This window comes from Serratia sp. NFX21, from assembly GCF_048517035.1.
Lineage (GTDB): Bacteria > Pseudomonadota > Gammaproteobacteria > Enterobacterales > Enterobacteriaceae > Serratia > Serratia quinivorans.
In genome coordinates this window covers 1,943,189-2,058,098 of the sequence record NZ_CP183196.1, presented here as the reverse complement: position 1 = coordinate 2,058,098, position 114,910 = coordinate 1,943,189, and the positions used below count along the sequence as shown (strand labels likewise).

112 protein-coding genes and 1 pseudogene (2 of these 113 cut by a window edge) are annotated in these 114,910 nt (G+C 54.7%); 50 read left to right on the top strand and 63 right to left on the bottom strand.

The annotated features are described in order from the left end of the window. From ACNT1W_RS09795 to ACNT1W_RS09735, 13 genes are all read right to left on the bottom strand, one after another. Positions 1–49, bottom strand: partial view of a fimbrial protein gene (locus ACNT1W_RS09795; RefSeq protein ID WP_419246712.1) — the start only. Its footprint begins 974 nt before the window's first position; 49 of the gene's 1,023 nt are visible here — the first part of the coding sequence; its start codon is at positions 47–49; its stop codon lies beyond the left edge, outside the window. Between the two features lie 72 nt (positions 50–121). Then, the gene (locus ACNT1W_RS09790) at positions 122–730 is read right to left on the bottom strand and encodes a helix-turn-helix domain-containing protein (RefSeq protein ID WP_189636446.1); all 609 of its coding nucleotides are present in this window, start codon (positions 728–730) and stop codon (positions 122–124) included. Positions 731–801: 71 nt separating this feature from the next. Then, positions 802–1,323 carry a fimbrial protein gene (locus ACNT1W_RS09785; protein WP_129939639.1) on the bottom strand — a complete coding sequence of 174 codons (522 nt, stop codon included), beginning with the start codon at positions 1,321–1,323 and terminating at the stop codon, positions 802–804. Positions 1,324–1,338: 15 nt separating this feature from the next. Further along, positions 1,339–1,827, bottom strand: coding sequence for a fimbrial protein (locus ACNT1W_RS09780; protein ID WP_165366717.1), 489 nt, complete (start codon positions 1,825–1,827; stop codon positions 1,339–1,341). 34 nt (positions 1,828–1,861) lie between these two features. After that, positions 1,862–2,392, bottom strand: a complete 531-nt coding sequence (locus ACNT1W_RS09775) for a fimbrial protein (protein WP_165366716.1) — start codon at positions 2,390–2,392, stop codon at positions 1,862–1,864. Between the two features lie 56 nt (positions 2,393–2,448). After that, entirely contained in the window at positions 2,449–3,168 is a 720-nt protein-coding gene (locus tag ACNT1W_RS09770; RefSeq protein WP_129939637.1) for a fimbria/pilus periplasmic chaperone, read from the bottom strand. Positions 3,169–3,183: 15 nt separating this feature from the next. Continuing rightward, positions 3,184–5,664, bottom strand: a complete 2,481-nt coding sequence (locus ACNT1W_RS09765; RefSeq protein WP_148669420.1) for a fimbria/pilus outer membrane usher protein — start codon at positions 5,662–5,664, stop codon at positions 3,184–3,186. 68 nt (positions 5,665–5,732) lie between these two features. Further along, complete coding sequence (locus ACNT1W_RS09760; RefSeq protein WP_411227533.1) at positions 5,733–6,239, bottom strand: fimbrial protein; 507 nt, start codon at positions 6,237–6,239, stop codon at positions 5,733–5,735. A 78-nt stretch (positions 6,240–6,317) separates the two neighbouring features. After that, a complete protein-coding gene (locus ACNT1W_RS09755; protein ID WP_135344484.1) occupies positions 6,318–6,866 on the bottom strand; it encodes a fimbrial protein in 549 nt (182 codons plus the stop codon). 351 nt (positions 6,867–7,217) lie between these two features. Next, positions 7,218–7,715, bottom strand: coding sequence for a hypothetical protein (locus tag ACNT1W_RS09750; protein WP_115182911.1), 498 nt, complete (start codon positions 7,713–7,715; stop codon positions 7,218–7,220). Between the two features lie 2 nt (positions 7,716–7,717). Beyond that, positions 7,718–8,527 carry a winged helix-turn-helix domain-containing protein gene (locus tag ACNT1W_RS09745; RefSeq protein WP_419246711.1) on the bottom strand — a complete coding sequence of 270 codons (810 nt, stop codon included), beginning with the start codon at positions 8,525–8,527 and terminating at the stop codon, positions 7,718–7,720. 348 nt (positions 8,528–8,875) lie between these two features. Next, positions 8,876–9,370: an AAA family ATPase gene (locus ACNT1W_RS09740; RefSeq protein WP_419246710.1), complete on the bottom strand. Its 495-nt coding sequence runs from the start codon at positions 9,368–9,370 to the stop codon at positions 8,876–8,878. A 173-nt stretch (positions 9,371–9,543) separates the two neighbouring features. Continuing rightward, positions 9,544–9,891: an antibiotic biosynthesis monooxygenase family protein gene (locus ACNT1W_RS09735; RefSeq protein ID WP_017892148.1), complete on the bottom strand. Its 348-nt coding sequence runs from the start codon at positions 9,889–9,891 to the stop codon at positions 9,544–9,546. 178 nt (positions 9,892–10,069) lie between these two features. Between ACNT1W_RS09735 and ACNT1W_RS09730 the strand changes: the two genes are divergently transcribed. The 3 genes from ACNT1W_RS09730 to ACNT1W_RS09720 all read left to right on the top strand — a co-directional run bounded on the left by ACNT1W_RS09730 (position 10,070) and on the right by ACNT1W_RS09720 (position 13,095). Then, the gene (locus tag ACNT1W_RS09730; RefSeq protein ID WP_012005962.1) at positions 10,070–10,777 is read left to right on the top strand and encodes a glutathione S-transferase N-terminal domain-containing protein; all 708 of its coding nucleotides are present in this window, start codon (positions 10,070–10,072) and stop codon (positions 10,775–10,777) included. Between the two features lie 137 nt (positions 10,778–10,914). Further along, a complete protein-coding gene (phoA, locus tag ACNT1W_RS09725) occupies positions 10,915–12,342 on the top strand; it encodes an alkaline phosphatase (RefSeq protein ID WP_012005961.1) in 1,428 nt (475 codons plus the stop codon). 180 nt (positions 12,343–12,522) lie between these two features. After that, positions 12,523–13,095: a GNAT family N-acetyltransferase gene (locus ACNT1W_RS09720; RefSeq protein WP_419246709.1), complete on the top strand. Its 573-nt coding sequence runs from the start codon at positions 12,523–12,525 to the stop codon at positions 13,093–13,095. On the opposite strand, the gene ACNT1W_RS09715 is transcribed toward ACNT1W_RS09720, so the two are convergent. Next, on the bottom strand, positions 13,092–13,718 hold the full coding sequence (locus tag ACNT1W_RS09715) for a TetR/AcrR family transcriptional regulator (RefSeq protein ID WP_017892143.1): 627 nt from the start codon (positions 13,716–13,718) through the stop codon (positions 13,092–13,094). The two genes, ACNT1W_RS09720 and ACNT1W_RS09715, sit on opposite strands and share 4 nt — an antisense overlap. Positions 13,719–13,811: 93 nt before the next feature. Here ACNT1W_RS09715 and ACNT1W_RS09710 point away from each other — a divergent pair, with 93 nt between their 5' ends. The 3 genes from ACNT1W_RS09710 (at position 13,812) to ACNT1W_RS09700 (ending at position 17,321) form a co-directional block, all read left to right on the top strand. After that, the gene (locus ACNT1W_RS09710; RefSeq protein ID WP_368460342.1) at positions 13,812–14,651 is read left to right on the top strand and encodes an NAD(P)H-binding protein; all 840 of its coding nucleotides are present in this window, start codon (positions 13,812–13,814) and stop codon (positions 14,649–14,651) included. Positions 14,652–15,083: 432 nt separating this feature from the next. Next, positions 15,084–16,661 carry a malate dehydrogenase (quinone) gene (gene mqo, locus ACNT1W_RS09705; protein WP_261278601.1) on the top strand — a complete coding sequence of 526 codons (1,578 nt, stop codon included), beginning with the start codon at positions 15,084–15,086 and terminating at the stop codon, positions 16,659–16,661. Positions 16,662–16,862: 201 nt separating this feature from the next. Beyond that, positions 16,863–17,321, top strand: coding sequence for a helix-turn-helix domain-containing protein (locus tag ACNT1W_RS09700; protein ID WP_012005956.1), 459 nt, complete (start codon positions 16,863–16,865; stop codon positions 17,319–17,321). Positions 17,322–17,407: 86 nt separating this feature from the next. Here the strand turns inward: ACNT1W_RS09700 and ACNT1W_RS09695 are convergent, their stop codons facing one another. The 4 genes from ACNT1W_RS09695 to ACNT1W_RS09680 form a co-directional block, all read right to left on the bottom strand. Beyond that, a complete protein-coding gene (locus tag ACNT1W_RS09695) occupies positions 17,408–18,451 on the bottom strand; it encodes a fimbrial protein (protein WP_419246708.1) in 1,044 nt (347 codons plus the stop codon). A gap of 11 nt (positions 18,452–18,462) precedes the next feature. Next, positions 18,463–21,078 carry a fimbria/pilus outer membrane usher protein gene (locus ACNT1W_RS09690; protein ID WP_135344490.1) on the bottom strand — a complete coding sequence of 872 codons (2,616 nt, stop codon included), beginning with the start codon at positions 21,076–21,078 and terminating at the stop codon, positions 18,463–18,465. A gap of 28 nt (positions 21,079–21,106) precedes the next feature. Beyond that, positions 21,107–21,790, bottom strand: a complete 684-nt coding sequence (locus ACNT1W_RS09685; protein WP_012005953.1) for a molecular chaperone — start codon at positions 21,788–21,790, stop codon at positions 21,107–21,109. A gap of 71 nt (positions 21,791–21,861) precedes the next feature. After that, a complete protein-coding gene (locus tag ACNT1W_RS09680) occupies positions 21,862–22,389 on the bottom strand; it encodes a fimbrial protein (protein WP_012005952.1) in 528 nt (175 codons plus the stop codon). Positions 22,390–22,904: 515 nt separating this feature from the next. Here ACNT1W_RS09680 and ACNT1W_RS09675 point away from each other — a divergent pair. The 3 genes from ACNT1W_RS09675 (at position 22,905) to ACNT1W_RS09665 (ending at position 26,036) form a co-directional block, all read left to right on the top strand. After that, on the top strand, positions 22,905–23,621 hold the full coding sequence (locus ACNT1W_RS09675) for an EAL domain-containing protein (protein ID WP_012005951.1): 717 nt from the start codon (positions 22,905–22,907) through the stop codon (positions 23,619–23,621). Positions 23,622–23,643: 22 nt separating this feature from the next. Next, entirely contained in the window at positions 23,644–24,234 is a 591-nt protein-coding gene (locus tag ACNT1W_RS09670) for a LuxR family transcriptional regulator (protein WP_012005950.1), read from the top strand. A gap of 179 nt (positions 24,235–24,413) precedes the next feature. Then, positions 24,414–26,036, top strand: coding sequence for an FMN-binding glutamate synthase family protein (locus tag ACNT1W_RS09665; protein ID WP_419246707.1), 1,623 nt, complete (start codon positions 24,414–24,416; stop codon positions 26,034–26,036). Positions 26,037–26,130: 94 nt separating this feature from the next. Here the strand turns inward: ACNT1W_RS09665 and betA are convergent, their stop codons facing one another. The 3 genes from betA to betI form a co-directional block, all read right to left on the bottom strand. Then, entirely contained in the window at positions 26,131–27,798 is a 1,668-nt protein-coding gene (gene betA, locus ACNT1W_RS09660; RefSeq protein WP_012005948.1) for a choline dehydrogenase, read from the bottom strand. Positions 27,799–28,024: 226 nt separating this feature from the next. After that, positions 28,025–29,497, bottom strand: a complete 1,473-nt coding sequence (gene betB / locus ACNT1W_RS09655) for a betaine-aldehyde dehydrogenase (protein ID WP_017892134.1) — start codon at positions 29,495–29,497, stop codon at positions 28,025–28,027. Between the two features lie 20 nt (positions 29,498–29,517). After that, positions 29,518–30,114, bottom strand: coding sequence for a transcriptional regulator BetI (gene betI, locus ACNT1W_RS09650; protein ID WP_012005946.1), 597 nt, complete (start codon positions 30,112–30,114; stop codon positions 29,518–29,520). Between the two features lie 412 nt (positions 30,115–30,526). Between betI and ACNT1W_RS09645 the strand changes: the two genes are divergently transcribed. Beyond that, positions 30,527–32,566, top strand: a complete 2,040-nt coding sequence (locus tag ACNT1W_RS09645) for a choline transporter (protein ID WP_012005945.1) — start codon at positions 30,527–30,529, stop codon at positions 32,564–32,566. 76 nt (positions 32,567–32,642) lie between these two features. On the opposite strand, the gene ACNT1W_RS09640 is transcribed toward ACNT1W_RS09645, so the two are convergent. The 3 genes from ACNT1W_RS09640 to ACNT1W_RS09630 are packed head-to-tail and all read right to left on the bottom strand — an operon-like array spanning position 32,643 to position 34,402. After that, on the bottom strand, positions 32,643–32,933 hold the full coding sequence (locus ACNT1W_RS09640) for a pentapeptide MXKDX repeat protein (protein ID WP_419246706.1): 291 nt from the start codon (positions 32,931–32,933) through the stop codon (positions 32,643–32,645). Positions 32,934–32,991: 58 nt separating this feature from the next. Further along, complete coding sequence (locus tag ACNT1W_RS09635; RefSeq protein ID WP_012005943.1) at positions 32,992–33,780, bottom strand: molybdopterin-dependent oxidoreductase; 789 nt, start codon at positions 33,778–33,780, stop codon at positions 32,992–32,994. A 10-nt stretch (positions 33,781–33,790) separates the two neighbouring features. Continuing rightward, positions 33,791–34,402, bottom strand: a complete 612-nt coding sequence (locus ACNT1W_RS09630; protein WP_419246705.1) for a cytochrome b/b6 domain-containing protein — start codon at positions 34,400–34,402, stop codon at positions 33,791–33,793. A gap of 147 nt (positions 34,403–34,549) precedes the next feature. Between ACNT1W_RS09630 and ACNT1W_RS09625 the strand changes: the two genes are divergently transcribed. Beyond that, positions 34,550–35,263: a response regulator transcription factor gene (locus ACNT1W_RS09625; RefSeq protein WP_419246704.1), complete on the top strand. Its 714-nt coding sequence runs from the start codon at positions 34,550–34,552 to the stop codon at positions 35,261–35,263. 3 nt (positions 35,264–35,266) lie between these two features. Continuing rightward, positions 35,267–36,733, top strand: a complete 1,467-nt coding sequence (locus tag ACNT1W_RS09620) for an ATP-binding protein (protein WP_419246703.1) — start codon at positions 35,267–35,269, stop codon at positions 36,731–36,733. On the opposite strand, the gene ACNT1W_RS09615 is transcribed toward ACNT1W_RS09620, so the two are convergent. The 9 genes from ACNT1W_RS09615 to ACNT1W_RS09575 all read right to left on the bottom strand — a co-directional run bounded on the left by ACNT1W_RS09615 (position 36,730) and on the right by ACNT1W_RS09575 (position 47,639). Beyond that, positions 36,730–37,392 carry a fimbria/pilus periplasmic chaperone gene (locus ACNT1W_RS09615; protein ID WP_112363843.1) on the bottom strand — a complete coding sequence of 221 codons (663 nt, stop codon included), beginning with the start codon at positions 37,390–37,392 and terminating at the stop codon, positions 36,730–36,732. The genes ACNT1W_RS09620 and ACNT1W_RS09615 overlap by 4 nt on opposite strands. Before the next feature lie 9 nt (positions 37,393–37,401). Further along, entirely contained in the window at positions 37,402–39,036 is a 1,635-nt protein-coding gene (ecpD, locus tag ACNT1W_RS09610) for a fimbrial adhesin EcpD (protein ID WP_419246702.1), read from the bottom strand. Next, on the bottom strand, positions 39,026–41,506 hold the full coding sequence (locus ACNT1W_RS09605) for a CS1-pili formation C-terminal domain-containing protein (RefSeq protein WP_419246863.1): 2,481 nt from the start codon (positions 41,504–41,506) through the stop codon (positions 39,026–39,028). The genes ecpD and ACNT1W_RS09605 overlap by 11 nt, the downstream gene beginning before the upstream one ends. Positions 41,507–41,602: 96 nt before the next feature. Then, positions 41,603–42,271, bottom strand: a complete 669-nt coding sequence (locus ACNT1W_RS09600) for a hypothetical protein (protein WP_419246701.1) — start codon at positions 42,269–42,271, stop codon at positions 41,603–41,605. 80 nt (positions 42,272–42,351) lie between these two features. After that, positions 42,352–42,939, bottom strand: a complete 588-nt coding sequence (gene ecpA, locus ACNT1W_RS09595; protein WP_012005935.1) for a common pilus major fimbrillin subunit EcpA — start codon at positions 42,937–42,939, stop codon at positions 42,352–42,354. 435 nt (positions 42,940–43,374) lie between these two features. Further along, on the bottom strand, positions 43,375–44,004 hold the full coding sequence (locus ACNT1W_RS09590) for a LuxR C-terminal-related transcriptional regulator (protein ID WP_112363846.1): 630 nt from the start codon (positions 44,002–44,004) through the stop codon (positions 43,375–43,377). A gap of 158 nt (positions 44,005–44,162) precedes the next feature. Next, positions 44,163–45,002, bottom strand: a complete 840-nt coding sequence (locus ACNT1W_RS09585; protein ID WP_012005933.1) for a winged helix-turn-helix domain-containing protein — start codon at positions 45,000–45,002, stop codon at positions 44,163–44,165. Between the two features lie 544 nt (positions 45,003–45,546). Then, positions 45,547–46,971 (bottom strand): heavy metal sensor histidine kinase, encoded by a 1,425-nt coding sequence (locus tag ACNT1W_RS09580; protein ID WP_261408261.1) that lies wholly within the window; start codon positions 46,969–46,971, stop codon positions 45,547–45,549. Further along, a complete protein-coding gene (locus ACNT1W_RS09575; protein ID WP_115182929.1) occupies positions 46,968–47,639 on the bottom strand; it encodes a heavy metal response regulator transcription factor in 672 nt (223 codons plus the stop codon). Before ACNT1W_RS09575 ends, ACNT1W_RS09580 begins: the two co-directional genes overlap by 4 nt. Positions 47,640–47,779: 140 nt before the next feature. Here ACNT1W_RS09575 and ACNT1W_RS09570 point away from each other — a divergent pair, with 140 nt between their 5' ends. From ACNT1W_RS09570 to ACNT1W_RS09555, 4 genes are all read left to right on the top strand, one after another. Continuing rightward, positions 47,780–48,406: a hypothetical protein gene (locus ACNT1W_RS09570; protein ID WP_419246700.1), complete on the top strand. Its 627-nt coding sequence runs from the start codon at positions 47,780–47,782 to the stop codon at positions 48,404–48,406. Between the two features lie 14 nt (positions 48,407–48,420). Beyond that, positions 48,421–49,026 carry a cytochrome b/b6 domain-containing protein gene (locus tag ACNT1W_RS09565; RefSeq protein ID WP_218216328.1) on the top strand — a complete coding sequence of 202 codons (606 nt, stop codon included), beginning with the start codon at positions 48,421–48,423 and terminating at the stop codon, positions 49,024–49,026. After that, entirely contained in the window at positions 49,019–49,786 is a 768-nt protein-coding gene (locus tag ACNT1W_RS09560; protein ID WP_115182932.1) for a molybdopterin-dependent oxidoreductase, read from the top strand. Before ACNT1W_RS09565 ends, ACNT1W_RS09560 begins: the two co-directional genes overlap by 8 nt. A 124-nt stretch (positions 49,787–49,910) precedes the next feature. Further along, a complete protein-coding gene (locus tag ACNT1W_RS09555; protein ID WP_261130252.1) occupies positions 49,911–50,396 on the top strand; it encodes a hypothetical protein in 486 nt (161 codons plus the stop codon). Between the two features lie 215 nt (positions 50,397–50,611). Here ACNT1W_RS09555 and ygbI read toward each other — a convergent pair whose 3' ends face one another. Beyond that, positions 50,612–51,376 (bottom strand): DNA-binding transcriptional repressor YgbI, encoded by a 765-nt coding sequence (ygbI, locus tag ACNT1W_RS09550; protein ID WP_115182933.1) that lies wholly within the window; start codon positions 51,374–51,376, stop codon positions 50,612–50,614. A gap of 281 nt (positions 51,377–51,657) precedes the next feature. Between ygbI and ltnD the strand changes: the two genes are divergently transcribed. The 6 genes from ltnD to ACNT1W_RS09520 all read left to right on the top strand — a co-directional run bounded on the left by ltnD (position 51,658) and on the right by ACNT1W_RS09520 (position 57,304). Beyond that, on the top strand, positions 51,658–52,572 hold the full coding sequence (ltnD, locus tag ACNT1W_RS09545) for an L-threonate dehydrogenase (RefSeq protein ID WP_419246699.1): 915 nt from the start codon (positions 51,658–51,660) through the stop codon (positions 52,570–52,572). Continuing rightward, the gene (gene otnK / locus ACNT1W_RS09540) at positions 52,572–53,834 is read left to right on the top strand and encodes a 3-oxo-tetronate kinase (protein WP_256137866.1); all 1,263 of its coding nucleotides are present in this window, start codon (positions 52,572–52,574) and stop codon (positions 53,832–53,834) included. Before ltnD ends, otnK begins: the two co-directional genes overlap by 1 nt. Then, positions 53,831–54,463, top strand: a complete 633-nt coding sequence (otnC, locus tag ACNT1W_RS09535) for a 3-oxo-tetronate 4-phosphate decarboxylase (protein WP_012005923.1) — start codon at positions 53,831–53,833, stop codon at positions 54,461–54,463. Before otnK ends, otnC begins: the two co-directional genes overlap by 4 nt. 3 nt (positions 54,464–54,466) lie before the next feature. Further along, positions 54,467–55,243, top strand: coding sequence for an HPr family phosphocarrier protein (locus ACNT1W_RS09530; RefSeq protein ID WP_115182936.1), 777 nt, complete (start codon positions 54,467–54,469; stop codon positions 55,241–55,243). 106 nt (positions 55,244–55,349) lie between these two features. Further along, a complete protein-coding gene (locus tag ACNT1W_RS09525; protein ID WP_115182937.1) occupies positions 55,350–56,720 on the top strand; it encodes a GntP family transporter in 1,371 nt (456 codons plus the stop codon). Positions 56,721–56,773: 53 nt separating this feature from the next. Further along, positions 56,774–57,304, top strand: a complete 531-nt coding sequence (locus tag ACNT1W_RS09520; protein WP_012005920.1) for a GNAT family N-acetyltransferase — start codon at positions 56,774–56,776, stop codon at positions 57,302–57,304. 9 nt (positions 57,305–57,313) lie between these two features. On the opposite strand, the gene ACNT1W_RS09515 is transcribed toward ACNT1W_RS09520, so the two are convergent. Beyond that, the gene (locus ACNT1W_RS09515; protein ID WP_012005919.1) at positions 57,314–58,189 is read right to left on the bottom strand and encodes a LysR family transcriptional regulator; all 876 of its coding nucleotides are present in this window, start codon (positions 58,187–58,189) and stop codon (positions 57,314–57,316) included. Between the two features lie 93 nt (positions 58,190–58,282). Here ACNT1W_RS09515 and ACNT1W_RS09510 point away from each other — a divergent pair, with 93 nt between their 5' ends. Continuing rightward, positions 58,283–59,266: a nitrilase family protein gene (locus ACNT1W_RS09510; RefSeq protein ID WP_112363860.1), complete on the top strand. Its 984-nt coding sequence runs from the start codon at positions 58,283–58,285 to the stop codon at positions 59,264–59,266. A 104-nt stretch (positions 59,267–59,370) separates the two neighbouring features. Here ACNT1W_RS09510 and ompX read toward each other — a convergent pair whose 3' ends face one another. Further along, positions 59,371–59,889: an outer membrane protein OmpX gene (ompX, locus tag ACNT1W_RS09505; protein ID WP_012005917.1), complete on the bottom strand. Its 519-nt coding sequence runs from the start codon at positions 59,887–59,889 to the stop codon at positions 59,371–59,373. Positions 59,890–60,287: 398 nt separating this feature from the next. On the opposite strand from ompX, the gene rhtA reads away from it, so the two are divergent. The 8 genes from rhtA (at position 60,288) to ybiO (ending at position 68,020) form a co-directional block, all read left to right on the top strand. Further along, positions 60,288–61,175, top strand: coding sequence for a threonine/homoserine exporter RhtA (rhtA, locus tag ACNT1W_RS09500; protein ID WP_012005916.1), 888 nt, complete (start codon positions 60,288–60,290; stop codon positions 61,173–61,175). Between the two features lie 145 nt (positions 61,176–61,320). Then, positions 61,321–61,788 carry an N-acetylneuraminate anomerase gene (gene nanQ, locus ACNT1W_RS09495; RefSeq protein ID WP_115182938.1) on the top strand — a complete coding sequence of 156 codons (468 nt, stop codon included), beginning with the start codon at positions 61,321–61,323 and terminating at the stop codon, positions 61,786–61,788. Positions 61,789–62,148: 360 nt separating this feature from the next. Further along, positions 62,149–62,652, top strand: a complete 504-nt coding sequence (gene dps, locus ACNT1W_RS09490; protein WP_012005914.1) for a DNA starvation/stationary phase protection protein Dps — start codon at positions 62,149–62,151, stop codon at positions 62,650–62,652. Positions 62,653–62,811: 159 nt separating this feature from the next. Next, positions 62,812–63,078 carry a DksA/TraR family C4-type zinc finger protein gene (locus ACNT1W_RS09485; RefSeq protein WP_329906476.1) on the top strand — a complete coding sequence of 89 codons (267 nt, stop codon included), beginning with the start codon at positions 62,812–62,814 and terminating at the stop codon, positions 63,076–63,078. Between the two features lie 346 nt (positions 63,079–63,424). Beyond that, positions 63,425–64,168, top strand: a complete 744-nt coding sequence (glnH, locus tag ACNT1W_RS09480) for a glutamine ABC transporter substrate-binding protein GlnH (RefSeq protein ID WP_012005912.1) — start codon at positions 63,425–63,427, stop codon at positions 64,166–64,168. 105 nt (positions 64,169–64,273) lie between these two features. After that, entirely contained in the window at positions 64,274–64,933 is a 660-nt protein-coding gene (gene glnP / locus ACNT1W_RS09475) for a glutamine ABC transporter permease GlnP (RefSeq protein WP_012005911.1), read from the top strand. Next, positions 64,930–65,652 carry a glutamine ABC transporter ATP-binding protein GlnQ gene (gene glnQ, locus ACNT1W_RS09470; RefSeq protein WP_012005910.1) on the top strand — a complete coding sequence of 241 codons (723 nt, stop codon included), beginning with the start codon at positions 64,930–64,932 and terminating at the stop codon, positions 65,650–65,652. The genes glnP and glnQ overlap by 4 nt, the downstream gene beginning before the upstream one ends. A 154-nt stretch (positions 65,653–65,806) precedes the next feature. Beyond that, complete coding sequence (gene ybiO, locus ACNT1W_RS09465) at positions 65,807–68,020, top strand: mechanosensitive channel protein (RefSeq protein WP_419246698.1); 2,214 nt, start codon at positions 65,807–65,809, stop codon at positions 68,018–68,020. A 6-nt stretch (positions 68,021–68,026) separates the two neighbouring features. Here the strand turns inward: ybiO and ACNT1W_RS09460 are convergent, their stop codons facing one another. From ACNT1W_RS09460 to rlmF, 5 genes are all read right to left on the bottom strand, one after another. Then, entirely contained in the window at positions 68,027–69,034 is a 1,008-nt protein-coding gene (locus ACNT1W_RS09460; protein WP_419246697.1) for an alpha/beta hydrolase family protein, read from the bottom strand. Beyond that, on the bottom strand, positions 69,031–69,660 hold the full coding sequence (locus tag ACNT1W_RS09455; RefSeq protein WP_419246696.1) for a GNAT family N-acetyltransferase: 630 nt from the start codon (positions 69,658–69,660) through the stop codon (positions 69,031–69,033). Before ACNT1W_RS09455 ends, ACNT1W_RS09460 begins: the two co-directional genes overlap by 4 nt. 10 nt (positions 69,661–69,670) lie before the next feature. Beyond that, positions 69,671–70,234 (bottom strand): TetR/AcrR family transcriptional regulator, encoded by a 564-nt coding sequence (locus tag ACNT1W_RS09450; RefSeq protein ID WP_419246695.1) that lies wholly within the window; start codon positions 70,232–70,234, stop codon positions 69,671–69,673. A gap of 188 nt (positions 70,235–70,422) precedes the next feature. Then, complete coding sequence (locus ACNT1W_RS09445) at positions 70,423–71,727, bottom strand: methyl-accepting chemotaxis protein (protein ID WP_419246694.1); 1,305 nt, start codon at positions 71,725–71,727, stop codon at positions 70,423–70,425. A 302-nt stretch (positions 71,728–72,029) separates the two neighbouring features. Continuing rightward, positions 72,030–72,995: a 23S rRNA (adenine(1618)-N(6))-methyltransferase RlmF gene (gene rlmF / locus ACNT1W_RS09440; RefSeq protein WP_017892114.1), complete on the bottom strand. Its 966-nt coding sequence runs from the start codon at positions 72,993–72,995 to the stop codon at positions 72,030–72,032. A 120-nt stretch (positions 72,996–73,115) separates the two neighbouring features. Here rlmF and ACNT1W_RS09435 point away from each other — a divergent pair, with 120 nt between their 5' ends. After that, positions 73,116–73,754 (top strand): flavin reductase family protein, encoded by a 639-nt coding sequence (locus ACNT1W_RS09435; protein ID WP_012005902.1) that lies wholly within the window; start codon positions 73,116–73,118, stop codon positions 73,752–73,754. 63 nt (positions 73,755–73,817) lie between these two features. Here ACNT1W_RS09435 and ACNT1W_RS09430 read toward each other — a convergent pair whose 3' ends face one another. From ACNT1W_RS09430 to ACNT1W_RS09415, 4 genes are all read right to left on the bottom strand, one after another. Then, complete coding sequence (locus tag ACNT1W_RS09430) at positions 73,818–75,674, bottom strand: M3 family metallopeptidase (protein ID WP_419246693.1); 1,857 nt, start codon at positions 75,672–75,674, stop codon at positions 73,818–73,820. A 49-nt stretch (positions 75,675–75,723) separates the two neighbouring features. Next, positions 75,724–76,683: a DNA-binding protein YbiB gene (ybiB, locus tag ACNT1W_RS09425; protein WP_259188104.1), complete on the bottom strand. Its 960-nt coding sequence runs from the start codon at positions 76,681–76,683 to the stop codon at positions 75,724–75,726. 39 nt (positions 76,684–76,722) lie between these two features. Continuing rightward, on the bottom strand, positions 76,723–77,355 hold the full coding sequence (locus tag ACNT1W_RS09420; RefSeq protein ID WP_419246692.1) for an FMN-binding negative transcriptional regulator: 633 nt from the start codon (positions 77,353–77,355) through the stop codon (positions 76,723–76,725). A gap of 63 nt (positions 77,356–77,418) precedes the next feature. Continuing rightward, complete coding sequence (locus tag ACNT1W_RS09415; protein WP_419246691.1) at positions 77,419–78,840, bottom strand: MFS transporter; 1,422 nt, start codon at positions 78,838–78,840, stop codon at positions 77,419–77,421. 100 nt (positions 78,841–78,940) lie between these two features. Between ACNT1W_RS09415 and ACNT1W_RS09410 the strand changes: the two genes are divergently transcribed. Next, positions 78,941–79,777 (top strand): helix-turn-helix transcriptional regulator, encoded by an 837-nt coding sequence (locus ACNT1W_RS09410; RefSeq protein ID WP_259188101.1) that lies wholly within the window; start codon positions 78,941–78,943, stop codon positions 79,775–79,777. 47 nt (positions 79,778–79,824) lie between these two features. Here the strand turns inward: ACNT1W_RS09410 and ACNT1W_RS09405 are convergent, their stop codons facing one another. Then, the gene (locus ACNT1W_RS09405; protein WP_419246690.1) at positions 79,825–80,739 is read right to left on the bottom strand and encodes a DMT family transporter; all 915 of its coding nucleotides are present in this window, start codon (positions 80,737–80,739) and stop codon (positions 79,825–79,827) included. Between the two features lie 136 nt (positions 80,740–80,875). Here ACNT1W_RS09405 and ACNT1W_RS09400 point away from each other — a divergent pair, with 136 nt between their 5' ends. After that, positions 80,876–81,310, top strand: coding sequence for an Lrp/AsnC family transcriptional regulator (locus ACNT1W_RS09400; protein ID WP_012005895.1), 435 nt, complete (start codon positions 80,876–80,878; stop codon positions 81,308–81,310). On the opposite strand, the gene dinG is transcribed toward ACNT1W_RS09400, so the two are convergent. From dinG to ACNT1W_RS09385, 3 genes are read right to left on the bottom strand one after another with little or no spacing between them, the layout of a single operon-like run. Next, positions 81,311–83,509: an ATP-dependent DNA helicase DinG gene (gene dinG, locus ACNT1W_RS09395; RefSeq protein ID WP_218215805.1), complete on the bottom strand. Its 2,199-nt coding sequence runs from the start codon at positions 83,507–83,509 to the stop codon at positions 81,311–81,313. A 14-nt stretch (positions 83,510–83,523) separates the two neighbouring features. Next, positions 83,524–83,958 carry a tautomerase family protein gene (locus ACNT1W_RS09390; RefSeq protein ID WP_012005893.1) on the bottom strand — a complete coding sequence of 145 codons (435 nt, stop codon included), beginning with the start codon at positions 83,956–83,958 and terminating at the stop codon, positions 83,524–83,526. Between the two features lie 4 nt (positions 83,959–83,962). After that, a complete protein-coding gene (locus ACNT1W_RS09385; protein ID WP_419246862.1) occupies positions 83,963–84,280 on the bottom strand; it encodes a carboxymuconolactone decarboxylase family protein in 318 nt (105 codons plus the stop codon). A gap of 394 nt (positions 84,281–84,674) precedes the next feature. On the opposite strand from ACNT1W_RS09385, the gene ompC reads away from it, so the two are divergent. The 3 genes from ompC to ACNT1W_RS09370 all read left to right on the top strand — a co-directional run bounded on the left by ompC (position 84,675) and on the right by ACNT1W_RS09370 (position 87,667). Beyond that, positions 84,675–85,772, top strand: coding sequence for a porin OmpC (ompC, locus tag ACNT1W_RS09380; protein ID WP_261130321.1), 1,098 nt, complete (start codon positions 84,675–84,677; stop codon positions 85,770–85,772). A 191-nt stretch (positions 85,773–85,963) separates the two neighbouring features. Next, entirely contained in the window at positions 85,964–86,815 is an 852-nt protein-coding gene (locus tag ACNT1W_RS09375; RefSeq protein WP_261098889.1) for a GNAT family N-acetyltransferase, read from the top strand. Between the two features lie 21 nt (positions 86,816–86,836). Beyond that, a complete protein-coding gene (locus ACNT1W_RS09370; RefSeq protein ID WP_315902222.1) occupies positions 86,837–87,667 on the top strand; it encodes a 5'-nucleotidase, lipoprotein e(P4) family in 831 nt (276 codons plus the stop codon). A 63-nt stretch (positions 87,668–87,730) separates the two neighbouring features. On the opposite strand, the gene ACNT1W_RS09365 is transcribed toward ACNT1W_RS09370, so the two are convergent. The 3 genes from ACNT1W_RS09365 to ACNT1W_RS09355 form a co-directional block, all read right to left on the bottom strand. After that, entirely contained in the window at positions 87,731–88,249 is a 519-nt protein-coding gene (locus ACNT1W_RS09365) for a GNAT family N-acetyltransferase (RefSeq protein WP_012005888.1), read from the bottom strand. 2 nt (positions 88,250–88,251) lie between these two features. Then, positions 88,252–88,821, bottom strand: coding sequence for a helix-turn-helix domain-containing protein (locus ACNT1W_RS09360; protein ID WP_112363923.1), 570 nt, complete (start codon positions 88,819–88,821; stop codon positions 88,252–88,254). 110 nt (positions 88,822–88,931) lie between these two features. Beyond that, on the bottom strand, positions 88,932–90,386 hold the full coding sequence (locus ACNT1W_RS09355; RefSeq protein ID WP_012005886.1) for an MFS transporter: 1,455 nt from the start codon (positions 90,384–90,386) through the stop codon (positions 88,932–88,934). A gap of 104 nt (positions 90,387–90,490) precedes the next feature. Here ACNT1W_RS09355 and ACNT1W_RS09350 point away from each other — a divergent pair, with 104 nt between their 5' ends. The 3 genes from ACNT1W_RS09350 (at position 90,491) to ACNT1W_RS09340 (ending at position 92,515) form a co-directional block, all read left to right on the top strand. Beyond that, complete coding sequence (locus ACNT1W_RS09350) at positions 90,491–91,144, top strand: helix-turn-helix transcriptional regulator (protein WP_419246689.1); 654 nt, start codon at positions 90,491–90,493, stop codon at positions 91,142–91,144. A gap of 168 nt (positions 91,145–91,312) precedes the next feature. Continuing rightward, positions 91,313–92,236 (top strand): drug/metabolite exporter YedA, encoded by a 924-nt coding sequence (gene yedA / locus ACNT1W_RS09345; protein WP_012005884.1) that lies wholly within the window; start codon positions 91,313–91,315, stop codon positions 92,234–92,236. 102 nt (positions 92,237–92,338) lie between these two features. Further along, positions 92,339–92,515, top strand: a complete 177-nt coding sequence (locus tag ACNT1W_RS09340; protein WP_012005883.1) for a hypothetical protein — start codon at positions 92,339–92,341, stop codon at positions 92,513–92,515. A gap of 51 nt (positions 92,516–92,566) precedes the next feature. Here ACNT1W_RS09340 and ACNT1W_RS09335 read toward each other — a convergent pair whose 3' ends face one another. The 6 genes from ACNT1W_RS09335 to ACNT1W_RS09310 are packed head-to-tail and all read right to left on the bottom strand — an operon-like array spanning position 92,567 to position 98,300. After that, the gene (locus tag ACNT1W_RS09335; RefSeq protein WP_419246861.1) at positions 92,567–93,346 is read right to left on the bottom strand and encodes a phosphate/phosphite/phosphonate ABC transporter substrate-binding protein; all 780 of its coding nucleotides are present in this window, start codon (positions 93,344–93,346) and stop codon (positions 92,567–92,569) included. Positions 93,347–93,355: 9 nt separating this feature from the next. Then, positions 93,356–94,135, bottom strand: coding sequence for an ABC transporter permease (locus ACNT1W_RS09330; protein ID WP_112363927.1), 780 nt, complete (start codon positions 94,133–94,135; stop codon positions 93,356–93,358). Continuing rightward, positions 94,132–95,067 (bottom strand): ABC transporter ATP-binding protein, encoded by a 936-nt coding sequence (locus tag ACNT1W_RS09325; RefSeq protein WP_115182956.1) that lies wholly within the window; start codon positions 95,065–95,067, stop codon positions 94,132–94,134. The genes ACNT1W_RS09330 and ACNT1W_RS09325 overlap by 4 nt, the downstream gene beginning before the upstream one ends. Further along, complete coding sequence (locus ACNT1W_RS09320; protein ID WP_261130350.1) at positions 95,064–96,224, bottom strand: ABC transporter permease; 1,161 nt, start codon at positions 96,222–96,224, stop codon at positions 95,064–95,066. Before ACNT1W_RS09320 ends, ACNT1W_RS09325 begins: the two co-directional genes overlap by 4 nt. A 46-nt stretch (positions 96,225–96,270) precedes the next feature. Beyond that, positions 96,271–97,203: an ABC transporter substrate-binding protein gene (locus ACNT1W_RS09315; protein ID WP_012005878.1), complete on the bottom strand. Its 933-nt coding sequence runs from the start codon at positions 97,201–97,203 to the stop codon at positions 96,271–96,273. A 29-nt stretch (positions 97,204–97,232) separates the two neighbouring features. Further along, the gene (locus ACNT1W_RS09310) at positions 97,233–98,300 is read right to left on the bottom strand and encodes a fatty acid desaturase (RefSeq protein ID WP_419246688.1); all 1,068 of its coding nucleotides are present in this window, start codon (positions 98,298–98,300) and stop codon (positions 97,233–97,235) included. Between the two features lie 474 nt (positions 98,301–98,774). On the opposite strand from ACNT1W_RS09310, the gene ACNT1W_RS09305 reads away from it, so the two are divergent. After that, positions 98,775–100,256: an MFS transporter gene (locus ACNT1W_RS09305; protein ID WP_012005876.1), complete on the top strand. Its 1,482-nt coding sequence runs from the start codon at positions 98,775–98,777 to the stop codon at positions 100,254–100,256. 155 nt (positions 100,257–100,411) lie between these two features. Here the strand turns inward: ACNT1W_RS09305 and ACNT1W_RS09300 are convergent, their stop codons facing one another. The 3 genes from ACNT1W_RS09300 to ACNT1W_RS09290 form a co-directional block, all read right to left on the bottom strand. Then, positions 100,412–101,542 (bottom strand): Gfo/Idh/MocA family protein, encoded by a 1,131-nt coding sequence (locus ACNT1W_RS09300; RefSeq protein ID WP_012005875.1) that lies wholly within the window; start codon positions 101,540–101,542, stop codon positions 100,412–100,414. 225 nt (positions 101,543–101,767) lie between these two features. Then, positions 101,768–102,391, bottom strand: coding sequence for a glutathione S-transferase family protein (locus ACNT1W_RS09295; RefSeq protein WP_419246687.1), 624 nt, complete (start codon positions 102,389–102,391; stop codon positions 101,768–101,770). Then, entirely contained in the window at positions 102,392–102,577 is a 186-nt protein-coding gene (locus tag ACNT1W_RS09290) for a DUF1127 domain-containing protein (protein ID WP_419246686.1), read from the bottom strand. A 178-nt stretch (positions 102,578–102,755) separates the two neighbouring features. Here ACNT1W_RS09290 and ACNT1W_RS09285 point away from each other — a divergent pair, with 178 nt between their 5' ends. The 4 genes and pseudogenes from ACNT1W_RS09285 (at position 102,756) to ACNT1W_RS09270 (ending at position 106,076) form a co-directional block, all read left to right on the top strand. Continuing rightward, positions 102,756–104,204 (top strand): PLP-dependent aminotransferase family protein, encoded by a 1,449-nt coding sequence (locus ACNT1W_RS09285; RefSeq protein ID WP_012005873.1) that lies wholly within the window; start codon positions 102,756–102,758, stop codon positions 104,202–104,204. A gap of 170 nt (positions 104,205–104,374) precedes the next feature. Next, complete coding sequence (locus tag ACNT1W_RS09280) at positions 104,375–105,397, top strand: AraC family transcriptional regulator (protein ID WP_419246685.1); 1,023 nt, start codon at positions 104,375–104,377, stop codon at positions 105,395–105,397. Next, positions 105,394–105,468, top strand: a pseudogene (locus ACNT1W_RS09275) (epimerase); the annotation flags it as partial. The gene ACNT1W_RS09280 and the pseudogene ACNT1W_RS09275, both read left to right, overlap by 4 nt. A 107-nt stretch (positions 105,469–105,575) precedes the next feature. After that, on the top strand, positions 105,576–106,076 hold the full coding sequence (locus ACNT1W_RS09270; RefSeq protein WP_012005870.1) for a DUF523 domain-containing protein: 501 nt from the start codon (positions 105,576–105,578) through the stop codon (positions 106,074–106,076). Here the strand turns inward: ACNT1W_RS09270 and ACNT1W_RS09265 are convergent. After that, positions 106,073–106,498: an NUDIX hydrolase gene (locus ACNT1W_RS09265; RefSeq protein ID WP_115182963.1), complete on the bottom strand. Its 426-nt coding sequence runs from the start codon at positions 106,496–106,498 to the stop codon at positions 106,073–106,075. The genes ACNT1W_RS09270 and ACNT1W_RS09265 overlap by 4 nt on opposite strands. A 114-nt stretch (positions 106,499–106,612) precedes the next feature. Between ACNT1W_RS09265 and ACNT1W_RS09260 the strand changes: the two genes are divergently transcribed. Genes ACNT1W_RS09260 through sseA form a run of 4 tightly spaced genes read left to right on the top strand, consistent with a single transcriptional unit; the run spans position 106,613 to position 113,879 of the window. Beyond that, positions 106,613–107,821 carry an SrfA family protein gene (locus ACNT1W_RS09260; RefSeq protein WP_419246684.1) on the top strand — a complete coding sequence of 403 codons (1,209 nt, stop codon included), beginning with the start codon at positions 106,613–106,615 and terminating at the stop codon, positions 107,819–107,821. Continuing rightward, a complete protein-coding gene (locus ACNT1W_RS09255; RefSeq protein ID WP_419246683.1) occupies positions 107,821–110,766 on the top strand; it encodes a virulence factor SrfB in 2,946 nt (981 codons plus the stop codon). The genes ACNT1W_RS09260 and ACNT1W_RS09255 overlap by 1 nt, the downstream gene beginning before the upstream one ends. Continuing rightward, positions 110,763–112,991: a virulence factor SrfC family protein gene (locus ACNT1W_RS09250; protein WP_419246682.1), complete on the top strand. Its 2,229-nt coding sequence runs from the start codon at positions 110,763–110,765 to the stop codon at positions 112,989–112,991. Before ACNT1W_RS09255 ends, ACNT1W_RS09250 begins: the two co-directional genes overlap by 4 nt. A 42-nt stretch (positions 112,992–113,033) precedes the next feature. Further along, positions 113,034–113,879: a 3-mercaptopyruvate sulfurtransferase gene (gene sseA / locus ACNT1W_RS09245; RefSeq protein ID WP_112362663.1), complete on the top strand. Its 846-nt coding sequence runs from the start codon at positions 113,034–113,036 to the stop codon at positions 113,877–113,879. Here the strand turns inward: sseA and ACNT1W_RS09240 are convergent. Beyond that, on the bottom strand, positions 113,876–114,745 hold the full coding sequence (locus tag ACNT1W_RS09240) for a LysR substrate-binding domain-containing protein (protein ID WP_012005864.1): 870 nt from the start codon (positions 114,743–114,745) through the stop codon (positions 113,876–113,878). The two genes, sseA and ACNT1W_RS09240, sit on opposite strands and share 4 nt — an antisense overlap. A 105-nt stretch (positions 114,746–114,850) precedes the next feature. On the opposite strand from ACNT1W_RS09240, the gene ACNT1W_RS09235 reads away from it, so the two are divergent. Continuing rightward, a protein-coding gene (locus tag ACNT1W_RS09235; RefSeq protein WP_017892073.1) for a DUF4865 family protein crosses the window boundary here: on the top strand, positions 114,851–114,910 show its 5' portion. 510 nt of this gene lie beyond the right edge of the window; the window shows 60 of its 570 coding nt (coding positions 1–60); the start codon lies at positions 114,851–114,853; the stop codon falls past the right edge of the window.

Here is a 114,910-nt window from a genome sequence, read left to right as displayed (position 1 = left end):
CCACTGTTGGTAGCAGAAGTAATACAGCAAGTATCATTTTCAGAATCATAGTCGCCCTTATCTATTTTTATAAAATTTTAATGAAGGTATTACTGATAATAAACCACATCCTTTTATCATATTAAAACAACCCAATCATTTCTTTGTTATTAATAATGAACGAATAGAGTTCCTGGTTACTTTTCAGGTTGAGCTTTTTCATTGCTGATTTTTTCTGCGTAAAAACGGTTTTTACACTTTTCTTTAAAACATAAGATATCCGTGTCAGTGAATACTCTTTAGACAGCAGCTTAATCACTTTCATTTCATTCGTAGAAAGTCTAAGCCTGCCACAAACGCAGCATGATTTCGTCATGATACTGTCATGCTCAACATGTTTCACTCTGTCACGACACTCCAGTTGACGAACCACTCTATCTACCACCGTGCCTAAAGGTTCATCTCTGAATATGATAGGAAAGTGCCTTAAGCATTCGCATACCTCATTTTTCCCTTTCTCATTTGTATCACGCTCCACAATGGGGAAAAAAATGCCCTTGAAACCCTGCTGGATATAAGGTGTTGCCAGTAAGCAATCTGTTCCTGGATCGATTTGTTGAAATATAATATCGCAGCACCATGCGTCATCGGCAAAATCAAAATATTTAACCGTCTGTGCGCATGAAGAAAACGCTTGCTCCAAACCAAGTCGCAGCCCCAATGCATAGGCGGCATTATTATCCTTTATCATTATCCCCAGCATAATTCCCTCAACAAAGCTAAAGTCTGGAATAACTCCACAGCAGTTTTTATTATTTATAATCAAGGATAATACAAGGTAAATGCCACGTTCGCGGTAAAATCACCCTCAACAATCCCTTGGTGTTCAATTGCAGTTTCTGATGCACTGACATAAGCGCCAAAATTCAAAGAACGAGTGCCGTCATGGAGTAAATAAGATTCAATCGTCTTGTTTATCTCCAGCCGTTTTCCCTTCTCGGTTTCTAATCCTATCGCGATACCTTTTGCCATCCCGTTTACTGCAAGCAAACCAGGCTGTTGCAAGTCCTCAATGCCATTGAAACCGATCTCAACGCTGCTCCCCATGCTAATATCACAATCCTCCAATTCAATGGAGAAATTATAGCTATGCGTACGTTGATGTAGATAAAGCGTATTCTTAATGACATTACCTAATTTAACGGTCTGATTAACCGATACCATACTTAGCGTACAGGGTTCTTCAACCAATTCGCCATGTAGAGATATATTATAATCCTGTGCCGCGGGAGTCCGCCCCCCCCCTAATAACAGACAGAAAATTAACACCACACGATAATACATCCTGCTCTCTTCCACTTAGAAATAGCTTGATACCAACGTTGCAACGGCATTGAACTGCCCTGTCCCCAAAGGGATTGCCGTATCCTTTTTTACTGGCACTGCAATAAAGCTGAACGTCTTTTGGTCTACCGCATCAAAAAAACGGTTTAAAAAAATCGGCCCCCCGTTGGCATCCTGGATAGCAATACCCAGGTTGGCTATATTGGTGGTCAATATATTCCCCCCACCAACTGTGGCTTCGCCTTGCAGCTGCAAACGTAGTTTTTTACCCAGGCTTTCTTTACAATTTAGATTGACCACGGTGAATTGTGAATATTTCACGCCGTCTACCTTTTTAATCCCCACCTTACCAAAATTGACATCAATGGTTTTGCCACCGTTAAATTCACAGGCGGGTTCGAAAATGCGCCCCTTGAAATTCATAGCCGTTCCACCGTCAGCCTGTATCTGCGATACGCAAAGCACCAGGAATAAGGGGGCCGCAGCCAAAGATTTACGTAACATATAGCCTCCACTAACACGCGAGATCACGGACTGGCTAGTCATAATTCAATTGAAAATTAACGGCCGCGTAAAAAGCCCCGGTAGTCAGGGGATCGGCTGTACGCTGCGGGATAACGTAAAAGGTTAAGCGGTTATCACCCGGCGTTAATATCTGAGCCTGGCTCCGCCCCCCTGGCCGTAACTGACGATGTTGTTCATCCTCAAGCCGCAAAGCCAATCCTCGGGCCTGACCTTTTACCGCCACCAGCCCTCTCTGCTGTTGCTCACTGCTAAAGGTGATAGACACCGTTTGCTGGCCTGGCACCCACGTCAGGTTATTGCCATGCGTCGCGTCGCGAGTACCTCCACCCCAACGTCCGCAATCACGTAGCCATAAATGGAAAGCGACGGGTGCAGCTTCGTCAGCAAACCGGCTTAAGGTATGACGGGCTATGCCCTCCATACTGACGGTTTGATCTTCAGAAACCATATCCAGCGTACAGGCTGATTCAACGAGAGTGCCTTTCACTACCAATGAGGCAAACGTGCCGTCCACCTGGGTCTGGCTCTCTGCCAACGTAAACACAGACCAACTCCCCAAGAGACTCACCACTCCCCACTTTAGGCAAACCAAGGCTCTCATCACTGTGTACCATTGACGCTACAGCGCTGCTGTACACAGGTAAATGCCAGTTCAGGGCGGCCACCGTAGTCGTTGATATAGGTGACAACAGGCGTGTCAAAGACTGTTGATTTCACGTCGGTACGGCTTTTCGGCGCCAGAGTTACCGGCACAAAGCCGTTGTCTTCACGCCCTTTTGCCCGCGCTGCAATCCCCGTCACGGTGATGTAGTAAGGTGTCGGGTTTCCAATCTGGTAACCCGTCGCGGTTTTATGCAGCACCAACTGGTTTTGCCAGACTGCACCTGGTTTAGTCACAATGGATGCAGGGCGATAAAACAGCTTCACTTTGGTCTGCAAGGCGATTTGCATCACATTGGGTTTATCACTGCGCGGAGGAATTTCGCGTAAATTAAAATAGAACAATGTTTCGCGATCCTGTGGCAATGCTTTAGCCTCTGGCAACGTCGAAATTCTCACCATACTTTTCGCCCCCGGCTCAAGGCGCTGAATTGGTGGAGTGACGATTAACGGCCCTGCAACTTTCTGCTGCTCCTGATCTTCAATCCATGCCTGAGCCAAATATGGCAATTGCTTATTTTCGTTACTGATATTTAGACTAATGGCTTTGCTGCCACCCTCATAAATCACCCGGGTACGATCAAGTGCAATCGCGGAAAATGCCGAATTAATCGATGTAATATTCAGAACAACCAGTATTATGAAACCTAATTTACTCATAGCGTCTTCTCTTGATTACTTAATATATTGGCAGGGTAATAATAAATTCCCTTGGGTCGGTATTTTATTGGGTAACGACACCTGACATTGTTTATTGCCATTCCAGTTCACAATGAGTGATTCTCCTGCATTGATACCCGATAAATAGGTCAGGCCACCGTCACTTACTATGGCCAGCTCTCGTCCTTTGGTATTCATCACGCTCGCACCAAAGGGGGGATGTTTGCCCTCCGGCAACACTATGACCGACATCGCTTTTTCGCCTTTCAGCAAGGAAAAACGTCGATAGCCAATGGCCCCTTCCGTTAACGTCGATTCCACAACGCCTTTACTGACCTCAACGTCATCAGCAAGCTGATTAATATCTACACTGATGTCAGTGCGGTAATAACTATTCACGTTCCCCAAGACTGCGATCCCGAAACGGTTGCTGCGAACTGCGCCCCCTTCTATCGGAACACCAGAAATGCCCTCGGTGCTAAGCATCAACCGAGTACCACCGTTAATTCCCACAGGATGCAGTGCCGCACCTTTCGTCGTCGCAGTTAACCCACCTTGCATGGAGAGCCCGGCAGAGGTGGTACTATTTTGGTAGTAAGCCGCATTCAGGCTGATTTCTGCGTTTTCACCTCGGTGGGTGTAATAGCCATTGACCTGTGTGGCCTCTTGTCGCCCCAGGTTATTGACCCCTGCAGAAACCCGATAGTTATTATTAATGTCGACGTTATTGGTATAACTCAGCGCCTGATTTAAGCGATTATTCGAGCTCTGTCCGCTGTACCCCAAACTCTTGCCGCTATCCAACGGCACTGACAGGCTGACATAAACCGTATCGTTATAACGTTGCTGATACTGACTGCGGCTGGCCGACACATTTAGCGAGAGACTTTTGTGGCTCATGAAATCAAAGTAACGACTTACCGATAGACTGTAGCTGTCCTCCGGCTGGCGGTCCCAATAGCTTTGATGGGTATAAGTGGCGTACAGGCTCAGTTGGAGATCCGTAAAGCTCTTATTGGCGCTAATGGTATACATCTCTTTGCTGTGCGCGACGGTATTCCCCCCAAAGCGGGCATCCAAATATTGCCCCATCGACATAAAATTGCGTTCAGAAAAACGATATCCGGCAAACGTAACCTCACTATCAAACTCATCAAACCGCTTGGAATAGCTGAGACGGTAGGACTTGCCTTTTTTTTCGTCCGCCTGCCCCGGCAACCTGGCGATCGACTGGGTAGCATCGAACGACAGCGCCCCAAGCATAAATAAATTGCGCCCTAACCCGATCGAGAATGCCTGGTAATTATCTGCACCAACACCACCGCCATAAAGAGACCAATTGTTGGCCACGCCCCACGAAAACTCGGCGCTGCCGAATAAGGGTCCTTCTATATGATGCTGATAGGTAGAAGGGCGGCCCACTGCGGTTTTATAGCGCACCGTTCCTGGCCGCGTCAGATAAGGCACATTGGCGGTATCGACAGTAAAGGTTTGCCTGCTGCCATCTTGTTCACTCACTTGCACATCCAGCCTGCCACTGACAGCACGGTTCAAATCCCGTATGCGAAACGGTCCCGATGCAACGGTAGTTTCATAAATCACCCGCCCTTGTTGTGAAACCGTCACCGTGGCGTTGGTTTTGGCAATACCGCGGACCTCAGGAGCATAACCACGCAGGTTAGGCGGCAACATGCGTTCATCACTTGCCAGGCCCACCCCGGTAAAACGAAATGAGTCAAAAATATCCGAATAAAAGTAGTTTTCACCCAACGTCAGTGTTGCATCTAGCCGAGGTATCGCCCGGTATGCGTACCAGCGGCTCCAGTCAAAATTGTGCTGAGCCTTACGCGTTGAAGAAGAGAATTCATAGCTCCCCTGATAGTCGCCCCGCAGTCGCCAAGGCCCACTGTTTACCCCCGCGGTCCCACTCAGGCTGGCATTTTTTGATGTCCCCCCCTGATGTACCCTGCTGGCTGAGGCATTAAAGCTATAATCCAGCAGCATCCCCGGAATGCCATTGTCCCAACGAGACGGCGGTAACCAATTGGGATCGTTGTACTCCAGAAAGGCCTGAGGCGCGCTGATGTATAGCGTACCGCTTGCGATGTCTCCCTTCAGCATCAACCCCTTCAATGCAGAGAAATCCGCGCACTCTTCCTGATGCCAAAAGATAACTTTGCCGAGAGCCGCTTCCGTCAGGCCCAATCGTTCGACCAGCCCGGCGGGAAAGCAGAGCTTGGTGGTATTGGCAACTTTCTTGTCAGCATAAAATGGGATTGTTTGCTCACGATCGGCAATATTCTGCTCGTTAAGATAAACGGCCATAATATAATTGCCCGGCATCACATAGCCTGCCTGCGAGAAACGCGTCAAATCGACGTTACTTCTATCTTCAGAATCTAATACGTCGAGGTTGAATTCTATTGCTTGCGATAATTTACTGAACCCCAAGAGTGACAGACAAATCGCCAGAGTAATCTTATTGATTCCATTCATAATTCAATCCAGAAATAAAAGCCCGCTCTTAAATATGCATAAGATTACTTTTAAGGGAAAAGCGCTAATTATCGATAGCTAACTAAAATATTTATGGTTGCGTAATAGTTCCCTGCGATCACTTGTTTTCCATTAGCCACTAAAAAAATACTGTATTTCAGTATCATCTCTCCCTTATGAATAGGAATATCGGACACAGGGATCCCTGGTGTGATCTGATGACCGTTCCCGTCTCTTACCATTAGAGTAAACCCACTGTCTGCCAAAGTATCAGAATATCCATAACCGAAACCGCCAAAGGTGACTTCCATTGATTTCTGTCCACCATCGACATCATCGGAAAAAAGGCAATTAATCAGCTTTATTTTAAATGGATAGGCCTGGCTGATACCATTTCGCTCAAGCGTTTTTAGCGGAATAGTTCCCAGTTCAACCGTTTGATAGACATTATCAGGAGATATTGCACATGCAGACTCAAGGATGGCTCCCATTAGTTTAACCGTGCCCTGCGCCCATACAGCCGTATTAACGTAAAACAAAGACGCAAACAACAGAACCTGGGTTAGTTTCATCATGGTAACCCACTGTTAATATCAGCCAGTTCATTGATATAAAAACGAAGCATAGGGTATAACCCCTATGCTTCGGGTCTATTAAGGGTAAGCCAGCGTAAAGTTGGCAACGCTGGTAAATTCACCCGGCGTTACGGTCCCATCAATTTTATTGCCCTGCAGATAAGCAGAGAAATTCAGCTTGTTATTACCCGCCAACAAACCACGAGCAGCAGAAGCTTCACCCAGCGTAATTTGAGTACCGCTACCGTCGGTTAAGGCAACACCAGCACCTTTAGCTGTACCGGTAATCCCCAGCAACTTATCATTCACACTATCTTTAGAACCACCGAAGGTGATGATGACGTTTTTCTTCGTCGTGGTATCACATTTTTCTAAATCAATGGTAAAATTGCGTGGCGTAGAAGTTCCCGCTTTTGCCAACAACGAATTCGATACCTGGCCAAGATCTACAGTTTGATTAGAGCTCTCAGGCGTAATTGAACATGGTGCATCAATAATGGAACCCGTAAAGGTAATGTTACCGCTACCCTGATCGGTAGCTTTAACCGGCTCATCCGCAGCAACCGCGCCAAACGTAGCAATACCTGAAGCCATTACCATCGCCAATACAATTTTATTCATCTTCATAACTATTTCCATTCAGTTAATTTTGATTTAAATCTTAATTTTCTAAGTTACGCAGTTACTACACCACCTTACTCAGCGAATACATCACAACTATGATAATTACCTACAAGGTTGCGATGGGGAGTATATTAACCATCTAACAAGCGAACATTTAAATGAAGTATGCTTAAAAAACAAAAAATAAGACAAGATATATAAAAAACAATTAAATCAATAACATAAGAATAATAAAACCATCTTAAATAACTATCTAATGCTATTTAAGACGTCAAAAAAAGGCCGCACAAGCTGAATGATGTGCGGCCTAAAATAAAGAATTGTAGATATTAATAATAACGAGCGAGATCGGTCCTACTTGGCAAAATGGCACAAAAGTTGAGGAAGAGGATTCGTTGAGATAAGATATCCATTTTCGCCATTACGCTGAATACTCATATTCGTCCAACCCTTCTCCTCTCTCAGATAGCCGTAGAGGTATTTTTTAGCCAAAGCCGTAGGAAGAGTATCAAAAGGGGCGATACTGAGCTTCTTTGTAACAATAAAAAATGAGTTGTCATTTTTCACCTTGTAATTAACTTCAGCATCTCGCCTTAACGTATAGACATCATCTTGATCGGTTAGCGTTCCGCTATAAGAAATAACACCATGTCCGTTAGACAAAAAGAAGAATATTCCAGCCTGTATTACAACAGTCTTTTTATCCGAGACATAATCATATTGAATCTGTGAGTAACAACTAATACTATCCTGGAGCTGTCTTTTATTCTTATAATCAATATAATAGACATAAGCAATAGCAGTTAACACCAACAAAACGACATAAATAAGAAAAAACAATTTTCTTTTCATTATTAACTCTCAATAAAATAACGATATCTTGATTTGCATTTTGTTCCTTCATTCAAAATGTCACCATCACAGATAAAGAAAGACTCTCGTGGCAATCCAACATAGAGTGATATATATACGCGTTCTTTATTGTCACAATGCAATTCAGCATTGAAGGGAATCCCTCCTCCATTACTCTTCACTTTTTTTCTGAAGTAGTCATCAACGTATAACTGGCATTGATTATAGTCTCGCCAATACGAGTAATGATATAATCTACTTTTTGTTTTGAGATATTCTTGGTAGATACAATTAGCAGATATAGCGATAAGAGAAAAAAATAATGTGAAAGAGAATAAAACAGCACCTATCTTTTTAATCTTATAATGCAACGATTTATTGTCCAAGTCATCTGGTTTTCCAGGGGTATGATCATACAGCGTGGTATTGACCTGCAACTCCCCGTGATCGGTGACCTTATCCTGACTCTCAACATAGTCAGTAATAACAACCGTCTCTGCCACCAGCATCCCGCGTCTGGGTATGGTAACAATAATATCGTCCTCAATACCTAACTGCCTAAATGCCTTTCGTATCATTGCTATATTTTGATACAGCGTATTCGCATTAATAGGAATGCCGTATTTTTCCCACACCTCTTCAAACAGTTCTTTCTGCGTAGTAATTTCAGGTTTATTGTTTAATAGAATTAACAAACAATTATTTGCAGGCGTGGTAAGAATAATCTCATCATACTTCTTCTCGATATCTTTCAGAGAACCTGAGCTTTTATCGTAGATGATACGATGATTTAAGATAATTTTACTGCTCATGTGCATTCTTCTATATTATTAATTTAAGAATTTAACTTATACACATATAGAATAAAATATAGCCATAGATTAATCAATAATTTCATAGGAAAATTCTTAGTCATTCACCAAAAAACCATCACTTACATTACAAATATAACTAAAATCAATCATATAAAAAAACAATAACTCGCTGTTATTAACATAAAAAACAAATAATTAAAAACCACTCTAAAACGTCTTATACGCATTGGAAAATAGTGTTTTTTCCGATAAATAAATCAAAATGATGAGTTTTCAGTCAATGAATAAAAAATTAAGACGGCGTGCTCCTGCAACACCGCCATAACGTTTCAATCCCAAACGTATTCACTCACCGTATCTGGCAATGGTCAGTCGTTCCTCCTGTGCTGGAGCGACAAAATATAGCGTGAGTAAATCGAATTCCGCCTCACTAAGTACAAATGGATGGTCGCCCTGCTCATTTCTGAGCTTTATCCGGCTTTTGCATAACGCATCACTAACATCGATAAAATGCAGACAGTGCTCAACGCCAGCCAGCTCGGCTAATTGCCTTGCCCACAGCCGCCGATCGGGCGTATTCATCGGAAAATCCAACACCACCGACAGCCCATGACCCAACAGTTGTACAATATGCTCACTCAACGCTTGGCGCAGTCGGGCTGAATAACGCACGTAGTCTTGCAGAGTCGTCATCTGCTGTTCATACAATGTCGCCAGCCAACTGTCTTCAGCCAGTAACAATGTGTGGGGTTGCTGCGAAAGGTTCTTTGCCAACGTCGACTTGCCGGAACCGGCTTTACCGCACATCAAGTGTAAAACGGCGGGGGGATGGTTCTTCATAAGTGCCTCCTGGGGATATTGCCAGTCGGAGGACCTTTTGCCCCGCCTGACTGGCGGGGTTTCGCTTAAAACAGACGCGCTATCCCACCACTCTGTGAATGGTGATAATAATCTGCGCGAATGCAAAACGGTTTCTGTTCATCTGTTATCAATAAGATAAACCCCAGGGGATGTCAATCGGCGTGATAGCCGCGGCTGTCCTGCGGCACCTGATCCCGCTGATCCAGACCATAATCCCGTACCACCTCCGCCACCCGCAGGCGGTACTGTGCCAATACCCCATGGCGACCACGCTTTTGTGCGGCGCGGTGCTGTTCGATGTTCCGCCACTGCTGCACTGCGGCTTCATCACGCCAAAAAGACAGTGACAGCAGCCGCTGCGGATCGGCCAGGCTTTGGAAGCGTTCAATGGAAATAAACCCGTCAATTTCTGCCAACAGTGGCTTCAATTCGGCCGCCAATTCAAGATAGGTTTCGCGCTGGCCGTCGGCGGCCTGCAATTCAAAAATAACGGCAATCATAGGAAGCTCCTGTCAGAGGGATATCACCTATCCTAACGCGAACCCTGTTGCCATGCTTCGTCTAATTGCCGCCGGGAAGAAAGCGCTGAAAGCACATTTTGACCTCACGGTTTAACCTCACAACAGGTTAGTTTTGGTGCAATACTCAATACGCAAACCGTCAACCCGAGGACTCGTCATGCTCGACCAAACCCAATTTCCGATCGTCAAACGCTGGCCCGCTCAGCACCCGGAAAGACTACAACTTTACTCATTGCCAACGCCCAACGGTGTCAAGGTCTCCATCATGCTGGAAGAAATAGGTCTGGCTTATGAACCGCACCTGATCGATATCGGCAACAACGAAACCTGGACGCCGGAATTTCTGTCACTGAACCCGAACGGCAAGATCCCCTCGATCATCGATCCCAACGGCCCGGACGGTAAGCCGCTGGCGCTGTTTGAATCCGGCGCTATCCTGCTGTACCTGGCGGAAAAAAGCGGCAAGTTTCTGCCGCAGGATCCTGCCCTGCGCTACGAAACCATCCAGTGGGTATTTTTCCAGATGGCGGCGGTGGGCCCGATGTTCGGTCAAGTCGGCTTCTTCCACAAATTCGCCGGTCGCGAATATGAGGATAAACGTCCGCTGGAACGCTATAAAAATGAATCCAAACGCCTGCTCGGCGTGCTGGAAACCCGGCTTGAAGGCCGTGACTGGATCATGGGGCAGGATTACAGCATCGCCGATATTTCATTGCTGGGCTGGGTACGTAACCTGATCGGCTTTTATGAAGCCCGTGAGTTGGTCGAGTTCGATAGTTTCCCGCGGGTAGGGCAATGGCTGGAGCGCGGTCTGGCCCGTCCGGCAGTACAACGCGGCCTGAATATTCCCGCCCGCAGCGAATAATGGATAGCCTGGGATAGCCGCCCGGCTATCCTTTTATCCCCAATTACCGTCATAAAAGTGTCACACCTCTGCACTACTCTCCCTGCGTAACAAACTGATGCTATTTATATTTTTTTATTACGACAAGGAGCTTTCCCATGCTGCAGCCAGTTTCTTTGATCGCCGGCGCCGTGTTATCCGCCTTACTCTGTTCCGCCGCCTTCGCCGATGAAACCCCGGTCAATACCGCCAGCCTTTACGAACGTGCGGCACGCGGCAACATCGTGGAGCCCGGTGGCGCACGCCGGTTGAGTGGCGATCAAACGGCCGCGTTGAAGGCTTCTTTGTCTGACAAAACGGTCAAAAACGTGATTTTATTGATCGGCGATGGCATGGGTGATTCGGAAATCACCTCGGCGCGTAACTACGCCGAAGGGGCGGGCGGCTATTTTAAAGGCATTGATGCCCTGCCGCTGACCGGTCAATACACCCATTACTCACTGGACAAGAAAACCCACAAACCGGATTACGTCACCGACTCCGCCGCCTCGGCGACCGCATGGTCAACCGGTGTAAAAACCTATAACGGCGCGCTGGGCGTTGACGTCAATGGCAAAGACCAGCCGACACTGCTGGAAATCGCCAAGGCGGCGGGTAAAGCCACCGGGAATGTGTCCACCGCCGAACTGCAGGACGCCACGCCGGCGGCGCAAATTTCCCATGTCACCTCGCGCAAATGTTACGGCCCAGAAGAAACCAGCGAAAAATGTGCCACCAACGCGCTGGAAAACGGCGGCCGTGGCTCCATCAGTGAGCAGTTGCTGAAGGCTCGCGCCGACGTCACGCTGGGCGGTGGGGCAAAATCCTTTAATCAGCTGGCAAAAAGCGGCGAATGGCAGGGAAAATCGCTAAAAGAACAGGCAGCCGCTCTGGGTTATCAGTGGGTCGAAAACCTCGATGCCCTGAACGCCGTCAGCGTGGCCAACCAGCAGAAACCCCTGCTCGGGCTGTTTGCCGCCGGTAATATGCCAGTGCGCTGGCAAGGGCCGAAAGCCACTTATCACGGCAATATCGACCAGCCTGCGGTGACCTGTGAAAATAATCCGGCACGCACTGCGGATATCCCGACGCTGGCGGCGATGACTGAAAAAGCCATCGACCTGCTGAAAACCAACCAAAACGGCTTCTTCCTGCAGATTGAAGGCGCGTCGATCGACAAACAGGATCATGCTGCCAACCCGTGCGGCCAGTTTGGCGAGACCGTCGATCTGGATGAAGCGGTTCAGAAAGCCCTGGCATTCGCCCGCGCAGATGGCAACACCCTGGTGATAGTCACCGCCGACCATGCCCATTCCAGCCAGATTATCGCCGCCGAAGCCAAGGCCCCAGGCCTGACGCAAACGCTGACCACCAAAGATGGCGCACCGATGACCATCAGCTACGGCAACTCAGAAGAAGATTCGCAGGGGCACACCGGGACTCAATTGCGGGTGGCAGCTTACGGCCCACATGCCGCCAACGTGGTTGGCCTGACCGATCAGACGGATCTGTTCTATACCATGCGTGATGCGATGGCGATTAAGTAAGTTAATAACCTGGTAACTGATTAAGCCGACCCTATTCGTCCCTGCTCTTGCAAGTGATGAATAGGGTTTTCACCGCTTCGCCCAAAACTGCTATATTGAAGAGCTCGTACTTACCGCAATAATTCTCTGTCCCACCCGTTGAGAAACCAATGTAAACCCAGCCAAAACAAGGATGAGCACTTGCATTTGATTACCCTGCCCTTTACCACCGAACGTCTGCACCTACGCCGCTTTACGCCTGTCGATATCGATGCGTATGCGGATTATCATCGCATACCGGAGGTCTATCGCTATCTGTACGCACCCACACCGGACGAAGCACAGTTGACCTCCCTGTTTTCCCAGGCGATAACCTCGCGCTTCACTGAGGACGGCGACATACTTTATTGTGCCGTTACCTTGAAAGACAGTGGGGAGTTGATCGGTGAAGTATTGCTAAAACTGGCCAACGGCGCAGCATTGCAGGGGGAGATTGGCTACATTTTCAACCCGGCGTACGCCGGAAAGGGCTATGCCGCGGAAGCCGTAAAATCGGTACTGGATCGCGGGTTTGCCGAATCGGGTTTTCATCGCATATTTGCCCGCCTTGATGCCGCCAACCAGGGCTCGATCGGCGTGGTCGAACGCCTGGGAATGCGTAAAGAGGCACATCTGCGACAAAACGATCGTTTCAACGGCGAATGGGGCGACGAATTGATTTATGCCCTGCTGCAAGAAGAGTGGCGTCTGACACGGGAGCAAGAGCGCCTCTAGGCTTCCGCCAGCATCCTGGCCGCCATTTGCTTATAGCTCGCGACCAGATCGCGGCCCTCATCCGGGCCGGTACTCACCGCCAGTCGCATGGTCGCTTCCCCCAAATGCATCAACAGGAAAGCGGCATTTTCCACCGCCGCCGGGTCCGACTGCGGCCGTAACCGGCGTATTGTCGCTGCCAGCAATGCACCGTTCAACCGGCTTTCCGCCACTTCTTCTTCACGCAGCGTTTTATTGGCCTGGGTCGCAGCCCAGATATCCCGCATCACCGGCTCAGCCATAAACAAGGCGTAATATTCGTCAATCAGGCAGTTAAAAGCCTCGATCAACTGCGGTAATGTCTGCACCTGAATCAAGCCTTGCTCGATGCATTCACGCGCCTCCTGGTTATAACGTTGCGCCAGCACACGCACGATAGCGGTTTTATCCGGGAAGTACTGATACAGCGCTCCTATCGAAATACCGGCATTTTGCGCCACTTCACTCATACGCATCGCGTCACTGCCCTGCTGGGCTATCAGCGCAGTTGCGCAGTCCAGGATCAGCTTCACCTTCTCACGGCTACGCGTCTGGCTGGGTTTACGCCGCAGGGCGGCAATATTTTTTTGCTTATCATTCATCATGCATCGTCCTTTGAACAAAAACCGCCTTGACAATAATACGAGGGTTTATCATATTTACAAAACATGAGTAACACTCACATTTGGAGCAACACTATGAGCAGCAACGAGAAGGGTTCACCCATTCTGGTTTTAGGCGCTACCGGAAAAACCGGTAGCCGTGTGGCAGCACGTTTACAACAGCAGGGCATACCGGTACGCGCCGGACATCGTAGTGCCGCCATCCCTTTCGACTGGCAGGACAGCACCACCTGGCAACCTGCCTTGCAGGATGTGGAGAAACTTTATCTCAGCTTTCAACCCGATCTGGCCGTTCCGGGCGCCACCGAAATCGTCGAACGTTTTTGCCGACAGGCGGTAACTGGCGGCGTGCAAAAAATAGTGTTGCTCAGCGGGCGCGGCGAAGACGAGGCCCGTCAGGCGGAAGAGGTGGTTGAACGCAGTGGGGCAGACTGGACGATATTGCGCGCCAGTTGGTTTATGCAAAACTTCAGCGAGAGTTTTATTCTTGATGAATTGCTAAACGGCGCAGTCTATTTGCCACCGGGCGAGATCCCAGAACCTTTTATTGATGCGGAAGATATTGCCGATGTTGCGGTTGCCGCCCTCACCCAGCCCGGCCACAGCAATACGCATTATGAATTGACCGGCCCACGCCTGATGACCTTTGAACAGGCCATTGGCGAGATTGCCGCCGCCGCTGGGCGTGAGATCCACTATCAGCAGGTGCCGGTGGCAGATTACGTCGGATACCTGCGCGAGGCGCAACTGCCGGCGGAAATGGTCACGCTGCTGGAGTATCTATTCAGCACGGTGCTGGACGGACGCAACGCGTCATTGACCGATGATGTCCAGCGTAGTCTCGGACGTGCACCGCGCGATTTCAGCACTTACATCGCCGACACCCTCCCCAGCGGAGTTTGGCAAGCGCGTTAACCTGTTAATGGTCGCCCTGCACGGCGGCCATTTTCTTTTTGTTACCGAGGACATTGCAATTGTTCTATAAATATTGTGTGATAGCTGAATATCGTTTAAATATGCGGCAATTAAGCCCTTTAAATATAGCGGTTATATTTAAATAAAAATAACAAATGAATTATTCCTGCCCTTAATCTGATTTTTTTAATTACAAAAGTAGTTTTTAACAATATTGCAAACAATAATACCCCCTCAGTAACCAGAGTTGAACAATCTATCCCCAGACAGCCTGTAATAATCCACTTTTCGTTAAAAAAATGATTAACAAAAAGACATTATCACTGCAATCCGGTTTTGCCGGGCGGATTGATTTCACTTTTTTCCAGGGTACCTCCCGATAAATTCTTTCACCTGCAATGAGTAGAATTTACATACAAGAGAATTGATTTAATGAGAAAAATACTCGTCCTTATTTTCTGTCTGAACCTGTTTGGCGTCACGCAACAGGCAGCAGCAGAAGAGAATAAGACCGTTGATGTGGTTCTGATCGGCGGCGGCATCATGAGCGCCACTTTGGGGACTTACCTGCATGAGCTGGAGCCAAACTGGTCCATCGACATGTATGAACGCATGAATGGCGTAGCGGAAGAAAGCTCCAACGGCTGGAATAACGCCGGTACCGGCCACTCCGCCTTCGCCGAAATGAACTACACCCCAGAAAAAAAAGACGGCAGCATTGATATCAGCAAAGCCGTGGTGGTGAACGAGTCTTTTGAAATCTCTCGTCAATTCTGGTCTTATCAGGTTAAAAATAACGTCCTGAAAGATCCAAAATCCTTTATCAACAGCGTGCCGCACATGAGCTTTGTTTGGGGTGACGATAACGTTAACTTCCTGCGCAAACGCTATGCGGCGCTGCAGCACAGCACCCTGTTCCGTGGTATGGAGTACTCAGAGGACGCCGACCAGATTAAACAGTGGGCACCGCTGGTTATGGACGGTCGCGATCCGAAGCAAAAAATTGCCGCCACCCGCATGCCGCTGGGCACCGACGTTAACTTTGGCGTGATCACCCACCAACTGGTGGATACGCTGACCAAAAATCCAAACTTCAAGCTGAACCTGAGCCATGAAGTGCGCGATATCAAACGCAACGACGACAATACCTGGCGCGTAACCGTGGCCGATCTGACCCGTGACGGCAAAGAAACCACCGTTAACGCCAAGTTCGTGTTTATCGGCGCGGGCGGTGCTTCACTGACGCTGCTGCAGAAAACCGGCATTCCTGAAGCCGAAGGTTACGGCGCCTTCCCGGTCGGCGGTCAGTTCCTGGTGACGACCAATCCGGAAATCGCCAACCAGCATCTGGCCAAGGTTTATGGCCTGGCCAGCGTAGGTTCACCACCGATGTCGGTTCCGCACCTGGATACCCGCATGCTCGATGGCAAACGCGTTCTGCTGTTCGGGCCGTTCGCTACCTTCTCCGGCAAGTTCCTGAAAAACGGTTCACTGTTCGATCTGCTGCATTCCCTGAGCACTTCCAACCTGATGCCAATGACTCACGTCGGCCTGGATAACTTCGACCTGGTGAAATACCTGGTGGGCCAGTTGATGATGAACGACGACGACCGTTTCGCCGCGCTGAAAGAGTATTTCCCTGAAGCCAAACAGGCTGACTGGAAGCTGTGGACTGCCGGCCAACGCGTGCAAATCATCAAGAAAGACGATGAAAAAGGTGGCCTGCTGCAGTTCGGTACCGAAGTGGTCAGCGCTAAAGATGGCAGCATTGCCGCCCTGCTGGGCGCATCACCGGGCGCATCTACTGCCGCACCGATCATGCTGCACCTGATGGAAACCGTGTTCAAAGATAAAGTGGCGACGCCGGAATGGCAGAGCAAGCTGAAAGAGATCATTCCGTCCTACGGCCACAAGCTGAACGGCGATATTGAAATGACCAACAAGATCCGTGGCTACACCAGCAGCGTGTTGCAGTTGGACTATATCGAAGTGAAGCCGGAAACTAACTGATAGCCGTTTCCCTACTCGCTTTAAGGCCGCCTCGTGCGGCCTTTTTAATTTCTGCGCGACGGTAAGAGCACTTTTAGCCACCTTTAGCACCCTAGTTAACACTTGCGTAACCCGGTGTTGCGGCCTATTATCAAAGCACAAGCTTGGATAATTACTCTTACCTACACTGACCTGAATGTCGTACTGCGGGAGAACTCAAACATGGATCGCGTCAATATCATTCACGATTTGCTGGACTGGATTGAAAATCATCTGGATCAACCCTTGCTGTTAGACAACGTGGCAGCCAAGTCAGGCTACTCCAAATGGCACTTGCAAAGGATGTTCCGCAGCACCACCGGCCACGCGCTGGGCAGCTATATCCGCGAGCGTCGTCTTTCGCAGGCGGCACAGGCGCTGCGTTCAAGCCCTCGTCCTATTCTCGACATCGCCCTGCAGTTCCATTTTGATTCCCAACCGTCATTTTCACGCGCGTTCAAAAAACAGTTCGGCAAAACGCCGGCGGTGTATCGCCGCACTACCCGCTGGGATGTCGCAGAAATGCGCCCGCAGGCTATCGAACCGCTGAACGGACATCGCCATGAGTCGCCGGGCGTGCATCTGTGGTATGCGGGTAAATCTCTGGACGGGGTCTGCACCAACTGGGTTGGCCAGCACTGAGATAATGGGTTGGCCAGCACTGAGATAAATAGGCATTAAAAAAGGGGTTCAGCCTGCGCTGAACCCCTTTTTTTTACTGCCAGCTCTTACTTAAAGGTGACGTCGATATTTGCCGATGCGGTGAATGGCCCAACCTGTGGATTGGTATTCAGCCATTTCAGGCTAGCCAAAAAGTTCTTTTCAACGATGGTACCGTTGACCAGGCCCAGATCAACCGGAGAGTTCATAATGATCGGCGTGTTTGGCGTTGCTGCCTGCGAAATCAAAATACCGAAGCCGCTGTTGCTGGTTGGCATAATCAGACTGTTATCCTGCAATGGATAAGTCGTGCTGAAACTGGCCTGCAGGGTTTCGCCTTTACAGTCCTGACCCGTGGTTGGATCCGACATATTTGCGCTAACCGAGAATGGCACCTGCTTTTCGATTTTGCCGGCCACCGCATTTTGACGCGGTATGGTGCCAAAGTTTACGGTAGAACCGTTGTTAGCCACCACGGTGATTTTCGGGTTACAGGAGATAAACTGGATATTGCCCAACCCGGAAATATAGGCGTTAAAGTTACTGTTAGGACGGCTATTCAAACCACCAACCCCATCTACCTGGAATACCGAATAGGAATTGCTGTCGTTGATCTTGCCGCCTGCCGGAGGCGCCTTACCGGTGGCTTTAATGTAAATGGCATAGGACACCGTAACGGAAAGCGATTTTGCCGGTGGGCGGCAGCGGCCACCTGAACGGTTACATTCTGTGCCTGGACCGACGTCTTGTTTCACGTTCTTAACGGGTTTGACATCAACGCCCTTATAAGTCACGCCAACTTCAATCGAGTTATGAATCAGACTCATACGAGCCTGAGGATCCCAATACAAAAACGCATTCTCGCCGTTTGGCATGTTATCGGTATCAGTACATTGGAAAGTCGAAGTAAAGGTCTGCGAACGCCATAACAATGCCCCAGGGGCAGTATTGGCCGTCGATACCTTAATCGCTTTATCCAGCACGATATCCTGACGAATGCTGCCATTCTGTTTACAAGACAACGCAAAGCTGCTCTGCGAGAACGTCCCCAGTGTGACCAGCAGCCCTGCCGCCAGCCCGAGTTTTTTGTGTTTTAACAACAAAGAAGACATATCCATTCCTTTTACGGTTTTCCGCAGGTCAGCGAAAGTTCCTGATAGCCCATCAGCTGTTCGGTCGCCGATTTCAGTTCCGGCACCACTAATGAACAGCTGTCGCCGGCATCGCTGCCCCATTTAACCAACAGGCGATCCCCTGCGGATGCCCCGGAGATATAAATATCCCCATTGGTACCTACGGTACCGTTGTTCTTGCCGTCAGCGCTGAACACGTTTGCGCCGATTGGCGGTACGCCGCCGTCCAACATTTTACTGTGTACCAGCAGGCTTTGACCGGTATGCGTTTCAAACTTCACGCGGGTAATTGCGCCGTATGTCGGTACCACATCACGGGCTGCCATCGGGATATCCAGGCCGTTGCCGATATCTTCGGTACGCAGCGCCACACGGTTGTGACGGTATGGCGACGCAGAAGTCATCACCGCGTAACCAAAGCGGTCAATAGCCACACCCGGTTGGTTTTCCAGACGAACGCCTTTGGCGTCTTTGGCTTCAACCAGCACGAAAGTGTTCTGTAATGGCTGAGTCAACGTCACACCACCGGAGTGCGCCACGATACCGCCCGATACGCCCAACGAAGACTGCTGGTAATCATTGCTGTAGCTGTAACCGGCATTCACCGTACCCATGCTGCCCTGATAACCCACGTTAGCCGAGGTGGTTTGCCCAGCGTAACGATCGTGACCGCTCTGCACCGCGTAGTTCAGACGGTTATCGTCCAATGCGGTACCGCTCAGGCCGGCGCTATAGGTATTACCGCTCTGCTTGCTGTGCCCGGCGTTGAAGCTGGCCGTCATATCAGAGGAGTCTCTGCTGAAGAAGCTGAACGGAATAGATACAGTCATGTTAATACTGCGATCTTTATAACCGTAGTTGCTGCGGCTGTCTTGATAGAACACGCCGTAGCTGATGTTTTTATAGCTGCTGTTAAAGCCGGTTTGAACCGTACGATCCTGGCCAGAGCCGCCCCAGTATGACTGGTTGCTGACGTTGGTATACAGCGTTGAGTTACCGGCAATACGCTGATTGATCGACAATTCTACACGCTGGCGTTTATTGTTGAACTTGCTGGTGTAATAAGTCCGACGACGTGATTCAGCCCAGTCAGGTACACCCAGATTACGGTCATTTTCATCGTAGTAATCATTGCGGTAGTAGCCGTTTTCATAGCGATCGCGTTCCGCAACCGCATCTGAGAAATCATAGTAGCCGGAGGTCGAATAACGGTAGCCGGCGATCTGGAATTCAGTACCCCAGTCGTTGAGCGACTTGGAATACAGGAAGCGGAAGCTCTCACCCTGCTTGTCATCACCGTTGACCAGGTTGGTGTCGGAATAGGACATGTCAAAAGAAACCGCCCCCCAAACACCCATGTTTTTACCCATACCCAGCACCGCAGAACGGTAGTTTTCTGCCACCAGCACGCCGCCGTAAGGCGTAATGTCATACCCCATACCGTGGGACAAGGTGCCTTGCACAAATTTTGGCTGGTATTTGGTCGTGCCGTCATGATACTTACCGGCAGTCATCTGATAGTCCCAGATCCCTTCACGCAGCATGTTCGGCACGGAAGAGAATGGCACCACGAAAGTGGTTCTCGAACCGTTGGCCTCAATGACCGTTACGTTCAGGTTACCGCTCAGGGTACTTGGGAAAATATCCGTCAGCGCAAACGGGCCAGGCGGCACGTTGGTGCTGTATATGGTGTAGCCGTTTTGGCGGATCTCGACGCGGGCGTTGGTCGACGCCACGCCACGCACTACCGGCGCATAGCCGCGCTGGCTTTCCGGCAGCATGTCGTTGGCGCTGGAAATCTGCACGCCGCGGAACTGGATGCTGTCGAACACGTTGTTGTTGGTGTTGGTCTGGCCAATCACCATGCGGCTACGCAGGGAAACAATGTCAGTTTCTGCCCAGCTCGAAACGGTATTCCAATGAGTACCGGCACCCGACTGCTGGTTCAGCGTCGAGTTATTGCGCAAACGCCAATTACCAATGTTGAGACCGTTGTTCAGGCTCAGGAAGTAATAGTCTGATGTTTTATCGTTGGCGTTATTGCTGTAATTATTGTGGTTGCCGCTGAAGTTATAGTTAACGAAGCCGGCGTTAATCCCGCGATCGTAAACCTTCGGCGAAATAGCCCCTTGCGGACGCGGTTCCAGAAACACCTGCGGCACTTCCAGATCCATACGCTGTATAGCGGCGTCATAGCTCAGCTTGGCACCCGAGATTTGCTGGGACAACGCATAACACTGCGCGGCACCTTCGGTTTTCATATCGCCTGGCAGTTTAACGCCGTAATCCTGGTAATCCTGCGCTGTCAGGCAAGGCATTACCGGCGTGTCTTTGGCATCTTTTTTGAATTCGATTTCGCGGTGATCGATACGCTGACCATTCAGGTAAATATCAAACGGATATTTGCCTGGCAAGATATCATCGCCGCTGGACAACGCTGCCACCTGGGCAATGTTGTCGTCGCCATGGATGAAGGAGGTGTTGAACTGCTCCTCCGCCATGGCCATATGAGAGAATGAAAATGGCACCGCAGAAAAATAAATTACACCATTAATCAGCCTGACCAAACGTTTTGGCGTGAGGGTTGTTATTCTTTTATGTGCCATTTCTTGTTCATTCCTTGAAGGGCTTAAATCAATTTAATGCAACGTTCTTAATCTCGGTGTGGCCGCCGTAATCGTTGATATAGGTAAACGACATACTGCCGGCCGACTGCGCGCCCTGTGGCAGAGCAATTTTCAGGCTATCTTGCGGTTTCACCATATCGGCATTCACTTTCCAGCTCTTGCCACCGCTTTTCAGCGTCAGAACGCCCAGCGTCACATACAGCGGACCGTTGTTGGTGACCACCAGATTGCCGCCCTGGCGCTGCCATTTCAGCGCTTCAGCCTGCTGTTGCAGGTTGGCCTTCAAGGCCTCAGGACGGTAGAACAGTTTGATACGGGTACGGATCGCCACCTGCAGCACGTTATCTTGCTTAGGCGTTGGCGGTATTTCCTGTACGTTTACCCAGAGCAGACTTTCTCTGTCCTGCGGTAACCCGCTGCCGGAATAGATAAAACGCAGAATGGCGTCTTTCTTGGCAGCCAGTTTTAAAATAGGTGGAGTGACCACGATCGGTAAATTCTTCGGCATCTGGCTTGAATCACCAGTATCCAGCCAGGTTTGCACCATATAGGTGTCGTCGCTGTCATTGCTGATTGAGAGCGATGCGGATTTACTTCCGCTGTTATAAATTACGCGCGTTGAATCAACTTGAATGCCGGCAAAAGCATTAACGGAAAACGCGAGTAAAATACAAGAAAGCACTTTTTTCATCGGAATATCTCAACTCTCAGAATTTAGCCGTCCATGGCCAATAGCTCTATCTATCCTGCCAGCGAATTAAATTATTTGTATTCGATGGTGAAGGTAGCGTTAGAGTTTGCCTGACCCGCAGTTACCAGATCCTGGTAAGATTTATAACGAGCGCGCAGGTTGAAAGTCGCAGAACCTGGGTTGTCGCCATCAGCAGCAACAGAAACGGTAGCTGGAGTAGCAACTTCCTGAGAGATTGGCAGAGTTGCGCCGTTGTTATCCAGGATTTCAACGCCAACGCCGTTAGCGCCGCCAGTTACAGCCAACAGCTCTGGGTGACCAGCTGGGGTGTTACCGTCGAAACGCAGGGTGTAGTTACCTGCTTCACATTTCTCCAGGCTAATATCGAAAGCTTTAGCACCGCTGGTAGAACCAGAAGTTGGGAATGCGGTAGTAGGATATTTACCCAGGTAAACTTCTTTATTCTGGTCTTTATCAACTACTTTACAGGTAGACTGTACGATTTCACCGGTGAATTTAACGTTGCCGCTTGCAGCAGTAGCGTTATAAGCAGTAGCAGACAATACCAGCGCGGCCAAAGGCAATAATACTTTTTTCATTTCCAGCTCCATAGAAAAACAATAAAATAATCGATTCAGTGACAGATGAATATATACCGACCCGGCACTGAGCATACACTCAGCGATAGCACTCCTTGCTTAAAAGGAATGTTGCCTCGATGAACCCATTGCCGGACGAAATATAGACTAAGCGCATTCTTATTGTTAAATCGTTTAAAACATTCATAAGCCCTCTCTTGATAGGAATAAACTATCAACAAATACCTATCGATCGATGTTGACGATTTAATCGAATAGGAATAATCTGTGTTTGGGAAAGCCCTGTAGTTGGACATTTTGACTTAAGGCCTGATTAACAGCACATTATTCTAAATATTTACACTTTGTTACCTTTTGAGTGATTTAGACTTCGCAACAAATTGCACGTTTAATGGTCTGTAAGCGGCATTGCTCTTCCTGACTGCATTAAATAAGATTCTTACCCATAAACAGACTGATTTTATTTTATTTTCGTTATAAAACAGCTATTTGTATATCAATCAAAGGATTGAGGAATGCACAGTTCTTTTAGAGAGCAAAATAACGGAATTAATTATGTTTTCCAGCCAATGTTCGCAAAATCCGGACAATTGCTGGCCGTTGAGTGCCTGTCACGATTCACTTTTAATAGTGAATATGCACATTTCTCTCCTGAACAGTTCTTTCGCTCTGCTGATAGCGCCACCCGGATTGAGATTCTGTTAGAGCAGGTCAGTCTGATAGAAAAATATAATCACTGGTTTCGTAAGAATCAGGTTATAGCCACATTAAATGTGGACGATCATTCGCTGAGATCTTTGGCTAATAGCCATTTTGCAGAAAGAATTAACGCTACTCGCTGTATTCATTTTGAAATCAGCGAGAACTCAACCCGATTGGTAAAGGATCGCGTCCACGGCGATCCCTCTCTCAAGAGTTATTCATTTTGGCTCGATGATTTTGGTTCTGGCTATGCGGGTTTTTCCGCATTGTATAACAGTCAATTTCGCTTCGTTAAATTGGACCGTTTTTTACTATGGGACTTTATGAAAAAGTCCGGCGGTGAAGGTTTAATGCGCGCTTTATTGCGCTTTTTTCACCTTAATCATTACAAGGTGATTATCGAAGGAGTAGAAACTCCCGAACATAAAAAATGGCTGGACGAAATGCCATATTACGCACTGCAGGGAAAGCTGTGGAAGGAATCCGACATCAAGGATTTGAACTCGCTTCTTACAGCTGAATACTTTTAACTCATTATGGGTGTTTGCCATTATGTCTAAAAACAATGTCCTTGTTATTAGTGAGTGTAAGTACAGCTATGTCGGCCTTTCGGTATTACTGAAAAAACATTACGGCAAGTACGATATCAGACTGTTTTCGGATTTTATGCACGGTGGCGCCAAGGCGGAGAAAATAATCAAGCACGACATCGCGCTGATTTTCACCTCACAAAATCTGGAACAAAGCGTCAATGTCATTGAAAGCCTGGTGTCTTTGCATCAGCAATACAACTCAAAAACACGCCTGCTGGTGTTTTATGACGACGAGCGCGTAGTGAAACTGTTGTCGATTCTGGGTATTTCCGTTGAGCTGGTCTCTACCCGTATCCCTCTTTATTCACTACAGGAAAAGATACAAACCCTGTTGGAAAGCAAAGAGCCGGGCGGGATAAAAATGCAGAAAACCCGGGAGCTCAGCCCAGCGGAAAGTGACGTTATTTTCAATTTGCTGCGTGGCGATAGCCTGCTGCACATTGCCCAAAAACGCGGTACTCACCCCAAAACCATTTTTTCTCAGAAGTACAGTGCGATGAAAAAACTGCGTTTGCGCAGCATGAGCACCATCTTCGTCGCCAGTAAGTAACCCTTCAGGCCGCCGCCCGGTGGCCTGTATTCCGCTCGTTACGTTAAATAAATGTAACAATAAGCGATAAAGCAGTAACAGCCACATAACACTCCGGCCTATTGGTTAGGATCCAACCACGGAAATTTCCCGTGAGTCATGTCGTCTGGATCAAAATCAAAAAAACATCAGGAGATGTTATGAAGTCGTCCTTATTCAGCCGTTATACCTGCTTTGTGTTGAGTCTCTTGTTGACGCTGACATCATTGGTACTGTTGTCGCACCACCCCTGGTTTTGGCTGCCGGCGATCATTTTTGGCGGGCTGAGCGCACTGGGGATTTACGATTTGACCCAGCAGCGCCACGCCATCTGCCGCAACTACCCCATCATCGGCCGCCTGCGCTTCTTCTTCGAATTTATCCGCCCGGAAATACGCCAGTATTTATTGGAAGAAGATAACGCTCAGATCCCGTTTTCCCGTACTCAACGCACGCTGGTCTATCGCCGCGCCAAAAACGAAATGGGTGACAAACCCTTCGGCACCCAGCTGGACGTCTATCAAACCGGCTATGAATGCATCGGCCATTCCATGTGTCCGGTAGAGGTATCCGATCCGACCAGCTTCCGCGTGGCGATCGGCGGCCCCGGCTGCAGCCAGCCCTACTCCGCCTCTATCTTCAATATCTCCGCCATGAGTTTCGGCGCGCTGTCGGCCAATGCCATTCGTGCCCTCAATCTGGGCGCGGCCAAGGGCAATTTTTATCATGACACCGGTGAGGGCAGCATCAGCCGCTATCACCGTGAGAACGGCGGCGATCTGGTGTGGGAACTGGGAAGCGGCTATTTTGGTTGCCGCACCAGCGATGGCCATTTTGATCCGCAGCGCTTTGCCGAGCAGGCTAAAAACCCGCAGGTCAAAATGATTGAAATCAAACTCAGTCAGGGCGCCAAGCCGGGCCATGGCGGCATTCTGCCGGCGAAAAAAGTGGATGCGGAAATTGCCGCGACGCGCGGTGTACCAGAAGGGATCGACTGTATTTCACCGGCCTCACACAGTGCCTTTAGCACCCCGGTGGAAATGATGCACTTCATTGAGCAGTTGCGCGAGCTGTCTGGTGGCAAACCCGTGGGCTTCAAGCTGTGTATCGGCCACCCCTGGGAGTTTGTCGCCATCGCCAAGGCCATGTTGCAGACCCAAATATTGCCGGACTTTATCGTGGTGGACGGCAAAGAAGGCGGCACCGGGGCGGCACCGCTGGAGTTGTCCAACTATATGGGCATGCCACTGCGCGAAGGGCTGTTGTTCGTACATAACACCCTGGTTGGCTGTGGATTGCGTGACCAAATCAAAATAGGTGCCAGCGGTAAGATTATCAGCGCCTTCGACATCGCCAGCGTATTGGTACTGGGTGCCGATTGGGTGAATTCAGCGCGCGGCTTTATGTTCGCCGTAGGCTGCATTCAATCGCAGAGTTGTCACACCAACCACTGCCCGACCGGCGTCGCCACTCAGGATCCGCTGCGACAGAAAGCGCTGGTGGTGCCAAACAAGGCGGAGCGCGTCTACCATTTTCACCAGAACACGGTGAAGGCGCTGGCGGAAATGTTGGCAGCGGCCGGGGTCAGCCGGCCGGAACAGCTGACTTCACACCATATGCTGCGCCGCATTACCTCAACGGAAATCAAGGTCTATGCCGACATCTATTACTACCTGAAACCTGGGGCGCTGTTGCAAAAAGAGATTGAAAGCGATTTCTATGCGCGCATGTGGCGTATGGCGACACCAAACAGTTTCGATCAGGCGATCGCCCTGCCGGTTTAAGCGGTGGATTGTCCCCTCGCCTCAGGGAAGGACTTTGGAGAGGGGGTTGCTTGCTACAGCAGCCCTCCCCCTCGGTGGCGAGAGGACATGTTGGTTACTGTTTACGCGCCGGGGCGTTACCGGCCACGTAGTATTCTGCGGTGCTGCGCGGCAGCGGCGTGCGTTGGCGGATACGGTCGGCGATTTTCTCGGCGATCATGATAGTGGTGGCATTCAGATTACCGGTAATGATCAACGGCATAATTGACGCATCCACCACCCGCAGCCCTTCCAGGCCGTGCACCCGGCCCTGACCATCCACCACCGCCATTTCGTCTTCACCCATTTTGCATGAGCAGGAAGGATGGAAGGCGGTTTCGGCATGTTCGCGAACAAAAGCGTCCAACTGCTCGTCGGTCTGCACTTCCGGCCCTGGGCTTATCTCACGACCACGGTATTCATCCAACGCCGGCTGCGCCATGATTTCACGTGTGATACGGATAGCATCACGGAACTCCTGCCAGTCCTGCTCGGTCGCCATATAGTTGAACAAGATGCTCGGGTGCTGGCGCGGATCTTTGGATTTGACCTGCACCCGGCCACGGCTCGGGGAGCGCATCGAACCGACGTGTGCCTGGAAACCGTGCTCTTTCACCGCATTACTGCCGTTGTAGTTAATCGCTACCGGCAGGAAATGATACTGAATGTTCGGCCAGGCAAACTCTTCACGGCTGCGGATAAAACCACCGGCTTCAAACTGGTTACTGGCACCAATACCGCTGCCATTGAATAGCCATTCCGCACCGATTTTAGGCTGGTTAAACCATTGCAGCGCAGGGTACAGCGACACCGGTTTTTTACAGGCGTACTGCAGGTACATTTCCAGATGGTCTTGCAGGTTTTCACCCACCCCCGGCAGTTCGTGTACCAGATCAATATCCAGACGGTTCAACAAGGCGGCCGGCCCCACGCCGGAGCGCTGCAGGATCTGTGGCGAGGCGATCGCCCCGGCGCACAGCAGCACTTCCCGACGCGCACGGGCACTGGTGACATCCTTTGCTTCACCCTGCAAGTAGTCAACGCCCACCGCCCGCTTGCCGTCGAAGCGGATGCGATCGGTCAGCGCGTGGGTCACAATCTTCAAATTAGGGCGAGAACGCGCCTGATCCAGATAACCGCGAGCGGTGCTGGCACGACGACCTTTCGGCGTGACGGTGCGATCCATCGGGCCGAAGCCTTCCTGCTGGTAGCCGTTCAGATCCTCGGTACGCGGGTAGCCTGCCTGAACGCCAGCCTCCACCATCGCGTGGAATAATTCGTTGTTACCGGCTTTCGGCGTGGTAACGCTGACCGGGCCATCACCGCCGTGAAAATCGTTCGGCCCGATATCGCGGGTTTCCGCCTTGCGGAAATACGGCAGACAATCCAGGTAGCTCCAGTCTTCCAGACCCGGTGCCTTCGCCCAGTTATCGAAATCCATCGCGTTGCCGCGGATGTAGCACATGCCGTTTATCAGCGATGAACCGCCCAGTCCCTTACCACGGCCACATTCCATGCGGCGATTGTTCATGTGCGGCTCAGGGTCGGTTTCATAGGCCCAGTTGTAACGGCGGCCCTGCAGCGGGAATGCCAACGCCGCCGGCATCTGAGTGCGAAAATCCATCCGATAGTCCGGGCCGCCGGCTTCCAGCAGCAGCACGCTGACGTCAGCGTCTTCGGTTAAGCGGGTGGCTAATACGTTACCGGCCGAGCCGGCCCCGATAATGATGTAATCGTATTCCATCGATTATCCCCTTAATATTTGTATGCCTTAATAATGCAAATGGCCTGAAGGTCAGCATGCTGAATAAACCAAGGCAGTTTTGGATGCAAAAAAGGATATATCCCCTATGGATTTCGAGTTACAGCTAGGCGGCAAGGGCGCAGAGCCCCAGGAGCTTACTCAAGTAAGTGACTGGGGTCTGCGCTCGCAGCCAACAACGCTGTAGCTTGAAAGACGACGGGGATAATTAAAATATGGAGGCGTATTCGCCTAACTCGACCTGCACTGATTTGATCTGGGTGTAGTGCTCCAGCGTCATCAGGCCGTTTTCTCGGCCGACGCCAGACTGCTTGTAACCGCCAACCGGCATTTCCGCCGCCGATTCGCCCCAGGTATTAATCCAGCAGATGCCGGCTTCCAACTGGTGGATCACCCGATGGGCGCGGGTCAGATCATTGGTCACGACACCCGCGGCCAGGCCGAAGGTGGTGTCGTTGGCGCGGCGTACTACTTCCTCTTCACTTTGATAGCTGAGGATGCTCATGACCGGCCCGAAGATCTCTTCGCGCACAATTTCCATCTCGTCACGACAATCGGTAAACACCGTCGGCGCCACATAAGCACCCTTGGCAAATTCACCTTCAGTGACACGCTCGCCACCGCACAGCAGACGCGCACCGCTGTTCTTGCCGCTTTCGATAAAGCGCAGCACCGATTCCATATGCGCGAAGCTAACCAGCGGGCCAAAGTTGGTTTGCGGATCGGTTGGGTCGCCCAGACGGATACGTTTTACACGCTCGAGGATTTTGGCTTCAAATTGTGCCTGCAACGCTGCGGGAACAAATACGCGGGTGCCGTTGGTACACACCTGGCCGGAACTGTAGAAGTTGGCCATCATGGCGATATCAGCGGCGCGATCCAAATCGGCGTCGTCAAAGATAATCAGCGGCGATTTGCCACCCAGTTCCATGGTGACTTCTTTCAGCGTCGAGCCGGAGGCATTAGCCATCACTTTCTTGCCGGTTTTCACCCCGCCGGTGAACGACACCTTGGCGATACCAGGATGATCGGTCAGGTACTGGCCCACTTCTGCGCCGCTGCCGGTGACCACGTTGAATACGCCGTCCGGCAGGCCCGCTTCGGTGTAGATCTCTGCCAGTTTCAGCGCCGTCAAAGAAGTCACTTCACTGGGTTTGAAAATCATGGCGTTGCCTGCCGCCAATGCGGGGGCAGACTTCCATAAGGCGATTTGAATCGGGTAGTTCCAGGCGCCGATACCGGCCACCACACCCAAGGGTTCGCGGCGGGTATAAACAAAGGAGGTATCGCGCAGCGGGATCTGCTGCCCCTCGATGGACGGGATCAGGCCAGCGTAATACTCCAGCACGTCGGCACCGGTGACAATATCTACCGCCGTGGTTTCTGACATCGCCTTGCCGGTATCCAGCGTTTCCAGCGCGGCCAGTTCGTCGTTACGTTCGCGCAGGATATCTACTGCACGACGCAAAATGCGAGAACGCGCCATCGCCGTCATTGCCGCCCACACCTTCTGTCCGCTGGCTGCGCTGGCCACCGCACGGTTGACGTCTTCAGCGCTGGCGGACTGGATTTCGGCAAGGACTTCGCCGTTCGCCGGGTTCACTGCGTTGAAGGTTTTTCCATCGGTACTGTCTACATAGGCGCCATTAATATAGAGCTTCTGTAAGCCAAAACGGGACATAGGTTCTCCTTGGGTTGTCCTCAGGGTGGCGTGTGCCCCCGGAGTTGAAACGTAATGTAATCGGTAGTGAGCGCTATCGCCTGCGCCTGATTAAATGCCGCACCGCGCAACGCGCTGCGCAACCACAGGCCGTCGATCAACGCCGCCAGCCCTTTGGCTGCCAGCCGTGCCTCCGCCTGCGGCAACACCCGGCTAAATTCAGCGCACAGGTTGGAATACAGACGGCGACCATTCACCTGCTGCAGCCGATTGAGCTGCGGCTGGTGCAGGCTGCTGGCCCAAAAGGCCAACCAGGTTTTCATCGCCGCGCTGTTGATCTGGCTGTCGTCGAAGTTGCCGGCGACGATCGCCTGCAGCCGCGATGCCGGGCTGTGGTCGCTCAACGCCTGCAGCCTTAGCTTCACCGCTTCGCCCAGATGGCTAATCAAATAGCGCATCGTGGCCTCCAGCAGGCCGTTCTTGTCCTTGAAATAGTGGCTGATGATGCCGTTGGAAACCCCTGCCCGCCGCGCTATCTGCGCAATGGTGGCATCATGCATTCCAACTTCATTGACTGCGGCCAGCGTGGCATCTATCAACTGCTGCCTTCTGATCGGCTGCATCCCTACCTTTGGCATAATTCGACTCTCACAAAACCGACTTCGGCCTCGTCTCAGCGGCGGAATTTCACTGCCTTTCCGCCTGCTGAACTTGGTCTTCATGCTAACTATTAAACTTTTTTTTGATTGAACGTTCAATAAAAATTGAATATATTTTATTGCCGATTGGTTATAAATATGTATTTTTCGGTTGTGGAACTGGCTGATTTTTGTGAGGTATTTAACGAATCTGACCAAAATCAGTGTCTGTAAGCGGTTCCCACCACGAAGCGATTTTCCGCTTCGTAAACAAGCAAAGCGGCAATCTTTGGCAAGCAATAGTGATTGTCGCGGCGTTCTTATCCGCACTGTTTCCGGGCGACACCCGCGTGTCGTTCAGGCTGGTGTGTGGGCACGATTTTACTCAGTTGTTAAAAAACAGAGGAAGACGATGACAACACGCGAAACCTCCTCAAAACCGCAAAAGGATGGCCTTAATCCTGTGGTTTTCTTTACCTCGGCAGGGCTGATTTTGGCCTTCTCGCTGATGACCATCTTTTTTACCGATTTCTCCGGGCGATGGATCACCCGCACCCTGAATTGGGTTTCAACCACCTTCGGCTGGTACTATCTGCTGGCCGCCACCCTGTACATCGTATTTGTGGTGTTTATCGCCGCTTCGCGCTTTGGTTCGATCAAGCTCGGGCCTGAACAATCAAAACCCGAATTCAGCCTGATGAGCTGGGCGGCGATGCTGTTCGCCGCCGGTATCGGCATCGATCTGATGTTCTTCTCGGTCGCCGAACCGGTGACACAATATATGATGCCGCCGGAAGGCCAGGGCCAGACGCTGGAAGCCGCACGCCAGGCAATGGTCTGGACGCTGTTCCACTACGGCCTGACCGGCTGGTCGATGTACGCGTTGATGGGTATCGCCCTCGGCTATTTCAGCTATCGCTATAACCTGCCGCTGACCATCCGCTCTGCCCTGTACCCGATTTTCGGTAAACGCATCAATGGCCCGATTGGCCACAGCGTAGATATCGCCGCGGTGCTGGGTACCATCTTCGGTATCGCCACCACGCTCGGTATTGGCGTAGTGCAGTTGAACTACGGGCTGAAAGTGCTGTTTCACATACCGGAAAACCTGACGGTTCAGGCCGCGTTGATCCTGCTTTCGGTGATCATGGCCACTATTTCGGTGACTTCCGGCGTCAATAAGGGCATCCGTATTCTGTCCGAGCTCAACGTGCTGTTGGCACTGGGGCTGATTTTATTCGTGCTGTTCTTCGGCGATACCGAGTTCCTGCTCAATGCGCTGGTGCTTAACGTCGGTGATTACGTCAACCGCTTTATGGGCATGACGCTCAACAGTTTCGCCTTCGATCGCCCGGTGGAATGGATGAACAACTGGACCCTGTTCTTCTGGGCCTGGTGGGTGGCCTGGGCGCCGTTTGTCGGCCTGTTCCTGGCGCGAATTTCACGTGGGCGTACCATTCGCCAGTTTGTGGTCGGCACGCTGATTATTCCGTTCGTGTTTACCCTGCTGTGGCTGTCAATCTTCGGTAACAGCGCGCTGTACCAGATTATTCACGGCAACGCCGCCTTCGCGCAGGAAGTGATGCAGTACCCGGAACGGGGATTCTATAGCCTGCTGGCGCAGTATCCGGGCTTTACCTTCAGCGCTTCGGTGGCCACTATCACTGGGCTGCTGTTCTACGTCACCTCGGCGGATTCAGGCTCGCTGGTGCTGGGTAACTTCACCTCACGCCTGAGCGACATCAATAATGACGCCCCCAACTGGCTGCGTATTTTCTGGTCGGTAGCGATTGGCCTGCTGACCATAGGTATGTTGATGACCGACGGCGTGCCTGCCCTGCAGAAAACCACGGTGATCATGGGCCTGCCGTTCAGTTTTGTGATCTTCTTCGTGATGGCCGGGTTGTATAAATCGCTACGGGTGGAGGATTACCGCAAGGCCAGCGCGCTGAACACCAATGCGCCCATGCCGGTGTCCAGCAATGACGTGCTGAACTGGAAACAGCGCCTGTCGCGGGTAATGAATTATCCGGGCAGCCAATACACACAGAAAATGATGGATACCCGCTGTCGGCCGGCGATGCAGGAAGTGGCGCGTGAGCTGGAATTACGCGGCGCCAAAGTGGAGTTCAGTGAAGTGCCGCCAACCGAAGATGAGCGTTTAAACCATCTGGAGTTGCTGGTGCATTTAGGCGAGGAGCAGAACTTTATCTACCAGATCTGGCCGCAGCGTTACTCGGTGCCGGGCTTTACCTATCGCGCCCGCTCCGGCAAGTCGCACTACTACCGGCTGGAAACCTTCCTGATGGAAGGCACCCAGGGCAATGACCTGATGGACTACAGCAAGGAACAGGTAATCGGCGATATCCTCGATCAGTACGAGAAACACCTGAACTTTGTGCACATCCACCGTGAGGCACCGGGTAACACCCTGACCTTCCCGGATATGTAAGCGCTAATCCGCTGTTAAACACCAAAGGCCACATCGCGTGGCCTTTGGTTTTCAGGGTAGCCGGAGCCTGCGCCACTTATTTCCCCATGGTGTCTTTTTTCATTTCATCTTTCTTCATGCCGTCTTTGGCCATGCTGTCTTTTTTCATGCCGTCATGTTTCATCGCATCCTTACTCATACTGTCTTTCTTCATGCAATCCTTGCCCATGCAGTCTTTCTTCATGCCGTCTTTAGCCATGCCGTCATGAGACATCTGGCCCATATTGTCCTTTTTCATCGCGTCTTTGCTCATGCTGTCTGCTGCATTGGCACCGATAGAACCCAACATCAACGCGCTGCACATCATCACTGCGAATAACTTTTTCATGGTATTTCCTTCTCTCATTTAAAAAGCACCTGTGTGCCGGGGATAGTTGTGGCCGCCTTTAGCTGCCGCCAAACCAGTTGTAACCTTGATCTTCCCAGTAACCGCCGGGAAAGCGGTTGGTGACTTCAATCACCTGAATATGTTTCGGATTCTTGTAGCCGAGCTTGGTCGGCATACGCAGCTTCATCGGATAGCCGTATTTTCGCGGCAGGATCTGGCCGTCGTAGGTCAGCGCCATAATGGTTTGTGGATGCAGCGCCGTGGCCATATCGATACTGGTGTAGTAATCGTCGGCGCATTTGAAACTGACATATTTGGCGCTCAGGTCCGCACCGATCGCCTGGAGAAATTCCGCGAACGGCACCCCGCCCCACTTGCCGATCGCACTCCAACCCTCTACGCAAATATGGCGCGTCACCTGACTGATTTGCGTCATCTTGTGCAATTGCGGCAGCGTCCAGGGCTGCTTATTCAGCACCAGTCCGTTGACCTCCAGCCGGTAGTCGTCGCCATTGATCTCCGGTGCCTGATCCTCGGCATAAAACGCGTTGAACGGGAACGGACGAGTGATCATCGACTCGGCATACACCGGTGCCAGATGGTCGGCATTGAACAGCCAGCCCTGTACCCGATCGTTAAAGCGTGAGATACGGCTCAGCGCCTGTTCGACATTGGTGTTGTCGCTGATGTCACACCCGGTGAGCATGGCAATCCCCCCCAACGTCAGCCCGTTGCGCAGGAAGCGCCGCCGCGAAGAAGACTCCAGTTGGCGTGCCAGCAGTTGCTGCGCCTCTCTGACGATCTCTTGCCCTTCACTCAGGCTTATTGGCTGTTTCTGTGCTTTCATCAGGCTCTCCTTAACGTCCACGCAGCATGGCCAACAGCGTGCGTGGCACCAACGCCACCATCACCAGATGCACCACCACAAAACCCACCAGCCCCGACATGGCGAAAAAGTGGATATAACGCGCCGCTTCATAGCCACCGAGCAGTTCACGCAACAGTGGAAATTGCACCGACTTCCACAGCACCAGGCCGGAAAGCACCATCACCACGCCCGCCACCATCACAAACAGATAGGCTGCCCGCTGCACCATGTTGTAATGGCGTAAATCGTTATGGCCGAGCTTGCCCCGCAGCGCCGCCAGCAAATCGCCGAGCAAGGCTCTCGGGCTGAGCGGCCAGAATTTGCGTTTCAGCCGGCCACTGAAAATATTAATCAGCAGATAACACAGACCGTTAATGCCAAACAGCCACATGCCGGCAAAGTGCCACTGCAACGCGCCGCCCAACCAACCGCCCAGCGTCAGCTCATTGATAAAACTGAAGTTAAAGAACGGCGAAGCGTTGTAGATGCGCCAGCCGCTGGTGACCATAATCAGCATCGCCAGCGCATTCAGCCAGTGCGTCAGGCGCAGCCACAGCGGATGGATCACCACCGGTTTCTCCGGTGTAATGGACATGGCCATGAGGCTTTCCTTGGGTGGCGTTTCGATGCGCTGAGTATCCGCCTGATTTGTTCCCCAAGACCTCACGCAAAGTTAAATAAAATGTGATAACTCCGGCACTGAGGGTTGTGTAGACTTCAATCAGGTCTGGCAATAGCGGTGAGAAGAGTGGAAAAGCCAAAGAAAATTTTAATCGTCGAGGACGACGGCAACATCGCCGAGCTGCTGCAATTACATCTGCGCGATGAAGGCTATGACATCGGCCATGCCGCCGATGGCAATCTGGGCATGGCGATGCTGGAACAGGGTGGCTGGGATGCACTGATCCTCGACCTGATGCTGCCGGGCATTGACGGGCTGGAGATCTGCCGCCGCGCCCGCAATATGACGCGCTACACGCCAATCATTATTACCAGCGCGCGCTCCAGCGAGGTACACCGAGTTTTGGGATTGGAACTGGGCGCGGACGACTACCTCGCCAAGCCCTTCTCGATGCTGGAACTGGTGGCCAGGGTCAAGGCGCTGTTTCGCCGCCAGGAGGCGATGAGCCGCAACCTGCGGTTGGACGCAGGCACCCTGAACTTTGACGGCTTAACCATCGACCCTATTGCCCGAGAAGTGCATTTGAACCAACAGAATGTCGATCTGACGCCGCGCGAATTTGACCTGCTGTATTTTTTTGCCAAACACCCCGGCAAGGTGTTTTCCCGCCTCAGCCTGCTCAATCAGGTGTGGGGTTATCAGCACGAAGGCTACGAGCACACCGTGAATACTCATATCAACCGGCTGCGTATCAAGATCGAAACCAATCCGGCGGAACCCGAGCGCATCCTCACCGTGTGGGGCATGGGCTATAAATTCGCGGCTGTGCCGCAAGAGTGAATCATGAAAAACCTTACGCTAACGCAACGTCTGACCCTGATCTTCGCCCTGTTGATGGTAGTCAGCTGCGCCATCTCCGGCTGGATGCAGGTGCGCAGCAGCACCCAGTACAGCCAGGCGGTGATCCAACGGCTGTCCGGTAATCTGGCGCAGCACATTGCCGACAGCAACCCGCTGTTGGGGCAAAACGGGCTGAACGCGCAGTCGGTGCAAAACCTGTTCGGTCAACTGATGGCGGTGAATCCCAGCGTTGAGGTGTACCTGCTCGATAAGCAGGGCGAGATTATCGGCGATGCCGCACCGGCCGGTCACCTGAAGCGACAAAAAGTAAGCCTGCAGCCGCTGCAGGCGCTCTTTAATGGTGCAAATATGCCGGTGTACGGCGATGACCCGCGTAATCCGGATGCCAAAAAAGTGTTCAGCGCCGCGCCCCTGAAGGTCAACGGTCAGGTTGAGGGCTACCTGTACGTGGTTTTGCTGGGTGAGGATTACGATGCGTTAGCCAGTCATGCCTTGCACAACTCCGCGGTCTCCATGGCGCTGTGGACCTCGGGCCTGATGGTGCTGTTCAGTCTGGTGGCCGGTGGTTTTGCGTTTTATTGGGTGACCCGACCTATCCGCCGTCTGACACGCCAGGTCACTGAGCTGGACAGCGGTGGCATCGCGGCGGTACAAGCCTATGCGGCACTGCCGGCCGACAGCGGCGGTCGCGATGAAGTCAGCCGACTGCAGCAGGCATTCCGCAGCATGGCGCAGCGTATCGCCGAACAGTGGCAGACGCTTTCGCAGCAGGATCAGCAACGCCGCGAGTTTATTGCCAATATCTCGCACGATCTGCGCACTCCCCTGACGTCGTTGCACGGCTACCTGGAAACCTTGTCGGTAAAATCGGCCAGCCTGAGCGACAACGATCGTCAACGCTATCTGGAGATTGCACTGGCGCAGAGCCGTAAGGTCGGCCGATTGGCGCAGGAACTGTTCGAGCTGGCGCGACTGGAGTATGGCGTGGTGAAACCGCAGAAGGAGCCGTTCTCACTCAGCGAATTGGTGCAGGACGTGTTCCAGAAGTTCGAATTGGCAGCAGAGGCTCGCCAGCAAAGGCTGCTGGCGGATATTACCCCCGGCATTCCGTTGGTGTTTGCCGATGTCAGCATGATTGAGCGGGTATTGACCAACCTGCTGGACAACGCCATCCGCCACACGCCGCAGGGCGGTGAGATTGAGGTGCGCCTGTGGCAACAGGCAGGCAAGGTGCTGGTGCAGGTCAATGACAGCGGCCCGGGCATCCCGCAGGAACTACGCGCCGATCTGTTCGTGCGCCCTTCGATTCTGAGCAGCGCCCGCCGCCATGCCAGCGGGCTGGGACTGATGATCGTTCGGCGCATTTTGCTGCTGCACGACAGCGATATCCAACTGGTCGAGCGGCCGCAAACCGGTGCCTGTTTCCGCTTTTCGATCCCGCTGCGTTAGTTAATGCAGCTTTTATCGACGCTGATAAATTTGTCGTTATAAATAATAAATTTCTGCCCTTTCAGCCGAATGCCTGCATGGGTCAGCGTATCACCCGGGCGCAGGTATTCGGTGATCCCCTCCTCGTCGGTACTGTCACAACCGGGCTTGAGCAGAAACTTGAAGTAGGTGTTGCCGGTATTAGTGAGCGTGCCACGCTGCGGATCCAACCGATAGGCGAAATGACTCTGGCGTGGGCGCACCACCAAAATGGTGTCCATCACCACTATCGGCTCCAGATTGACGCCGGCAGTTTGACGCTGCGCCGGGTCGAAAAGGCGGGTGGGAATTTCGCGAAATGATACCCGGTAATAACGCTCGCGATCGTCCTGCGGGCCACGGTAGAAGAACTTGTAATATTCGCCCTGCCCGGCCTGCAGTTGCAGCTGGCGCGGGGCAAACAGCAGTTCACCGTCCGCCGGGCGGCTGCGTGTTTCTTTCTCCCCCGGTCTGTCGATGGCGCGCACAGTCACCTGATAAATACGCGCGCTGCGGTTGTTGTTCAGCACCCGCTTGGCGGTGAACGATTGATCCTGATCCATCGCAAACGTCAGGGTGCCGACGTTTATCGCCGTCGCGCCAAATGGCCAACACAGTAGCCAGAACAGCCAGCTTCTCATGGGTTGTTCCTAGTTAATGTTGCGCCAGGTGGCTTCAACGTGGATCTCCCCGGCAGCGCTAACGTCGCCATACCAGCCGTTACCTTCCACCGTCTTTAGGGAAATCGGGTTATTCATCGGAATGCTGAACTTGACCCGGGTTTTGTTCAGCACCCCTACCTCACCGGAGATGTCATTCCACGGCGTGCTGCTCCATAACGCATCGGTCATGTCATGCCACTGTCCGTCGCAGCCTGCGTCATAGCTTTGTTGGCCGTTGGTGCTGGTAGTGATACTGAGCATGGCCGGGAAAGGCACCTGACTTTGGTTATCCGCCGAGGAAAAAATGCAGTAATTAATCCCGTTGATCACCTGCGTTGGGCCGGTGGCCATCACTCGCACCTGGTCGGCGGCGGTCTTGCCGCTGGTGGTGACGATATAACCAAACTCCAGCGGAGGCTCCGCCGGGCCGACGTAACCTTCTCGATGTGGCTGGTTATCGTAGTCGTCGGAGATGATGCTGATGCTGAAATCACGCGGTTTGATAATCAACTGGTTGGAGGTGGAAAACTCGTACCAGCCGGACTCGGGTGAGGTGGTGTTCTGGAAGCGGAAGTTAATCAGGTCACGAGTGCCGCTGTCGGAAATCCCCAGTTTCACCATTTGCTTGAAAAAGTTGCTGGCGAAGAACACGTAAATCACATTACTGCTCTTCAGTTGATTAAAGGTGTAATAGCTGCCGGTTCCCGAGGTGTTTTTCCAGCTATTGCCATCCAGGCTGAACTGCAAATCGGCGGCGTTGGTCGCCGACGTTAACGCCGCATGGTTGATCGCCGGGAACACGTGAATCGAGGTATTGCTGACGCTGCCGTCGGTCCGCAGATCGTAACTGACCATTTTACAGGTGATGCCAGAGCGTGAACCGATAGTCTGGTTTTTACAGTCGGCATTGCCCTCACCGATGATCGGTACGCCATCACTGTTAACAAACACTTCCGACACCGCGTTGGTGTTGATAAAACGCAGATGCGCCGCCTTGCTGTGGGTTACGGTGCGTTTATACCAGCTACCTCTGCTCTGATCCTGACAGCGCCCCCCGCTACTGGCATCGTAGACATCCGCGGTTTGGCAGGCATTAATCTGCATGCTGAATGCGCTGCCTGGGGCCATTTGCTGCAAGTATTGATAGAAACTCGGCGACATCATGCCGTGCATCCATTTAGCCCCACCCGAAGTCACCACCGCACCGTAAAAGCCTTTCTCGTCGGTAGCCTGCGGCAAAATCAGGCTGGTATCCATATTGCAGCCGCCATACCAGTTAATGCAGCGCAGCCCGAGAAACGGGTTCTTGATCGGCGTATTTTCCAGCCACATGTCAAAACGATTGTTGGCTGACAGGCCGGTATTGTAGCCGTTATCCACATAGCCGAGGCTTTGTTGATAGATGGTGCCGGAGCCGCCGTATTTTAGCCCAGTCCACTTATTGGCGCCGGTCATGCGCGGATCCAGCCCACCGGCCGGCGTAACAAAAAAGTTGTCATCGGCGTTATTCTCGACAAACACGAACTTCATCGTCGCGGCATCCGGCCAGTTGGTGACGCTCACCGCCGCGCGCAGCGGCAAGGTAACCCACAGCATCAGCAGCAGCGTAAACTTAGCCTTCATTGATCGTCTCTCCTGTCTGCAGGTTACCCGCGTAGGTTTGCAGTCCGCTACAAATCACGTCGCCGACCCATATCGCCCCCTGTGCCTTACTCAGGTCCAGACTCACTTCACAGCTCTGGTTACCCCTGTAGGTGAAGTCGATCACCGGGAACTTCTTATCGACGTCCATAATGAATTCGCCTTTTTCATCGGTGCGGGTGCGGCCGATATGGTTTTTGATATAGGCGTTGGCCAGCAGTGTGCCGTCTTCCGCCTTGATGCGGCCAAATACCGTCACCATCTGTTTAATTTCCGGCGTGATCACCGCCACATTGCCCGGATACAGCGTTAACTTGCTCTTGCGCCTGGTGACGATATCGAAGCTTTCCGCCGAGTTTTTATTGTTCATCAACTCAACTTCGTACTGGCCGTACGGCGACAACGGCACATAGTTTTTATTGCCGGTCAGCTTGACCGTCCGGCCATCAACCCGGGCGGTCAGCATGCCGTCATTTCCAATGCCGGTGTTAAAGATGATGCCCGCATTGCCCTCATTTCTGCCGCTGGCCGCAATATCACGCCCCTGCCAGCCGACGCTGCCGCTGGCGGTCAGGCTGGTGTTAACATAACCGTCGGCAGAGCTGCTGACGTTGACCGTACCGGCGGAATATTTGGTGTCAAAGCGCGCATAGGCCCCTCCGTTCATACTGTTGTCGCCCTTGGTGTCACCGGAGATCGCCCGTGACAGGTTGGCACCCAGGGTGCGAATGGGGCCGTCTTGAATGTCTTTACGCGCGGCCAGGTTGGCCGTGGTATAGCCGTTCTGATTTGAAACCCCGGCGCTGAGCCAGTTGCCCATTGGCAGTGAGAAATCGAGTGCGATGTATTTACCGGTATTCGAACTGTAGCCACCGTTGTTGTAGCGCTGTACGCCGGCACGCACGCCAAGCGTGCCAAAACGACCGGTGAAAATATTTTGGTAATAATCAGCGTTGTAATAGTGACTGCCATTCTTTTTATCGTCGTTATAACTGAGGCTTAAACTCCCCAACGGTGACCAAAGCGCGCCAAAATTCATCGTGCCGCCGATGGCGCGGTTATGCGCATCGTTTTGCAGCAGTTTGTCGCCGATCACCGTTTTTTCCTGATTGACCCACAGGCTGCTGAAACCGCCGGGCAGCGCGGCACTGACGCTGTTGACCAGGCTCCAGGAATGGTCAGATGCCACCATGTTCTGCACGTTGAACTGAATCGACTGACTGAGTGGCACGCTGATACGGCTTTCACCCACCGCGTTGCTGTCAAACGAGTAACCGGACAGCGCCCAGTTCAGCGTCCGCAAGTTACCGGTGGCCGACGCGCCGATCAGGTAAGAATCCTTGGCCTGCCGCTGGCGTTGATCATCACCGCGCCAGTCATCCATGCGGATCATGCCACCCCAAAATTGCCAGGCCAGCGGCGCATTGGCACCGCGGTTGGGGCTGAACAGCTTGTTCACCCGCTGCATGCGTTTATCCACCACTCGACCGTTGACCACCACCTCAACCTCAACGTCATATATGCCGTAAGGCAAGTTGCCGGTATCCACCTCATGGTTGCCCATGGCAAAGTTCTGCACACTCAACAGTCGTCCCTCGCGCGACAGATGCACTTCCCCCGCAGAGGGGAAGAACGCCACGATCGGCGTCAGCGATTGGCTGTTATCAAATACGGTGGAGTTGGCGCGGTTACCATAAGACAGACCATAGATCTTGCTGGAGTTGATGGTAGTGACCGGCCCCAGCGACTGTAGGTTCCAGCTGTCCAGCATGCCGGCGGCAAAGCGACGGCCGGCAAAGTCACGTTCGTACATTGCCTTATACAGCGTGGCATTCTCATCGCCGCTGCCGATGCCATAAACGGAACCGTTAACTTCCACATGATGCTCACGCAGGGCAGTGACGCTGTTGAGCGACAGGTAGCTGGAGGTATTACCCTCGCTGGCCCGGGTGCGGTTATCATAAACCCCGAGGTTATAATCCAGCGTACTGCTGACGGCATCCACGCTGGAAACGCCGATGTCGCTGGAGCGAGCACGCAGCAGGGTCCCCATCGCCGCCTCCTTCACCACCAGCTGCAAATTAAGCTGGCGGAAATCCAGCGCCAGCCAGGCGTCATCCGTCAGTGCAATGCGCTGTTGCTGGTCAAACTTAGCCTCCTGCAACGCCTGCAATTGCCTGATGGTCTCTGCGGTCAGCGGCGTGCCATCGTCCCCGTCTTCCAGCGTGATCTGGCGGATTTTCAGCCGATCGTTATCCAGATATAAAAAAGCGTGCCCAATGCGGCTGTCATCTTTTACACCGCTGTTTTTTTCAAAGTGCAGCAGCAGTGGAATACTCATGCCTTCGCGCAGCGCCAGGCTGAAGGTCTGCGGGATCAACACACCGTCAATTTGGGTCAGCCCGGCAGCGATCGCCGTCTGCCCCGGTAGCAACACCGCAGGGATCGCCATCACCCCGCCGGCCAGCAGCGTTTTCAACAGCACAGCCTTCACATGCCACTCCTTGCTTTAATGTGGTGCATTCCGTTTCATTGCAGACAAGCTGCTCTATTTCACCGGGATAAACTGGTCGCCATGCCATAACGCCACGCGACCTTTCTTGTCGTTGACGTCTACTTTGCTGAACCCCCGCGCCTTGCCCGGCATCACGAAATAGTTTTCCTTGCAGTCATGGCCGTCTTTCTTGTTACGACAGTTGCCGTAGGCCACCACCTTGAAAGTGGCGTTGCCGGTGTTTTTGATCTGGCCGGCGGCAAACTGGTAATTGAATTGATCCTGCCGGGGTGCCACCACCAAAATGGTGCCGATTCGTGCAGAGGTGGTCGCGACGGCATTGCGCTTGGCCGAGTTTTGCCCCACGTCGCTCAGTGCCTGATCGAACCAGACGATGCGGTAGTAGCGCTCCTGGCCATCAGTTGGCCCTTTGTAATAAAAGCGAATCACATCGCTGGCGTTGGCCGGCAATATCAGGCTGGCCGGTGATAGCAACATTTCGTCTTTACTGCCCATCGGCACCACCGCACCCGATTCCAGCGGGCTGGAGATACGCTCGATTTTGATGTTCACCAGGCGACCACTGTCGGTGGTGTTCTTGATTTCTTTACTCAGACGCGCGCTATCGCTGTGCATGAACGAACTGATCTCACCGACATCAAGCGCGAAAACAGGGTAAGACAGCGATAACAGCAGGAGGGCGGCGAGAGAGAAAGGTTTCATGACGGTATTCCAGTAGCGTTCTTCAGTAGCGGTGAATAACAGGGGGTTACCCCCCTGTTTTACAGCGGTCACTCAGGGGATTAGGCGGTCCAGGTGGCGTTGAACTCAACGCTCACATCACCGCTCCAGATCCCTTCCGGCAAGGTGCTAAAATCAGTCACTGCGGTGGTGCCGTCAGAGGTGGCGCCAATGATGGTGAAGGTGAACTGGTCTTGTGCACTGGTACGAACGGCCTTGTTATAGGCGTTAGACAGCGCGCTCAGGTTGCCACCCAGAATGCCGGCAGAGGTATCAATCATGGTGGTCTCAGCGGTTTTCTCTACGGCCTCGCCGTTGTAGTTCACACCCACGTTCAGGGTAGAACCAGAGGTGTCGAGCTGAGTCAGGGTGTTGGAAACCAGTTTGGAAGTCAGTTTGAATGCGGTAGCGGTGGCATCCCCTTCCACAGTCACGTCAAACAGACCTTTCTGGCTGTTAAAGCCCTTGATGCCTTCCGCGTAGTTGAAGGACAGGCTGCCGATTGGGGTAACAACCAGTTTGCTGGTGGTGTCTTTCTTTGCGGTAGCAGACCAGGTGGCCAACGCCTGAGCGGTGACGTCGGCGGCTTGTGCAGTGCTAACCGCAGCGAAGGCTGAAATAATGGCCAGTGCCAGTGTAATTTTCTTCATGGTAAAACTCCCTTCAACTTTAAATATGATTGTGCGTCCATTAGCGTGACCTGCTTTAGCCAGTCTGCTTGACGAGAAGGAGAGTAACCGCTTCAAATCAAAAAAGAACCATTAACTACCAACACATAAATATTTAGATTTTAATTCCACAATTAACGTTTACTCAACCAGATTTAAGCTTTAAAACCCAGAGCATGCCCACAGCAAGAACAAAATCCCTATTATTTTCCATGCCAATAAAACGGCCAAAACAGCATATGAAATGCTCAATTACGCCAGGCGTAAATGCGGCCATTTGAATTATTTTTGTAGGATATTTAAATTGATCTAAATCAATTCTGGCGAAATGGTAAGTGGCGAGAAAAATAAGCGATCTGAGGAGGTTTTATTAAGCCGCCGATCTGACTGGTAACAAGACGGACCGACGGTTGATTTTCAGGCAGGATGCTGAATGCGGAAGGCCAGAATCAGACGCATAAACCCTGCCTGATTAAGACCAAGTTTGCGCATGATATTCAACTTATGGGTACTCACCGTTTTGTAACTGCGATGGGTGACACGGGCGATGCGCCGCGGATCGCTGTCGGTAATCATCATCGCCAGTATAAGCCATTCGCTGCGTGAAAGAGGCTCCACGGGCTGGGTCAGCGCCGCCTGAATACCCGGGCTGCGAAACCCCACTCCCGTGTCGGCAACGGCAACGGCTTCGAGCAGACAATCCAGCGGATCGCCTTTTGCCACCAGGGATAAATGCGTCTCTGCCGCCAGCATCGCCAGTATGCTGGCGTTAGTCACTTCAGTAAATATGATCAGCGGTGTCTTCGGCCAGAAATCATTAATCGTCAGAATGAAGCGTAATACATCATACAAATTCTCACTTTCATTATACAACTCCATAATGAGGATTTGTTTCTCATTCTCCTTCAGCACAGCCTCTATTTCTCTGATGCTGTAGACAAATTGGTAGCGCGTTGGCTCGGGTTCAATAAGTGCCCGTAATCCTTTTCTTACCCAGGGATTGGGTTCAAAAAAGAGAATAGCCTCTTTGAAAGGAATATTCGTCATAATCTATTACCGTAATTTAGGTATAAAAATAGCGATTGAGGCGGAAATGCTGCATTAGTAGCCAAAAGGCAAAGCTTAAGTTATTAATATCAAGGTGATAATATTGGCGGCATATTCCTTTCCCCCGGGGTGGTGTTCATCCTGACACCGAGTAATGATTAATTGATAATTGCTGCTTTGTCGCTTTCAAGACCAGAACAAATTTCGACCCTGTGCTCACGCAAAATGCGACAACGCAGGAAAAATAGCCGGGAAATACCGGAAATGTAGGAGCGCACCTGGTTACTACGCACCACCAACAAGAACTCGTCGCCGCTGCACTCTGCCGTCTGCGGGGCGGCATAGGCCAGAATGTCACGACTCAGGCCGGCACTGACGGCAACCGCAGCGCCGGGCATCGACATGAAAACCTTACAGCTGTTGGCCTTACCCAAATAAATCTCCTGCCGGGAAACCGAGCCGGTGAGGTAGCAGCTAATCGCCACCACCAGCATAATCACCCCCAGTGCGACGATGCTGGCTATCGTCCACCAACGTCGGGAATAGCCGGCATACACTGTCCCGACGCTCCCCGGCTTCCCGGCCGATGATGCTATTTCCGGTTGAACAGAGGCATGCGGAATAACAGACGTTTCTTCGTCGGTGAAGCTGTTTTCCGGCCCGTCACAGTGTTCAACTATTATTTCATAGCGCAGCATAAAACCGACCTTGGGTACGGTGGCGATCACCTCTTCCTCAATGCCCAGGTTTTTAATTACCCGACGTAGCTTGCTCACGCACTGGTTAAGATTATTGTTACCAGAAACCATGCCATAATCGTCCCAAACCTTCTTGAATATCACTTCCCGGCCAACTGCCTCACCATGATGGGTAATCAATAGCAGCAGTAGTCGTTTTGAAGGATTGGAAATAGAGATGGGGTCATCAGAGAGCTCCGTTAGGCTCAGGGTGCCCGTATCCACATCAAAAATGATGTGATCGTTTAATCTATATTTCATTTTTTAGAGGTCACTCTAGTGATTATTTATCGCCGTCGTTAAATGTTAATAAAATATTAAGCAATATTTAATCAGGTTAATCAGTAATTCCAGTCTCCAATCGCAATGAAAATCAATTAACGCCACAGAATGGATGTTTCTCGCCTTACTGTTTTCGATATAAGATTTTTCTCATAAACCATAACCAAAGATTATACAAACATCACAATCATTGATATATTTATATGTAAAAGTTCTTAAAGTTAGTTTTTTGTTTTGTAAATTATCTCCTTTAAGCTAAAAATCCTTCCTGCTCATTTAATGCAAGCATTTTTAATGAAAAAATAATAATGCATAATTTTTGATGACACTATATTTAACCAAAAATCAAAGGGTAAAGCGTAAAATAGACGCAATTTACGGCAGGATTAATCTTTTGATTCGGGGGTTATAGAGACAATAACGGTGAAAATGAAAGTAAATGGTTACGAATACATTTGCGCCAATAATACCCTGCGTCACTATATTAGTGATGCAAAGATTAGTCTCAAACGGCGGGATTAAATTAATCTGCGGCGGGAAATATCAGGCTAAAGGTGATCCGGGCGGAGTTATTCCCTCCGGAGCAGTGGGCACGAGTGACACCGCCGTGCAGCGTCATGATTGCGCGGACGATCGCCAATCCCAGCCCGCTGGCATGGCTGCCGGAACTGCGGGCAGCATCCGCGCGGTAGAAACGGTCAAACAACTTATCAAGATGGGCTGGAGCAATAGCCGGCCCCTGATTAACCACCTGTACAACCACTTCCCCAGTCTGCTGAGTGAGGGTCTGGAGTAATATCTGGCTGTTCTCATCGGCATAACGCACCGCATTGGCCACCAGATTGCTCAGTGCACGTTGGAACAACATGGCATCCGCCAGCAATTGCCCTCTGCCTGCGCAAACCAGCGTAATACCGCGCTCTTCCGCCAGCCCTTCAAAATAATCCGCCACCCGTTGCAGCTCTTGCGCCATATCAAGGCGACTGACGTTCAGCACCGCTTGCCCTTCGCCGGCACGCGCCAGAAACAGAATATTTTCTACCATGCGCGAAATGCGTTCCAGTTCATCCATGTTGTTCGACAACAGGGTTTCATACTCCTCCACGCTGCGTGACTGATACAGCGCCACCTGACATTGCCCCATTAACGCGCCCACCGGAGTGCGGATCTCGTGCGCCAGATCGGCGGAAAACTGCGTCAGCCGTTGATAGCCTTCGTTCAGGCGATCGAGCATGGCATTAAACGAACGAGTCAGTTGCTGCAATTCCTTCGGCGCCCCCTGCTCGCTCAGGCGAGTCGACAGCGTATTCGGTGTGATCACCGCCGCCTGCGCTGCCATGCGCCATAATGGCTGTAAGCCACGGCGCATCACCCAATAACCCAGCAATGCGATCAGCACAAACGCCACTATCACCGCGGCGACAATTCGCCAAAGATAACGCGCCAGCATCTTCTGTTCATTGAACATCACATGGGCCGCCGAGATCTGCAGCAGGTTGCCGTCCTCCAGTCTGACCAGCGCCGAGACGGCTCGCAATGGCACGCCTTGCGCCGTCTGCCCGCTCTGTACCGCACTCAACCGCTGCGGCGTGCCAACCGGCGTCGGGATCATCGGCGGCAGGCTCAGCCTGGCCGGGTTAACGTTGATTAACGGCTTTTGCCCAGATTGCTGAAAAATCAGCACGTCCTGCTCGTTCCCCAGCATATTTTCAAACAGGCCGGTGTTCGCCATCAGCCGCTCGAGGGGAAAACGCCGGCTCAGTAAATTACGGTAATACTCCACCCGGCCGGTGACCTGCAAATCGCTGCGGAGGGTCATCTCCTGACGCATTGCGTCGTACAGGTACCATCCCGCACCGCTGACGACCAACGCCGCCACCAGCGCAAACAGCATAGCGCTGCGCAGCGTCAACGACAGCGCACGCCAACGCTGGACCAGAGCCTTCATGAACGCGGCTCGCAAACGTAGCCGATACCGCGCACGCTGTGGATCAGCTTGACGTCAAAGGGCCGATCAATCTTGGCACGCAACCGCTTGATCGCCACATCCACCACGTTGGTATCGCTGTCAAAGTTCATGTCCCAGACCTGCGAGGCGATCATGGTGCGTGACAACACTTCCCCTTCACGACGCACCAACAGATGCAACAACATGAACTCTTTGTTGGTCAGCGGGATCACCTGCTCCTGCCGTACCGCTTTGCGGCGCAGAACGTCGAGCTGCAGATCGGCAATGGCATAGTGGTCGGCCTCACGTACCGTGCCGCGCCGCAATAAGGTGCGCAATCGCAACACCAGTTCAGTGAAGGAAAAAGGTTTGATCAAATAATCATCTGCCCCCAGCTCCAGGCCATGAATACGATCCTGCACCCCGTCGCGGGCGGTCAGAAACAGGATCGGCACATCGCTTTTCTTGCGCAGTACCTCAATGATCTGCCAGCCATCCAGCCCTGGCAGCATCACGTCGAGCACAATGGCGTCGTAAGCATCCTCAAGCGCCCGAAACAGGCCGTCGGTGCCGTTACGCGCCAAATCGACGCTGTATCCGGCCTCGCCCAGCCCTTTCTTCAGGTAATCACCCGTACTGATGTCGTCTTCAACTACCAATATCCGCATTGTCGCCACCTCATTACACCTGCGGAAATACTAGCAGCTTCGGCAGACATGCTTGATGACATTAATGTCATTAAACCGACATGGTGCTGTCCCTGTTGTTCAACCATGCTTAACCGGCAACCTAAACAGAGGAGAACATTATGATTACCCGTCATCGTTTTGCCGGTTTACTGCTGTCCACCCTGATGCTGTGCAGCGGAGCCGCCGCTGCGGCTCAAACGCCAGGGAAAGTTATTGCTCCACTGCGCGGCACTATCAGTCAGGTGACCGACAGCAGCCTGCAAATTACCGACCGTAAAGGGGAAACGCTCAATGTGAAACTCAACGACCAGACGAAGGTGCTGAGCGTTTCAAAAGGCACGCTGGACGACATTAAACCGGACAGCTTTATCGGCACCGCCGCGGTCCCCCAAGCGGACGGCAGCCTGAAAGCGCTGGAAGTCCACGTGTTCGCCGCCAGCCTGCGCGGCACCGGAGAGGGCCATTCAGCCTGGGAATCTGCCGACGGCAAGGTGGATACCATGACCAACGGCACCGTCGGTAAACTGGTTAACTCCAACGGCCGCACTCTGACCGTGACCTACGGCAACCAGCAGAAAACCGTTAACGTGCCGGAAGATGTGCCGATCGTGACTCTTGATCACGGCGATCGCAGCCTGCTCAAACCCGGTGCGCACATCGTGTTGTTCTCCGCCACTGACGATAAGGGCGAACGCGTCGCCACCCGTATTTCTGCCGGCAAAGACGGCACCGTTCCGCCGATGTAACTCGGGAGTCGATGATGAAAACCAACGCGCCACGGCCGGTGCACCGCTGGCCGGTACGCATTACCCATTGGATTAACCTGTTTGCCATGGTCTGCATGTTCATGAGCGGCTGGGAAATCTACAACGCCTCACCGCTGTTCGGCTTTCGCTTCCCGCCGCAGGTCACGCTCGGCGGTTGGCTGGGGGGCGCGATTGGTTGGCATCTGGCGGTCATGTGGCTGCTGGCAGGCAACGCGCTGTGCTATTTCCTGTGGAGCCTGTTCAGCGGCCATTTCCGGCAGGATCTGCTGCCGCTCACCGCCGGTACGTTAAGACGCGATATCTGGCAGGCATTAACGCTGCGGCTAAAACATCAGCACGGCCGTTATAACGCCATTCAAAAGCTAATGTATCTCGGGGTACTGATTCTCGGGTTGTTGCTGGTGCTCTCCGGGCTGGCAATCTGGAAACCGGTGCAGCTACAAGGGTTGGTAAGCCTGTTTGGCGGTTTTGATATCGCGCGTTATGTGCACTTTTTCGCTATGTCCGGCATTGGTTTATTTGTGGTGATCCACCTGCTGATGGTGATGATCGTGCCGCGCACGCTGTGGGCAATGATTACGGGTGGCAAGCATGAATGATAAAAAACAGCGCCCCGCGGCACCGACGCTGGAGCCGGCGCAAAAGAAACAATTGGTCAATCTGCAGCGCCGCCTGATGTTGCGTTCCGGCCTGACGCTGGGCGGCATCGCCATGCTGAGCGGCTGCAACCTGCAGGACGGCGATCAGGTCGATAAAGTATTGTGGGCAATGTCACGCTGGAACGATCGGGTGCAGGCCTGGCTGTTCAGTGGCCAGAAGCTGGCACAAACCTATCGCCCGGACCAAATCACCAATCCCTTCCCGTTTAACGCGTTTTACCCCGAGTACAACGTGCCGGAAGTGGATTTGGCCAGCTATCAACTGGAAGTCTCCGGCAAGGTAGAGAGAAAAGCGCCCTGGACGCTGGAACAGCTGCAGCGCCTGCCGCAGCAAAGCCAGATCACCCGCTTGATCTGTATCGAAGGCTGGAGCGCCATCGGCCAATGGGGCGGCGTGCCGCTGCGTAACTTCCTGCAGCACGTCGGGGCGGATCTGAACGCGCGCTATGTTGGCTTCAAATGCGCGGACCGCTATTACTCCAGCATCGACATGGCCACCGCGCTGCATCCACAGACCATTCTGGCGCTGGATTTCGGCGGCAAGGCGCTGCCAGCGGATTACGGCTACCCGCTAAGGCTGCGGGTACCCACCAAGTTGGGGTTCAAGAACGCCAAACATATCGCCGCTATTTTTGTCAGCGATACCAACCCCGGCGGCTACTGGGAAGATCAGGGTTATAACTGGTTCAGCGGAATTTAGTTTTCTGCGCAGCGCTGCGCAGGATCCCCGCGGACGGCTGGCACAGATATCCCGTCGCTGCTAATAATTCACCATTAACAAGGAAGATAACTATTGGAAAAGTAATAATAAAAAGGATTTTATCATGGAGATTGATGCTACGGAGCGCTATACGCTACGGGCGGGTGAATTCAGATATCAGATAACAGTAAGCAAAAGTGACGAAAAAACTGCAGAATATTATCTGGATTTCAAAAAGATCACTCAAGAAATGCGAGCATGGTTTGCGCATGTTTATACCGACCCAGACTTTTTAGATAACGCTTATGCCATAGAGTTTTATGATATCAAAGCACTAAGTCTTGCCACCAGACAAGGACGCTCCGCATTCGATACCTATACCCCCATGGGGTATACATTTTCTGAACGTGAGCGCCTGTTCGTCGATGGGATAGGTAAAACTATTATCGACTTCGTTACCCAATATCAGGCAAAGCTCGTTTTTAGCGTACCTTTAAGACCCGCCCTGGCCAAAATCTATGATTCACTATTGAAAAAACATGCTCGAAGAGTACAGTATTTATACAAAATGGAATTCATAAAGGACGGTTTATATGTCATCGAAATCTAACGTCTTGGATCAATCACAGGAGCAAAGCTCGAATTTTTTGAGTATTAAAGAACAGCGCTTGCAGGCCTTACAAGCTTTCCATGATGCCTGGTGGGAACAAAGATGCCAGGAGTGGCGTGAACGAGGTTGCCTCGGTACGCCAGGGCGGGTCATCAGCCGCTACCGTTCCAACGAAACGTCATAATCCCCATTTGGGGGTTTTCTGTTTTAGCCAATCACTCTCCGGTCGTCATCAGCGTAATATCCGCCTGCTGGATAGCCTCGCGCGCGGCGGCGGGCAGGTTGTCATCGGTAATAATCGCGTCAAATGCCGTTATCGGCAGTGCCAGATAAGTGGCAACTTTACCGTATTTAGAGGTATCGCTGAGTAGAATGCAGCGGCGGCTGGCATCCACAATGGCTTTCTTCACCATCACCTTGTCTTCGTTCGGCGTCGACAGCCCACGCATGCCCCATGACGAAGCGGAAATAAACGCCAGATCGATAAACAGCCCGCGCAATGCCTGCGCTGCCGCTTCCCCCACGCAGGAGCGATTCTCACGGCAGACGGTGCCGCCGGTGTGAATGATTTTGCACTGGCTGTGTTCAATCAGGTAACCCGCAATCACGAAATCATTGGTGACCACCGTCAGGTCATCGCGATCGCTAATGTGCCTGGCCAGCGCCAGCGTCGTGGTACCCGCATCCAGATAGATACAGCTGTCAGCGGGGATCTGCCGGGCAGCCAACTGACCGATGGCCGCTTTCTGCTGGCTGTACATCCCTTCCTTGTCCTGATGCGAAGGCTCAATCGCCACCCGTTCTGCCGACTGCACGCCACCCGATACCGCCAGTACCGCGCCCTGCTCCTCGAGCTTTTGCAGATCGCGGCGAATGGTCATGTGCGACACCCCCAGCCGTTCGGTCAACTCAGCAATGCTGACCACCCCGCGTTCTGATACCAGCGCTAAAATTTGTTGATGGCGTTCTACAGGTATCACGGTTCCCTCTCTTTACCGCAGTGATAATAATTGTGATTTTACGTCAATTTTCGTTCGGTGAAAGCCTGCTGTTTTCAGGCCGTGAAGTCGCTCATGTTATCGGTTATTTTATTTTAATTTTTTAAAACAAATAGATAGAGAAAAATTTATATTATTGACAGATGTGAACCTTATTCATCCACTGTTAATAATTGTGACAACGATCGCTGATGACGCACGACAAAGCGCTTATATTTAACACAACAAAACAAATTATCACTAAAATTAACAAGAGGTGCGCTATGACACAGCCAGCGGATTTTGCAGTTTGCATCGTAGGATTAGGTTCAATGGGCATGGGAGCGGCGAAGTCGTGCATTAATGCCGGACTGACTACTTACGGTGTCGATCTTAACCCGCAGGCGCTGGCCACCTTGCAACAGGCCGGAGCAAAACAGGCGGCTACCCGCGCAGACGACTTTGCAGCCGAACTCGATGCCTTGTTGCTGCTGGTGGTCAACGCCATGCAGGTGAAACAAATCCTGTTTGGTGACAACGGCCTGGCCGCGAAGCTGAAGCCAAATACGCCGGTGATGGTGTCTTCCACCATTTCCGCGGCCGATGCCAAACAGATCGAACAGCAGTTACTGGCCCTGGGTCTGAACATGTTGGACGCCCCGGTTTCCGGTGGTGCCGCCAAGGCTGCCGAGGGCCAGATGACGGTGATGGCCTCCGGTGCCGAATCCACTTTCCGGCAGTTGCAACCTGTGCTGGACGCCATTGCCGGCAAGGTCTATCGCATTGGCGAAGAGATTGGCCTGGGGGCTACGGTGAAAATCATCCATCAACTGCTGGCCGGGGTACATATCGCCGCCGGGGCCGAGGCCATGGCGCTGGCCGCCCGCGCCGGCATCCCGCTGGACGTTATGTACGATGTCGTCACCCACGCCGCCGGTAACTCATGGATGTTCGAGAACCGCATGCGCCACGTGGTCGACGGTGACTATGCACCTAAATCGGCGGTTGATATCTTCGTGAAGGATCTGGGGTTGGTGGCGGATACTGCCAAAGCGCTGCATTTCCCACTGCCGCTGGCCTCAACCGCCTTCAATATGTTCACCGCCGCCAGTAATGCCGGTTTCGGTAAAGAGGACGACAGTGCGGTGATCAAGATCTTCGCCGGTATCGACCTGCCGCAAAAGAAGGAGAACGCATAATGCTGCTCGGCGTCATTGCAGATGATTTTACCGGAGCCACCGATATTGCCAGCTTTCTGGTAGAAAACGGCCTGCCGACGGTGCAGTTGAACGGCGTGCCGCGGGATGACCTGCCGGTCGAAGCGCAGGCGGTGGTTATCAGCCTGAAGTCACGCTCCTGCCCTGTGGCGCAGGCCATTGAGCAGTCGTTGCAGGCGTTGGCCTGGCTACAGCGCCAGGGTTGCCGGCAATTTTACTTCAAATATTGTTCGACCTTCGACAGCACCGCGCAGGGCAATATCGGCCCGGTGACCGACGCCCTGCTTGATGCGTTGGGCGAAAGCCAGACGGTGATTTCACCCGCGTTGCCAGTTAACGGCCGCACCGTATATCAGGGCTATCTGTTCGTGGCGGATCAGTTGCTGGCAGAGTCCGGCATGCGCCACCATCCGGTAACGCCAATGACCGACAGTAACCTGCTGCGGCTGATGGAAGCACAGGCTCAGGGACGCTGTGGGCTGGTGAACGCCGCAGAAATGGATCGCGGTGCCGGGGCGGTGGCTGAAAAACTACGGCAATTGGCACTGCAGGGCATGCGTTACGCCGTGCTCGATACGCTGAATGAACAGCACTTGCTGACCCAGGGTGCGGCGCTGAAAGATATGAAGCTGGTGACCGGTGGCTCCGGCCTGGCGATTGGCCTGGCACGCCAATGGGCGCAACCGGGGCAAGGCAGCCCACAGGCCGCAGGAGCGCCGCAAGGAGCAAAAGCCGTGGTGTTGTCCGGTTCCTGTTCCACTATGACTAATCAACAGGTGGCACGTTACCGTCAACAGGCGGCCGCTATGGCGGTCGACGTGGCGCGGTGCCTGAATGATGCCGAGCGCACGGCCTATATCACCGAGCTGGTCGACTGGGTGCAACAGCAGGCGAATGCCCCGCTGGCCCCTCTGCTGTACGCCACCGCAGAGCCGGAAAAACTGCAGCAGGTGCAACAGCAGTACGGTATGGCCGCCGCCAGCCAGGCGGTGGAGTCGCTGTTCGCCGGGGTGGTCAAACAGCTCCAGCAGCGGGGTTTCAGCCGCTTTATCGTCGCCGGTGGCGAAACCTCTGGCGTGGTAACGCAGGCTCTGGGTATTCGCGGTTTCCACATTGGCCCCTGTATTTCTCCCGGCGTGCCCTGGGTGCGTGCCATCGATCAGTCTATTTCACTGGCCCTGAAATCGGGCAATTTTGGTGACGAGAACTTTTTCGCCCGGGCGCAAACGGAGTTCCCCCTATGACACTGACCACCGAACAACAGGCGCGTGAAGAAATGGTACGTCTTGGGGCCTCGTTCTTTCAGCGTGGCTACGCCACCGGGTCTGCCGGTAATCTTTCGCTGTTATTGGCGGACGGCACGCTACTGGCCACTCCCACCGGCTCCTGTCTGGGTGAACTGCAGGCCGATCGGTTGTCGAAAGTCAGCCTGAGCGGCGAATGGTTGTCCGGGGATAAACCGTCAAAAGAGATCAGTTTCCACCGCGCGCTGTATCTGAACAACCCGGAATGCAAAGCGGTGGTGCACCTGCACTGTACCTATCTCACCGCCCTGTCCTGCCTGCAGGGGTTGGACGTGGAGAATGCCATCAAACCCTTCACCCCTTATGTGGTGATGCGCGTCGGTAAGGTGCCGGTGGTGCCTTACTATCGTCCCGGTGATTTGCGACTGGCGGAGGATCTGGCCAAGCTGGCACCGACGCACCGTGCTTTTTTGCTGGCCAATCACGGCCCGGTGGTTACAGGTAAGAGCCTGCGTGCCGCGGCGGACAACACCGAAGAGATGGAGGATGCGGCGAAGCTGATTTTCACCCTCGGCGAACGCCCGATTCGTTATTTGACCGATGATGAGATTGCCGAGCTACGGAGCTGAATCATGCCAAAATTTGCTGCCAATTTATCGATGATGTTTACCGAACTGCCGTTTCTGGAGCGATTCGAGGCTGCGGCCGTCGAAGGGTTCACCGCGGTGGAGTTCCTGTTCCCCTATGAATATCCGGCCGAGTTACTGGCGGAAAAGCTGCGCCGCCACGGCCTGCAGCAGGTGCTGTTTAATACCGCCCCCGGTAATGCCGATGCCGGAGAATGGGGGCTGGCGGCGGTTCCTGGCCGCGAACAGGCCGCGCGTGCCGATATCGACAAAGCTCTGGCCTATGCCATCGCGCTGAACTGCCCCAGCGTACACGTCATGGCCGGTGTGGTTCCGCCCGGCGAAGATTGGCAACGCTACCGCGATACCTTTATCGGTAATATCCGCTACGCCGCCGACAGCTTCGCCCAACACGGCATCAAGGTACTGATCGAAGCGCTCAGCCCGCAGGTTAAGCCCAATTATCTGTTCTCCAGCCAGCATCAGGCAGCAAAACTGGTCGAAGCCGTCGATCGCCCGAATGTGTTTATCCAGTTCGATTTTTTCCATGCGCAGTTGGTCGACGGCAATATCAGCGGTCTGATGGCTGCACTGGCCGGGCGCTATGCCCATATTCAGATAGCTTCAGTACCAGAACGCCATGAACCGGACGACGGCGAACTCAATTATCCCTGGCTGTTCGCCCAACTGGACCGCCTCGGTTATACCGGCTGGATTGGCTGCGAGTACAAACCGCGTGGCGATACCCGGGCCGGGCTGGGGTGGATAAAACCTTACCTGTAACAGGCCGATCCTGCGTACCTGACAGCAACAATATAAAAATTAAACGCACCCGTATCGCCAGCCGGCGATCGCGGTGCCTGACTCTTACCCGATTAAAGGCTATCCCATGTCCACTTCCCTGCTTTTGATAATTGCCGCATTAGGCGTAGTGCTGCTTCTGCTGATGGTGATCAAGGCCAAGATCCAGCCATTTGTCGCCCTGCTGGTGGTTAGCCTGCTGGTGGCGCTGGCCAGCGGTATTCCGACCGGCGAAGTAATGAAAGTGATGACCGCCGGAATGGGCGGTGTGCTGGGCTCGGTCACCATTATTATCGGTCTGGGCGCGATGCTTGGCAGAATGATCGAGCATTCCGGCGGGGCCGAGTCGCTGGCCCAGCGTTTCAGCCAGGCTTTAGGGCCAAAACGTACCATCGCCGCGCTAACCATCGCTGCGTTTATTCTCGGTATTCCAGTGTTCTTTGACGTCGGCTTTATCATTTTGGCGCCGATCATCTACGGCTTTGCCAAGGTGGCCAAAGTTTCCCCGCTGAAATTTGGCCTGCCGATGGCCGGCGTAATGCTGACGGTGCACGTCGCGCTGCCGCCGCACCCTGGCCCGGTGGCCGCTGCCGGGTTACTGAACGCCGACATCGGCTGGCTGACCATTATCGGCATGGCTATCTGCATTCCGGTCGGGGTTATCGGCTACTTCGCGGCTAAATGGCTGAACCGTAAGCCCTATCCGTTGTCGATTGAAGTGCTGGAGCAGTTGCAACTGGCGGCCCCCGAGCCGGCTCCTGCAGGCAAAGCGCCGTTAAGCGATCGCATCAACCCTCCGGGGGCCGGGCTGGTGGCCGCGCTGATCGTCATTCCTATCGCGATCATCATGCTGGGTACCGTTTCCGCCACCCTGCTTGAGCCAGGTTCGGTACTGCGTGACACTTTATCGCTGATCGGTTCCCCTGCGGTGGCGCTGATGATCGCCCTGCTGTTGGCGTTCTATTTCCTGGCCATTCGCCGCGGCTGGAGCCTGCAACACACCAGCGACGTAATGGGTGGCGCGCTGCCCACTGCCGCGGTAGTGATCCTGGTAACCGGTGCCGGTGGCGTGTTCGGCAAAGTGCTGGTGGAGTCTGGCGTGGGCAAGGCATTGGCGGAGGTTCTGACCACCATTGGCCTGCCGTTAATCCCGGCGGCGTTTATTATCTCACTGGCTCTGCGTGCCTCACAGGGGTCCGCCACTGTGGCAATCCTGACAACCGGAGGGTTACTGTCGGAAGCGGTCAGCGGACTGAATCACCTGCAATTGGTACTGGTTACCCTCGCCACCTGCTTCGGCGGGCTGGGGCTGTCGCACGTGAATGATTCCGGCTTCTGGATCGTCACCAAATATCTCGGTCTTTCAGTGGCTGATGGGTTGAAAACCTGGACGGTACTGACCACTATCCTCGGCCTCAGTGGTTTCCTGTTCACCTGGTTGCTGTGGCTGGCGGTGTAATTTCTCTGGCATACTGCACAGACCCTTTTGGCTCTGTGCAGGAAAAAAAAATAATGCCCCTTATCACCACCGCCCCGCAGTTGCTTACCGAACGTTTACGCCTGGATGCCCATACGCTGGACGACTTTGACTCATTGGCCGCCATGTGGGCCGATCCTGAAGTGGTGCGCTATATCGGCGGCACGCCGAGAGATCGGGAAGACTCCTGGGGCCGACTGATGCGTTACGTGGGGCACTGGGCGCTATTAGGTTATGGGTACTGGGCGGTGCGCGATAAAGTCAGCGGCGCTTACCTCGGTGGCATCGGCTTTTCTGACTTCCAGCGGCATATCACCCCGGCGCTCGACGCCCCGGAAATGGGCTGGACATTAGTGACATCGGCGCAGGGCAAAGGCTATGCCACCGAAGCGTTGCGTGCGGCCCTGGCCTGGGGAAAAGAGCATTTACCGGGCGATAAGGCGGTCTGTATTATTTCACCGGAAAACCAGCCTTCAGTGGCGCTGGCGAAGAAGGTCGGTTTTAGCGAAAGCCACCGCAGCGAGTACCATCAGAACCCGATACTGGTGATGCACTGCCCGTTGTAAACCAGGCCGTTAACGCACCGACGCCGCGGCCAACGCAACCTGGATAAAATTATCCCGCAGCGCATCAGCCTGCTGCGGGTTCCAGGCAATGCCGACCTGCCACTCGGTCTGTTCACCGCTGAGCGGCAGAATATCGATACCCGCCGGAATAATATGGCTGACGCTGTGCGGCAACAGGGCAACGCCAATGCCGGCGGCAACCAACGCCAACAGCGTCTGGATATCCCCCGCCTGTTGCACCACATTCGGCACCAGTTGATGGGCGGCAATAAAACGCAGCGACTGTTCGCTCAGACCGCGTCCGCGTTTTGGCGTCAGCTGCAGCAGCGGCAGGGTGTTGAATTGCCCGATGATCGCCTCCGCCTTCAGCGCCAACGCTGCGGGTGCCGCCAGCACCAACCGATCGCTCAGCAGCGCACTGGCCCGCAGCGGTTTGCTGACCGGCAACCGCACGAACCCCACCTGTAACTCTCCTTGCAATAACAGCTGATACTGCCGCTCCGAAGGCAAATCCTCCAGCCCCACGGCAACCTCGGGAAAACGCTGGCGGAAGGCGGCAACCAGTTGCGGTGCAAGGTGAAAACTGGACAGCCCGAATCCAATTGCCAACCGCCCCGCCTCACCTTGCACGATCCTCAAAGCACGCTGTTGAAACTGTAAATGCTGCCCCACCAGCGCCTGTGCCTCGGGGTAGAGTCGCTGTCCGCTGGCGGTGAGCTGTGCCCCCTGGCGACCACGGTTAAACAACCGGGCACCCAGCAGCGCTTCCAGCGCCTGGATCTGTTTGCTCAGTGCCGGCTGGGTGATACACAGCCGTTCTGCCGCCAGGTGATAATTGCCCTGTTCAGCCAGCACCACAAAGGCGCGCAGTTGTCGAATATCCATTCCGTTTGGTTATCAAATTAAGAATTTAATTGATTATACAGTAATCAATAGCTTTGCTGTAATCAACGCCAGACAACGACCAAAGGTAACCTTATGACAAACTCTCTGCGCGCCGCGACGGTGCAGTTCCAGCATCGCGCCAACGATAAAAATTATAACCTGTCGGTGATCGAGGGCTTTATCACTCGCGCCGCCGCCGAACAAATCCAGGTGCTGACCTTCCCGGAGATGTGCATTACCGGCTATTGGCACGTGCGACACCTCAGCGCCGGCGAAATTGGCGCGCTGGCCGAACCCATTGCCACCAGCCCTTCGCTGGCGCGTATTCGTCCGCTGGCGGAGCGCTACAACATGGCGATCGGTGTTGGGCTCATCGAACAGGGTGAAGACGGCAAATATTACAATGCCTACGCGGTTTGCCTGCCCGACGGCAAGCTTCACGTACACCGAAAATTGCACGCCTTTGAGCACCCGGCGATAGCCAGCGGCGACAGCTTCACCGTGTTTGACACCCCATGGGGGGTTCGGATGGGAGTATTGATCTGCTGGGACAATAACCTGGTAGAGAACGTGCGTGCGACCGCTTTGCTGGGGGCTGAAGTCCTGCTGGCTCCGCATCAAACGGGCGGCACCCATTCCCGTAGCCCGCATGGTATGAAGCCAATACCGTTGGAAGTCTGGCAGCAGCGGCAGACAAATCCGGCGGCGATAGAGGCAGCATTTCGTGGCGAACATGGCCGCGGCTGGCTGTTGCGCTGGTTACCGGCTCGCGCTCATGACAATGGCCTTTTTGTTCTGTTTAGCAATGGTGTGGGGCGCGATGACGACGAGGTCCGCACCGGCAATGCGATGATCCTCGACCCCTATGGCCGTATTTTGGCGGAAACCTGGGCGGCGGAAAATCAGATGGTCACGGCGGAACTGGATCTGTCGCTGATCCCGCTCAGTACCGGACGCCGCTGGATCCACGGCCGTCGGCCCGCGCTGTACGGTATTCTCACCCAGCCACAGGGCTATGAGCGAGATGCCCGCAGCGCACGCTTTTCGTCAGAGCCGGCACAGAAACTGGGTAAGTAGCTACCCGCGCCGAATGACAGGCAAAAAAAATCCGCCCGAGGGCGGATTTTTATCTGATGCGGCCAATTGCGCCACACGCTCACACCCGTAGGCGTGGAGAAATCTTAGAAACGGTAGCCTACGCCAACGCTCCAGATGCCAACGTCAACGCTGCGGATACGGCTCTGCTCGTAACCCACGTCCAGAGCTACGTCCTGGATTGGGTTGAACTGCAGGCCAGCACCGTAGGTGAAGCCGTAGTCGCTGCTGCCGTTACGGTCAGAACCGTTTTGGGCGTTGTCGATGTTTTTGCCGTAGCCAACACCAACTACACCGTAGATGCTTGCCCAGTCGTTGAAGCGGTAAGCTGGACCAGCAGTGATAGAGTTGTACTGAGCTTTACCGTAGTAACCGTTCTCAGAACCGTTCTTTTCCACGTGGGTAAAGGAACCGATCACACCCAGTGGGTTGTTGTCGAACTCGTAACGGTACTTCAGGTTGAAACCGTCGGCTTTGTTGGCAACGCCTTGGAGATCACCCTGCGCATAGCCTGCGGATACGGTGCTCTGGCCAGCGAATGCGGTACCTGCGGTTACTGCTAATACACAGGCTGCTACTGCGGAAAGACATGCAATTTTTTTCATAACCACCTCAAACGCGTTATATTTTTAAGTAAATCCATTTGTTCATGCATTGAAAATATAACAAAAATTAGCGTGAAACTCTGCCTTAAAATGAGTGTCTAATGCTTTATATCGTGTAACATTAGATTTCAAGAACAGTGTATCTTCTTCTTTTCGCTCTATTTTCGAGCCGTATTCTACGCGTTTCTGTGACAATAATCACCTATTTAAAATCCAGATGATTCTTAAAAAAAGCGCACTTTTTGAGCATAAAACCTAGTCGGCCGTCCTAAATCTGGCGCTTTTCTCCGTTGCGAACGCTTTTCTCAGACACATTTACCTCATTTCATTTACACTGCCATCATCCGAATATCGACGGTCTTCCCTGGTAGTGGGAAACCCATAAAAGGCTCTTAAGGATGTCCTCGTCTGCAACCGCTAAAGCGTCTTCCACGCTGGTGCCTGTCTGTTTATTAATTATTGCCATGGTGTCGATTCAGACCGGTGCCTCACTGGCTAAAAGCCTTTTCCCGCTGGTCGGCGCTGAAGGCATCACCACGCTGCGCCTGAGTATCGGCACGCTGATCCTGTTCATTATCTTCCGCCCATGGCGCATGCGTTTCGCCGCCGGCAGCCGTCTGCCACTGTTTATCTACGGCCTGACGCTGGGTGCGATGAATTATCTGTTCTATCTTTCTTTGCGCACCCTGCCGCTGGGCATCGCTGTCGCCCTGGAGTTCACTGGGCCGCTGGCGGTCGCCATGTTCTCGTCACGCCGTCCGATCGACTTTCTATGGGTCGCATTAGCGATTGCCGGATTATGGTTCCTGTTACCGCTGGGTCATGACATGGGCAGTATCGATCCCATTGGAGCGGCCTGTGCGTTGGGTGCCGGTGCCTGTTGGGCGGTTTATATTATCTGCGGCCAAAAAGCAGGTGGTGACCATGGCCCCGGCACCGTGGCAGTAGGTTCCCTGATCGCCGCCGTGGTGTTCTGCCCGATAGGTGCCTGGCAAACCGGCAGCGCGTTGCTGAATGTCGACATCCTGCCCATTGCATTAGCTGTAGCCATTTTGTCTACGGCGCTACCCTATTCCCTGGAAATTATTGCATTGCCGAAAATTCCGGCGCGCACCTTCGGCACCCTGATGAGCCTGGAGCCTGCACTGGCAGCCCTCTCCGGCATGTTATTCCTTAATGAACACCTGACAACGGTACAATGGCTGGCACTGGCAGCGATCATCGCGGCCTCGATGGGCGCTACCCTAACCATCAAGCCAAAACCGCAAATCGAAAAGCTGTCCTGAGGATCGGCTACGCCTGCATTTGCCAAAAGCGGAATGCAGGCGGGTTAACTGTTTTCACAATGGCAAACAGGCATACTTTTCCGCGCAATATCCCCACGTTTTTATGGAAACGAACCCGACAGGGTTCAACACATGGAGAATTAAAGTGATTTATAACACTCTGTTTAACCCACGCTATGGCCGTGGGCTGTCACCGATACTGAATGAAACCCTCACCGCCCTTCGTCAATACGATCTGCCTGAGCTGGCACTGGGCCGGCATGAGATTGACGGTGAAAAAATTTTCATGGAAGTGATGACGCTAACCACCGGGTTGGCAGAAACGCGACGTGCAGTGCTGCATCAGGAATATGCCGAAATACATCTGTTAATCAGCGGTGAGGAACGTATTGATTACGGCATGCTGGGGGACTGGCAAAGCGAATTGCCCTATGACGAAGCTCAGGATCTGCAACTGTTGGACATCATCCGTCATCGCCAGACGCTGACGATGTTTCCGGGCATGTACGCCATCTTTTTCCCTCATGAACCGCATCAGGTCGGATGCCAGTTGAATGCGCCGATGCCGATCAAAAAAGCGGTGGTCAAGATGCATTACACCCTGTTGCTGTGACCGGTGAGCCGGTCGATTCGGCCGGCTCTCTCGTCACTCTATTGAGAGCTGCAACACTGGAGCTTAAATTTAAAAACAGATTCATCCGAATAAAATAAAAGTGAACAATGTAATAAATTACATTTATAAATTATTACACCCGCAAACAGCCAGTCAAACACCAAAAATTAAAAGAAATAAAAATCAATACCTTAAATAAAAAACAATTTATACTCGTTAAGTTTCTCTTATTATTTATCATTTTCAATTCGTTACTCCCTATTTATCCAATAGCCATTTTCGGCCTGAAAAAATTCATATCATTGCTATAATTAATCCCGTACCAAAATAGGACTACGTCACAACAAGAGGAGATCTGATATGAGTACCGCTAAACTGGTTAAAACGAAATCTTCTGAGCTGCTTTACACTCGCAATGACATGGACGAAAAAACCAAGCTGGACGCCATCAAGGCGCTGAACCGCCAGGTTATCCAGTTTATCGATCTGTCGTTGATCACCAAACAGGCCCACTGGAACATGCGCGGCGCCAACTTTATTGCCGTTCATGAAATGCTGGACGGGTTCCGTACGGCCATCATCGATCATCAGGATACTTTTGCTGAACGCATCGTACAGTTGGGCGGCGTCGCCTTGGGCACCGTGCAGGTTGTGAACGATAAGACCCCATTGAAAAGCTATCCGACCAATATCCACAGCGTGCAGGAACACCTGAAAGCGCTGGCCGATCGCTACGGTGCCGTGGCCAATGACATTCGCAAGGCCATTACTGAAGTGGCGGATGAAGATACCGCGGATATGTTCACTGCCGCATCCCGCGATCTGGACAAGTTCCTGTGGTTTATCGAGTCCAACATCGAATAAACCCGATAGTACCAATCAAAACGGCCCGCATCGCGGGACTCAGCAGGCTGTGGGCTTTCGCCCCGGCCTGTTTTTCTTTTCACGTGGCTTGAATTGCTCAAAAAACCGCCCATAGTAGATAAAACAGGCGATGAGCTTCGCCACGATAGTGAGGTGACTATGGCAAGCGGATGGGCGGCAGAAGGTGCCGTGCAGGATCAAATCGACTCTACCGTGGATGACGCCGTACAGCGTGCCAGACAGGCGCTGGGCCGGGGTGAAAGCGAGCATTATTGCCAGGAATGCGGAGAAGAAATTCCTTTAGCCCGTCGGCAAGCGCTGAAAGGCGTGCGCTATTGCCTGACCTGCCAAACCGAGCTGGATAAAAAACAGGCGGCGAGCAGCTTATATAACCGCCGCGGCAGCAAAGACAGCCAGCTGCGTTAACAACGTGCCACCCAAAGCCCTTTCAGTGAACACTCCTGCACCAGATGCAACAGCCTTGCGGCACAAAAGTTAGAGTTAGTTATCAGTATTGAAGCGAAACTGTTAACTATCGGTTGTTTCAGCCCCGTTATTTGGTTAATGATAGGCCAGTGCACCAACAGGCAACCCAGAGCACTATTTTGGGGCCTCAATTTGGTGCATAAAAATAATAATTCGATCTTCAAACACAACATCACACCACAACTCTTTGTTTTTATAGTAGTTGAAAAGATGGCACGATTCTTTCATGGCACCAACTGCAATATAAAAAATGGGTAATCCGCAACCTGTACAGGAAATTCCTCTCATGAAGTCAATTTTTAAAGTCTCCCTGGCCGCCCTTTCGCTGGCCTTTGCCGTTAGCTCCCACGCAGCAGATAAACTGGTCGTCGCTACCGATACCGCATTCGTTCCCTTTGAGTTCAAACAAGGCGATAAATACGTTGGCTTCGATATCGACCTGTGGGCCGCTATCGCCAAAGAACTGAAACTGGATTACACCCTGAAACCAATGGATTTCAGCGGCATCATCCCGGCACTGCAAACCAAAAACATCGATCTGGCGCTGGCCGGTATCACCATTACTGAAGAACGTAAAAAAGCCATCGAATTCTCCGACGGCTACTACAAAAGCGGCCTGCTGGTGATGGTTAATGCCAACGACAACAACATCAAGGGCATTGACGATCTGAACGGTAAAGTGGTGGCGGTGAAGAGCGGCACCGGTTCCGTTGATTACGCCAAACAACACATCAAAACCAAAGACCTGCGTCAGTTCCCGAACATCGATAACGCCTATATGGAACTGGGCACCAAGCGTGCAGATGCGGTACTGCACGACACGCCAAACATCCTGTACTTCATCAAAACTGCCGGCGCCGGCAAGTTCAAAACCGTGGGTGAATCACTGGAAGCTCAGCAATACGGCATCGCCTTCCCGAAAGGCAGTGACGAGCTGCGCGTGAAGGTCAATGGCGCGCTGAAAACGCTGCGCGACAACGGCACCTACAACGAAATCTACAAAAAATGGTTCGGTACCGAACCTAAATAACGGATGAAGTCAGTCACTGATTCACTTGAGCACAGGGGTGGTGTCTTAGCCCCTGCGCTTTGTTGCATCTGATTCCCACGTTTGGGATCACCGGGAGAAAACACCATGCAGTTCGACTGGAGCGCCATCTGGCCCGCCATCCCCATCCTGTTAGAAGGCGCCAAAATGACCCTGTGGATTTCGGTCCTCGGTCTGATTGGCGGCCTGATCATCGGCCTGGTTGCCGGCTTTGCCCGTACCTACGGCGGTTGGATTGCCAACCACGTGGCTCTGGTATTCATCGAAGTTATTCGCGGTACACCAATCGTGGTGCAGGTGATGTTTATCTACTTCGCCCTGCCGATGGCGTTCAGCGATTTACGCATCGATCCTTTCAGCGCGGCGGTGGTCACCATTATGATCAACTCCGGGGCCTATATTGCGGAAATTACCCGTGGTGCCGTGCTGTCGATTCATAGCGGCTTCCGCGAGGCCGGCCTGGCATTAGGCCTGTCACGCCGTGAAACCATCCGTTATGTCATTATGCCGCTGGCGCTGCGCCGCATGCTGCCACCGCTGGGTAACCAGTGGATCATCAGCATTAAGGACACCTCGCTGTTTATCGTGATCGGCGTGGCGGAACTGACCCGTCAGGGGCAGGAGATTATTGCCGGTAACTTCCGCGCGCTGGAAATCTGGAGCGCCGTGGCGGTTATTTATCTGATTATTACCCTGGTGCTGAGCTTCGTGCTGCGTCGTCTGGAAAGAAGGATGAAAATCCTGTGATTGAATTTAAAAACGTCTCCAAGCATTTTGGGCAAACCCAGGTGCTGCACAACATCGACCTGAAAATTAACCAGGGTGAGGTGGTGGTGATTATCGGGCCTTCCGGCTCCGGTAAATCTACGCTGCTGCGTTGTATCAACAAGCTCGAAGAGATCACCAGCGGCGATCTGATCGTCGACGGCCTGAAAGCTAACGATCCCAAGGTTGACGATCGGTTGATCCGTCAGGAAGCCGGCATGGTGTTCCAACAGTTTTACCTGTTCCCACACCTGACCGCGTTGGAAAACGTCGCCTTTGGCCCTATCCGCGTGCGCGGACTGAAAAAGTCGGATGCGGAAAAGCTGGCACGCGACCTGCTGGCAAAAGTTGGCCTGGCTGAACGTGCGCATCACTATCCTTCAGAGCTTTCCGGTGGCCAGCAACAGCGCGTGGCTATCGCCCGTGCGCTGGCGGTGAAGCCGAAAATGATGCTGTTCGATGAGCCAACTTCTGCGCTTGATCCGGAACTGCGCCATGAAGTGCTGAAGGTGATGCAGGATCTGGCGGAAGAAGGCATGACCATGGTGATCGTCACCCACGAAGTCGGCTTTGCCGAAAAAGTGGCGTCACGGCTGATCTTTATTGATAAGGGACGGATTGCGGAAGACGGCAACCCTCACGAGTTGATCAACAACCCGCCAAGCCCGCGTTTGAAAGAGTTCCTGCAGCACGTTTCCTGATTTATCCTGTTCAACGGCGGGCGCACTCAGCGCTCGCCGTTTCTATTTAGCACGCGTTCCCACTCCCCGCCTCGTATCATTTCCTACTATATTGCTTGTTTTTATTAACATTTGTCTTTAATCCGCCGATTTACAGAGCCCCAAGAGAGGATAAATGCCCGCAACCGCATACTCCCGATTAGGTTCTCATCTGCGAGAACGCTGGTTTCCCCTGTTACTGCTGCTGATAGCCTGCACAGTTTCCCCATTGGCGATGGCGCAATCCGCGCAGAAAACCGCCCCCGTTGACCAAAGCCAACAGCAAAAAGCCTCTTACGCCGCACTGGCGGATATTCTGCAAGACGATAAGGCCCGCGCCGCGCTGATCGGCCACCTCAGACAGGCAGCAGATCAATCTGCCAACGGCCCGCCGAAAACAGAAGCGTCAGAAACGCCAGAGTCGCTGAGCGATAATCTGAGCAATCTGGCACAAGGGGGCATCAGCAGCGTTAACCAAAGGCTGAACTCGCTGCAAAAGCTGATCGACTCGGGGCCAAAACGCAGTTTTAATCCCGACAGTTTTTTCCGCGCCCTGGGCTACTTTCTGCTGACGGTCGCGGTGACCTTCGCCATCTTCCATCTGATCCGTCGGCTGGTCCACCCGCTGTACAAACGCATGGGCAGTTGGGGACACAACGCCAAATTGCAGCAGGGGCCGTGGTATAAATTGCCGACGGCCATCCTCGGCGCTTTCGCCGTCGATCTGCTGGTATTGCTGCTGGCGCTGGCGGCGGGCAACCTGCTTGCTCGCCATGTTAATGCCGACAGCGCGACCATCCTGCGCTTGCAAACCCTGTTTCTTAGCGCCTTTGCGGTTATCGAATTCTTCAAGGCGATACTGCGGCTGATTTTCTCGCCCAACTTCGATTATCTGCGCCCCTTCCCGTTTAGCGATGCCAGCGCCCACTACTGGAACCAGCGTCTCGCCTGGCTGAGCGGCCTGATTGGCTACGGTCTGATGGTGGTGGTGCCGGTAGTGGCGACGCAAATCAGCTATCCGGCTGCGGCGGCCGCCAATCTGATTATCATGCTGGCCCTGACGCTGTATGCGGTGGCACTGATCCTGCGTAACCGCAAACCGATACAACGGCAAATCAACCTGCTGGCCGAACGATCCATGGCATTTTTCAGCATTATTTTGCGCGGTCTGGGCCACGTCTGGCACCTGCTGGCGATCGCCTATTTCCTGGTGTTATTTGCGCTGTCGCAGTTTGATATCGGCAACAGCCTGCGCTTTATGATGACCGCGACAGTGAAAAGCCTGGTGGTCGTTGGCCTCGGCGCCCTGCTTTCCGGCATGCTGACCCGTTGGATTTTCCGACGAATCTCACTGCCGGATGACGTCAACCGACGCTACCCAATGCTGGAACGACGCATTAACTCCTATATTCCCAATGGGTTGAAAATACTTCGGGTGATAGTGGTGTTGGCGGTGACGCTGCTGCTGTTTGACGCCTGGCATCTGATCAATTTGTACCAGTGGGCCGGCAGCGAAAACGGCGAGAAAATCATTGGCGGGCTGGTGCATATCCTGCTGATTGTGGTGATTGCCGTGTTCAGCTGGACGCTGATGGCCAGTATTATCGAACACCGCCTGGCATTGGAACTGAGCAACGGTATTCGCCCTAGCGCGCGTGAACGTACCTTATTGACGCTGTTTCGCAACGTACTGGCCATCGTTATCAGCACCATTACCATCATGATTGTGCTGTCACAGGTGGGGATTAACATTGCGCCCCTGCTGGCCGGTGCCGGAGCACTGGGGCTGGCTATCAGCTTTGGGGCGCAAACGCTGGTGAAAGATGTGATTACCGGCGTATTCATCCAGTTCGAAAACGGCATGAATACCGGCGAATATGTCACCGTCAGCGGTATTACCGGCACGGTGGAGCGCATGACTATCCGTTCAATCGGTCTGCGGGACGACTACGGCGTGTATCACATCGTTCCCTTTTCTTCGATCACCACGCTGGCCAACTATGCCCGCGAATTTGGCGTCTACCGAGCCAATTACAGCGTTAGCCGCGACGAAGACATCGATCATGTCCATCAAGTGCTGCATCAGGCCGTTGATGCATTGAAACAAGACGATCAGGTGAAACATTTTCTGGTCGGCGAACCGGTATTCAACGGCGTGGTCGCGCTGGGTGACCGTTCCTTCACCACCCGGGTCACCGTTCGCACCCAGGCGTTGAAACAGTGGGTGGTGCAGTACGCGCTCGATCGCCTGGTAAAAATGCATTTCGACCAGGCCGATATCGCCATGCCACAACAGGCCATGCAGCTTTCTTATGCTCCGAACGCGGGAACGCCGCCGGAAACGTCCTGACAATCATCACCGCGGCGTGCAGGGGTGGGCGGCAAGGAACGCCGCCACATCCTGCAGGTAAGCGTCATACTGTATCGATCGCGGCGCAAACAGGCCGACAATCTTGATCAACGACGGGTAACGCACAAACAGCGGTTTGACCATGGCATGGTCAGCCTGCTCGATTCGCATCACCGTCAACAGATCGGCGGAGATGACTTGCCGGTAAACGCGTTCAGTTTCGTTCGCGTCAACGTTAATGTCACGCCCCCCCACCATCAGGTGTACCGGTGTTTTGTAATGGCTCAACCCCGCAGTGGCATCACTGGCCATGTTGGCTCGAATAAACTGCCAGCGATCGGCACTCAAGGCCGCCGCAGCACCATACTCTCTGCGGTACTGCGTGTAACCGTCCGGCTGTTTTAACAAGGACAGCACGCGCCTCCCCTGTGCTTCGCGTTCCTGAATTCGTTGCTCATCAATACCTGCAGCCTCCATTTCCGCTCGGGTGTTATATTGCCCTTGCGTTAACCAGTTGATCGCCGGAGACATCACCAACGTAAAAACGATATCGGGCCGCAGTCGTGCAACTTCTGGCATCACCCAACCCGCCTGGCTTGCGCCCCACAACCCGACACATTGCGGGTTAAAGCGTCCGTCTTTTCTGGCCCAGTCAATAATGTCCGCCGTTTCTTTTGCCCGGTCATTCATGGTTTGGTGCAACCAATTGCCAGAAGAGCCGCCGACACCCGGTTTATCAAAAGATAAAACGGCATAGCCCTGTTCAGCCATGCTTTCCCAAATACTGTAGTAGGCTTCGTCACGGCTGGCATTGGCAGGGCCATCACCATGAACAAAGACAATCACCCCCGGCTTCCCCTGCATGTTCTTCGGCAGCACCAGCGTACCGGCAAGTGAGTTCCCACCAGCGGCCAACCGAACCGGTTCTGTGACATATTGATAGTCATTGACGTTGAGAACCCAGCCTAACGCCACCACAAACAGTGCCAGTAAAGAAACGACTATTTTTTTCATCGTGTTTCCCCGATGCGCTTCTCCATGAGCAGCCAGTTTGCCTGGCGAAACAGCAACCACAGCGAAGCATGTCTCTCCCGCCGACCGATGTTGAAACCACATTGTTGATACAGCCGCCGTGCGCCGGTATTTTGTTGGCTCACGTGCAAACGCAGCCAACGGTTAGGCCGCTGTGCCGCCGCATACTCCGTTATCCATTGGATCAACATTTTCCCCACGCCTTTGCCCCGCTGCTTTTCATCCACCGCCAGGTAGGAGAGATACAGTTCACCGCCAGCAGGATCATGCTGTAACGTCACGATTTGCAGGTACATGCGCCAAAAGTTCAGCATGCCGTAACGGCGGCACAAACGCAGGATTGGCAACGGGCGTTCCCTTAACGCAGAATTACCCAGTCGCCCCGCTGACTTGAGCCCAAATGCTGCCACTACCTTACCCGCTCGCCTAACGACAAAGCTCTGTTCCTGACTGGTGCTCTGTTTCCAGCTCCACAGCCAGTAAAACAACCGCCATTGTTGACGTGCGCTCAGCCCGCACTGGCGTTGAAATTTGTCATCGAAGGCAGAGTAAATCAACGCTGCCGTCTGTAATCGGCAGGATTCGCGGTAAGGTTGTATATCAAACATTTTGCCCCCATTACCCTTGCGTGAAAATCAACTGTTCCAGCAAGTGATTGGCCACCGTCGACGCCTTGCGAGGGAAAATCGCCTGCCGCCAGGCCTGGCCTTCAATCACGTCCAGAATCAGTTGGGCAAGCTCGCGCGGATCCAACGCTACCGCAATCTCGTCAGCCTGCTGCGCCAGAACGATAACCTGCACCAGTGCATCCATCAGTTGCTGCTGGTTGGCATCAAATCGCTCCGCCAGGGTGGGATTACGCGCAACCTCCGCCACAATCTCTGCCGACAATTGCACGCTGTCCGGTGCAGACACAAAAGCGTGATAAGCGTTGAAAAAGTCGGACAGCGCCTGCTTTGGTAGATGTTTCCCTGCGGTCAACTGTGCGGCAAACTCGCTGAAAAACGCATTCTCCAGCAACGCGATTTCACCAATCAAATCATCCTTACCAGCAAAATGATTGTAAAGATTGCCCACGCTGACGCCCGCTGCCAGTGCGATATCTCGCATACTGGTCTGGTGAAACCCCTTGTGGGTAAAGCTATGCAATGCGGCATCAACAATTTTTTCTCGGTTTCCCATGGTTCTGTCTCGCGGTTGAAATGTGGCTAGCGATGTTCAAAACAACTAAAAGTGAACGAACGTTCGTTCACTTTTAGTTGTAGCATACAGAATGTCAAACCGGCGAGTTTGAACCAAAGATAAACAATCAGGAGAATAGTAAAGCGATAAAGGCGCTAACCCCGTTGCCAGGGCTAGCGCAGGGGCGATCAGTGCAATGCACCTTCTTGTTTAACCGACGTGAAAGTCTGCATAAGTTTCACCACGTCCTGCATACCCACATTCACCTGATTGATCACCTCACCGGCATCATGCGTCAGGGCAACGCCACCGCCCGCTTGCTCCACACAGACCGCCATTCCGGCAATCGCCGCCGCCACGCCCTGTTGAATCGCTTTGGTAATCCTTTCGATTTCTGTCGCCGCCTGGCGGGACTGTTCTGCCAGAGTACGCACTTCGTTGGCGACCACGGCAAAACCGCGCCCGTGTTCCCCCGCGTGCGCGGCCTCAATAGAAGCATTGATTGCCAGCAAATTGGTTTGAGAAGCAATTTTACGGATTGACTCCACCATGGCACCAATTTGCTGTGATCCTTTGCCCAGTTCGCTGACCACGGCGGAAGTATCGCGTGCGGCCGCTTCCACCTGCTGCATGCCCGCCACCGCCTGCTGCACGATCACCGCCCCCTGCGCCGCGGTTCTGTCGGTATCCAAAGAAAGATGGTGCGCATTGCGAACCATCTCTTCCTCGTGCTGCTGCTGGATCATCAGCCGGGTAATGTCCTGGGCAATCTTCACCACTTTCACCAGCCGCCCATCTTCGTTGAGGATCGGGTTATAACTGGCCTCCAGCCAGACTCGCTCCCCACGACGATTTACCCGCTCAAAACGCCCGGTGATAAACTCACCGCGAGCCAAACGTTGCCAGTGCTGACGGTAATCGTCAGAGGCGGCAAATTCTGGCGGGCAGAGCACCGCATGCGACTGTCCGCGTGCCTCCTCCAGCCGATAACCCATCAGATTCAACATATTGTCATTAGCGTCGAGGATCTTTCCCTGTGCGTTGAAAGTGATCATCGCCATAGATCGATTTAACGCTGCCAGTAAACTTTGATGTTCCTGTGCCTGGGTAATGCGTTCGGTCACCACGCTGGCAATCTTGACGATCTCCATCACCCGCCCCTGCTTGTTCAATACCGGGGTATAGGTACCCTGCAGCCATACAACTTCACCGTCTTTGCGAATGCGCTTTATATTGTCGGTAATCGGCTTGCCATGATTTAACATTTCCCAGTGCTTACGGTATGCCGTACTCGTAACATATTGCGGGTCACAAAAAATACGGTGATGTTGGCCGATCACTTCCTGGCTCTGGAATCCCATAGTTTGCAGAAATAAATCATTGGCTCGCAGCACGGTGCCGTCGGGTTTAAATACAATCATGGCAACGGCATTTTCTATCGCGTTCAATTCCGCACGGCTGTGGGTGTTTAACTGACTGAATCGTAACAGCATAGGGTAAAAATCCTTCTGGCAGATGATTTAGCGAACAATGGCTTCTCATTTTATTTTTACGCACGCCGCGCCCACACGCAGGCGCGCATCAACCAGAGAAACAGGCAGGCCTAATTCTCCAGACAGATAACGCTAACCGGGATAAATATATCAATTCAGTAAAGTAACTATTAATTTTTGAATAAATAATTAAATCAGGATTTTTATTATGGTAGCCGCATTGAGAATAACGCAAGTTGAAGAAATTGAAAGGAAAACGCGAAGTATTATTGGCGCCGGTTAAATAACCGGCGCCTGGAAAATTAGCGCCAGCGTTCTGCCGCCCAGGCGGCCTGCTGCTCGGCGTCATGGAAGGTCCAGGCGACAAAGCGGCTGATCTTTTGCCCCTGCGCCATCTCGATAGTGCGCACTTCCGCCACCCCGGCCAACTTCGCCGCGTGATAAATCGACGGCAAAGTGGTGTGTTTGGATATCAAAGAAGTGAACCACAGGCAGTTCTGCGCCTTGCTGACGCTTTCTTCGACCATTTTACGCACGAAGGCTTCTTCGCCGCCTTCACACCACAGTTCGTTATTCTTGCCGCCAAAGTTCTGTACCGGCTTGTCGGCCACTTCGCCCTTGCCCAACTTGTGCAGTTTGCGGCGGGTGCTGGCCTGCGCTTCCTGCTCGGAGCCGTGGAATGGCGGGTTGCACAGCGTAGCGTCAAACTTCTCAGCCACACCAATGATGCCGTTAAAGATAAACTCCGGCTGTTTTTGCAGGCGCAGGCGCACGCTGTTTCTTAACGTCGGGTTCATTTCGACGATCATTTTGGCCGAATTGAGCGACACCGGGTCAATCTCTGAACCGGTAAAACGCCAGCCGTATTCGCGCAGGCCTACGATCGGATAAATGCAGTTGGCACCAATGCCCACGTCAAGGATCGCCACGCCTTTGCCACGCGGGATCTCACCGTCGTTGCTGGTCGCCAGCAGATCGGCCAGATGGTGCAGGTAATCGGCGCGCCCCGGGATTGGCGGGCACAGGTAATCGGCGGGAATATCCCAGTGCTCGATACCATAGAAGTGTTGCAGCAACGCACGGTTGAGCATTTTAACCGCCGCCGGATCGGCAAAATCTACCGAGATATCGCCCCAGGCGTTCGGCTTGACGAACGGCTCCAACGCCGGGCAGCTGGCGATCAGCGCCGGAAAGTCATAGCGTGAGCGATGACGGTTACGCGGGTGCAGTCCGCTTTTCTGCTGCGGGAAGCTTTTCTTTTTTTCCACCGTGACGGGCTCTCTTAAAGGTATTTCTGGCGCGTAAGATACCATAAAGCGAAGACAAACTTGCAGGCGGCGGGAAACACGTCAAAATATTAGCTCTGTTTCCCCTATCTCAGGCCACCTATGAGCAGTGAGTCCCGTTATTACTATGAACCCGCCGCCGGCCATGGTTTGCCACACGATCCGTTGAACGCCATTGTCGGCCCGCGCCCGATAGGCTGGATTTCCTCGGTCAGCGTCACCGGCCAACGCAACCTGGCACCCTACAGTTTTTTTAATTGCTTCAATTATCGTCCGCCGATCATCGGCTTCGCCAGCAGCGGCTGGAAAGACAGCGTGGCGAACATCGTCGAAACCGGGGAATTTGTCTGGAATCTGGCGACGCGTCCACTGGCCAATGCCATGAATAACAGTTCCGCCAGCCTGGCGCGCGGTGAAGATGAATTTGCTTTTGCCGGCGTGACACCGCTGCCCAGCCGCCTGGTGAAGGCCGAACGCGTAGCGGAAAGCCCGGTTAACTTTGAATGCCGCCTGTCGCAGTGCATTCAATTGCAAAGCGCCGCGGGTGACAAGGTGGATACCTGGCTGGTGTTGGGCGAAGTGGTGGCGGTGCATATCGATCCCGCGCTGCTGGACGAACACGGCATCTATCAGACTGCCGCCGCCGAACCAATTCTGCGTGCCGGTGGGCCGAGCGCCTACTATGGCATCTCGGAACAGCACCGTTTCGACATGACCCGCCCGGATGCGCAGAAGCGCTGATCGCTCACGGGTGGTGATAAAAAGCCCGCCGGTGCAGACACGCGGCGGGCTTGTTCAGCGATTTCAGGCCAGACGTGCGTTAATCGCTGCGGCGAAGTCACGGCACATCTTTTCATCGCCCTCGGCGTTATCCGCCAGCACCTGCTCGCCATCCACCACGCGGATATGCGCTGCCAGGTCGAAGTCCGCCGCCGTTTGCGGCCGGGCAGCGGCAGCAGCGATGGTCTGCTGAGCATCCTGCCACGCCTGCGCCACTGTCTGGTTACAGGCCTGCGCCAGATAGTCCGGGTTAAAGCCTTCGCCGGTCAGGCTGCGTAGCGTCTCATCATGGCTGACACCGTTACCCGGTAGCCAGTAGTGGTGCGCCAGATCCGGGCCAATCGCCGGGTTATCGGTAAGATAGCCGTCACGCTGCAAGAAGAAATGGCGCGTCTGTTCGACCGCCATCAGTGCCAGCAGATACCCCTGATAGGAACAGGCCGACTCCAGCGACAACAGATGCGGGATCGCCAGCGTCGGACGCGGGCTGCCGCTAATGCCCAGAATTTTGTGCTCAACCTCGCGCGCCAGTGCGGTAATCGCCTCTGGTGTCAGCTGTTGCTCATCCCACTGATACAGCGCCCATTCAAAGTAAGGCACCAGCAGAATATGACGTTCATTGAACGCACGCATCGGCTGGCGTGCCGCAATACTGGCCTCAATCAGCGCGTCCGGCACCGGCTCACCGGCGGCGTTTTTCGCATAGCGTTTCAGCCAATCGGCGTCGTCCAGCAGGCTGTCACAGAACATCGACTGGGTTTCCGCATAGGCCATTGAGGTCGGCGGGAACTCCTGCGAGAAGCAGGGTGCGTTCTGGCAGATATTGGCAAAGTGCGCAGCATGGCCGCCCTCATGGAACAGCGTATTGAGCCCATGAGCGCCACTGCCCACCTGATCCGGCTGCGCCAGACTGGTGAAATTAATCCGCGCCGGCAGCCATTTCCCCTGCTGGATAAACGGCGGTACCGGGCCGTGCATAAAGCCGTTTTCATACTTGCCCTGACGCACCAACAGATCGAGATCCATCTGCGCGCCACGAAAACCGATGTGCAACCTTTTGAAGCTGTTGATCCAACGTTCAAGCGACTGGGCAAACGGGAAGTAAGGATCCAGTTGTCGGGTCACGTCACCGGCGCTGGCGAAGCGCACGTTCCAGGGTTGCAGCGCCTGCTCGCCCTTTTGCGCCGCCAACTGCTGCAGACTGCGTGAATTGGCCTCGCGGGTTTGCTGCTCAAAACGATCCAGAATGGTGAACAACTGCTCCGGCGTCATGCGCTCGGTTTTGTTGACCTTGTAGTCGAAATAGTTGCGAAAACCCATCTGGCGCGCAAAGCGGTTACGCAGGCTAATCAGCTCCGGCAAACCGTTGTGCAATAGCCACTGTTCCAGCTCACGCAGCGCATTCTGCGAACTGCGGCGGTGGTCTTCATTTTCATTGGTGGCCTGGTTGGTCAGCAACTCACCGAGCGAGGCGTTCACCCGCTGCCCGGCGGCATTCAGATGGCTGACCGGGTTGGCCTTGCGCCGGGTATACAAGTCCGCCTCGGCACTGATGATTTGATCCAGCAGCGTCTGGGCCTCGGCATCTTCAATGGCGTTACAGTCAAAGAAACGCAGCCAGCCATTCAGCCCATGTTGCAGCGCATCGCGCTGTGCGTCCTGCGGCAGAACTTCCAGCCCAGCCAGCAACTGACGAATTTCCGCCAATCGACGCGGTTCGGCGATAAAGCGTTTATAAGCGCTTTCCGCCGCCGAAAAGTGTGTTGAAACATCGTCACCACCGGTGCCCATATAGTTGTGCCAGAACAGATCTTCTTTGGTGCGGTGAACCTCAAGATAATCCTGATTCAATTGATTGAAGTAATCGAGAGCCTGTTGCATAACCATCCTTTCAGCCGAATAGCGAAGTGTTCCAGTATAGCCAAGGGATTTACGCGCTGCGTAAACGTTCCAAACCCTGTTCCAGGGTGTCAACCTCACCGGCGGCCAGCAGGCAGCAGGCAATCTGGCGTTGGATCGCCAGCGGAACCGCCACCTCACCCGCCAGGCAACGTTCGGTCCAGCGCGCGGTGGTCTCGGCATCTTTTGCCGCCGGCAGCTCGGGAATTTCATCCTGCACTGGTCGTTCCAGCAGCACCTGCTGCTCGCCGTTAACCATGTAATGGATCTGTGGGCATCGCTGCGGGTTGGCATAGGCCTCGCCTTCGGTACCGTGCATCAGTAGCCCACGAGCGCCGATTTGGCGGAAAAACGAGGCCACACGGCCGACGTATTCCGGGTGCGACACGCTGGCAATACGCAGCACATCCTGCTCGGCAAACGGGGTGGCCAGTTTGGCCAGGGTATGGGCGCTGTTACGCACCCCCATGCGCCAGCGCAGGCCAAGTTGACGCTCCAGAGGGGCAGACAAGGTGGAAACCGGGATAAACACGACTTCACCTGCATCCAGGCGCTGCTGCGCATGAGCAACATCTTGCGACCAGGGCAGGCCCAACGCCTGGAAGGTTTCGGCGCTGGTGACGCGGGTGCTGTCATCGAGCACGCCATGTACCACCACCGGCAGACCGACGCGTTTGAGCAACAGCGCCAGTAGCGGCGTCAGGTTCGCCTGTTTGCGCGCGCCGTTATAGCTCGGCAACACTACCGGCATCGGTCGCCCAGACGGAGCCTGCAGGCGGATCACCTGCTGTTGCATCGCCTGATAAAAGCCGAGCATTTCCTCTTCGGCTTCGCCTTTAATCCGCATGGCAATCAGGATGCCGCCCAGTTCCAATTCGCCAACCTCATCGGCCAGCATCTTTTGATAGAGCTGAAAGGCGGTTTCCCGATCCAGATCGCGCGCATGGTTCTTGCCACGGCCGATCTCTTTAATGATTTTGGTGTAATCCATGGTCTGCTTTCCCCTGATTCAGTCTGGAGCCAGCATACCTTATCCACGCCGCCGCTCAACCTCATCTGCCAGTTGCTGCTGGTCAACATCACCGGCTCGCAGCGCGGCGATCACCCCCTCGACATCTTCGGCGTTGCGGTTCTGGCTCATCTTCCATTTGCCTTCGCGGTGAGTCACGGAGATCTCAATACCGACAATGCCCCGGATCTGTGCAGCGATATAATTGGCCGGAGCATCGCCGATATGCCAGGGTTCAGGCTGGCGGCCTTCCTGCAACGCCGTCAACCCGTCCAGCTGTTGTCGCAACCAGCCAGCGTCCTCCGTTACCCGCGGCACACCGCGCAGTTGCACCACGCTGTAATTCCAGGTCGGCACCGCCTTGCCGGTCTGACGCTTGGTTTCATACCAGCCCGGCGAGACATAGCCCTCACGCCCCTGAAACACTACCAGGCACTCCTGCAGGGTCTGTAGCAAGGACCAATGGGGATTGGTGCGGGACAGGTGCGCCCGCAACACAATATTGCCCTGCTCATCGGCGTCAATCAAAAACGGCAGCGGATCCGCTACCAGTCCCTGTTCACCGTAGCTGATTAACATGCCCAGCGGGTGGGCACGTACCAGAGCAATTTGACTTTCCAGGCTGTCATCGCGAAATGAGGCGGGTTGGTACATGACGTCAGGCATCCTTCAACGTTATCGGGTGGATGAATAGCAATAACACCCGCCACAGCTTTACTAAAGATCCACTTTGCGCTGTTGTTGGATGATCCACCTCAGCAGCCCCAGGGCAACGGCCATCGCCAGCAGGTTGTAAACCATGGCCCCGGCAAACGCCCGCCCATAACCCTCTGCGCCCGCGCCGCCCGCCAACAAGGGAACAAAAAACGCGCCGCTGGCGGCAATCCCCAACGCCCCACCCACCTGTTGAACGGTGGAAATCACCCCGGCCGCCATCCCCGCCTGTTGTTCTTTTGCCAGTCCGAGCACCAGGTTAAGCAGCGGTGTCATACTCAGTGCCTGACCAAAACCCAGAACAACCAGCCCCGGCAACAGCCACAGTGGCTGAACCAGCGCCGCGCCCCACAGCACCTGCGCCACCAGCAGTGCCATCCCGGTGGCGTAAATCACCACGCCAAGCGCCAGCACGCCATTGCCCCAGCGCTGTACCAGCGTCGGTGCCAGCAATGAGGCCAGCATAAAAGCCACGCTGGCGGGTGCAAACAGGCTGCCGGCCTGAAACGGCGTCAGGCCAATACCCGCCTGCAACAGCAGGGCAAAACACAGAAAAAACGAAGAGGCGGTCGAGTAAATCGCCAGCACCACCATCACGCCCGGGGTAAAACTCCCCTGCCGCAGCAATGCCGGATCCAGCACCGCGTCCCCCGCACGCTGCGCCAACCGCCGTTCCCAGCGGATAAAGGCCCACAGCACCGCTATACCCAGCGCCAGCGTAGGCAACACCCACCAGGGCCAGCCACGCGACGGCCCTTCCAGCAGCGGAACCAGCAGCAGCAACAGCCCGGTTGCTGCCAACAGCAGGCCAACGCCATCCAGCCGCTGCGCCTGTTCGAGACGTGATTCGGGAATACGCCGCGCCGCCAGCATGGCCAGCGCTCCCACCGGCAGATTGATCAGAAAAATCATTCGCCAACCGCTGCCGAAGATATCGGCTTCGATAATAAAGCCACCGAAAATCTGACCAAAAATCGCCGCCAGCCCCAGCGTCATACCCAGCCAGGCAAAGGCCCGCCGCCGCCGCTGCGGGCCATACAACACGCGCAGCAACGCATAGATCTGCGGGAACAACAGCGCCGCCGTCGCCCCCTGCAAAAAGCGCGCTACGATCAACATGCTCAGAGAGGTCGCCAAGCCACACAGCGCAGACGTTAACGTAAAGCCCAACATGCCGAGACTGAACATGCGACGACGACCAAAGCGATCGCCCAACCGCCCACCGGCAATCAGCAACACGCCGAATGCAAGCTCATAACCGGCAATAATCAGACCCAGGCCGGCAAAATCAGCGGCGAATTGTTGCTGGATCACCGGTGCTGCCACGTTCACCACAAACAGGTCGAACACCGTGACAAAACCGCCCAGTAACAACACCGGCAACCCCGACAGACGACGATCGTCCCCCGCTAATGACTGTTCCATAATGACCTCCAGAGATTGGGATGGCGGCAGTATGGAACATGTCTTAAACTGTTACTATATAGCCAGTTATACTATTACTAACAGCAACAGGACAGCCACTATGCCGCCGCGTACTCTCAACCGCACCCGCCAGGATCTGGCGGATTTTCTGCGTCAAAAGCGCGAGAAATTATCGCCGCAGGCAGTAGGTCTGCCGAGTGGTACCCGGCGCAGGACTCCGGGGCTGCGACGGGAAGAAGTGGCCGCTCTGGCAGGCGTCGGTCTCACCTGGTATACCTGGCTGGAACAGGGGCGAGAAATCAATGCCTCGGTGGATTTTCTGGAGAATCTGGCACGGGTGCTGAAGCTGGACGCGACCGGGCGCTACCATCTGTTTTTGCTGGCGCATCAGCGCCCGCCGGTACCGGTCGGTCATCAGTGGTGTCAGGTTTCGCCGCTGGTGCGCCGCCTGCTGGACGACCTGCAACTGCGGCCGGCTTACGTCATGAACCTGAGCTGGGACATCATCGCCTGGAACCCGGCGGCGGATTTGCTGTTCGCCATCGGCGATCGCCCGGCGGAGCAGCGCAACATGCTGTGGATGCTGTTCGCCGATCCGCAACTCAACCAGCGCCTGGTGGAATGGCAGGCACAGGCGCCTCAGGTTCTGGCCAGCTTTCGCCGCGACTACGCCCGCGCGCCGGAAGACGCCACCATGCAGCAACGGGTGCAGGCACTGGAACAAGTGTCGCCGCAGTTCCGCCAACTGTGGCAGCAGCATGATATTCACGGTCGTTGCCAGGGGCAGCGTACTTTCAAGGTGCCGGAGGTCGGCCAGGTGACTTTTGAACATGCTTCGTTCATTGTCGATGAGGAAAATCATTTACGACTGGTGATGTACAGCGCGCTGGCGCAATGCCCGGCCAGCGCGGCGTTTGAGGCGTTATTGCAGGGGTAAGGCTATTTACGACTGTCAAAAATCAGCTTACAAGCCAGCCCGGCAAATCACTGTTCAGGTACCTGCTTGCCGCCTGGCGCAGCCGTTAGCCGCACGCGGCGCTCACCCAGCAGGTTCATGCCTGCGGTTGCCAGCAGGATAATGGCCGCTCCGGCAAACTGCAGCGCCACCAAGCGATGGCCAAACGCCAGCCGGTCTACCAGCATGGCGGCAATCGGATAAATAAACGACAGCGAGCCGATCAGGTTGGTCGGCAGCTTTTGGATCGCGCCATACAGCAACACGTACATGAACCCGGTGTGCAATACCCCGAGCGTCAGCAGTATGCCCCATTGCCCGGCATTGGCCGATGCATGGAAATCCACCAGCGGCAGCAGCATCACGACGCCGACCGTCACCTGGATCAGCGCAATCAGATGTGGCGGCGTTCCTTTCAGCCGTTTGGCGGCCAGCGCCATCAGGGCATAGAAAAACGCCGCCCCCAGCGCCAGCAGAATACCCATCAGGTAGTTGTTCTGTCCGCCCGCCTGCTTCGGCTGCGCCAACACCACCAGCATCATGCCGATAAACGCCAGCACCAGCCATAACAGTTTACGGGCAGTCAGTTTCTCACCGAGGAACAACGCACCCAGCGCCACCAGCATAAACGGCTGGGTGTTGTACACCGCCGTAGCGATGGAGATCGACGCATAGGAATAAGCGGCAAACAGCAGCAGCCAGTTGACCACCAGCGCAATGCCACCGGCAATCGCCACCAATAGCGTGGTACGGGTCAAACTGTCACGCCGCAGTTGGCCCAGCGCCGCGCAAATGCCCAGTAATACCAGCGCCCCCACCGCACAGCGCCAGAACACCACATTCACTACCGATTGGCCCGACATCAGCACAAACCAACCAATGGTGCCGGAAATCAGCATCGCGGCAACCATCTCCAGCGAGCCGCGTTTTATCTCTGCGTTCATCGTTGTTTCCTCAGGATAACTCAATACGCTTAGCTTGCGACTTTATCGCGCCGGTTTCTATGGCATAAAAAAGGCCAACATGCTTAACTGCCTTTTTATTTAAGGCATAAATCCAAATTAACCTAATGGGGAACTTATGGATGATATCGATCGCCAAATACTGACCCTGCTGGCGGAAGACGCACGGGTGTCACTGAAAACGCTCAGCGCCAGAGCCGGGCTGTCTTCACCCAGTACTTCAGAGCGCCTGCGGCGGCTGGAAGAAAATGGTGTGATCCAGGGTTATACCCTGAACGTCAACTTGCAGGCATTGGGCTACGCTTTTCAGTCGCTGGTGCGCATCAAACCGCTGCCGGGCATGCTCAAGAAGGTCGAACAGTTGATCCAGGATATCCCGGAGGTGATTGAGTGTGACAAGGTGACCGGCGAGGACTGTTTTATCGTGCGGTTGGTGGCGCACTCGATGGAGCAACTCGACCAGATCCTCGATCGACTGGCCGAACGCGCGCAGAGCAACACTTCCATCGTCAAAACCACGCCGGTGAAGCGCCGCCTGCCCCCGCTGCTTTGATTAACGCGTACGTCGGCGGGTAAACGGACTCTTGCGCTTTTTGTCTTTTTTCTCCGCCGCAGCGGCAGATTTAATGGCGGCCAGGTGTGCCTTGTCGGCCTCCGGCACTTCCCGCTGTTCGATAGGAAATACCGGCAGTGACGCCAGCAAACGCGAACCGTAGCTTTTGGTCAGCAGGCGGCGATCGTAAATCACGATCTCGCCGTGGCATTCATTACTGCGGATCAGTCGCCCCACCTGTTGGATCAGGTTGAACGAGGCGCTTGGCAGGCTCTGCACTTCAAACGGATAACGCTTCAGCGATTTTAGCCATTCCCCCTCGGTCAGGATCACCGGGCTGTCGATCGGCGGGAAAGCGATTTTGTGGATATGCACCTGGGTCAGCAGCTCACCTTTCAGATCCAGCCCTTCGGCAAACGACTGCAGGCCGATTAACACGCTGGCCGTGCCCTTTTCGACCCGTTTACGATGTTCTTCCACCAGCCGATAGCGTGGCTGATCGCCCTGTACCAGCAGCATCAGGCGCAGATCGGTCACATAGCTGAGGAAGGTCTGCATCGCCCGGTGGCTGCTGAACAGGATCAGCATCCCTTTGTGCTTGCCAGTGGCCTGCTCGGCGCGGAAAAAGCGCGCCATCTCTTCCAGATGTTCGGCTTCATTGGCCATCGACGGCTCAAAGCGCATATTCGGAATAACAATTTTGCCCTGTTCCACATGATTGAAGGGGGAAGACAGGGATTCAAAGCGATCGCCGGCCTTTTCACTCAGGCCGCTCATTTCCTGCAGCCGCGCAAAGCTGTTCAGCGAGCGCAACGTCGCCGAGGTGATCACCACGTGCGGCACCTTGCGCCACAGCAGCTTTTCCAGCTGATCGCTAACGCGAATGCCCACACAATGCAGGTACAGGTGGGTCACGTTATCACGCAGATCGCGCGTGACCCATTTGGAGATCGGTGCGTTGGAAGATTTATCCAGCGCGGCCAGCCGCCACAGTTTACTCATCGCCTCCAGATAGCCCAGGGTGCGGCTCATCTGAATGATCGAGCGGTGCAGCCGCACAATGTCGTGCTTGCCGGTCTGTTCGCTGAGATCGTTGACGATAAACTCCGCCAGCCCGCGCAAGGCGTCGGTAAGCTTGAATAATCGTGCGCAGGTTTCTACCATCTCCGTCGGCAGTTCCCCCATTTCAAATCGATGTTCGGCGATGACCGTATCGGTCGGCAGATAGGCGCTGACCTGATGCTCAAAGATTTGGATCAGTTCGCGCAGTTCTTCACAGTGGTTCTTCAAACGTTCGTCGTTTGCCAACCCCGGCGGGCTTTTCGGTCGGTATTGCGTCATGCACAACTCAACCTGGCGCACGATCATGTCCAACTGCAGATTGGTCGACAAGGCGGTGATTTCACCTTCAATCTCCAGCGCGTCACGCGCTACCTCCGGCAAATGATGCCCTTCGTCCAGCACCAGCAGCAGCTCTTTCGGGTTCGGCAGTACCGACTCGGTTTCCAGCGCCGCCATCACCAACGCATGGTTAGCCACCACCACATCGGCGGTTTCAATCTCTTTACGCGCGATATAAAACGGGCATTCACGAATGTAATGGCAGTTACGGCCCAGGCAGTTGGCTTTATCGGTGCTGAGCTTGATCCACAGCGGATCGTCAATCGACAGCTGATAATGGTCGCGAAGCCCGTCCCACTCATGGCGGCTAAGCGCCTTGCTCAGTTTTTGACACAGCGCCTGTTCTTCACCGCTCGAAGGCGCAAGTTCGTCACCCAGAAACAGCATCAGGTCGCCCTGCTCGCTCACGTCAGTGCAGAGCGCCGCCAGGTTACGCGGGCAAACATAGCGCCCGCGGCCAAAGGCACCGGTAAATTTCAGATCGGGAATGATCTTCTTCAGCAGCGGCAAATCCTTGCTGTAGATCTGATCCTGCAGTGCCACGTTGGCGGTGCTGACCACCAGAGGTTTACTCTCTGCGCGGCCGACGGCGATCCCCGGGATCAGGTATGACAAGGTTTTACCTACGCCGGTCGGAGCCTCAATCGCCAGATGGCGCGGGTAATCACCGGCCAGCGTTTTTGCCACTTCGGCGATCATCTGCCGTTGCGGTGCACGGGAAATAAAATCCGGTATTTGCTGCTGCAGGGCTTTGTACCACTGGCCAATCTGATCTTTAACTGCGGGGGAGAGCGCCATTCAACTCTATATCTCTACGAAATGATGGCGCTATTGTCCCACAGACCGTCGGCCACGTCAGCCTGGCCTTCAATCATTGAGGCGCGTCCCGCACTGAACGACCACTCATCCAATTGAGTGGTGGTGATCACCACCATCACATCCTGCGGACGCAACTGGAGATTCTCCGCCAGCAACGCCGCCAGCCGTTGATAAAAACGCTGCTTGGTGGCGGTATCACGCGGACGGCCTATGGTGATGTAGAACAGCACATAGTCCGCTGAACGCGGGCCGCCAAGATAGTCGCGATCATAAATCAATTCGCCGGGGCGGTATTGATCGATGGCCTGAAACTTATCGGCTGCCGGGACATTGAAGGTTTCGACCAGCGCCTGGTGCAGACTGTCAGACAGGGTTTTCAGGTATTGCGCTGATTTACCCTGGTGCAAAGCGATGCGGCTGAATGGCATGAGACTACTCCTGTTTCAGTTCGCGCAGGCGCGCCACGGCAGAGGCCGCCGCGGGCCAGCCGGCATAGAACGCCAAATGAGTGATCAACTCGGCAAGCTGTTCGACGTTCACGCCATTGCGCTGGGCCAGTTGCAGATGAAACGGCAATTGCTCCACGCGGTTGAGCGCCACCAACACCGCCACGGTGATCAGGCTGCGCTCACGCGGAGTCAGTATTGGCCGCTGCCACACGTCGTCGAATAATACGCTGTCACTGAGTTGTGCCAGCTTGGGGGCGATGTCGCCGAACGCCTGCTGCCCGGCCTGTTGGGAAGGTTGCATCATTTTCTCCTGTCGATTTACCAATAGCCTGAAACTACCCGCAATCACGGCAGGTAAAAATCGGGATTTTTGATATTGAAGGTCCACAAAAACAGGATGGTTAAAACAGGGTAACGGCGCGCAAGGTAACCCAATGTATAAATCTCACACATGATTCCTCCAGAAACCTGGAGCGACATTGTTAGCGATAAACCGACCACCGACAGTTGTCCGAAGAAGAAATTCATTCTTTCCGCAACTTTTTTAATCGTTCGACATGGAAATGAATATTTTGTCATAAATAGATCACATAACTACGGTAAAAAACCTGCGCTGCAAACAAAACGGGCGGCACAGTGAAACAGCAGTACAACTGATGATAAGCGTCTTTCAATCGAATAAAGCAGGGTAAATCATGAAACGTAATCTTCTGGCCGTAATTATTCCGGCACTTTTAATTGCGCAGACAGCACAGGCAGCAGAAATCTATAATAAAGACGGCAACAAACTTGATTTTTACGGCCGCGTAAAAGCACTGCACTATTTCTCTGACGATGCCGGTAATGATGGCGATAAAACCTATGTGCGTATCGGTTTTAAAGGCGCTACTCAAATTAACGATATGCTGACTGGTTATGGCCAGTGGGAATATCAGATTTCAGCTAACCATTCTGAATCCGACAGCGCGAAAGACACCAAGACTCGTCTGGGCTTCGCCGGTCTGAAATATAAAGATATCGGTTCATTCGACTACGGCCGCAACTACGGCATTATCTATGACGTCGGCGCCTGGACGGATATGCTGCCTGAGTTCGGTGATGATGCCTACGTCAAGACCGACAACTTTATGAACGGCCGTACCAACGGCGTAGCCACCTACCGTAACAACGACTTCTTCGGCCTGGTTGAAGGTCTGAAATTCGCGGTTCAGTACCAGGGCAAAAACGAAAACGACGGCCGCGCCAACAGCAAGGCGAATGGCGACGGCTGGGGCCTGTCTTCCAGCTATGAAATCATCGACGGCCTGAGCGTCGGTGCTGCCTACGCCTCTTCCAACCGTACCGCCGGCCAAAAAGCAGGCACCTTCGGTAAAGGCGATAAAGCGGATATCTGGGCCGGCGGCCTGAAATACGACAATAACGACGTTTATTTGGCAGCGACCTACTCGCAAAGCCGTAATATCGCGCCTATTTCCGGCACCGCGACCATCAATAACACTTCTACCTCCGTTAGCGGCTTTGCCAATAAGGCGGAAGGTCTGGAACTGGTTGCGCAATATCAATTCGACTTCGGTCTGCGCCCATCGCTGGGTTATGTTCAGCAGAAAGGCAAAGATATTGAAGGCATCGGCGATGCCGACCTGGTGAAATATATCGACGTTGGCGCTTACTACTATTTCAACAAGAACATGTCGACCTACGTCGATTATAAAATCAACCAACTCGACGGCGATAATAAGCTGGGTCTGAAAGACGACAACGTCATCGCCGTCGCCCTGACCTACCAGTTCTGATGTGATGAATAACCACCACTGCAAACCTTAGCTTCACTTGATACCCAGAGTAATTTCGCCGGGCGGCAACGCCCGGTTTTTTCATTTGGTGCCCTGGCCGCCCTTCGCCTCTCATCGCCGCATCAGGAAACTTGCCTTACAAAACAAACGGGTCTACATCTATATGTTGCGCAAATCAACCTGGATGACCTATGCCAAACACTTCCCCATTCGAATACCACTCAGCGTTGCGCTACAGCAGTGATGAGCTGGCGCAGATCCTTTGCCACTGTTTTGAAAACTACATTGTGCGTTTCATCATTGACGGTGCCACCTTCGCCCGCCGCTTTGGCGCCGAAGACCTTAGCCTGAATGACAGCATTGTCGTTACGCACCAACAGCAACCGGTGGCGCTGGCGTTGATTAGCCGCCGTGGTTTGCACAGCCGGGTATCGGCGCTGTCCATCCGACCGGAAATGCGCGGCAAAGGGTTGGGAAAAGCGCTGATGAAACGCATTGTCGCCGATGCACGTGAGCGCGGTGACCGCCAGCTGTCGCTGGAGGTGATCGAAGGCAACGACCCCGCGATTGCGCTGTACCATCAGGCTGGGCTGCAAATCGTCCGCACGCTGACCGGCCATCTGGCAGGCGAGCAAACAGCTGGCGACATTGTGCCGCTGCAGGAAATTGATCCGCTGTTCGTCTCCCACCGCCTGATTGCCGATGGCGCCACCGACCTGCCTTGGCTAATCGCCCCGGAATCGCTGTTCAAACTGCCCGGCAAGCCCTATGCCTTTGCCCTGGAACAACACCAGGCCTATGCGGTGGTGCAGGTCGGCGCGGATAAGTGCTTTTTACGCATGATTTACGTCCCGCCGCAGCACCGTTTCCAGGGCCATGCCCGGGCGATGCTGGCCGCGTTACAGACGAAATTCGCGTCGCTACCGCTGACGGCCAACGTTTACGTTCCCGAAGTGGCTGCCCCCTTCTTCGCCAGGCTCGGCTGGCAGCAGGACGCGTTACGCCAGTTTGAAATGACGATGACCTTAGGCACACCACAATAACAAGCAGAGAGTGATTCATTTATGGCAGGAATAAATAAACAGAAAATGGCCCTTGGCACGGCGATCGGTATGGCGCTACTGACTCTGGCCGGCTGCGCGCAGCCACCAAAAACCGATCTGCAGGCCCAGCAACGCCTGGCAGATCAGTCGGTGCTGGCACTGAACTGGTTCCAGCAGTCCGGAGAATATCAGGCGCTATCGCACCAGGCGTTCAACAGCGCCAAGCTGGCCTTTGATCAGGCCAGGGCCACGCCGGGCAAAAAGAAAGCCGTGGTGGTGGATCTGGACGAAACCATGCTGGACAACAGCCCGTATTCCGGCTGGCAGGCGCAGCAGGGCCAGCCTTTCGCCGCAGCCACCTGGGCCAAATGGTCGCAGGCAGAGCAAGCCGGTGCGGTTCCGGGTGCCGTGCAATTTGCCCGTTACGTCAACAGCCATCAGGGCACCATGTTCTACGTTTCCAACCGCAAACAGTCTGAATACGCCGCCACGGTGGCTAATATGCAGAAACTGGGCTTTACCGGCATGTCGGAAAAAACCGTGCTGCTCAGTGGTGATACCTCCAACAAGCAGCCACGCTTCGACGCCATCAAAAACGCGGGTTACGATATTGTGGTCTACGCCGGTGACAACCTGAACGACTTCGGGGCCGCGACCTACCACAAGGATAACGCACAGCGCCGCGCGTTTGTCGCCGACAACCAAAGCAAGTTCGGCACCGAATACATCGTGCTGCCGAACCCGCTGTATGGCGACTGGGAAAGTGGCATGGCGCAGGACTATAACAAGCTGACGCCGGAGCAAAAACTGCAGATACGCCAACAGGCTATCAAGGCCTGGAACGGGCAGTAATCCCTGCTCACCCGCTAATCTTGTAGGGGCCCCGGTATTCGCCCCTACGGACGACGGGGAAAGTTACAGCAACTTATACATATAACTGGTGGCATCCAGCGCACTGCCGTTGCTGGCGAGGGCGTATTGCGGAATGCTACCCGCCAGTTGAAAACCCAACAGGCGATACATGCCCTCCGCCGTATCGCCGGTCAGGGTATCGAGCACCAATAAATGCCGATGCTGCTCAAGTGCACTTTGCTGCACCTGCAACATCAGGCTACGGGCAATACCCCGGCGGCGAGCGTCCGGGTGCACCATCAGTTTTAGCACCTCGGCCCGGTGGCGGCCGTTGTCCGGCATCGCCAGCAGCAGTTGCACCGTACCCACCACGCGCCCGGCATCGTATGCCACCAGCAGCAACCTTTCCCCACGCTCAATCGCCGGTAGCAGGCCACGCCAGAACGCCTGCGCCTGCTCCAGTGTGAACGGCATGATAAAACCAATGCTCGCCCCCTGGGAGACGCTGGCTTGCAGCATTTCGGCCAGTTCCGGGATCGCGTTTTGTGCCGCTTCGGCATTCAGTTGCTGTATCTCAATCATGATTAAGGCCTGCTGATAACAAGGGTGTAGTGGGCCGGCTCAGGGCCGGAGGCATGAAATTTTGAAGCGCCGAACAGCCGATAACGCAGGCAGTCACCCGGCTCAAGCTGGAAGGTGCGCCCCTCCAGCGTTAGTTCGAGCCGCCCTGCCAGCAGCCATAAATGGTGCTCAAGCGCATGTATCGAGGGCGCGTCATAGGCAATCACCGCCCCGGCCTCGAGTGTGCATTCAATAAACTCGGCCTTATACAAGGCAGCAGGCGGTGATACCGAACGGCGATGAAAACCGCTGGCGCGATCCACCCATACCGTCTGCTGCTCACGATGCAGCAACTCCGGCGGCTCGTCCTCGACCTCGCTCAGCAGCCGCGACATGGTCAACCCATAGGCCGAGCACAGTTTGTTTAACAATGAAGCGGTCGGGCTGGTTTCAGCGCGTTCGACCCGCGACAACGTCGCCCGGCTGATGCCGGTTTGCTGCGCCAATTCCTCCAGCGACCAGCCCTGCTGCTGGCGTAAATCAGACAGTCGCTGCGCCAGTCTGAGATCGGCACTTTCCAATCCGTTATCCATGATTAAGTCTCTGATACAAAAAAATCCCATATAAGAGAAATAATCTCAAATACGGGATTCGTCAACCAAATTTTTAACTGGCACTACAACTTGGCGAAAGTCTTTCGCTGTTATGACGGCAGAGCCGACGACTCTGGTACCTGCTTGTCGCTGTCGGCAACCGGCGGTGCGATCGCCGCGCAACGCCAGGCACTGAACACCGCCAGCAGCGGCGCCAATGCAAACAGCAGGAACAGCCAGCGAGCAGCGGAGGCTGCGCCCTGCGCACCACCCGGCACATTTAACCCGGCCAGGTTGGCAATCATCCCGGCCAACGCAGCCCCAAAGGCGGTTGCAAACAGTTGCACCGTGGTGATCGACGCCCCGGCAATATCCTTATCGGCCTCAGGCGAAACCTGCAGAATACGCGTCAACAGATGCGGCCAGCCGAAACCAATACCAAAGCCCACCAGCGTCAGCGCAATCACAATCGGCGTCAGCCCTGCCCAATGGCCGCCAGAAGGTATCGGCATCAGCAGGCCCAATGCCAGTAACCCCACCAACACCAACATCGGCCCGCTGACAATGGCCCGGCGGATGCCCGCACTGCGCCAGCCGGAACTGAGGATTTCCGATAACGTCCACCCCGCAGCCATAGTGGCCGCGATATAACCGGAAATCAGCGGGGACTGGCCGTGCAGCGTTTGCAGAAAATAAGGCACGAAGATTTCACTGGTCATGCCCACCACCAGCAGAGAGACGGTGATATACAACGAGGCCAGCGGCGAACCGCGGCGCAAAGCCCCCTTCGGCAGCAATCGGGCGCGGGAGTGCGCTTCACGCTGTATCAGCCAGGCCATCATCAGCACGGCCAACGCAATGCCGCCAAGATTGACCCACGCGCTGTCCGCCAGGCTACCGGCGGACACCACCATTACCGCCGTCGCCAACAGCAGCAGCTGAGCCAGCGGCAGCGGTGCCGCCTGTTGCTGCGGTTTGCCTTTTGGCAGGATCAGGAAGGTAAATCCGGCGTACAGCACCATCACCGGCAACAGAATGCCAAAGGCCCAGCGCCAGGCATTCAGTTCGGCAAAAATGCCGCCCACCGCCGGCCCTACCAGGGTCGCGATGCCCCACATTGCCGAGATCAGCGCCATCGCCCGCGGCCATAGTTTTTGCTCAAATACCAGATTGATCATGGCGTACGAAAGCGCGAAAATCAGCCCGCCGCCGAAGCCCTGCACGGTTCGGCCGAGGAGCATCACCGGCATTGACGGCGCCAGCGCGCACAGCATCGCCCCGGCAATAAAGAACAGTGACGCCACCACGTAGGCACTGCGAGCCCCGTAACCGCTGAGTAAACGAGCCGATAATGCCGAACCCAGAATCGACGCCACCACAAACAGCGTCGTATTCCAGGCATACAGACTCAGCCCGCCGATATCCTGCACCACCGAGGGCAGAATGGTGGTAGCGACCAGAATATTGATTGCATGCAGCGCTACGCCGAGTGAGAGCGCGATCGCACTGGCACCATTTTTGCCGGAAAATAGATCGGCCCAGCGGCTATCATCGTTGGTTATCACAGTTGTCGTCCTGTTTTCAGAGGAATGGCATTGAGTTAAGAGTGATATTGCGTTAAATTTAACAAGAATTATCTTGGAATAAGAGTAGGGCGAGGCGGAGAAATATGTCAAGAATAAACTTGGAAAATGGCGGTACCCCCGCACAATCGGTCAGTGACCGTTTGCTGACACTATTGAAAACCCGCGGCCCACAGCAAGCGTCTGATGCAGGAAAAGTCCTTGGTACCACCGGCGAGGCCGCGCGCCAGCAGTTCGTCAAGCTGGCGAAAGATGGGCTGGTTGAAGCCGTGGCGGAAACCCGTGGCGTCGGCCGACCGGTGCAGCTCTGGCACCTGACTGCCGCAGGCAATGCACGCTTTCCGGACACCCATTCCGAACTGACGGTACAACTGCTGCGCACCGTTCGCGACAAACTGGGCGAACAGGCCATCGAACTGTTGATCGACACCCGCGAGCAGGAAACGCGCATTAACTACAAACAGGCAATGGTCGGCGCCACGGATTTGCAGGAACGCGTAGCGCGCCTGACGGCGATCCGTTGTCGCGAAGGCTACATGGCCGAGTCGTGCCTGCAGGAGGACGGTTCTTTTCTGCTGGTAGAAAACCACTGCCCTATTTGCGCCGCCGCCACCGTTTGTCAGGGGTTCTGCCGCGCGGAACTGAGTGTTTTTACCGAGGTGCTGCAGGCTCAGGTTGAACGCTCAGAGCATATTCTGGCCGGTGCGCGCCGCTGCGCCTACCGTATTTCACTGCTGTAACCGACATCCGGCACAAGGCAGCCCACCGGCTGGCGTCATCCGATGAGTCACCACCGGAAAGCCAGCCCATTGTTCGCTTAAAAAAGTACTGAAAAGCGTTGCTTATCCTCTGCCCGATCGGGTTTACTGAGTCCTCTAATAATAACCTTCCCTACAGAATAAAAATCCATGCTAAGCCAAAGTAGTCGTAACGTCCTGCCGTTAATCGGGGCGCTGTTCACGTTATATATTGTCTGGGGTTCGACCTACTTCGTTATTCGTCTGGGCGTAGAGAGCTGGCCGCCGCTGATGATGGCCGGCATCCGCTTTCTGGTCGCCGGCATTGTGCTGTTTGGCTTTTTAGCACTGCGCGGCCACGCATTGCCGACGGCAAAACAGTGGCTGGCTGCCGGCACCATTGGCATTTTGTTGTTGGCGGTAGGTAACGGCCTGGTGACCGTGGCAGAGCATCAGCACGTACCTTCCGGCATTGCCGCTGTGATGGTAGCGACGGTGCCGCTGTTCACCCTGTGCTTCAGCCTGCTGTGGGGCATGCGTAATACCAAACTGGAATGGGCAGGCATTGGGCTGGGACTGGTGGGGATCGTGCTGCTGAACACCGGCAATAATCTGGTCGGCAACCCTACCGGCGCACTGCTGATCCTGCTGGCCTCCGCCAGTTGGGCTTTTGGTTCGGTACTGGGATCGCGCATTTCTCTGCCGGCCGGGCCAATGGCCGGAGCAGCCGAAATGCTGGTGGCCGGTGTGGTGTTGCTGGTCGTCAGCCAGCTCAGCGGTGAGCGTTTGACGCAAATGCCCAGCGCCAAAGGCTTCTTCGCACTGGGTTATCTGATTGTCTTCGGTTCGATGCTGGCAATTAGCGCCTATATGTTTTTGCTGAAAAACGTGCGCCCGGCGGTGGCAACCAGCTACGCCTACGTCAATCCGGTGGTGGCAGTGCTGCTCGGTATCGGCTTTGCAGGCGAATCGCTGGCACCCCGTGAATGGGCAGCATTGGTGATTATCGTCGCGGCGGTGGTGCTGGTGACCCTGGGCAAATTCCTGTTTACGCGTCCGACCAAAGTTCAGCCGGTCGGCAGCATTAAAGAGTGACCAAAATGGCGGTCTGCGGGCCGCCATTCAAAACGATTCTTGTTTCACCTGGCAAAGAGACTATAATTCCCGCTGTTCCGGGCAACCTGCGAAATTATCCCAATGCTTAAAAAATCGTTCATTATCGTTATCTTTCTGTGTGCCTTTGGTTCACTCGGCGGCGTCTTCCTGGCCGGGCTGAACATGTACACCCGCTCCACCACGCCAAGCGAAGAAACCACCACCTCCAACGAAGCCGCCGCTACTGCTACTCCAGCAGAGAACATTCAGGCCAAGTGATGGTAGCATGTAGCAATACCAACCTGCCGACGGCGGAGGGCGGCTGTAAGCTTAAAGCGACGTCACCCCAAGCGCGGCGGCCTGTTGTTCCAGAACGGCTATTTTTTGGTATGCCGAACGCGGCACCAGGCTGAAATCACCGATCAACAGGCTATCGCTCACCGCTTCACCCAGCATCGCCCTGGCCCCGGCGCGCAGTATCTCCAGCTGTTCCGGCGGGGTTTGTCGCGAGGTAATCAGCGGCAACCCCGGTACGCTGGCCGTTCGCCCAATAATTTTTAGCCCCGCCAGCGCCTGCGGCTGTGCCCGTTTCAACAGTTCCAGACTGACACAGTCAACGGCAGCAATATCCGCCTGCCGATTCTGGATCAGCTTAATCGACTGATAATGCGCACCAGAGGCAATGGCGGCGCGGAAGAATTTTCCCTCCTGAGCCAGGGGGGCAATCAACGCCCGCAGGCTGTTATGGCCTGACTGCGAGTCGGTACTGTTATAGGCCGCAATCCGGCCGCGGAAATCTTCCAGCCGTTCGCCGGGCTCATCATCGCGCACCACCAGCCAACTGCTGTAATCCGGCCCTTCGCACCCCTCAACGCGATAATGATAGGTGCCAACCAGTTGCACCTGCGGCAGGCTGATGGCCAGCGGATAGCCACAAGTTTGGCTGAGCAACAAGTCATCGCGCTGCCAGTGCTGCGCCGGATCCTGTGGCCAACTGAGCGACTCTGGCGCTTGCGGTAATCCCAGTTGCAGTAATTTGCCGCGCAGCACCCGCCAGAAGGCTTCCGCCGGTTGATGTGTCACGCCGTACATCGGTAAAGATACCTGCATCATGTTCCCTTATCCGGCAGAAGAAGAAGTCACCAGCGCCTGCTGACGCCAGGCGGTGAGATGGCGTACCCAACGCTCAAACAGCATATCGGTAATGATCGCCAACAGGGCCACCACCACCGCGCCCTGGATCACATAGGCAGTATTAAAGCCGCTCAGGCCAATAATAATCGGCGATCCCAAAGTTTTGGTACCAACGGTAGAAGCTATCGCCGCTGTGCCAATATTGATGATCACCGAGGTACGAATGCCGGCGACGATCACCGGCGCCGCCAGCGGCAGTTCGACGCGCCACAGGATCTGTCGTGGGCTCATCCCTACTCCCTGCGCAATCTCGCGGGTGGCGCTGGGCACAGACTCAATCCCCGCCAGCGTGCCCTGCAAGATCGGCAGTAAACCGTACAGCACCAGCGCGATGATCGCCGGCTGCTCACTAAAGCCCATCACCGGCACTGCGATCGCCAGTACCGCCACCGGCGGAAATGTCTGCCCCACCGCCACCAGGGTTTCCACCAATGAGCGGAACTCCTTACCGGCGCGGCGCGTTACAGCGACGCCGGCGCTGACGCCAATCACCACGGCAACCAGGCTGGAAACCGCCACCAGCAACAGATGCGCCCACACCAGTGAGATAAAGCTGTCCTGCTGATACACCGGCCGCTCCAGTTCGGGAAACCAGGCGGCAAACAGGCCGTGTAAATGATTCATGCCGAACACCAGTGCCAGCAACAGGGCAAAGGTCCAGGGCAGCGGATCGCGCAGCCAGCGTAGGGCCCGAAGCGCACTCATGACAGCGCCTTTTGGACAATCAGATCGCTGAAATGCAGCACCCCGAGCGCTTCGCCCTGTTCACCCGTCACCGGCAAACATTCGCAGCCGCGTGCCACAAACACCGACAGCGCTTCGCGCAGGCTCATGGCGGCGGCAATAGGCTCCCCTTCCACATGGCCAGGCCGCACCCGTTGCGCTACCGTTTCCAGCGACAGCAGCTTGATACCGCGATCGCTGCGACCAAAGAAATCACGCACAAAATCGTTGGCCGGTGCGGTCAACAGTTCCAGCGGCGTGCCCTGTTGCACGATGCGGCCCTGATCGAGCAGCACGATGCGGTCCGCCAGTGCCAGCGCTTCATCAATGTCGTGCGTCACCAGTACGATGGTGCGTCCGGAAAGATGGTGGATACGTGCAATTTCTGTCTGCAGCGCCGCACGGGTCACCGGATCCAGTGCGCCAAAAGGCTCGTCCATCAACAGCACTTCTGGGTCGGCGGCCAACGCACGCGCCACCCCAACCCGCTGCTGCTGCCCACCAGAAAGCTGGTGCGGGTATCGACGGCGAAACAAATCCGGCTCCAGATGCAGCAGCTCCAGCAACTCGGTCACCCGATCGCGAATGCGCGCACGCGGCCATTTCAGCAGTTGTGGCACGGTGGCAATGTTCTCTTCCACCGTCCAGTGCGGGAACAGGCCGATCGACTGAATGGCGTACCCCATGCGGCGGCGCAGATCCTGCGGTTTGAACTTCTGGATCTCTTCATCGGCAAAGTAAATTTTGCCCCGATCGTGCTCGATCAGTCGGTTGATCATTTTTAACGTGGTGGACTTCCCTGAGCCAGAGGTGCCGATCAACACGGCAAATTCGCCCTTGGCAATCCGCAGCGTAAGATCGTCCACCGCCGGCTTGCCCTGAAAAATCTTGCTGACCTGATTAAACTGAATCATCGGCGTGACACTTCCAAAATTGAAACCAAAAATTTAAACAGTGAATCGACGATTACCGCCATCACGATCACCGGGATCACCCCCAGCAGCACCAGATCCAGCGCGCTGCTGAGCAGGCCCTGGAAAACGATGGCGCCAAAACCTCCGGCACCAATCAGCGCCGCCACCACCGCCATGCCGACGGTCTGCACCGCCAAAATACGCACGCCAGTCAGGAACAACGGCAACGCCAATGGCAGCTGCACGCGCAAGAAAATCTGCCCACGCGTCAGCCCCATGCCACTGGCGGATTCAATCACGCTGGCCGGCACGCTCTGCAATCCGGCCACTACGCTGCGCACCAGCGGCAACAGCGCATACAACACCAGGGCGACAATCGCCGGAGCCATGCCAATACCGCTGACGCCGTGTTCTGCCAGCCAGGGCAGCGCCTTCGCCAGCCCGGCTAATGGCGCGATCAGCAAGCCGAACAGCGCAATCGACGGCACGGTCTGGATAATGTTCAGAGTAGAAAATATCGGTGTTTGTAAGCGCACAGAGCGAAAGCACAGCACCCCGAGCGGAATGCCAATCACCAACGCCGGCACCAGCGTGGCCAGCAAGATGGTCAAGTGCTGCAACAGTGCGGCGTCAAATACGTCCTGCCGGTTGTAGTACTCTTTCAGCAGCGAAAGTTGATCCAGCTGATGACTAAACAACAGCACCAACGCAGGCAGTACCACCAGCAGGTTGCCCAGAATGCGCCACAAATGCGAGGCGGTAACGCGGGTCAGGGCGTCGGCAGCCATCAACAGGCTCAGCGCCAGTATCAACCAGCAGCCACTGCCCCAGGAGGTGCGTGCCAGTCTGGATCCCTCCGACGCCAACTGTTGGGCCGCATGCCCACTCAACCAGAAGGTCAATGCCAGCAACATCGAAGCCGTCAACGCGGTAAGCAACGCATTGCGCCTGACCGGTGCCAACAGGCTGAGTACCGCCAGCACCAGCATGGGCACCAGCAGCCACAGCGCCGGGCCGTGCAACAGGGAAATCAGGGAAATGCTCTTGCCCGACAGCAGGCGATTGGGGGCATAGCTGAGAAACGGCAGGCCAAATGCGGCCAGCAGCAACAGAATAAGCAGCGTCAGTAATACGCGGTTTTTTACGGCAATAATCAAAGAAACTCTCCAGCTCCATTTAGGCCCCCAACGGGGGCCAGCGGCGTTACCCCTTAACCAACCCTTTCTCTTTCAGATAGGCGGCCGCCACCTGTTTGGCGTCCTGGCCTTCCACTGCAATCTGCGCATTGAGTTTTTGCAGCGTTGGGCCGTCAAGTGTTGCAAATACCGGCTTCAGCAGTTCGGCGATGTTGGCATGTTGTTTCAGCGTTGCCTCGCGGATAATCGGTGCCGGTGCGTAAATCGGCTGTACCCCTTTTGGATCTTCCAGCGTTATCAACCCCAGCGCCGCCACCGGGCCATCAGTACCGTAGGCCATGGCCGCGTTGACGCCAGAAGTTTGCTCCGCCGCCGCCTTGATGGTCACCGCCGTATCACCGCCGGCCAGTGACAGCAACTGGTCCTGGTTCAGCTTAAAGCCGTAAGCGTTCTGGAACGCAGGCAGCGCATCCGGGCGTTCGATAAACTCCGCCGAGGCTGCCAACTTGAACTTGCCGCCGCCGTTGATCCACTTGCCCAAATCGGCCAGCGTTTTCAGGTGATTGGTCTCCGCCACGTCCTGACGGATAGCAATGGTCCAGGTATTGTTGGCCGGAGCCGCATCCAGCCAGACAATTTTGTTCTTGTCATAATCGAGCTTCTTGACCTTTTCGAAACCGGCCTGGGCATTTTTCCACGCCGGGTCTTTTTCATCAGAGAAGAAAAATGCGCCGTTGCCGGTGTATTCCGGATAGACGTCAATTTCGCCGGAGGTGATCGCCCCACGCAGCACCTTGGTGGTGCCGAGCTGTAATTTATTGGTGGTTTTGATGCCGTTGGATTCCAGCACCTGCACGATAATATTGCCGAGCAACGAGCCTTCGGTATCGATTTTGGAGCCAACGCGCACCGTGTCAGCCGCCTGTGCCACGCCGATGCTGGCAGCGAGTAAGCTCAGTGCCAAAGCTAATACGCGACCACGTGAGGGGGTGATTGCCATATTTTTTCCTCTTGTTGTGTATTTCCCGGCTATTTGGCCAGATCGATTGGAAAATCTTGAGAAGTGCGCTTCCATCGCACAATAAATGTCTCTGCCGGCCAGGCTTCATTTTCGCCCTGTGTTTCCCCTGGCAGCACGCCGGCATTGAACGGATGAACCTCAACGGCAACCGGGGTAAACGCGTATTCACTTACCCACTGGCCATAGCCTGCCACCACAAATCCCTGGCTGCGCTGCCGGTATTCATCACGCTCCGCCAGATACACCTGCCGTAAACCGTACCACGGTAAGCCGGGGAGATCATGGTGAACTAAATGATAGTTCAGATTAAGAAACAGCAGCCGCCACGGCCAGGCCGCCTCATTAATAATAGAACGTGCCTGCGGAGCTTCAACGGCACGATGCTCAAAAAACGATCTCACCTTGGTCAGTGCCAACGCCGGATAGCTGATGGCCAGCAGGTAAAATGCCACGCCAATGCCGTGCTGTTGTAGCCAGCTCAATACCCCCACCAGCAGCAGCAAATGCACCAGCCACATCGTCAGAGTGCGTAATTCACCGGCGGCAATCGCTTTGGCCGCATTAACCCCGGTGGCGACGATATCCAGTGCCGGGCCTAACAGCACGCGCCCGCTCAGCGTATTGCGTACCCTGGCCAACAACGGGTACAACCGAGGGAAACGCTGCCATTGCGCCTGGCTGAAGTAATAGCTTTCGGGATCTTCATGCGGAATGGTCAGATGTTCATTGCGATGGTGCTGAATATGCGTATCGCGATACAGCCCGTAGGGATACCACACCGCCAACGGCAGCAGGCCGAATAACTGATTGAGCCGCGGCCAGCGCGTGGGATGACCGTGGATCAGCTCGTGTTGCAGCGACATATACCAGGTGGTCAGCAGGATTAGCAATGGCGTGCCCAACCACGGCCCCAGCGTCTGCCAGTACTGCACCACGCCAAACCAGCCGCCGTAAACCGCCGCCATAATGCCCCAGGTCGGCAGCTCCAGCCGCCAGTACCAACGCTGGTTAAGCTGCTGTATCCAGAGGCGTTGGGCAGGATGCAAATAGTGGCTGTGGCTTTTGGCTGAGGACATGCTCTGGCTCGCTGTTTGAGATTTTCCTCAGTATCAGCGAGCGGCAGGAGCGCTCAAAATAACGAAAGCGGCATAGCAAAGTTAAAAATCAGCTAGTTGCATCAACGGCTGGCGACACCACGATGAAACTTTCTCAGGATCGGCGGTTTTTCATCGCGTTCTGGGGTGACACCGTGCCGCAAAGAGGTATTCGTTACCCAATTAAAGCATGGTGCGGCGATGTTTTCCGTTCGAGAAACCGTTGTCGTTTTTCCCGTTCAACGCTGCGCCCCTTACGCCAACCCAGGCAGTGGTGGGCTGAATGATAAAAGTGACGTGACTCCTTCACTAACCCACACTGAATGAATAGTTAAACAGCCCTTAACATGATGATTTTTCAACAACCTTGGGTTGTATGCTTATAACCAGAAAGAATTGGTGAGCGCCTGTTACCCGCCGTTATGCTCCGATTTTTGCTTATTAAGTAGAAATATCATGTCCAGTTATATTGCGGCCTCTGACGCCGCTAATTCGGCAGGGAATACTGATTTACCGACCGGTGAAGTCGTCACCCTGCGCAGCGCTGCCGACGTCTCCACGCTGGTCAATGGCGGTGCAGCCAAAAGCAACAATGCCCGCATTGTCGTAGCGATTGCACTCGGGGGCGTCTTTCTCGACGCCTACGATCTGGGTGCACTGGCTTTCGGCATCAAAGATGTGGCGCGCGAATTCAATCTGTCGCCAACCGGCACCGGATTGATCGCCTCTGCCATTACCTTCGGCGCGATTATCGGTGCATTTATTGGCGGCTACCTGACCGATAAAATCGGCCGTTACCGGGTATTTATGGCCGACATGTTCTTCTTCGTGATAGCCGCCTTCGCCTGCGCCTTTGCCCCCAACGAGTGGGTGCTGGGCGGCGCGCGTTTTGTAATGGGGCTGGGAGTCGGCATCGATTTACCGGTGGCCATGGCGTTTTTGGCTGAATTTTCCAAACTGTCAGGTCGTGGTAATAAAGCAGCACGTATCGCCATGTGGTGCCCCACCTGGTATGCCGCAATCAGTATCTCTTATTTGCTGGTGTTGCTGCTGTATGCGGTACTGCCAGAGAGCCACACCGACTGGCTGTGGCGGCTGATCCTCGGCTTCGGAGCCGTTCCGGCGCTGGTGATCATCGCCATTCGCAGTCGCTATATGAGCGAATCTCCAGTGTGGGCCGCCAATCAGGGCGACCTCGACGGCGCTGCTGCCATTTTACGTCGTTCCTATAATATCAACGCCGTGGTGGCGAAAGATGCCGAACGGGGTAAACCGATGCAGGCGCGGCGTGCCTCATGGCGCAACTACGGCACGCTGCTGCAAGGGGTTTATCTGCGGCGCACGGTACTGGCCACCGTTATCGCCGTCGCCTCGTCGTTCGCCTATAACGCCGTGGCGTTCGGGTTGCCGGTGATCCTATCGAGTTTTCTGGCGCAGTCGATGCTCAGCACGATTCTGGTATCGCTGGCGCTGAACCTGTTGTTCGCCTTTGTCGGCGGGCTAATTGCTGTGCGACTGGTGCCGACGTACGGCGCGTGGAAGATGACGGTGCTGGGTTACGCTTTTCAACTGGCGGCGCTGTTGGGGTTGGCGCTAATTGGTCGGCCGGACAGCGGCACTGAGGCGGCGGTCTCCATCGGTATGTTGGCGCTGTTCCTGCTGGGCCAGGGATTCGGGCCGGGCTCGCACAGTATGACCTTCGCCTCGCTCAGTTACCCCACCTCGCTGCGTGGGGTAGGTGTCGGCTTCAACCAAACGCTGATGCGTTCCAGTTCGACCCTGTCACTGTTCTTGTTCCCGGTGCTGTCCGCCGCGCTGGGTACCGGCGTTTTTTGGGTGATTGCCATTGCCCCGCTCGCCGGGCTGATTGCGCTGTTGTCGATTCGCTGGGAGCCGTCGGGCTACGATGTGGATGCAGAAGACTTCCAGCCGCGTTAAGTAAAACGGGCTTCGTCATGAAGCCCGCTGCCCACAGTAGGGTTCCCGCTGTCCACGCCACAGCCGGCCAGCAACTTATTTAGTTATTAAGTTACTAGCTTGGCAAGTCAATAGATTGTGACGTTCTCAACTTGTGGGCACCAAAGCCCCTCGCCTCAGTCGCGATTGATTTCCAGCCAGCGGCGCTGTTCGGCGGAAGCGGCAATCGCATCCAGCACGCAAGAGACTTTCCAGCCTTCTTCAAAGTCTGGCCACATAGGGTCACCGGCGGCAATGCCGTTGACCAGGTCACGGATCTCTACCGTTTTCTGATCGTTAAAACCGATGCCATGCCCGGCGCTAATACAAAAAGCGGCATAATCCGGGTGCTTTGGCCCTACCAGCAAGGTTTTAAAGCCCTGACGCTCCGCCGGTTCATCGTGACGATACAGCTTCAGTTCCGCCATCCGCTCCTGGGTGTAACTCAGCGTGCCCTTGGTGCCGGTGACCACGTAGGTCAGCCCCATTTTGCGCCCACAGGCAATACGTGAGGTTTCGATGGTGCCCATCGCCCCACCGGCAAAGCGAACCAGCGCACTGGCCTGATCTTCATTTTCCACCTGATGCATCAACGTGGGGTCTTTCGCATCCGGACGCTGTTTAATGATGGTCTGCATATCGCCGGAAACCGCCACGATGTCCCCCACCAGATAGTGCGCCATATTCACGATGTGCGCCGCCAGATCGCCCAGCGCCCCCAACCCGGCCGTGGCCTTGCGGCAGTGCCAGTCGATCGCTGTACGCGGGTCGGCGAGATAATCCTCGTTGTGGGTACCGTAGAAATGCACCACTTCGCCTATCTCGCCATTGGCAATAATTTCACGCGCCAACTGGCTGGTCGGGTTCTTCATATAGTTGAAGCCCACCAGCGTTTTGACGCCTTTGGCGCGGGCAGCCTGCACCATTTCGGCGGCGTCTTTGGCGTCCAGCGCCAGCGGTTTTTCAGAATAGACATGTTTGCCGTGGCGGATCGCCTCCAGCGCCATCTCTTTATGCAGGAAGTTGGGGGCGCAGATATCCACCACGTCTATCGACGGATCGGCCACCAGTTGACGCCAGTCACCGGTAGAACGCGAGAAACCAAATTCTGCCGCGCGCTGTTGCGCCAGCTCCGGCGTCACCTCCGCCAGCATTTCCAGCACCAGTTCCCCTTTCAGTGGAAATACCGTGGCTGCCTGCGCATAAGCAATAGCGTGGCAGCGCCCAATGTAGCCGGTGCCAATTAAACCAACGCGTACCTGTTTCATTACTCCCCTCCCCGTTACCGATCCCATAACCTGCCAGTGCGCACAATGAAACACACCATCTGATAAATGTTTATATGGAATATAAATTTCAATAACAAGTAGGGGACAAAATAAAGATGATATTCGTGATAGCGTTCATAAAAGCTTGCAGGCTTGGATGAAACGATAAAAGGCCAGGCAGGCATCAACCGACCCAGCGGGGGTAAATGAATTTTTTATTCCAAATCAGGGCAAGCCATTGGCACCGTGCAGCAAGAAACCCGGCCGCTGCTTAAGTCGCTGCAGATAGTGATGCAACGCCGGGTAATCCGGACGTGAAAATGGCGTCATCAGCCAACGGTTCAGCGACAGCCCCAGCACGATATCCGCCAGGGTGAAAACCTCGCCGACGGCATAGGGACCGGCACGCGACAAGTGATGCTCCAGCAGACCCATCAACCGGTTCCACTCCCACTCAGCGGCGGCCAGGTTGTCAGCATTCTGATAGGCCGGATCTTGCCGCACTCGCGACATAAATACATAACGCCAGGCGTTATTGAGATCGGTGGCCTGCCAGTCCATCCACATCTCCACCGCCGCGCGCGCACCGGGTTCGACTGGCAACAGGTCGCCCCGCCCTTCCCGCCCCGCCAGATAACGGCAAAGGGTGTTGGACTCCCACAGCACCCGCTCACCGTCGATAAGTACCGGTACCAGCCCATTGGGGTTGAGCGCCAAAAACGCCGGTTCCTGAGTCGAGCGAAAACCGCTGCCCCAGTCTTCGCGGTTCAACGGTAATGCCAGCTCATGGCAGGTCCACAGCACCTTACGTACATTGATCGACGAGGCCTTACCCAACAATTTCAACATCTACGCCCTCCAAAAAGGCTTGCGCCCTTCCTTCACTGCCTGTGCGCGTGACAAGCCAATATCCGCCAATTGAGTATCGTCCAGCTGCAACAAAGACGTGCGGGTGCGGTAACGCTGCAGGTACTGACGCCAGAGCGGAAATATCTCTCGCCGTTGCGCCGGTTCACTCTCAATAGAAACGCTCATCAGGGGTCCTCCTTCGGTTTAACCTCGAGGTCAATGGTGCTGCACAGGCGAAAAACAATACAGATTCAAGCCGGCAGTATTTTTTCCATACAAAAACTGTCTCCGCCCGTCTGAATGGTCTAATTTAACTTCATCTGTACCGGTCTTTTCCTCACTCACTCTTATTTGAGGCATCTGTATGACACGCTACGCCACGCTGGCCGCGATCCTCAGCCAACGCATTGAACAGGGGCTTTATCCGGCAGGCGATCGCCTGCCTTCGGTGCGCATGCTAAGCCAGGAGCACGGCGTCAGCATCAGCACGGTGCAGCAGGCTTACCGTCTGCTGGAAGAGGGACAACTGGTAGAGGCGCGGCCGAAGTCGGGTTATTTTGTGCAGACGCGGCGGACTTTGGCCGAACTGCCCACCGTGACCCGCCCGGTGCAGCGACCGGTGGATATTTCGCAGTGGGAGCAGGTACTGGAGCTGATCCGCAACAAGCCGCGCGAAGACCTGATTCAACTGGGCCGAGGCATGCCGGATATCAGTGAACCCACGCTGAAACCCCTGATGAAAGCGCTGGGGCACACGGGCCGCCACGGCGACCTGCGTAGCCTGCACTACGACAGCATTCAGGGCGTGCTGGGGTTGCGTGAGCAAATCGCCCGCCTGCTGCTGGATTCCGGTTGCCAGATTGATGCCGACCAGTTGGTGATCACCACCGGTTGTCACGAAGCGCTGTCCGCCGGGCTGCGCGCCGTATGCCAACCAGGGGATATTGTGGCGGTTGACTCCCCCTGTTTTCACGGCACCATGCAGACCTTGAAAGGCTTGGGCATGAGAGCGCTGGAGATCCCCACAGATCCGCTGACCGGCATCAGCCTGGAGGCGCTGGAATTGGCGCTGGAACAGTGGCCGGTCAAAACCATCCTGTTAACCCCCAACTGCAATAACCCGCTGGGTTACATCATGCCGGAGGCGCGCAAAAAGCGTTTGCTGACGCTGGCACAGCGCTTTGACGTGACGATCATTGAAGATGACGTGTATGGGGATATCGCCTATCAATATCCTCGCCCACGCACCATAAAATCCTTCGACGAAGATGGCCGGGTGCTGCTGTGCAGCTCCTTTTCAAAAACGCTGGCCCCCGGTCTGCGCATCGGCTGGATCGCCCCCGGGCGCTATCTGGAGCGCGTGCTGCACATGAAATATATCGGTACCGGCTCCACGGCTACCCAGCCGCAGCTGGCGATTGCCGAATTTATTCGTCACGGCCACTACCTGCAACACCTGCGGCGTATGCGTTCCCGCTACCAACAAAACCGCGACGTGATGACCGGTTGGATTATGAAATATTTTCCGCCCGGTACCCGCGTCAGCCAACCCCGCGGCGGCTTTATGCTGTGGATTGAGCTGGATGAAGAGTTCGATACCCTGCGGCTGAACCGTCATCTGGAGAAGCAGGGTGTACAGATCGCGGTCGGCAGTATTTTTTCCGCCTCCGGCAAGTACCGTAACTGTCTGCGCATCAATTATGCCTATGCACCTAAACTGATGCCCGAGATTGAACAAGCGGTATTGCGGGTCGGCGCAACCATCCAACAGTTAATGCTGACGTTCGAAAACACATTGGCGCAATCGGATTAACAGTTGGCGGGATCGGATTATCCGCACAGCGTCTAACCTTCTAGAGTGAGACCTCACCCCATGAGCAGGTAAGGAAGGTTTTATGTCGCAATCTCAGGTGTGGTTAATCACTGGCAGTTCACGCGGTCTGGGCTGGCTCGTCGATAACCGGTAAATCATAAGGAGTAACAATGAGCAGCGATCAGATAGCCCTGCCCAGCGCCCTGTCGGCCCGTCTGAGGACGCTGGGTGTGGATATCGAACGGGTCGGCCAGTTGGCCGGCTTGCCTGAAGGGTTACTCAGCGAGCGACATGAGAAGGTCAAGCTGTCCACCCGGCAGTTTTTCGATATCTGGCGTGCCCTCGCCCAGGTGAGCGACACCAGCTTCGGCCTGCGTCTGGGCGGCGAGGTGCCATCAGAGCATTATGATATTGCTTCGGTCGCTGCGCTGCACTCCGCCACCCTCGGCGACGCATTGCAAAAGGTTGCCCGGTACAAACGTCTGCTGTGTCCGGAGGAACTGATGCTGGTAGAGGATGGCGACAGTATCCGCCTGTACACCCGCTGGACCATGGCCAAAAGCCATGCGCCGGAATTGCTGATTGATGCCATGTTTGCCTCGATTATTACCCTGTGCCGCCGTGGCACCGGTCAGGCGATACACCCACGGGCTATCGAACTGACCCGGCGGCCGGATCCCTCCTCACCGCTGCCGCACTACTTCGGTTGCCCGGTGCATTTCAATGCCCCGCTGGATGTGCTGGTGTTTGACCGTGCGCTGATGCACCAACCCTTTATCACCTACAATCAGGACATGCTGACGGTGCTGTTGCCGGGGCTGGAAGTCGAACTGGCCAGATCATTGCAGGGCGACAGTCTGCCGAACCAGGTGATGGCGATCCTGGGCCGCAGCATGCGCGGCCAGCGCCCGAGCGTTAACAGCGTGGCCGCCGAGCTGTATGTCAGCCCGCGCACCCTGCAGCGTCGCTTGCAACAGCATGGCTACAGCTACCAGCAATTGCTGGATAAAACCCGCCACCGTACCGCCTGCCAACTGCTGGCAGAAACCAGTCTGGAGCTGGGGGAGATCGCCTTCGTACTCGGATTTGAAGAATTGAATTCGTTCAGCCGCGCCTTTATGCAGTGGGAAGCGCAAACGCCAAACCGCTGGCGCAACCAACGCCTTACCGGCCCCAGGGAGAACAGAGCATGAAAGTCATTATATTGGGCGCCCGCGGTATGGTTGGCCAGGGCGCGCTGCGCGAATGCCTGCGTGACCCGCAGCCTTTAATCGTCTGGCGCTGCCATCGGCGGGATGATTCTGCTATGTTAAAGCCGCGCGCGTGGGCCGCCTGCCCCACGCTTTCGCCACTGTGACAGAGACAGACTTCATGCCGTCAAAGATTTTATTCAGCGCCTGCCTGGCCGGTTTTAAAGTTCGCTACAACGCTTCCGACAAACCTTTGCTCAACGCCACGTTGCTGCGCTGGCAGCGCGAAGGCCGTCTGGTGGTTTGCTGCCCGGAGCTGGCCGCCGGTTTTTCCACCCCACGTCCCTCGGCAGAAATCACGCCAGCCGCTGAAGGCGCCACGGTACTGGCTCAACGGGCAAGAGTGATTGAAGTCAGCGGCGGTGACGTCACCGCCGGCTATCTGCTCGGCGCCCACCTAGCGCTGGAGACCGCACAACGGCACGACTGCCGCTTTGCGCTGCTCACCGACGGCAGCCCATCCTGCGGCAGCCAGTTTATCTACGACGGCTCTTTCAGCGGTCAAACCAAGCCCGGCAGCGGCGTCACCGCCGAACTGCTGCGCCAGAATGGCATTGAAGTGTTTTCCGACCGTCAGATCGACGCGCTGATCGCCCGGATTGAAGCGGTGGAACAGACCTAGCGCTGCAGATGCTGCGCCAACCGTTGCTGCAGGTGCGAAATGCCCTGCGGATGCTGAATAAAGCGCTCGATGGCCATCATCTGCCAACGCTGCCCTTCTTCGCCAAAGCAAATGGCGGCTATCTGCTCCGGCGTGATGTGGCCCAGCATAAACCAGGTCGGCGGGTAGCCGGGGAAAATCCCTTCGTAACGCTGCCGTAAACTCACCTGCTGTGCGTCAATCTGCAAACCGAACTCTTCCAGCGTTTCCCGCTGCACGCATTGCAGCGGCGTCTCATCCCCTTCGCGCCCGCCTCCCGGCAAATCCCAGCAGCCCGGCCAGGGAATATCCGCCTTGTCATCACGCTGGTAGGTCAGCAAGTGGTTACCGCACAACAGCGCGATTTTCGCGCCGCCAAAGTATGAGTCATCAATTTGTGACATCTTGAACCTCTTAAAGAACGGCATTTTACACCTGTCCTTACCCGTTTGACTCTCCTGGTCACGGGTTACCATGGCCGATTATTTGTTTAGCCGAACAGGACAAGGTTTTTTGCCGTGGTGAAACCCTTTTTACGCAGTGGCAGTTTAGATGATGTGCTTGCATTGGGCGAAAATGGGCAACCGCTTTACGCCTGCGCACTGCAATTGCGAGAAACATTGCGCATTCGCCAACAGCAACAGGCCGCCGACTGCCTGGCTGTCCCGCAGCCGAACGAAACGGGTACCCGCATTGACTGGTATTCCCCTTTCCCTGGGAAAGTGACCTCCTGGCTGGCAGCGAGTGATGCCCAACGCGCGCAGGCCTTACAGTTGCTGGAACAAAGTCTGGCGACATTTCGTGATCTGGTCGCACAGACGCAGGCCAACCCACACCCCAGCCACCGTCTGTTTGGCGCATTGCTGGCCAGGGCAATGCAAATCCCTGACCCAAACCATATTTATCTGGTCGATGGCAAACCGGTATTGACCTTCTGGGGCTTTATCAAGCCGTCGGCTCAGTGTCAGGATGACCCGCTGGCATGCCTGCGCCCGGCCGAAGAAGAAAAACCGACGCCTATCGCTACCGCGCCGCGTCCGGCGGTTATTCCTACAGCTAAACCCGTACCAGAGCCGGTGATTAAGCCGCCTGCTGCAACTACGCCGGTGCAAGCACCTCGCCAATGGCGCCGCTATCGCTGGATGTTGCCTGTGCTGATGCTGATTGCCCTGCTGGTTACCTGGCTGAGCCGCCCAAGCGCCCCACTTGCTGAGCCTGTTGTCGCACCGCCACCGGCGTCGGCGCAACGCGCTGTAGCACCCGCATTCAAACTGCAACTGCCGTTAGCACCGGCGACGCTGATGCCACCCGCTCCGCTCCCCATTGTCATGCCGCCGGCGGACAAACATGCGCTGGTGCTACCCGCCGACTCGGTCAAAGCCGGTTCAGTTCGTTTTCTGAACGGTAAATGGCGTGCCACTGTGGCACTCAAAGATCTGCCAACCGGTAAACGTCCCAGCCTGCAATACCGCATCAAGGAAGGCAAAGGCACTGCAAGCATTACTTACGGTGATGGCATCACCTGCCGGGTGCCGATCGAAGCCGGGCTGATGCAGTCCGGCAATCTGGTGATTAACAGTCGCACCAAAGCACGCTGCAGCGACGGCAGCCGCTACCAAATGCCGGAAATTACCTGTACGCAAAATGAAACCGGCCCGGCAACATGCAGCGGCCGCTACGATACAGATACCCTCTATCCCATGATGTTAAAGCGCGAGAGTAAATAATGCTGGCCCCCCTAACCGATTACCCACGCAGCATGACGCTGGTTCAGGATAGTGGCATTCAATTTTTGGACTTCGCCCTGACGCCGGTTCTGGATGATGAGTTTCCGGGCAAGTTTGTTCGCCAGACCGCCAGCGGCCCGCTACTGCGCCTGCAATGGGATGCCGACAGTGGCAAATACCTGTTGCCCACCCAACCGGGGCAGAGTGCTGAAGTGGTTCGCCCGGAGTTCAGCCATTCTCTGCAACAATCGCTGCAACTGCTGAATAAAACCTGGCTGCCGCTACCTTTCTTTCGTTGTACTTCATCAGGGGTATTTTTATCAGGGCCGGATAACTGGGCCCGCATGCAGACGCTGTTACTCGATAGCCCCGACCAGGACGGCAACCTGCTGCGGGTGGTCCTGGCCTTTGATACCCAGCTCGCCGCCGCAGGCCAGGAGGCACTCGCCCCAGGCGAAAGCGATATCAATACCGGGATAGGCTTCTCGCTGGGCCATCAAAACCATGAGCTGGGCGAGTTTCTTGATCTGACCTGGGTAGACAGTTGGCTACGTGAAGTCTTTAGCCAATCCGCGAGCAGCCTGGAACTACGCAGCGAAATGGAAATAAACGCCGGGTTGAAAACCTTCGAATATCAGGCGCACTACCTCAACCTGTTGAACCTGCTCGGCAGCCAATTAACGCTGCCGCAGATAAAAATCATCGGGGAGACGCCGCAACAACCCGCGATCAACGTAGATCTGATTTTGGATGTCGGCAATTCGCACACCTGCGGGGTGATGGTCGAAGATCATCCGCAAGAAAATAATGGCCTGAAACAGACTAATGAACTGCAGTTACGTTCGCTGTCTGCGCCGCATTGCGTTTACAACGAGTTGTTTGAAAGCCGGGTAGAGTTTGCCCAGGCGTCATTTGGCAAACCCCACCTCTCATACCAAAGCGGGCGTGATGATGCCTTTGTCTGGCCTTCCTTCGTCCGCGTGGGTCGGGAAGCCGCGCAACTGGCGCTGCGGCGGGAAGGTACCGAAGGCACCACCGGCATTTCCAGCCCACGCCGTTACCTGTGGGACGAAGAACGCTATGCGCCCGGCTGGCGTTTTAACAGCCAACAAGAACCCATGGCTGCCGCCGCGCCATTAAGCTCACTGCTCAACGACGAGGGTGTCCCCCTGTCTGCGCTGCCGGTAGAAGAGCGGTTGCCGGTTTTTGCCGCCCACTATAGCCGTAGCGCGGTCATGGCCCTGATGCTGACCGAGCTGCTGGCGCAGGCATTGATGCAAATCAACAGCGCAGCCCAACGCACCTGGATGCCGAACACTGCGGCCCCACGGCGTCTGCGTACCATCATCCTGACTTTGCCTTCGGCGATGCCCAAGCCGGAGCGTGAAATTTTCCGCCGCCGCATGCAGGAGGCGATTGGCCTGATATGGAAAGCCATGGGCTGGCACCCGCTGGATGCCCCGTTCAGCGCTGAGCAAGCCCGTATGCCGGTGCCACTGGTGCATATGGAATGGGACGAAGCCACCTGCGGCCAGATGGTTTATCTGTATAACGAAACTCAGGTCAATTTTGCCGGCCGCACCGATGCCTTTTTCGCTGCCATGGCCAGGCCGGACCGACCGCCAGTACCGGGAGAACAACCGGGAAAATCACTGCGTATCGCTTCAATCGATATCGGCGGCGGCACTACCGATCTGGCGATTACTCAATACCGGCTGGATGATGGCGTAGGCAACAACATCAAAATCAATCCGCGTCTGTTGTTCCGTGAAGGATTTAAGCTCGCCGGCGACGACATTTTGCTGGATGTCATCGGGCAATTTATCTTGCCCGCCGTACAACAGGCGTTCGAACAGGCCGGAGTCAACTCCACAGCGGCGACCATGGACAAGCTGTTTGGCAACCAGGGGCGTATGGATGGGTTTTCCACCCTGCGCCAGCAGGCCACGCTGCAGATTTTCATGCCCGCGGGGCGTGCGCTGCTTAGTGCCTATGAGGATTACGATCCGCTGGACAGCCACGCGGAAATCGCCGCCACGCTGGGCGAACTGCTGCCACAGATGCCCACCTTGCAGGTACTGGCATTTATCAACGATGAGGTTCAGCGCGGATCCGGCAACGCCGCCTTCGACATTCTGCAGACCCCACTGGTCATCCGGCTGGGTGCCGTGCATGCCGCTTTCCTGTCCGATCGGATCGGCATCAGTCACTGCCTGCGCCTATTGTGCGAAGTGGTGGCGTTGTATAGCTGCGATGTGTTGTTACTCACCGGCCGCCCTGCCTGTTTCCCGGGCGTTCAGGCGCTGTTGCGCCACCTGCAACCCTTGCCTGCCAGCCGAATTTTGCCGCTTGAGGGTTATCACACCCGCAGTTGGTACCCGTTTAACCAAGGCGGACGCATTGACAATCCCAAGTCAACCGCCGCCGTGGGCGCCATGCTGTGCCTGTTGGCTATCGACCTGCGGCTGGAGAGCTTTTATTTTAACGTCGGCGACTTCCAACCCTATTCCACGATTCGTCATCTGGGCATGCTGGACAGCAATAACATGCTGGCAGACGATAATGTCTACTATCGCGATATCGATCTGGACTGCGCAGACTTTGCGCTGGATCCCGACAGCTATTTCCAGCTACGTGGCCCGCTGCGTCTGGGATTCCGTCAGTTGGATAACCCGCGCTGGCCGGCATCGCCGCTCTACACCCTGACTATTACCGATGCCGCTCTGGCGCGCAAACTGGCTGGCGATGCGGTCATCAGCCTGCGTTTGGTCATCACCGGCAATGATGAGCAAGGAGCCGAAGGCGTCAGCATTGCCGAAGCCCGCCTGGCCGACGGCACGCCGGTGCCCGCAGATAGCCTGCAACTAAAACTCAATACCTTGGCTGCCAGCGCCTCTGGCGCAACCCATTATTGGATTGACAGCGGGAGCATTTATCAGCAATGAAACCTATCACCTCCGACCGGCCCGAGCCGATAAACAGCCTTGGAAACAGCATTGCGCAGGCGATTGATTGGGTGGCGGCCACCCGGCAGCAGTCCACTCGGCTAAACCGGGAAGCCGATAACCTGACTGTCCGTCTGCGCCGCAGCTATAACCGGGCCAGGCAGTTGGACAGCGCCATGCATCAGCCTCTGGCCATCGGCCTCTATGGTCATAACGCCGCGGCCAAGGCCCACTTGTTGGCCGCACTGGCACCCGGTGCCAGGCTATTGAGCGAAGATGCCACGCTGGCGGTACGCTACAGCTGTTGTGACACCCAAAATCCTCCGTCTTACCCTGTTGCCGTTTCCCTGCTGGATGAGGCGCAGTTGGTTGCCATGATGATCGGCAGCGCATTGATGGGCGGTTTTCGTCCGGATTGGAATGCCGGTGCCATGGCCGCACATTCGCACGCACTGGAGCGTCTCCGCCAGCCGATGGCTATTGGCGGGCTGGACAGCAACGCGATGGTGGCGCTGTGGGACCACCTTGGTCATCAGGGCGGTAAATGGCAAACGCCGCTGGCGAGGCACTTCTGGCCACATGCCATCTCACTGGCACCCTATTTGAGCGTTGACGACCGTGCCAGGCTGTTCGCACCGCTTTGGGGCGAGGACCCGGCACTGACAAGTTGTTATCGCCAGTTGGCGCATACCCTGCACGCCCTGGGCCACTGCGAGCGCCTGTATGCTCCCCACCAGGTATTGAGCCAGGATGAGGGGATTGCGCATGCCCAGGCGATCCATGCATCGGCCGGGGAAAAACTGACCGTGCTGACAGAAAATGGCGTCGAGGTAACGATCGCGCTGGCCGATCTGGCGTGGTTGGCGGCCTCGGTCACGACAACCTTGCCAGCGAGGGGAAACCTCGGGTTACCGAACAACATCGAGCTGCTAGACCTGCCGGCCGCCAACCCATGCCCGGGTGCTGGGCTGATACAACGCATGCAGCAGGCAAAACGCGCCAATCTGCTGACTCTCGCTGCCGATGGCCTGCACGCCAGTCTGTTATTGGTAAGCGATGCGGCCCTTACGCCACAAGATGCCGGCCGTACGGGCAACGCGCTGGCCTACTGGGTCAGACAAACCCAAGGGGAAACCGTGGAGCTACGCAGCCGCCGCAAACCGGGTTTAATCTGGGCAATCACCGCGTTCGACTCACGTCAGGAAGGGAAACCGCGCCCCGACGACGCCGTTCAACGCTATGTCGGCGAACCGGGCGAAAGTTGGGCCACCCTGCTGGCGATCGATGAAAGCGACTGCCAGCGCATGGTGACCTGGTTGGCGACGCAGGCGTCCCCGACATTGAAGCAGGATCGCATCCTTGAACAACAGCAGGAACTGCAACGCGAACTGACTGAGAGCCTGCTCGGCAACTGGCTGCACGCCGCGGACACGCCGTTAACGCAGCAGCGCACCCAGCAGTTACTGCGCAAATTGCAGGCACAGGCAGGAATACACGGTGAACTGCTCGAGTGGCTGCTGCCGCAGTGCGATACCCTGCGCCAGTTGTATAGCCAACACAGTAACTTGTCCGCGCCGGTGGTCGCTGCCCCGGCGTTTGATGTTGAGATCGATCTGTTTGACGAGGGAGATATGGCCTGCGTGGCCGCCATCGGGCAAGACAATGATTCGTTTGCCCAGCGGGTATTTGCCGATTGGATAAACCATCTGCGCAGCCTGCCGGACAATAACCAACTGCTGACATTGCTGGGTGTCGGCAAGCAGCATCTGGAGATGCTGGTCGACGCGCTAATCACCGCTGCCTGCCGCCTGGAAATTGCCGAATCACTGGAGCGCGCATTGTCTGCCGGAGCACTGCCTGAACAGGCTGAAGACAGGCAGGTCAGCCAGGCGTTAGCGATATTGGGAGATTTCGTCACCTGGTTGGGCTTCCAGCAGCGCGAGGCGAGGTTACGCCCCGCCAGCCGAATCAATCACGGCCAACCCATATTTACCCCTCCACCGCAGCCCGCCGTGGACTGGAGTAGCCAGCAACGGTTAACCAAACTGGCACCGACCCCGGCGAGAAATACCGCGTTTTATATCTATGACTGGTTGGTTGGCCTGCAGGCGCTGTTGGCGGAGAATGTGGCAACCAAGGCGAAAGGCACAATCGATGAAGCTGCACATCGGGCTTTGGCCGCCATTGTCGCCCCCCTGAACGCCGAGGCAACGCCAATTATTTAAGGTATAGTGAAAAACCGTTTTCACCACAGGCGAATAATAACGATGAACTCTCCGTTTCTGGTTACTCCGCAATGGCTTGCGCAGCATATCAACGATGAAAACCTGGTAGTGGTTGATGTCAGGATGTCCCCGGTCGGCCTGGTGCCGAAAAAAGACATGCTCGCCGAATTTGAACGCGGCCATATCCCCGGCGCGGTGTATTTTGACATCGATGACGTCGCGGATAAAAACACCACGTTGCCGCATATGCTGCCGACGGCAGAGGAATTCAGTGCGGCGGTGGGTAAATTGGGCATCAGCGAACAACAGACCATCGTGTTTTATGACGAAGGCAACCAGTTCTCGGCCCCGCGCGGTTGGTGGACCTTCCGCAACTTTGGCGCGCAGCAGGTTTATGTGTTGGACGAAGGCCTGAACGGCTGGACAGCTCTGGGCCAACCGCTGGCTACCGGCGCGGCTCAGCGCACGCCGCAAACCTTCAACGCCCGCTTTAATGCGGACGCGGTAGTCAATATGCAGCAGGTGGAACAGGCGCTGAACAGCGAAGTGCAAATCCTTGATGCGCGCGCCGCACCGCGTTTTTACGCCGAAGCACCAGAACCGCGCCCCGGTCTGCACCGCGGCCATATTCCCGGCAGTATCAATATTCCTTACGGCGAACTGCTGGAAAACGGCCGTTTCAAATCGCTGGAAGCACTGAAGCAAACCTTCAGCGATAAGGGCGTGAGTCTCGACGGACCCATCATCACCAGCTGCGGCTCCGGTGTCACGGCAGCGGTGCTGGCTTTCGGCCTGCTGTCACTCGGTGCACCGCAGGTGAAACTGTATGACGGTGCCTGGACCGAATGGGGTGCGTTAAGCGGTAAGCAGCCGATCGAGCAGGACTAGCTGTTGATCCGATCGGCGACGATCTGCGCCAGACGCTGGATCGCCGCCGAGGGGTTTTCTTCGGCACGGTGCAGCACCACAGCTAAAGGGTTTAGCGCCGGCAAAGCGTCGGGTGGCAAAAGGGACAGCCCCGCTGGCAACCCGGCGTCGGTACGCACCGTTACCCCCAATCCGGCGCTGACCGCCGCCCATACGCCATTCAGGCTGCGACTGGTGAAGACGACACGCCAGGCAATACCGGCACGATCCAGCGCCTGAGTCGCGGCGCTGCGCATCAGACAAGGGGCATCAAACATCACCAGCGGCAGAGGTTCATCCCCCTGGCGCCAGGAGGCCAGTTCAAAATGCGGGGAGGCGATCCAGTGCATCTGCCGTTGCCCCAGCGCCTGATAAAACGGCGTGCTGATACCACCGTCCCACGCCAGCGACAGATCCAGTTGTCCTTTCAACACCCACTCGATCAGTTCAGCATTACGGGCAATACGCGCTTCGATACGCACGCGCGGATGCGCTCGGGCAAAACTGCCCAAGACCTGTGGCAAAAAGGTTTCACCGAAGTCCTCCTGTAGTCCTAACCGCACAATGCCCTGTAGATCCAAGCCGCGCACTGCGGTCGCGGCCTCATCATTAAGCTCCAGCAAGCGACGCGCGTAGCCCAACAGCGTTTCGCCGGCTTCGGTCATTACCATGCCGCGCCCGGACTTACGCAGGATGGGGCTGCCAACCTGCTGTTCCAGCTTTTTCAGATGCGCGCTGACCGCCGAGGTGGATCGCCCCAGCCGCTCTGCCGCTTTAGCGAAACTGCCCAGCTCAATGCCTGTCACGTAACTGCGCAGATCGTCAAGATCGAAGGTGACTCGCCCCATACTAACCATCCCGTTTTTAAGAACCATCAGTCAAAATAATGCCGATATTACTCACAAAGATGGCGTGTCATGCTCAGCCGGTCAATCGCTTTCAGGAGAATCACCATGCTTGCCATGCAATACAGTTTCACCCTGCCCGCCGATTACGATATGGCTATTATTCAG

Coding starts and splice junctions, on each gene's coding strand:
- ACNT1W_RS09790 (WP_189636446.1), bottom strand. CDS start 730: ATGATAAAGGATAATAATGCCGCCTATGCATTGGGGCTGCGACTTGGT.
- ACNT1W_RS09785 (WP_129939639.1), bottom strand. CDS start 1,323: ATGTATTATCGTGTGGTGTTAATTTTCTGTCTGTTATTAGGGGGGGGG.
- ACNT1W_RS09780 (WP_165366717.1), bottom strand. CDS start 1,827: ATGTTACGTAAATCTTTGGCTGCGGCCCCCTTATTCCTGGTGCTTTGC.
- ACNT1W_RS09770 (WP_129939637.1), bottom strand. CDS start 3,168: ATGAGTAAATTAGGTTTCATAATACTGGTTGTTCTGAATATTACATCG.
- ACNT1W_RS09765 (WP_148669420.1), bottom strand. CDS start 5,664: ATGAATGGAATCAATAAGATTACTCTGGCGATTTGTCTGTCACTCTTG.
- ACNT1W_RS09760 (WP_411227533.1), bottom strand. CDS start 6,239: ATGATGAAACTAACCCAGGTTCTGTTGTTTGCGTCTTTGTTTTACGTT.
- ACNT1W_RS09755 (WP_135344484.1), bottom strand. CDS start 6,866: ATGAAGATGAATAAAATTGTATTGGCGATGGTAATGGCTTCAGGTATT.
- ACNT1W_RS09750 (WP_115182911.1), bottom strand. CDS start 7,715: ATGAAAAGAAAATTGTTTTTTCTTATTTATGTCGTTTTGTTGGTGTTA.
- ACNT1W_RS09745 (WP_419246711.1), bottom strand. CDS start 8,527: ATGAGCAGTAAAATTATCTTAAATCATCGTATCATCTACGATAAAAGC.
- ACNT1W_RS09740 (WP_419246710.1), bottom strand. CDS start 9,370: ATGAAGAACCATCCCCCCGCCGTTTTACACTTGATGTGCGGTAAAGCC.
- ACNT1W_RS09735 (WP_017892148.1), bottom strand. CDS start 9,891: ATGATTGCCGTTATTTTTGAATTGCAGGCCGCCGACGGCCAGCGCGAA.
- ACNT1W_RS09730 (WP_012005962.1), top strand. CDS start 10,070: ATGCTCGACCAAACCCAATTTCCGATCGTCAAACGCTGGCCCGCTCAG.
- phoA (WP_012005961.1), top strand. CDS start 10,915: ATGCTGCAGCCAGTTTCTTTGATCGCCGGCGCCGTGTTATCCGCCTTA.
- ACNT1W_RS09715 (WP_017892143.1), bottom strand. CDS start 13,718: ATGATGAATGATAAGCAAAAAAATATTGCCGCCCTGCGGCGTAAACCC.
- ACNT1W_RS09710 (WP_368460342.1), top strand. CDS start 13,812: ATGAGCAGCAACGAGAAGGGTTCACCCATTCTGGTTTTAGGCGCTACC.
- mqo (WP_261278601.1), top strand. CDS start 15,084: ATGAGAAAAATACTCGTCCTTATTTTCTGTCTGAACCTGTTTGGCGTC.
- ACNT1W_RS09700 (WP_012005956.1), top strand. CDS start 16,863: ATGGATCGCGTCAATATCATTCACGATTTGCTGGACTGGATTGAAAAT.
- ACNT1W_RS09695 (WP_419246708.1), bottom strand. CDS start 18,451: ATGTCTTCTTTGTTGTTAAAACACAAAAAACTCGGGCTGGCGGCAGGG.
- ACNT1W_RS09690 (WP_135344490.1), bottom strand. CDS start 21,078: ATGGCACATAAAAGAATAACAACCCTCACGCCAAAACGTTTGGTCAGG.
- ACNT1W_RS09685 (WP_012005953.1), bottom strand. CDS start 21,790: ATGAAAAAAGTGCTTTCTTGTATTTTACTCGCGTTTTCCGTTAATGCT.
- ACNT1W_RS09680 (WP_012005952.1), bottom strand. CDS start 22,389: ATGAAAAAAGTATTATTGCCTTTGGCCGCGCTGGTATTGTCTGCTACT.
- ACNT1W_RS09675 (WP_012005951.1), top strand. CDS start 22,905: ATGCACAGTTCTTTTAGAGAGCAAAATAACGGAATTAATTATGTTTTC.
- ACNT1W_RS09670 (WP_012005950.1), top strand. CDS start 23,644: ATGTCTAAAAACAATGTCCTTGTTATTAGTGAGTGTAAGTACAGCTAT.
- ACNT1W_RS09665 (WP_419246707.1), top strand. CDS start 24,414: ATGAAGTCGTCCTTATTCAGCCGTTATACCTGCTTTGTGTTGAGTCTC.
- betA (WP_012005948.1), bottom strand. CDS start 27,798: ATGGAATACGATTACATCATTATCGGGGCCGGCTCGGCCGGTAACGTA.
- betB (WP_017892134.1), bottom strand. CDS start 29,497: ATGTCCCGTTTTGGCTTACAGAAGCTCTATATTAATGGCGCCTATGTA.
- betI (WP_012005946.1), bottom strand. CDS start 30,114: ATGCCAAAGGTAGGGATGCAGCCGATCAGAAGGCAGCAGTTGATAGAT.
- ACNT1W_RS09645 (WP_012005945.1), top strand. CDS start 30,527: ATGACAACACGCGAAACCTCCTCAAAACCGCAAAAGGATGGCCTTAAT.
- ACNT1W_RS09640 (WP_419246706.1), bottom strand. CDS start 32,933: ATGAAAAAGTTATTCGCAGTGATGATGTGCAGCGCGTTGATGTTGGGT.
- ACNT1W_RS09635 (WP_012005943.1), bottom strand. CDS start 33,780: ATGAAAGCACAGAAACAGCCAATAAGCCTGAGTGAAGGGCAAGAGATC.
- ACNT1W_RS09630 (WP_419246705.1), bottom strand. CDS start 34,402: ATGGCCATGTCCATTACACCGGAGAAACCGGTGGTGATCCATCCGCTG.
- ACNT1W_RS09620 (WP_419246703.1), top strand. CDS start 35,267: ATGAAAAACCTTACGCTAACGCAACGTCTGACCCTGATCTTCGCCCTG.
- ACNT1W_RS09615 (WP_112363843.1), bottom strand. CDS start 37,392: ATGAGAAGCTGGCTGTTCTGGCTACTGTGTTGGCCATTTGGCGCGACG.
- ecpD (WP_419246702.1), bottom strand. CDS start 39,036: ATGAAGGCTAAGTTTACGCTGCTGCTGATGCTGTGGGTTACCTTGCCG.
- ACNT1W_RS09605 (WP_419246863.1), bottom strand. CDS start 41,506: ATGGCGATCCCTGCGGTGTTGCTACCGGGGCAGACGGCGATCGCTGCC.
- ACNT1W_RS09600 (WP_419246701.1), bottom strand. CDS start 42,271: ATGAAACCTTTCTCTCTCGCCGCCCTCCTGCTGTTATCGCTGTCTTAC.
- ecpA (WP_012005935.1), bottom strand. CDS start 42,939: ATGAAGAAAATTACACTGGCACTGGCCATTATTTCAGCCTTCGCTGCG.
- ACNT1W_RS09590 (WP_112363846.1), bottom strand. CDS start 44,004: ATGACGAATATTCCTTTCAAAGAGGCTATTCTCTTTTTTGAACCCAAT.
- ACNT1W_RS09585 (WP_012005933.1), bottom strand. CDS start 45,002: ATGAAATATAGATTAAACGATCACATCATTTTTGATGTGGATACGGGC.
- ACNT1W_RS09580 (WP_261408261.1), bottom strand. CDS start 46,971: ATGAAGGCTCTGGTCCAGCGTTGGCGTGCGCTGTCGTTGACGCTGCGC.
- ACNT1W_RS09575 (WP_115182929.1), bottom strand. CDS start 47,639: ATGCGGATATTGGTAGTTGAAGACGACATCAGTACGGGTGATTACCTG.
- ACNT1W_RS09570 (WP_419246700.1), top strand. CDS start 47,780: ATGATTACCCGTCATCGTTTTGCCGGTTTACTGCTGTCCACCCTGATG.
- ACNT1W_RS09565 (WP_218216328.1), top strand. CDS start 48,421: ATGAAAACCAACGCGCCACGGCCGGTGCACCGCTGGCCGGTACGCATT.
- ACNT1W_RS09560 (WP_115182932.1), top strand. CDS start 49,019: ATGAATGATAAAAAACAGCGCCCCGCGGCACCGACGCTGGAGCCGGCG.
- ACNT1W_RS09555 (WP_261130252.1), top strand. CDS start 49,911: ATGGAGATTGATGCTACGGAGCGCTATACGCTACGGGCGGGTGAATTC.
- ltnD (WP_419246699.1), top strand. CDS start 51,658: ATGACACAGCCAGCGGATTTTGCAGTTTGCATCGTAGGATTAGGTTCA.
- otnK (WP_256137866.1), top strand. CDS start 52,572: ATGCTGCTCGGCGTCATTGCAGATGATTTTACCGGAGCCACCGATATT.
- otnC (WP_012005923.1), top strand. CDS start 53,831: ATGACACTGACCACCGAACAACAGGCGCGTGAAGAAATGGTACGTCTT.
- ACNT1W_RS09530 (WP_115182936.1), top strand. CDS start 54,467: ATGCCAAAATTTGCTGCCAATTTATCGATGATGTTTACCGAACTGCCG.
- ACNT1W_RS09525 (WP_115182937.1), top strand. CDS start 55,350: ATGTCCACTTCCCTGCTTTTGATAATTGCCGCATTAGGCGTAGTGCTG.
- ACNT1W_RS09520 (WP_012005920.1), top strand. CDS start 56,774: ATGCCCCTTATCACCACCGCCCCGCAGTTGCTTACCGAACGTTTACGC.
- ACNT1W_RS09515 (WP_012005919.1), bottom strand. CDS start 58,189: ATGGATATTCGACAACTGCGCGCCTTTGTGGTGCTGGCTGAACAGGGC.
- ACNT1W_RS09510 (WP_112363860.1), top strand. CDS start 58,283: ATGACAAACTCTCTGCGCGCCGCGACGGTGCAGTTCCAGCATCGCGCC.
- ompX (WP_012005917.1), bottom strand. CDS start 59,889: ATGAAAAAAATTGCATGTCTTTCCGCAGTAGCAGCCTGTGTATTAGCA.
- rhtA (WP_012005916.1), top strand. CDS start 60,288: ATGTCCTCGTCTGCAACCGCTAAAGCGTCTTCCACGCTGGTGCCTGTC.
- dps (WP_012005914.1), top strand. CDS start 62,149: ATGAGTACCGCTAAACTGGTTAAAACGAAATCTTCTGAGCTGCTTTAC.
- ACNT1W_RS09485 (WP_329906476.1), top strand. CDS start 62,812: ATGGCAAGCGGATGGGCGGCAGAAGGTGCCGTGCAGGATCAAATCGAC.
- glnH (WP_012005912.1), top strand. CDS start 63,425: ATGAAGTCAATTTTTAAAGTCTCCCTGGCCGCCCTTTCGCTGGCCTTT.
- glnP (WP_012005911.1), top strand. CDS start 64,274: ATGCAGTTCGACTGGAGCGCCATCTGGCCCGCCATCCCCATCCTGTTA.
- ybiO (WP_419246698.1), top strand. CDS start 65,807: ATGCCCGCAACCGCATACTCCCGATTAGGTTCTCATCTGCGAGAACGC.
- ACNT1W_RS09460 (WP_419246697.1), bottom strand. CDS start 69,034: ATGAAAAAAATAGTCGTTTCTTTACTGGCACTGTTTGTGGTGGCGTTA.
- ACNT1W_RS09455 (WP_419246696.1), bottom strand. CDS start 69,660: ATGTTTGATATACAACCTTACCGCGAATCCTGCCGATTACAGACGGCA.
- ACNT1W_RS09450 (WP_419246695.1), bottom strand. CDS start 70,234: ATGGGAAACCGAGAAAAAATTGTTGATGCCGCATTGCATAGCTTTACC.
- ACNT1W_RS09445 (WP_419246694.1), bottom strand. CDS start 71,727: ATGCTGTTACGATTCAGTCAGTTAAACACCCACAGCCGTGCGGAATTG.
- ACNT1W_RS09435 (WP_012005902.1), top strand. CDS start 73,116: ATGAGCAGTGAGTCCCGTTATTACTATGAACCCGCCGCCGGCCATGGT.
- ACNT1W_RS09430 (WP_419246693.1), bottom strand. CDS start 75,674: ATGCAACAGGCTCTCGATTACTTCAATCAATTGAATCAGGATTATCTT.
- ybiB (WP_259188104.1), bottom strand. CDS start 76,683: ATGGATTACACCAAAATCATTAAAGAGATCGGCCGTGGCAAGAACCAT.
- ACNT1W_RS09420 (WP_419246692.1), bottom strand. CDS start 77,355: ATGTACCAACCCGCCTCATTTCGCGATGACAGCCTGGAAAGTCAAATT.
- ACNT1W_RS09415 (WP_419246691.1), bottom strand. CDS start 78,840: ATGGAACAGTCATTAGCGGGGGACGATCGTCGTCTGTCGGGGTTGCCG.
- ACNT1W_RS09410 (WP_259188101.1), top strand. CDS start 78,941: ATGCCGCCGCGTACTCTCAACCGCACCCGCCAGGATCTGGCGGATTTT.
- ACNT1W_RS09405 (WP_419246690.1), bottom strand. CDS start 80,739: ATGAACGCAGAGATAAAACGCGGCTCGCTGGAGATGGTTGCCGCGATG.
- ACNT1W_RS09400 (WP_012005895.1), top strand. CDS start 80,876: ATGGATGATATCGATCGCCAAATACTGACCCTGCTGGCGGAAGACGCA.
- dinG (WP_218215805.1), bottom strand. CDS start 83,509: ATGGCGCTCTCCCCCGCAGTTAAAGATCAGATTGGCCAGTGGTACAAA.
- ACNT1W_RS09390 (WP_012005893.1), bottom strand. CDS start 83,958: ATGCCATTCAGCCGCATCGCTTTGCACCAGGGTAAATCAGCGCAATAC.
- ACNT1W_RS09385 (WP_419246862.1), bottom strand. CDS start 84,280: ATGCAACCTTCCCAACAGGCCGGGCAGCAGGCGTTCGGCGACATCGCC.
- ompC (WP_261130321.1), top strand. CDS start 84,675: ATGAAACGTAATCTTCTGGCCGTAATTATTCCGGCACTTTTAATTGCG.
- ACNT1W_RS09375 (WP_261098889.1), top strand. CDS start 85,964: ATGCCAAACACTTCCCCATTCGAATACCACTCAGCGTTGCGCTACAGC.
- ACNT1W_RS09370 (WP_315902222.1), top strand. CDS start 86,837: ATGGCAGGAATAAATAAACAGAAAATGGCCCTTGGCACGGCGATCGGT.
- ACNT1W_RS09365 (WP_012005888.1), bottom strand. CDS start 88,249: ATGATTGAGATACAGCAACTGAATGCCGAAGCGGCACAAAACGCGATC.
- ACNT1W_RS09360 (WP_112363923.1), bottom strand. CDS start 88,821: ATGGATAACGGATTGGAAAGTGCCGATCTCAGACTGGCGCAGCGACTG.
- ACNT1W_RS09350 (WP_419246689.1), top strand. CDS start 90,491: ATGTCAAGAATAAACTTGGAAAATGGCGGTACCCCCGCACAATCGGTC.
- yedA (WP_012005884.1), top strand. CDS start 91,313: ATGCTAAGCCAAAGTAGTCGTAACGTCCTGCCGTTAATCGGGGCGCTG.
- ACNT1W_RS09340 (WP_012005883.1), top strand. CDS start 92,339: ATGCTTAAAAAATCGTTCATTATCGTTATCTTTCTGTGTGCCTTTGGT.
- ACNT1W_RS09335 (WP_419246861.1), bottom strand. CDS start 93,346: ATGCAGGTATCTTTACCGATGTACGGCGTGACACATCAACCGGCGGAA.
- ACNT1W_RS09330 (WP_112363927.1), bottom strand. CDS start 94,135: ATGAGTGCGCTTCGGGCCCTACGCTGGCTGCGCGATCCGCTGCCCTGG.
- ACNT1W_RS09325 (WP_115182956.1), bottom strand. CDS start 95,067: ATGATTCAGTTTAATCAGGTCAGCAAGATTTTTCAGGGCAAGCCGGCG.
- ACNT1W_RS09315 (WP_012005878.1), bottom strand. CDS start 97,203: ATGGCAATCACCCCCTCACGTGGTCGCGTATTAGCTTTGGCACTGAGC.
- ACNT1W_RS09310 (WP_419246688.1), bottom strand. CDS start 98,300: ATGTCCTCAGCCAAAAGCCACAGCCACTATTTGCATCCTGCCCAACGC.
- ACNT1W_RS09305 (WP_012005876.1), top strand. CDS start 98,775: ATGTCCAGTTATATTGCGGCCTCTGACGCCGCTAATTCGGCAGGGAAT.
- ACNT1W_RS09300 (WP_012005875.1), bottom strand. CDS start 101,542: ATGAAACAGGTACGCGTTGGTTTAATTGGCACCGGCTACATTGGGCGC.
- ACNT1W_RS09295 (WP_419246687.1), bottom strand. CDS start 102,391: ATGTTGAAATTGTTGGGTAAGGCCTCGTCGATCAATGTACGTAAGGTG.
- ACNT1W_RS09290 (WP_419246686.1), bottom strand. CDS start 102,577: ATGAGCGTTTCTATTGAGAGTGAACCGGCGCAACGGCGAGAGATATTT.
- ACNT1W_RS09285 (WP_012005873.1), top strand. CDS start 102,756: ATGACACGCTACGCCACGCTGGCCGCGATCCTCAGCCAACGCATTGAA.
- ACNT1W_RS09280 (WP_419246685.1), top strand. CDS start 104,375: ATGAGCAGCGATCAGATAGCCCTGCCCAGCGCCCTGTCGGCCCGTCTG.
- ACNT1W_RS09270 (WP_012005870.1), top strand. CDS start 105,576: ATGCCGTCAAAGATTTTATTCAGCGCCTGCCTGGCCGGTTTTAAAGTT.
- ACNT1W_RS09265 (WP_115182963.1), bottom strand. CDS start 106,498: ATGTCACAAATTGATGACTCATACTTTGGCGGCGCGAAAATCGCGCTG.
- ACNT1W_RS09255 (WP_419246683.1), top strand. CDS start 107,821: ATGCTGGCCCCCCTAACCGATTACCCACGCAGCATGACGCTGGTTCAG.
- ACNT1W_RS09250 (WP_419246682.1), top strand. CDS start 110,763: ATGAAACCTATCACCTCCGACCGGCCCGAGCCGATAAACAGCCTTGGA.
- sseA (WP_112362663.1), top strand. CDS start 113,034: ATGAACTCTCCGTTTCTGGTTACTCCGCAATGGCTTGCGCAGCATATC.
- ACNT1W_RS09240 (WP_012005864.1), bottom strand. CDS start 114,745: ATGGGGCGAGTCACCTTCGATCTTGACGATCTGCGCAGTTACGTGACA.